Source organism: Aliirhizobium sp. YIM B11859 (genome assembly GCF_057163345.1).
Genome location: NZ_JBXHAY010000006.1, coordinates 114,128 through 228,355, shown reverse-complemented (window position 1 = coordinate 228,355; position 114,228 = coordinate 114,128). Strand labels below are relative to the sequence as shown.

Annotated in this window: 105 protein-coding genes and 3 pseudogenes (1 of these 108 running past the window's edge); 43 read left to right on the top strand and 65 right to left on the bottom strand. The window is 58.5% G+C overall.

All coding sequences use genetic code 11. The features are described from left to right. On the top strand, positions 1-140 hold the end of the coding sequence (locus AC2GXZ_RS22520; RefSeq protein WP_483761450.1) for an FAD binding domain-containing protein. The gene continues 1,033 nt to the left of window position 1, outside the view; the window shows 140 of its 1,173 coding nt (coding positions 1,034-1,173); the start codon falls outside the window, past its left edge; the stop codon is at positions 138-140. Between the two features lie 343 nt (positions 141-483). Beyond that, a complete protein-coding gene (locus tag AC2GXZ_RS22515) occupies positions 484-1,320 on the top strand; it encodes an alpha/beta fold hydrolase (RefSeq protein ID WP_483761622.1) in 837 nt (278 codons plus the stop codon). 276 nt (positions 1,321-1,596) lie between these two features. On the opposite strand, the pseudogene AC2GXZ_RS22510 reads toward AC2GXZ_RS22515, so the two are convergent. Both AC2GXZ_RS22510 and AC2GXZ_RS22505 read right to left on the bottom strand, forming a co-directional pair. After that, a pseudogene (locus AC2GXZ_RS22510) lies at positions 1,597-2,306 on the bottom strand (SDR family NAD(P)-dependent oxidoreductase). Positions 2,307-2,395: 89 nt separating this feature from the next. After that, positions 2,396-3,313, bottom strand: a complete 918-nt coding sequence (locus AC2GXZ_RS22505; protein WP_483761449.1) for a DMT family transporter — start codon at positions 3,311-3,313, stop codon at positions 2,396-2,398. 97 nt (positions 3,314-3,410) lie between these two features. Between AC2GXZ_RS22505 and AC2GXZ_RS22500 the strand changes: the two genes are divergently transcribed. Further along, positions 3,411-4,202, top strand: coding sequence for an AraC family transcriptional regulator (locus tag AC2GXZ_RS22500; RefSeq protein ID WP_483761448.1), 792 nt, complete (start codon positions 3,411-3,413; stop codon positions 4,200-4,202). A 108-nt stretch (positions 4,203-4,310) separates the two neighbouring features. Here AC2GXZ_RS22500 and AC2GXZ_RS22495 read toward each other — a convergent pair whose 3' ends face one another. Next, positions 4,311-5,408 (bottom strand): NADH:flavin oxidoreductase/NADH oxidase, encoded by a 1,098-nt coding sequence (locus AC2GXZ_RS22495; RefSeq protein WP_483761447.1) that lies wholly within the window; start codon positions 5,406-5,408, stop codon positions 4,311-4,313. 150 nt (positions 5,409-5,558) lie between these two features. Between AC2GXZ_RS22495 and AC2GXZ_RS22490 the strand changes: the two genes are divergently transcribed. After that, on the top strand, positions 5,559-6,461 hold the full coding sequence (locus tag AC2GXZ_RS22490; RefSeq protein ID WP_483761446.1) for a LysR family transcriptional regulator: 903 nt from the start codon (positions 5,559-5,561) through the stop codon (positions 6,459-6,461). Between the two features lie 37 nt (positions 6,462-6,498). Here AC2GXZ_RS22490 and AC2GXZ_RS22485 read toward each other — a convergent pair whose 3' ends face one another. Both AC2GXZ_RS22485 and AC2GXZ_RS22480 read right to left on the bottom strand, forming a co-directional pair. Next, positions 6,499-6,990 (bottom strand): GNAT family N-acetyltransferase, encoded by a 492-nt coding sequence (locus AC2GXZ_RS22485; protein ID WP_483761445.1) that lies wholly within the window; start codon positions 6,988-6,990, stop codon positions 6,499-6,501. Between the two features lie 36 nt (positions 6,991-7,026). Beyond that, a complete protein-coding gene (locus tag AC2GXZ_RS22480) occupies positions 7,027-7,947 on the bottom strand; it encodes a LysR family transcriptional regulator (protein WP_483761444.1) in 921 nt (306 codons plus the stop codon). Positions 7,948-8,054: 107 nt separating this feature from the next. On the opposite strand from AC2GXZ_RS22480, the gene AC2GXZ_RS22475 reads away from it, so the two are divergent. Then, a complete protein-coding gene (locus AC2GXZ_RS22475) occupies positions 8,055-8,888 on the top strand; it encodes an aldo/keto reductase (RefSeq protein ID WP_483761443.1) in 834 nt (277 codons plus the stop codon). A 499-nt stretch (positions 8,889-9,387) separates the two neighbouring features. On the opposite strand, the gene AC2GXZ_RS22470 is transcribed toward AC2GXZ_RS22475, so the two are convergent. Both AC2GXZ_RS22470 and AC2GXZ_RS22465 read right to left on the bottom strand, forming a co-directional pair. After that, positions 9,388-11,340: a putative bifunctional diguanylate cyclase/phosphodiesterase gene (locus tag AC2GXZ_RS22470; RefSeq protein WP_483761442.1), complete on the bottom strand. Its 1,953-nt coding sequence runs from the start codon at positions 11,338-11,340 to the stop codon at positions 9,388-9,390. 221 nt (positions 11,341-11,561) lie between these two features. Continuing rightward, positions 11,562-12,743, bottom strand: a pseudogene (locus tag AC2GXZ_RS22465) (Fic family protein). Positions 12,744-12,989: 246 nt separating this feature from the next. Here AC2GXZ_RS22465 and AC2GXZ_RS22460 point away from each other — a divergent pair. Continuing rightward, positions 12,990-15,347: a hypothetical protein gene (locus tag AC2GXZ_RS22460; protein ID WP_483761441.1), complete on the top strand. Its 2,358-nt coding sequence runs from the start codon at positions 12,990-12,992 to the stop codon at positions 15,345-15,347. A gap of 108 nt (positions 15,348-15,455) precedes the next feature. On the opposite strand, the gene AC2GXZ_RS22455 is transcribed toward AC2GXZ_RS22460, so the two are convergent. Beyond that, on the bottom strand, positions 15,456-15,875 hold the full coding sequence (locus tag AC2GXZ_RS22455) for a PIN domain-containing protein (protein ID WP_483761440.1): 420 nt from the start codon (positions 15,873-15,875) through the stop codon (positions 15,456-15,458). Beyond that, positions 15,872-16,126 carry a FitA-like ribbon-helix-helix domain-containing protein gene (locus tag AC2GXZ_RS22450; protein ID WP_483761439.1) on the bottom strand — a complete coding sequence of 85 codons (255 nt, stop codon included), beginning with the start codon at positions 16,124-16,126 and terminating at the stop codon, positions 15,872-15,874. The genes AC2GXZ_RS22455 and AC2GXZ_RS22450 overlap by 4 nt, the downstream gene beginning before the upstream one ends. A 244-nt stretch (positions 16,127-16,370) precedes the next feature. Between AC2GXZ_RS22450 and AC2GXZ_RS22445 the strand changes: the two genes are divergently transcribed. After that, a complete protein-coding gene (locus tag AC2GXZ_RS22445) occupies positions 16,371-16,670 on the top strand; it encodes a hypothetical protein (RefSeq protein ID WP_483761438.1) in 300 nt (99 codons plus the stop codon). Beyond that, on the top strand, positions 16,670-17,101 hold the full coding sequence (locus tag AC2GXZ_RS22440) for a PIN domain-containing protein (protein ID WP_483761437.1): 432 nt from the start codon (positions 16,670-16,672) through the stop codon (positions 17,099-17,101). Before AC2GXZ_RS22445 ends, AC2GXZ_RS22440 begins: the two co-directional genes overlap by 1 nt. A 127-nt stretch (positions 17,102-17,228) precedes the next feature. On the opposite strand, the gene AC2GXZ_RS22435 is transcribed toward AC2GXZ_RS22440, so the two are convergent. The 4 genes from AC2GXZ_RS22435 to AC2GXZ_RS22420 form a co-directional block, all read right to left on the bottom strand. Beyond that, a complete protein-coding gene (locus AC2GXZ_RS22435) occupies positions 17,229-17,651 on the bottom strand; it encodes a PIN domain-containing protein (RefSeq protein ID WP_483761436.1) in 423 nt (140 codons plus the stop codon). Next, positions 17,648-17,902 carry a type II toxin-antitoxin system prevent-host-death family antitoxin gene (locus tag AC2GXZ_RS22430; protein ID WP_483761435.1) on the bottom strand — a complete coding sequence of 85 codons (255 nt, stop codon included), beginning with the start codon at positions 17,900-17,902 and terminating at the stop codon, positions 17,648-17,650. The genes AC2GXZ_RS22435 and AC2GXZ_RS22430 overlap by 4 nt, the downstream gene beginning before the upstream one ends. A 376-nt stretch (positions 17,903-18,278) precedes the next feature. Then, complete coding sequence (locus tag AC2GXZ_RS22425; protein WP_483761621.1) at positions 18,279-19,481, bottom strand: type II toxin-antitoxin system HipA family toxin; 1,203 nt, start codon at positions 19,479-19,481, stop codon at positions 18,279-18,281. Positions 19,482-19,524: 43 nt separating this feature from the next. Next, positions 19,525-19,839: a helix-turn-helix domain-containing protein gene (locus tag AC2GXZ_RS22420; RefSeq protein WP_483761434.1), complete on the bottom strand. Its 315-nt coding sequence runs from the start codon at positions 19,837-19,839 to the stop codon at positions 19,525-19,527. Between the two features lie 177 nt (positions 19,840-20,016). Here AC2GXZ_RS22420 and AC2GXZ_RS22415 point away from each other — a divergent pair. Both AC2GXZ_RS22415 and AC2GXZ_RS22410 read left to right on the top strand, forming a co-directional pair. After that, positions 20,017-21,131, top strand: a pseudogene (locus AC2GXZ_RS22415) (hypothetical protein); the annotation flags it as partial. Positions 21,132-21,384: 253 nt separating this feature from the next. After that, a complete protein-coding gene (locus AC2GXZ_RS22410; protein WP_483761433.1) occupies positions 21,385-22,527 on the top strand; it encodes a GGDEF domain-containing protein in 1,143 nt (380 codons plus the stop codon). Between the two features lie 477 nt (positions 22,528-23,004). Here AC2GXZ_RS22410 and AC2GXZ_RS22405 read toward each other — a convergent pair whose 3' ends face one another. After that, a complete protein-coding gene (locus AC2GXZ_RS22405) occupies positions 23,005-24,750 on the bottom strand; it encodes a GAF domain-containing sensor histidine kinase (protein WP_483761432.1) in 1,746 nt (581 codons plus the stop codon). A gap of 269 nt (positions 24,751-25,019) precedes the next feature. On the opposite strand from AC2GXZ_RS22405, the gene AC2GXZ_RS22400 reads away from it, so the two are divergent. Both AC2GXZ_RS22400 and AC2GXZ_RS22395 read left to right on the top strand, forming a co-directional pair. Then, positions 25,020-26,486, top strand: coding sequence for a PAS domain-containing sensor histidine kinase (locus tag AC2GXZ_RS22400; RefSeq protein WP_483761431.1), 1,467 nt, complete (start codon positions 25,020-25,022; stop codon positions 26,484-26,486). Between the two features lies 1 nt (position 26,487). Next, positions 26,488-26,859: a response regulator gene (locus AC2GXZ_RS22395; RefSeq protein WP_483761430.1), complete on the top strand. Its 372-nt coding sequence runs from the start codon at positions 26,488-26,490 to the stop codon at positions 26,857-26,859. A gap of 389 nt (positions 26,860-27,248) precedes the next feature. Here the strand turns inward: AC2GXZ_RS22395 and AC2GXZ_RS22390 are convergent, their stop codons facing one another. After that, on the bottom strand, positions 27,249-27,899 hold the full coding sequence (locus tag AC2GXZ_RS22390) for a peptidoglycan-binding domain-containing protein (protein ID WP_483761429.1): 651 nt from the start codon (positions 27,897-27,899) through the stop codon (positions 27,249-27,251). Positions 27,900-27,922: 23 nt separating this feature from the next. Here AC2GXZ_RS22390 and AC2GXZ_RS22385 point away from each other — a divergent pair, with 23 nt between their 5' ends. From AC2GXZ_RS22385 to AC2GXZ_RS22360, 6 genes are all read left to right on the top strand, one after another. Beyond that, positions 27,923-28,150: a hypothetical protein gene (locus AC2GXZ_RS22385; protein ID WP_483761428.1), complete on the top strand. Its 228-nt coding sequence runs from the start codon at positions 27,923-27,925 to the stop codon at positions 28,148-28,150. Continuing rightward, complete coding sequence (gene hxsB, locus AC2GXZ_RS22380; RefSeq protein WP_483761427.1) at positions 28,147-29,553, top strand: His-Xaa-Ser system radical SAM maturase HxsB; 1,407 nt, start codon at positions 28,147-28,149, stop codon at positions 29,551-29,553. The genes AC2GXZ_RS22385 and hxsB overlap by 4 nt, the downstream gene beginning before the upstream one ends. Beyond that, the gene (gene hxsC / locus AC2GXZ_RS22375) at positions 29,550-30,635 is read left to right on the top strand and encodes a His-Xaa-Ser system radical SAM maturase HxsC (protein ID WP_483761426.1); all 1,086 of its coding nucleotides are present in this window, start codon (positions 29,550-29,552) and stop codon (positions 30,633-30,635) included. Before hxsB ends, hxsC begins: the two co-directional genes overlap by 4 nt. Next, entirely contained in the window at positions 30,632-31,294 is a 663-nt protein-coding gene (gene hxsA, locus AC2GXZ_RS22370) for a His-Xaa-Ser repeat protein HxsA (RefSeq protein ID WP_483761425.1), read from the top strand. The genes hxsC and hxsA overlap by 4 nt, the downstream gene beginning before the upstream one ends. A gap of 219 nt (positions 31,295-31,513) precedes the next feature. Next, complete coding sequence (locus AC2GXZ_RS22365) at positions 31,514-32,107, top strand: DUF6088 family protein (protein WP_483761424.1); 594 nt, start codon at positions 31,514-31,516, stop codon at positions 32,105-32,107. Beyond that, on the top strand, positions 32,100-33,113 hold the full coding sequence (locus tag AC2GXZ_RS22360) for a nucleotidyl transferase AbiEii/AbiGii toxin family protein (RefSeq protein ID WP_483761423.1): 1,014 nt from the start codon (positions 32,100-32,102) through the stop codon (positions 33,111-33,113). Before AC2GXZ_RS22365 ends, AC2GXZ_RS22360 begins: the two co-directional genes overlap by 8 nt. A gap of 672 nt (positions 33,114-33,785) precedes the next feature. Here AC2GXZ_RS22360 and AC2GXZ_RS22355 read toward each other — a convergent pair. The 4 genes from AC2GXZ_RS22355 to AC2GXZ_RS22340 all read right to left on the bottom strand — a co-directional run bounded on the left by AC2GXZ_RS22355 (position 33,786) and on the right by AC2GXZ_RS22340 (position 37,610). Then, the gene (locus AC2GXZ_RS22355) at positions 33,786-34,202 is read right to left on the bottom strand and encodes an organic hydroperoxide resistance protein (protein ID WP_483761422.1); all 417 of its coding nucleotides are present in this window, start codon (positions 34,200-34,202) and stop codon (positions 33,786-33,788) included. Positions 34,203-34,364: 162 nt separating this feature from the next. Further along, a complete protein-coding gene (locus AC2GXZ_RS22350; RefSeq protein WP_483761421.1) occupies positions 34,365-35,696 on the bottom strand; it encodes a sensor histidine kinase in 1,332 nt (443 codons plus the stop codon). Next, positions 35,693-36,433 carry a response regulator gene (locus tag AC2GXZ_RS22345; RefSeq protein WP_483761420.1) on the bottom strand — a complete coding sequence of 247 codons (741 nt, stop codon included), beginning with the start codon at positions 36,431-36,433 and terminating at the stop codon, positions 35,693-35,695. The genes AC2GXZ_RS22350 and AC2GXZ_RS22345 overlap by 4 nt, the downstream gene beginning before the upstream one ends. Positions 36,434-36,557: 124 nt before the next feature. Then, the gene (locus AC2GXZ_RS22340; RefSeq protein WP_483761419.1) at positions 36,558-37,610 is read right to left on the bottom strand and encodes an alpha/beta fold hydrolase; all 1,053 of its coding nucleotides are present in this window, start codon (positions 37,608-37,610) and stop codon (positions 36,558-36,560) included. 347 nt (positions 37,611-37,957) lie between these two features. On the opposite strand from AC2GXZ_RS22340, the gene AC2GXZ_RS22335 reads away from it, so the two are divergent. Beyond that, entirely contained in the window at positions 37,958-39,727 is a 1,770-nt protein-coding gene (locus AC2GXZ_RS22335) for a cytochrome c biogenesis protein DipZ (RefSeq protein ID WP_483761418.1), read from the top strand. A 40-nt stretch (positions 39,728-39,767) separates the two neighbouring features. Then, positions 39,768-40,526, top strand: a complete 759-nt coding sequence (locus AC2GXZ_RS22330; protein WP_483761417.1) for an alpha/beta hydrolase — start codon at positions 39,768-39,770, stop codon at positions 40,524-40,526. 54 nt (positions 40,527-40,580) lie between these two features. Here the strand turns inward: AC2GXZ_RS22330 and AC2GXZ_RS22325 are convergent, their stop codons facing one another. Next, positions 40,581-42,176: an ABC-F family ATP-binding cassette domain-containing protein gene (locus AC2GXZ_RS22325; protein WP_483761416.1), complete on the bottom strand. Its 1,596-nt coding sequence runs from the start codon at positions 42,174-42,176 to the stop codon at positions 40,581-40,583. 135 nt (positions 42,177-42,311) lie between these two features. Further along, positions 42,312-43,208: a LysR family transcriptional regulator gene (locus tag AC2GXZ_RS22320; protein ID WP_483761415.1), complete on the bottom strand. Its 897-nt coding sequence runs from the start codon at positions 43,206-43,208 to the stop codon at positions 42,312-42,314. 96 nt (positions 43,209-43,304) lie between these two features. On the opposite strand from AC2GXZ_RS22320, the gene AC2GXZ_RS22315 reads away from it, so the two are divergent. Together AC2GXZ_RS22315 and AC2GXZ_RS22310 are read left to right on the top strand one after the other, a co-directional pair. Further along, the gene (locus tag AC2GXZ_RS22315; protein WP_483761414.1) at positions 43,305-44,720 is read left to right on the top strand and encodes an aldehyde dehydrogenase family protein; all 1,416 of its coding nucleotides are present in this window, start codon (positions 43,305-43,307) and stop codon (positions 44,718-44,720) included. A gap of 549 nt (positions 44,721-45,269) precedes the next feature. After that, positions 45,270-46,169, top strand: coding sequence for an Abi family protein (locus AC2GXZ_RS22310; protein ID WP_483761413.1), 900 nt, complete (start codon positions 45,270-45,272; stop codon positions 46,167-46,169). A 199-nt stretch (positions 46,170-46,368) separates the two neighbouring features. On the opposite strand, the gene AC2GXZ_RS22305 is transcribed toward AC2GXZ_RS22310, so the two are convergent. The 5 genes from AC2GXZ_RS22305 to AC2GXZ_RS22285 all read right to left on the bottom strand — a co-directional run bounded on the left by AC2GXZ_RS22305 (position 46,369) and on the right by AC2GXZ_RS22285 (position 50,675). Continuing rightward, on the bottom strand, positions 46,369-47,100 hold the full coding sequence (locus AC2GXZ_RS22305; protein WP_483761412.1) for an SDR family oxidoreductase: 732 nt from the start codon (positions 47,098-47,100) through the stop codon (positions 46,369-46,371). 61 nt (positions 47,101-47,161) lie between these two features. Beyond that, entirely contained in the window at positions 47,162-47,890 is a 729-nt protein-coding gene (locus tag AC2GXZ_RS22300) for an SDR family oxidoreductase (protein WP_483761411.1), read from the bottom strand. Positions 47,891-47,900: 10 nt separating this feature from the next. After that, the gene (locus AC2GXZ_RS22295; RefSeq protein WP_483761410.1) at positions 47,901-48,377 is read right to left on the bottom strand and encodes a nuclear transport factor 2 family protein; all 477 of its coding nucleotides are present in this window, start codon (positions 48,375-48,377) and stop codon (positions 47,901-47,903) included. A gap of 45 nt (positions 48,378-48,422) precedes the next feature. Continuing rightward, positions 48,423-49,838 (bottom strand): MFS transporter, encoded by a 1,416-nt coding sequence (locus AC2GXZ_RS22290; RefSeq protein ID WP_483761409.1) that lies wholly within the window; start codon positions 49,836-49,838, stop codon positions 48,423-48,425. Positions 49,839-49,931: 93 nt separating this feature from the next. Continuing rightward, entirely contained in the window at positions 49,932-50,675 is a 744-nt protein-coding gene (locus AC2GXZ_RS22285) for an SDR family NAD(P)-dependent oxidoreductase (RefSeq protein WP_483761408.1), read from the bottom strand. A 269-nt stretch (positions 50,676-50,944) separates the two neighbouring features. Here AC2GXZ_RS22285 and AC2GXZ_RS22280 point away from each other — a divergent pair, with 269 nt between their 5' ends. Then, entirely contained in the window at positions 50,945-51,526 is a 582-nt protein-coding gene (locus AC2GXZ_RS22280) for a TetR/AcrR family transcriptional regulator (RefSeq protein WP_483761407.1), read from the top strand. A 320-nt stretch (positions 51,527-51,846) separates the two neighbouring features. Further along, positions 51,847-53,460 carry a patatin-like phospholipase family protein gene (locus tag AC2GXZ_RS22275; RefSeq protein WP_483761406.1) on the top strand — a complete coding sequence of 538 codons (1,614 nt, stop codon included), beginning with the start codon at positions 51,847-51,849 and terminating at the stop codon, positions 53,458-53,460. A 247-nt stretch (positions 53,461-53,707) separates the two neighbouring features. Here AC2GXZ_RS22275 and AC2GXZ_RS22270 read toward each other — a convergent pair whose 3' ends face one another. From AC2GXZ_RS22270 to AC2GXZ_RS22245, 6 genes are all read right to left on the bottom strand, one after another. After that, a complete protein-coding gene (locus tag AC2GXZ_RS22270) occupies positions 53,708-54,781 on the bottom strand; it encodes a carbohydrate kinase family protein (RefSeq protein WP_483761405.1) in 1,074 nt (357 codons plus the stop codon). Between the two features lie 15 nt (positions 54,782-54,796). Next, positions 54,797-55,894: a hypothetical protein gene (locus AC2GXZ_RS22265; RefSeq protein ID WP_483761404.1), complete on the bottom strand. Its 1,098-nt coding sequence runs from the start codon at positions 55,892-55,894 to the stop codon at positions 54,797-54,799. A 1-nt stretch (position 55,895) separates the two neighbouring features. After that, complete coding sequence (locus tag AC2GXZ_RS22260) at positions 55,896-57,809, bottom strand: hypothetical protein (RefSeq protein WP_483761403.1); 1,914 nt, start codon at positions 57,807-57,809, stop codon at positions 55,896-55,898. A gap of 7 nt (positions 57,810-57,816) precedes the next feature. Then, positions 57,817-58,947 (bottom strand): phosphoribosyltransferase-like protein, encoded by a 1,131-nt coding sequence (locus AC2GXZ_RS22255; protein ID WP_483761402.1) that lies wholly within the window; start codon positions 58,945-58,947, stop codon positions 57,817-57,819. Continuing rightward, positions 58,944-60,881 (bottom strand): sucrose-6-phosphate hydrolase, encoded by a 1,938-nt coding sequence (locus AC2GXZ_RS22250; RefSeq protein WP_483761401.1) that lies wholly within the window; start codon positions 60,879-60,881, stop codon positions 58,944-58,946. The genes AC2GXZ_RS22255 and AC2GXZ_RS22250 overlap by 4 nt, the downstream gene beginning before the upstream one ends. 242 nt (positions 60,882-61,123) lie before the next feature. Continuing rightward, positions 61,124-62,254, bottom strand: a complete 1,131-nt coding sequence (locus AC2GXZ_RS22245; protein ID WP_483761400.1) for an RHE_PE00001 family protein — start codon at positions 62,252-62,254, stop codon at positions 61,124-61,126. 178 nt (positions 62,255-62,432) lie between these two features. Here AC2GXZ_RS22245 and AC2GXZ_RS22240 point away from each other — a divergent pair, with 178 nt between their 5' ends. Continuing rightward, a complete protein-coding gene (locus AC2GXZ_RS22240) occupies positions 62,433-62,720 on the top strand; it encodes a DUF7673 family protein (protein ID WP_483761399.1) in 288 nt (95 codons plus the stop codon). Continuing rightward, a complete protein-coding gene (locus AC2GXZ_RS22235) occupies positions 62,720-63,874 on the top strand; it encodes a site-specific integrase (protein ID WP_483761398.1) in 1,155 nt (384 codons plus the stop codon). Before AC2GXZ_RS22240 ends, AC2GXZ_RS22235 begins: the two co-directional genes overlap by 1 nt. Before the next feature lie 93 nt (positions 63,875-63,967). On the opposite strand, the gene AC2GXZ_RS22230 is transcribed toward AC2GXZ_RS22235, so the two are convergent. The 13 genes from AC2GXZ_RS22230 to AC2GXZ_RS22170 form a co-directional block, all read right to left on the bottom strand. After that, positions 63,968-65,383: a hypothetical protein gene (locus AC2GXZ_RS22230; RefSeq protein WP_483761397.1), complete on the bottom strand. Its 1,416-nt coding sequence runs from the start codon at positions 65,381-65,383 to the stop codon at positions 63,968-63,970. 23 nt (positions 65,384-65,406) lie between these two features. After that, positions 65,407-66,090 carry a hypothetical protein gene (locus AC2GXZ_RS22225; protein ID WP_483761396.1) on the bottom strand — a complete coding sequence of 228 codons (684 nt, stop codon included), beginning with the start codon at positions 66,088-66,090 and terminating at the stop codon, positions 65,407-65,409. Between the two features lie 379 nt (positions 66,091-66,469). Beyond that, the gene (gene repC / locus AC2GXZ_RS22220) at positions 66,470-67,684 is read right to left on the bottom strand and encodes a plasmid replication protein RepC (protein WP_483761395.1); all 1,215 of its coding nucleotides are present in this window, start codon (positions 67,682-67,684) and stop codon (positions 66,470-66,472) included. Between the two features lie 156 nt (positions 67,685-67,840). Next, entirely contained in the window at positions 67,841-68,857 is a 1,017-nt protein-coding gene (repB, locus tag AC2GXZ_RS22215) for a plasmid partitioning protein RepB (protein ID WP_483761394.1), read from the bottom strand. Beyond that, on the bottom strand, positions 68,854-70,062 hold the full coding sequence (repA, locus tag AC2GXZ_RS22210) for a plasmid partitioning protein RepA (RefSeq protein WP_483761393.1): 1,209 nt from the start codon (positions 70,060-70,062) through the stop codon (positions 68,854-68,856). The genes repB and repA overlap by 4 nt, the downstream gene beginning before the upstream one ends. A 383-nt stretch (positions 70,063-70,445) precedes the next feature. Continuing rightward, positions 70,446-71,324, bottom strand: coding sequence for an ArdC family protein (locus tag AC2GXZ_RS22205; RefSeq protein ID WP_483761392.1), 879 nt, complete (start codon positions 71,322-71,324; stop codon positions 70,446-70,448). A gap of 227 nt (positions 71,325-71,551) precedes the next feature. Continuing rightward, positions 71,552-72,595: a Fic/DOC family protein gene (locus AC2GXZ_RS22200; RefSeq protein WP_483761391.1), complete on the bottom strand. Its 1,044-nt coding sequence runs from the start codon at positions 72,593-72,595 to the stop codon at positions 71,552-71,554. Positions 72,596-72,661: 66 nt separating this feature from the next. Continuing rightward, positions 72,662-72,865, bottom strand: coding sequence for an antitoxin VbhA family protein (locus AC2GXZ_RS22195; RefSeq protein ID WP_483761390.1), 204 nt, complete (start codon positions 72,863-72,865; stop codon positions 72,662-72,664). A 112-nt stretch (positions 72,866-72,977) separates the two neighbouring features. Beyond that, a complete protein-coding gene (locus AC2GXZ_RS22190; protein ID WP_483761389.1) occupies positions 72,978-73,310 on the bottom strand; it encodes a DUF736 family protein in 333 nt (110 codons plus the stop codon). 349 nt (positions 73,311-73,659) lie between these two features. After that, the gene (locus AC2GXZ_RS22185) at positions 73,660-74,190 is read right to left on the bottom strand and encodes a thermonuclease family protein (RefSeq protein ID WP_483761388.1); all 531 of its coding nucleotides are present in this window, start codon (positions 74,188-74,190) and stop codon (positions 73,660-73,662) included. Then, positions 74,187-75,464, bottom strand: coding sequence for a plasmid replication protein RepC (repC, locus tag AC2GXZ_RS22180; protein WP_483761387.1), 1,278 nt, complete (start codon positions 75,462-75,464; stop codon positions 74,187-74,189). The genes AC2GXZ_RS22185 and repC (AC2GXZ_RS22180) overlap by 4 nt, the downstream gene beginning before the upstream one ends. A 790-nt stretch (positions 75,465-76,254) precedes the next feature. Next, positions 76,255-78,162, bottom strand: coding sequence for a ParB/RepB/Spo0J family partition protein (locus AC2GXZ_RS22175; RefSeq protein ID WP_483761386.1), 1,908 nt, complete (start codon positions 78,160-78,162; stop codon positions 76,255-76,257). Positions 78,163-78,653: 491 nt separating this feature from the next. Beyond that, positions 78,654-79,385 carry a hypothetical protein gene (locus AC2GXZ_RS22170; protein ID WP_483761385.1) on the bottom strand — a complete coding sequence of 244 codons (732 nt, stop codon included), beginning with the start codon at positions 79,383-79,385 and terminating at the stop codon, positions 78,654-78,656. A gap of 46 nt (positions 79,386-79,431) precedes the next feature. Here AC2GXZ_RS22170 and AC2GXZ_RS22165 point away from each other — a divergent pair, with 46 nt between their 5' ends. Together AC2GXZ_RS22165 and AC2GXZ_RS22160 are read left to right on the top strand one after the other, a co-directional pair. Further along, entirely contained in the window at positions 79,432-79,707 is a 276-nt protein-coding gene (locus AC2GXZ_RS22165; RefSeq protein ID WP_483761384.1) for a hypothetical protein, read from the top strand. 53 nt (positions 79,708-79,760) lie between these two features. After that, positions 79,761-80,657, top strand: coding sequence for an SDR family oxidoreductase (locus tag AC2GXZ_RS22160; RefSeq protein WP_483761383.1), 897 nt, complete (start codon positions 79,761-79,763; stop codon positions 80,655-80,657). Between the two features lie 94 nt (positions 80,658-80,751). On the opposite strand, the gene AC2GXZ_RS22155 is transcribed toward AC2GXZ_RS22160, so the two are convergent. Then, the gene (locus AC2GXZ_RS22155; protein WP_483761382.1) at positions 80,752-81,705 is read right to left on the bottom strand and encodes an AraC family transcriptional regulator; all 954 of its coding nucleotides are present in this window, start codon (positions 81,703-81,705) and stop codon (positions 80,752-80,754) included. Positions 81,706-81,790: 85 nt separating this feature from the next. On the opposite strand from AC2GXZ_RS22155, the gene AC2GXZ_RS22150 reads away from it, so the two are divergent. After that, on the top strand, positions 81,791-82,522 hold the full coding sequence (locus AC2GXZ_RS22150) for an SDR family oxidoreductase (protein WP_483761381.1): 732 nt from the start codon (positions 81,791-81,793) through the stop codon (positions 82,520-82,522). 305 nt (positions 82,523-82,827) lie between these two features. Here AC2GXZ_RS22150 and AC2GXZ_RS22145 read toward each other — a convergent pair whose 3' ends face one another. The 7 genes from AC2GXZ_RS22145 to AC2GXZ_RS22115 form a co-directional block, all read right to left on the bottom strand. Continuing rightward, positions 82,828-83,262 (bottom strand): type II toxin-antitoxin system VapC family toxin, encoded by a 435-nt coding sequence (locus tag AC2GXZ_RS22145; protein WP_483761380.1) that lies wholly within the window; start codon positions 83,260-83,262, stop codon positions 82,828-82,830. Then, the gene (locus AC2GXZ_RS22140; RefSeq protein ID WP_483761379.1) at positions 83,262-83,501 is read right to left on the bottom strand and encodes a type II toxin-antitoxin system VapB family antitoxin; all 240 of its coding nucleotides are present in this window, start codon (positions 83,499-83,501) and stop codon (positions 83,262-83,264) included. The genes AC2GXZ_RS22145 and AC2GXZ_RS22140 overlap by 1 nt, the downstream gene beginning before the upstream one ends. Before the next feature lie 75 nt (positions 83,502-83,576). Next, complete coding sequence (locus AC2GXZ_RS22135) at positions 83,577-83,828, bottom strand: helix-turn-helix domain-containing protein (RefSeq protein WP_483761378.1); 252 nt, start codon at positions 83,826-83,828, stop codon at positions 83,577-83,579. Between the two features lie 159 nt (positions 83,829-83,987). Further along, complete coding sequence (locus AC2GXZ_RS22130; RefSeq protein ID WP_483761377.1) at positions 83,988-84,293, bottom strand: hypothetical protein; 306 nt, start codon at positions 84,291-84,293, stop codon at positions 83,988-83,990. Further along, a complete protein-coding gene (locus AC2GXZ_RS22125; RefSeq protein ID WP_483761376.1) occupies positions 84,290-84,421 on the bottom strand; it encodes a hypothetical protein in 132 nt (43 codons plus the stop codon). The genes AC2GXZ_RS22130 and AC2GXZ_RS22125 overlap by 4 nt, the downstream gene beginning before the upstream one ends. Then, positions 84,418-84,876 (bottom strand): DUF3846 domain-containing protein, encoded by a 459-nt coding sequence (locus tag AC2GXZ_RS22120; RefSeq protein ID WP_483761375.1) that lies wholly within the window; start codon positions 84,874-84,876, stop codon positions 84,418-84,420. Before AC2GXZ_RS22120 ends, AC2GXZ_RS22125 begins: the two co-directional genes overlap by 4 nt. A gap of 376 nt (positions 84,877-85,252) precedes the next feature. Further along, complete coding sequence (locus AC2GXZ_RS22115) at positions 85,253-85,573, bottom strand: hypothetical protein (protein WP_483761374.1); 321 nt, start codon at positions 85,571-85,573, stop codon at positions 85,253-85,255. A gap of 282 nt (positions 85,574-85,855) precedes the next feature. Here AC2GXZ_RS22115 and AC2GXZ_RS22110 point away from each other — a divergent pair, with 282 nt between their 5' ends. Both AC2GXZ_RS22110 and AC2GXZ_RS22105 read left to right on the top strand, forming a co-directional pair. Then, positions 85,856-87,469 carry an RcgA family putative transporter gene (locus tag AC2GXZ_RS22110; protein ID WP_483761373.1) on the top strand — a complete coding sequence of 538 codons (1,614 nt, stop codon included), beginning with the start codon at positions 85,856-85,858 and terminating at the stop codon, positions 87,467-87,469. Further along, positions 87,459-88,460, top strand: coding sequence for an alpha/beta hydrolase family protein (locus AC2GXZ_RS22105; protein WP_483761372.1), 1,002 nt, complete (start codon positions 87,459-87,461; stop codon positions 88,458-88,460). Before AC2GXZ_RS22110 ends, AC2GXZ_RS22105 begins: the two co-directional genes overlap by 11 nt. Before the next feature lie 255 nt (positions 88,461-88,715). Here AC2GXZ_RS22105 and AC2GXZ_RS22100 read toward each other — a convergent pair whose 3' ends face one another. From AC2GXZ_RS22100 to AC2GXZ_RS22085, 4 genes are all read right to left on the bottom strand, one after another. Next, positions 88,716-89,570, bottom strand: coding sequence for a helix-turn-helix transcriptional regulator (locus tag AC2GXZ_RS22100; RefSeq protein ID WP_483761371.1), 855 nt, complete (start codon positions 89,568-89,570; stop codon positions 88,716-88,718). A gap of 158 nt (positions 89,571-89,728) precedes the next feature. After that, positions 89,729-90,409 carry a formylglycine-generating enzyme family protein gene (locus tag AC2GXZ_RS22095; protein ID WP_483761370.1) on the bottom strand — a complete coding sequence of 227 codons (681 nt, stop codon included), beginning with the start codon at positions 90,407-90,409 and terminating at the stop codon, positions 89,729-89,731. After that, the gene (locus tag AC2GXZ_RS22090) at positions 90,409-91,488 is read right to left on the bottom strand and encodes an aldo/keto reductase (RefSeq protein ID WP_483761369.1); all 1,080 of its coding nucleotides are present in this window, start codon (positions 91,486-91,488) and stop codon (positions 90,409-90,411) included. The genes AC2GXZ_RS22095 and AC2GXZ_RS22090 overlap by 1 nt, the downstream gene beginning before the upstream one ends. 196 nt (positions 91,489-91,684) lie before the next feature. After that, entirely contained in the window at positions 91,685-92,572 is an 888-nt protein-coding gene (locus AC2GXZ_RS22085; RefSeq protein WP_483761368.1) for a LysR family transcriptional regulator, read from the bottom strand. 117 nt (positions 92,573-92,689) lie between these two features. Between AC2GXZ_RS22085 and AC2GXZ_RS22080 the strand changes: the two genes are divergently transcribed. Further along, entirely contained in the window at positions 92,690-94,039 is a 1,350-nt protein-coding gene (locus tag AC2GXZ_RS22080; protein ID WP_483761367.1) for a lactonase family protein, read from the top strand. Positions 94,040-94,147: 108 nt separating this feature from the next. Here AC2GXZ_RS22080 and AC2GXZ_RS22075 read toward each other — a convergent pair whose 3' ends face one another. Further along, positions 94,148-95,071 carry a LysR family transcriptional regulator gene (locus tag AC2GXZ_RS22075; RefSeq protein ID WP_483761366.1) on the bottom strand — a complete coding sequence of 308 codons (924 nt, stop codon included), beginning with the start codon at positions 95,069-95,071 and terminating at the stop codon, positions 94,148-94,150. Between the two features lie 104 nt (positions 95,072-95,175). On the opposite strand from AC2GXZ_RS22075, the gene AC2GXZ_RS22070 reads away from it, so the two are divergent. The 4 genes from AC2GXZ_RS22070 to AC2GXZ_RS22055 all read left to right on the top strand — a co-directional run bounded on the left by AC2GXZ_RS22070 (position 95,176) and on the right by AC2GXZ_RS22055 (position 97,803). Further along, complete coding sequence (locus AC2GXZ_RS22070; RefSeq protein WP_483761365.1) at positions 95,176-95,592, top strand: GlcG/HbpS family heme-binding protein; 417 nt, start codon at positions 95,176-95,178, stop codon at positions 95,590-95,592. 8 nt (positions 95,593-95,600) lie between these two features. Continuing rightward, entirely contained in the window at positions 95,601-96,146 is a 546-nt protein-coding gene (locus AC2GXZ_RS22065; protein WP_483761364.1) for a VOC family protein, read from the top strand. 74 nt (positions 96,147-96,220) lie between these two features. Further along, positions 96,221-96,409: a hypothetical protein gene (locus AC2GXZ_RS22060; RefSeq protein ID WP_483761363.1), complete on the top strand. Its 189-nt coding sequence runs from the start codon at positions 96,221-96,223 to the stop codon at positions 96,407-96,409. Beyond that, entirely contained in the window at positions 96,406-97,803 is a 1,398-nt protein-coding gene (locus tag AC2GXZ_RS22055; protein ID WP_483761362.1) for an amidohydrolase family protein, read from the top strand. Before AC2GXZ_RS22060 ends, AC2GXZ_RS22055 begins: the two co-directional genes overlap by 4 nt. A gap of 238 nt (positions 97,804-98,041) precedes the next feature. On the opposite strand, the gene AC2GXZ_RS22050 is transcribed toward AC2GXZ_RS22055, so the two are convergent. The 3 genes from AC2GXZ_RS22050 to AC2GXZ_RS22040 are packed head-to-tail and all read right to left on the bottom strand — an operon-like array spanning position 98,042 to position 101,885. Further along, a complete protein-coding gene (locus AC2GXZ_RS22050; RefSeq protein WP_483761361.1) occupies positions 98,042-99,364 on the bottom strand; it encodes a c-type cytochrome in 1,323 nt (440 codons plus the stop codon). Positions 99,365-99,366: 2 nt separating this feature from the next. Continuing rightward, the gene (locus AC2GXZ_RS22045; protein ID WP_483761360.1) at positions 99,367-101,136 is read right to left on the bottom strand and encodes a GMC family oxidoreductase; all 1,770 of its coding nucleotides are present in this window, start codon (positions 101,134-101,136) and stop codon (positions 99,367-99,369) included. Positions 101,137-101,153: 17 nt separating this feature from the next. Then, complete coding sequence (locus AC2GXZ_RS22040) at positions 101,154-101,885, bottom strand: gluconate 2-dehydrogenase subunit 3 family protein (RefSeq protein WP_483761359.1); 732 nt, start codon at positions 101,883-101,885, stop codon at positions 101,154-101,156. Between the two features lie 449 nt (positions 101,886-102,334). On the opposite strand from AC2GXZ_RS22040, the gene AC2GXZ_RS22035 reads away from it, so the two are divergent. Further along, complete coding sequence (locus AC2GXZ_RS22035; RefSeq protein ID WP_483761358.1) at positions 102,335-103,363, top strand: LacI family DNA-binding transcriptional regulator; 1,029 nt, start codon at positions 102,335-102,337, stop codon at positions 103,361-103,363. A 750-nt stretch (positions 103,364-104,113) separates the two neighbouring features. Here the strand turns inward: AC2GXZ_RS22035 and AC2GXZ_RS22030 are convergent. The 3 genes from AC2GXZ_RS22030 to AC2GXZ_RS22020 form a co-directional block, all read right to left on the bottom strand. Then, entirely contained in the window at positions 104,114-104,797 is a 684-nt protein-coding gene (locus tag AC2GXZ_RS22030) for a GntR family transcriptional regulator (RefSeq protein WP_483761357.1), read from the bottom strand. A gap of 194 nt (positions 104,798-104,991) precedes the next feature. Further along, the gene (locus AC2GXZ_RS22025) at positions 104,992-105,333 is read right to left on the bottom strand and encodes a hypothetical protein (RefSeq protein WP_483761356.1); all 342 of its coding nucleotides are present in this window, start codon (positions 105,331-105,333) and stop codon (positions 104,992-104,994) included. A gap of 51 nt (positions 105,334-105,384) precedes the next feature. Continuing rightward, the gene (locus AC2GXZ_RS22020) at positions 105,385-106,134 is read right to left on the bottom strand and encodes an aspartate/glutamate racemase family protein (protein ID WP_483761355.1); all 750 of its coding nucleotides are present in this window, start codon (positions 106,132-106,134) and stop codon (positions 105,385-105,387) included. 601 nt (positions 106,135-106,735) lie between these two features. Between AC2GXZ_RS22020 and AC2GXZ_RS22015 the strand changes: the two genes are divergently transcribed. From AC2GXZ_RS22015 to AC2GXZ_RS22005, 3 genes are all read left to right on the top strand, one after another. Further along, positions 106,736-107,599: a transporter substrate-binding domain-containing protein gene (locus AC2GXZ_RS22015; RefSeq protein WP_483761354.1), complete on the top strand. Its 864-nt coding sequence runs from the start codon at positions 106,736-106,738 to the stop codon at positions 107,597-107,599. Positions 107,600-107,790: 191 nt separating this feature from the next. Continuing rightward, the gene (locus AC2GXZ_RS22010; protein ID WP_483761353.1) at positions 107,791-108,453 is read left to right on the top strand and encodes an amino acid ABC transporter permease; all 663 of its coding nucleotides are present in this window, start codon (positions 107,791-107,793) and stop codon (positions 108,451-108,453) included. Next, positions 108,453-109,235: an amino acid ABC transporter ATP-binding protein gene (locus AC2GXZ_RS22005; protein WP_483761352.1), complete on the top strand. Its 783-nt coding sequence runs from the start codon at positions 108,453-108,455 to the stop codon at positions 109,233-109,235. Before AC2GXZ_RS22010 ends, AC2GXZ_RS22005 begins: the two co-directional genes overlap by 1 nt. Positions 109,236-109,338: 103 nt before the next feature. On the opposite strand, the gene AC2GXZ_RS22000 is transcribed toward AC2GXZ_RS22005, so the two are convergent. Further along, a complete protein-coding gene (locus tag AC2GXZ_RS22000; protein WP_483761351.1) occupies positions 109,339-110,589 on the bottom strand; it encodes an NAD(P)/FAD-dependent oxidoreductase in 1,251 nt (416 codons plus the stop codon). A gap of 193 nt (positions 110,590-110,782) precedes the next feature. On the opposite strand from AC2GXZ_RS22000, the gene AC2GXZ_RS21995 reads away from it, so the two are divergent. The 3 genes from AC2GXZ_RS21995 to AC2GXZ_RS21985 all read left to right on the top strand — a co-directional run bounded on the left by AC2GXZ_RS21995 (position 110,783) and on the right by AC2GXZ_RS21985 (position 114,204). Further along, a complete protein-coding gene (locus tag AC2GXZ_RS21995) occupies positions 110,783-111,775 on the top strand; it encodes a 2-hydroxyacid dehydrogenase (RefSeq protein ID WP_483761350.1) in 993 nt (330 codons plus the stop codon). Positions 111,776-111,840: 65 nt separating this feature from the next. After that, positions 111,841-112,665, top strand: coding sequence for a transporter substrate-binding domain-containing protein (locus tag AC2GXZ_RS21990; RefSeq protein ID WP_483761349.1), 825 nt, complete (start codon positions 111,841-111,843; stop codon positions 112,663-112,665). A 111-nt stretch (positions 112,666-112,776) separates the two neighbouring features. Next, the gene (locus tag AC2GXZ_RS21985) at positions 112,777-114,204 is read left to right on the top strand and encodes an MFS transporter (RefSeq protein ID WP_483761348.1); all 1,428 of its coding nucleotides are present in this window, start codon (positions 112,777-112,779) and stop codon (positions 114,202-114,204) included. Positions 114,205-114,228 lie beyond the last annotated feature (24 nt).

Here is a 114,228-nt window from a genome sequence, read left to right as displayed (position 1 = left end):
CCTCGCCCGAAGACATTCCCTCCGCATTGGCCAGATGGGAACTGCCGCAGGTCATGTTCGGCAAATATCTCGAAAGGCAAGGAAAAGAGGCCGGCGACTATTTGCTGTTTCACAAGACTTCGCTTGGCCGCGTCGGCTAGTCTGTTTCCCGCCTCAGGCGGCGGGAATGAAGCTGCCAGCGAAAATCTCGGCAACACGTCAATTGTTGCGATTACCGCAATGGATTGGCGAAAATAATGCCAATTCTTATTCGCTCCATTTCGGTCCACTATGTTTTCACCGGAACGATTTCACCTGCGTTCTCCGAACATGCGGACGCAGAGCCACAGGACAAAAGCAATGAGCGATAGAACCTTACCCCTCACCCGCCGCAACGCGCTCCTTAGTGGCGCGGCAGCCGCGACAAGCCTCGCCCTCCCCACCCCGTTCACAATCACGGCCGAAGCCGCAACCACCAAGCACCCCACTGAAGGAAACAAGACCATGGCATACGTAACCACCAAAGACGGCGTCGAAATCTTCTACAAGGACTGGGGCCCGAAGGATGCCCAGCCGATTATGTTCCACCACGGCTGGCCGCTGTCGTCGGACGACTGGGACGCCCAGATGCTCTATTTCCTCTCCAAGGGTTACCGCGTCGTTGCTCATGACCGCCGAGGACACGGCCGTTCGGCCCAGGTTTCCGAAGGCCATGATATGGACCACTATGCCGCCGACGCCTTTGCCGTCGTCGAGCATCTGAACCTCAAGAATGTCGTCCATATCGGTCACTCCACCGGCGGCGGCGAAGTCGCGCGTTATGTCGCAAAGCACGGCCAGCCGTCGGGGCGTGTCGCCAAGGCGGTTCTCGTCTCCGCCGTTCCGCCGATAATGCTCAAGACCGCCTCCAATCCGGGCGGCCTGCCGATCGAAGTTTTTGACGGACTTCGCGCCGCTCTTGCCGCAAATCGCGCCCAATTCTTCCTCGACCTTCCCACCGGCCCGTTCTACGGCTTCAACCGCGACGGCGCCAAGATCTCTCAGGGCGTAATCCAGAATTGGTGGCGCCAGGGCATGATCGGCAGCGCCAAGGCGCACTACGAGGGGATCAAGGCCTTCTCCGAAACCGACCAGACGGAAGACCTGAAGGCGATCACCGTTCCGACGCTCGTCATGCATGGCGATGACGACCAGATCGTCCCGATCGACGACGCCGGCCGGCTCTCGGTTAAGCTCGTTAAGGATGGCACGCTGAAGGTCTATCCGGGCTATCCCCATGGCATGCTCACCACCCATGCCGACGTGATCAACCCGGATCTGCTGGCTTTCATCAAGGCTTGACGAGCGGTGCAAAAGGGGGCGCCATGCCTCATGGCAGGCGCCCTACTGCTCTTGACGGGAGCTGGACACACGACCTGTAAAGCAGTCGACACCAAAGCACTGAAAATACGTGGATAGCGTCGTGTATCTCATATTGGCGCTCTCAATCAAACGCTCCTGCGACGGGCTTTCAAACGCTGTCCTTATCTGCGCCGGCTAGCGAAGCCCGGCAAGGCATACCGCAAGGAGCGGTTGGCAGCCGGGCCGCGCCAAGCACGACCCGGACGACAACGCCGATCAGATGTGAATCCCGCCGGCGACCTCGATCCGCTGGCCATTGACCCAGCCGAAACTGTTGGAGAGAAGGCCGGTGATTACCGGACCAACATCTTCAGGTCCACCTACCCGACCAAGCGCAGTATGCGATGCTAAGGTCCTTGCCACTTCCGGGTTGTCGCGCACGATCCCGCCACTGAAGTCGGTGGCTATGGCGCCTGGGGCGACAACGTTCACTGCGATACGACGCGCGCCCAGTTCCATCGCCATGTACCGGGTCAGTGCCTCCACGGCTGCCTTCATCAGTCCATAGATTGTCCGGCCTGGAAATGAGAACCTCGCAAGTCCGGATGAGATATTCACGATGCGACCACCATCGTTCATCAGCGGCAGAAGCTTCTGCGTCAGCAGAAAGGGGCCCTTGAAGTGGACGGCAAGCTGCTCGTCCAATTCTGCTTCGGTCCCGTTTTGCAGCGTCGCTGTCGATGAGGTTCCCGCGTTGTTGACGAGATAGTCAAACCTGCTAGCGCCGAGCGACGACAAGGCATCGCGAACCTGGGTGACAAAGCCGTCAAATGCATCTGCCTGTCCAACATTCAATTGCAATGCCACTGCAAGCGCGCCCGCTTCCCGCGCGGCCGTGACGACCTTTCAGCTTCGTCCTGCCGGCTGTTGTAAGTGATGATTGACGAGACACTCATCGTCTCAATTCTGCGCTCAGGCTCATACACGAACCATTGATCATTGGCGCCCGAGCGCCTTGAACCCGCTCGGAATCTGCTCTTCTCCTTGGCCCGCAACCTGATCAAGCTGGGGCCTCTTACGCGACTTTGCTATCCTGCTGCCGCTCTTTGATGGGTTTTGTTTTGCTGCCAGATTGTCGCTGAACGAGGAGGATCCCTGCCACCGTCATTCCGCCGCCAATGACGTGGTACAGGTGCAAGGCCTCGCCAAGAAAGATGGCGGCGACCACGGCGGTGGCAATCGGGATCAGGTTCATGAAGATTGCCGTGCGGGCAGCACCCAGATGCTTTACCGCCGACATCCAGACGAAGGGCGCAAGGATCGATCCGGGGATCGCCGCATAAAGCACCATCGCGCTATTCGGCAGGTTGAAGGTGGATGGACCCGACAACAGATAGGTCGGTAAGAGCAGCACGACCGCCGCGCCGATCTGCACATAAATCGACGTCCAGGTGGCGAGCGGAATGGCCCAGCGCCGAAGAAGAATGCCATAGCCCGCATAAGCCAGCACCGCGACAAGCATCATAACATCGCCGCGTCCCACACCCTGAGACAGGAGGCGGGACGGAACACCCTGGCCAAGAACGACAAAGATGCCGGACAGGGAAACGACACCGCCAAGCATCGCCAGGCTGGTCGGCCGTTCACCAAGGAAAACTGCGCTGAGAATCAGCGTTAGCAGCGGCACGAGCGAGAGCATGATCGCCATGTTGGTGGCAGTGGTGAAACCCGCGGCGTAATATCCGAGCCCCTGGCACGCAGCCATGCCCAGCAGGCCGAGGAGGATGAGTTTTGGCAAGTGAGCCGCGATCGTCCGGCGGTGGAGCCAGGCATCCCGAAAGATCAGCGGTGTCAGGATGACGAAGGCGATGAACCAGCGTTCGAAAGCGATGGTGCCGGGCGCAATGGCACCCGCGGCCAGCTTGCTGACGATGGTATTTCCCACCCAGATCAGAACCGCCAGCAGCGAGAAAAGCAGATATTTGACAGGCATCAGAGCCTCCTTGTTCATATCGGCTCCTGCCTAGCAAATGTCCCTTTATCATTATATAGCGATAAAACGACACTCAGATGCGGCGATCGGACGAAACATGAAGACCTCAATTGCCGCCGGCGAGAAGCCTGCGCCCCTGTCCTTTCGGACGGAGTTCTATGGAGCCGGGGCGGTCTTCGAGGAGAAAAGGCAGCCGTGGTGCAAGGTCGGTTATGCTGTGACCGGAGTGATGGAGGCGAAGGTGGAGGGACGGCGCTTTCTGTGTCCGCCGCATTACGCGACTTGGATTCCCGCCGACGCGCTGCATGCCTGCCACAACCGCGAAAACGTCAAGTTCGTCTCGATCTATATCGATCGCGACCTCTGCGCTGGCATGCCCGAAATGGCCTGCACGCTAGAGCTCAGCCCGCTGATCAAGGCGATCCTCGCCGATTTTGCCGAGCGTCGCATCACGGTCCCCGAGACAGAAGCGGACCAACGGCTTGCACTTGTGCTGGTCGACCAATTGCAAAAGGCGCCAAGGCGCGAGAGCTTTCTGCCCGTCTCGGACGACGATCTGCTGCAACCGGTCATCGACGCGCTGCAGGCCGACCCGAGTGACCGCCGCTCGCTTTCGGAATGGGCAAGGTCCTTGCAGACCACGGAAAAGACCTTGTCGCGCCGTTTTCAGGGGCAACTTGGAATATCGTTCAACGAATGGCGTCAACGACTGAAGTTGGTCGCCTCGCTGTCGTTGATCGAGGACGGCAAATCGGTCCAGCTAATCGCGAAGATACTCGGATATAACAGCCCCTCGGCGTTCATCGCGATGTTCCGGCGCCAGACAGGGACAAGCCCGACAAATATGCGGTCCACAGCAGATCGGCCGTTTGAGGCTGAAAGCTCTTGATTGAAGCTGGACATTTGACCAGGCAAAATCGAGTACGCGGCGCAGTTCACGGTTGCCCTTGAAGTTAGCCGGTCATCGAGGGGGCATTTGCCCCCTATCCAGCGTTCTTCACCCCTGCAGACTGTAGCGCTCCAGCCAATGCGCATAGGGTGCCGGCAGAACCCATGACGGCCTATCCTCTCCAAGCGCTGTTGCAGCCACAAACGGCCAATGCGGGTTTGCGAGGAGAGCTCTTCCGACCTTGACCAGATCGGCCTGGCCCTCGCGGACTGCTCGATCTGCGAGTTCCGGCGTCCCCATGCCCCAGCCTGTCGCGACTGGGATATCCACTTCGTTTCGGACCCGCGCTGCCACCGGCGCCAGAAAAGCCGGTCCCCAAGGGATTTGTGCGTCCGATTTGGAAAAGCCCATGCTGACGCTCATCAGATCAAGGCCTGCCGTCTTGAACTTTTTTGTTAACATGATCGCTTCCTCAAGCGTTTCGTCGTCGCGGCCATCATATTCGATGACCCCAAAGCGCATCGTGAGCGGGTATTTTTCGGGCCAGACATCACGCACGGCCGACAGGGTCTCCAGAAGGAACCGGGCGCGGTTGTCGAAGGACCCACCGTACTGATCGTCGCGAAGGTTGGAATAGGTCGAGAAGAAGCTCTGCGCCAAAAACCCGTGTCCGAAGTGAAGCTCGAGCCATTCGAAGCCCGCCTCCAATGCCCGTTTTGCAGCCGACACAAAATCCTGCTGGACCAGCCGAATATCCTCTGTCGTCATCGCCCTTGGGACTTTCGAGAGTTGACGCTCGTCATACGGGACCGCGGAAGGCGCGATCGTCTCCCAACCTCGTTCGTCGAAGATGTGGTCATCACCTTCCCAAGGACGATTGGCACTTGCCCTGCGGCCCGCATGCCCGATCTGTATTCCGGGTACGGCGCCGACGAGCTTGATTGCTTTTGCGATGGGCGCAAAGGCAATTGCTTGCTCGTCATTCCAAAGCCCAGTATCGCCGGGTGTAATCCGCCCTTCCGGCGAGACAGCGGTCGCTTCGACCGTCACCAGACCAGAACCGCCCCGCGCCAGTTCGGTCAGATGAGCAATGTGCCAGTCATTGGCCATGCCATCGTCGGCGGAATACTGGCACATCGGTGCCGCAACGATACGATTGCGCAGTGTGACATCCTTCAGACGGAACTGCGAAAACAATGCGGACATAAGATCTCCAATCATGAAAACTGTGACAGACCTGACCGCATCCGGAGGCCTGCCCATTGCCTTCCTGGTCATTTATGGTCATTGCATTGGGTGGTTAAGAGGGGTCGATGTCCCTTCACTGCGGACATTTCGTCCTCAAAGGTGTGATATATGGATGCCGTATCGATCCAGATTTTCGTCAGCGTTGCCGAGGCCCGAAGCTTTGTGACGGCGGGCCGACAGCTCGGGATTTCCGCATCCGGCGTTGGCAAAAGCATCTCGCGCCTGGAGGAAAAGCTCGGTGTTCGGCTGTTCCATCGCAGCACCCGCAGCGTAGGTCTGACGACCGAAGGCCATATCTTTCTCGATCGCGCTCGCCGGATACTCCATGAGTTCAACGCCGTGGAACAGGAGATCGCACAAGGCACAGCCTTTCCTCGAGGGCGACTGCGGATCAGCCTCCCGCTCATCGGCGAGCCGTTTCTGTCCGTCCTTGCAGAGTTCCAGTTGGCCTATCCAGATGTGGAACTCGATCTGGATTTCGACAACAGAAAGGTCGACGTCATCGAGGAAGGCTTTGATGCTGTCATTCGCAGCGGGGATTTGACAGATTCGCAGATGGCGGCACGGCCACTCGGATCTTTTGGGGCCGTTATCGTCGGGGCGCCCACCTATCTTGCTGCCCATGGTGTGCCGCAGACGCTCGCGGATCTCTCAACCCACCGATGTGTTCATCTACGAAACCGGCATACGGGAAAGCTGGAACCATGGCGCACGACGAGCGACGGCGGTGAAAAGGTGCCAGAGCTCCCGACGAGTGTCATCTGCAACACCAGCGCGGCTCAGCTTGCCTTCGTGTTGAAGGGAGCAGGGTTGTCGTATTTTCCGAATTTTGCCGTTGTAGATCAAATCCCCCAGGGAGCTTTGATTGCCATTTTGCAAGATGTCACCGCGACGAAAAGCGACTTTCATGTCTTGTGGCCATCTGGCCGACATGTCCCGACAAAGCTACGCGTCTTCATAGACTTCATGGTCGAGAACTCTCCTCTCAAGAGGGCCGCCAATTCAGGATAGGTCAGATCCCCAGCAAGCACCCGATCAAGCTATATGCTCAATCCCCCAGATCGAGATGGAGGAAGTGATTGAATTCGGTCTGCGTGTGGGTTGAATAAGCCTCTCCCTTTATGAAACCGAACTTCTGATAAAGCCGGATTGCTGCTTCGAAAGCCGGCCCACTCCCTGTTTCGAGGCTCAGGCGCCGCAAGTCGCGTGACTTTCCCGCGTCGATAATCGCCCTCAGGATCACGGCGCCGGCGCCACGGCCCGCAAAATCCGGATGCGTCCGCATCGATTTGATCTCACCCGTTCCATCACCCAGCTGCTTGAGCGCCCCAACGCTGGCAATTTTATTGTGTTCCCAAGCGCTGAATACGGTCACCTCGGGCACCTTCAGTTCAGCCAGGCCTAGAAACGTGGCACCCGGCGGCACATTTTCTGCCATGCCCGCAAGATGGAATACGATCAGATCCTGTGACTGCGGATTTGATAAATCGTCTTCGATGACGTCAAACATGGCGTTCTCCAAAGTACGCAGCGATGCCATTTCCTATGGCTCCTCCCTGTGGTCTCGACAAGGTGATTACGCACTTTCGCTCGGTTCATCTCGCAATCTATCGGTCACGAAGTCGATGAAGGCGTTGACCTTGGCAGCGCGATGCTGACGCGAGGGATAAAGAACGTAGAGTGGAAACAATTCGTCGGACCATTCTGGAAACAGGTCGATGAGTTTTCCATCATGCAGGAGCTTTCCAGATCCGAGCTTCATGATCTGCGCAATGCCGGCGCCCGCCTCGGACGCGTCGAGCATGGCCCCGACGTCCCCAACCAGAAGGCGTGATAGCGGGTTCACAGTGAGGACCTCCTTGCCTTTACGGAACTCCCACTCGAAGGGCCGGCCATTCGCTGCGTCGTAAAACTCGATGCAGGGTAATGCCGAGACATCAGAGGGATGCTTTGGGCGCCCATGCTTTCGGATGAAATCGGGCGAAGCTACGGTCACCACCCGGGTCTCGATGAGCTTGCGGGCGACCAGCGATCGCTGCGGTGGCTCGCCGAAACGTATGGCCAGGTCGAAGCCGTCAGCGACCAGATCACCGACATTGTCACGCATGACGAGCTCGAGCTTTATCTCCGGATACCGCTCGAAAAAAGCTGCGATGTGCGCCGCCAGAAAGATCCGGGAGAAAAACGGGTCGATATTGACCTTAAGACGGCCTCGGACAACTGCGGCAGCCCCGGATGCCCTAACGGCGGCCTGCTCGAGCCCATCGATCAATGGACCGACTTCCTCGTAAAATCGCCGGCCTTCGTCCGTCAAAGACAATGTTCGGGTTGTGCGCTGCAATAGTCTGACGCCCATACGTTCTTCCAGCCGCGTTATCGCTCGACCAACACCCGAGGCAGTCAGGCCGAGTGCATCAGCCGCGCGTGCCATTGACCCGGCCTCGACCACCGCCTGGAGCACCGTCACGCCGGAAAGGAGCCGCCCATCATATTGCATCGATCACTCCGGATTAAAAATCCAGAATGTAGAGACATATCGGCGATAACGTCAACCAAGTGAACTGGGTTAGCTTCGACCATCGGAAAACGAAGAACGGAATACTCATGGAAACGATCAAGACACAGAACGTCCACATCCCGCGTCTGGGCTTCGGCACCTTTCGTATGCCAGGTGGTGACTGCCAGCCGGTGGTGGAGAGCGCACTCGCGCTGGGCTATCGTCACATCGATACCGCTGCCATGTATGAGAACGAGGACGCTGTCGGCGCCGCCTTATCGACGTCTGCTCTTCCTCGCGAGGAAATCTTTCTGACCACAAAGGTCTGGCATGACCAGCTGGGGTCGGCAGATAGCATTCGCCGCGCATTCGATACCAGTCTCGGCAAGCTTAAGCTCGACCACGTCGATCTCTATATGGTCCACTGGCCATCTGCGACCATGGATATGGCGACCGTGCTCGAAACCCTCACTGCACTGCACGAGGAAGGTCGCACTCGCGCCATCGGGGTGTGCAACTTCAACCTCCCGATGATGCAACAAGCCGTCGACGTGATCGGCGCGCCGATCGCAGCCCTTCAGGTCGAGTATCATCCGTTTCTCGATCAGTCGGCGATGCTGCAGTATCTCCGTGATCGGAACATTCCACTGACGGCCTACGCGCCTCTGGCACAAGGCCGAGCAGCAGCGGACGAGACGCTCGCGCGCATCGGGCTTAAACACGGCTACTCTGAAGCGCACGTGGCGATTGCCTGGCTCCTTGATCAGGATGGCGTGATCGCCATTCCGAAGGCGCAGCGGCCGGAAAGCCAGCGATCGAACCTTGATGCCTTGAGCATTCAGCTGGACGATGAGGACAGGGCCGCGATTGCCGCTCTGCCAAAGGATCTGCGTTATGTGCAGCCGCCCTTTGCGCCAGATTGGAATGCTAGGTCGCGTTGAAACCAACGATCAAAATGGGATCGGGCTGTGGCTCGGTCCCTTCCTTGGGGATCGATCAGTTTGCGCCAAGCCGCGCGCTCTGCCGTCCTGCTTAAGGTCGAGTCATTCCCTCAGAGGCGAGCAGATGAGGAAATTTCCAAGGTCTTGATGAGAATCGAACTGGCGTTCATCGGGATAGCCAAGCTGAGTCATTGAACTGATAGTTCCGCAGCGTTCGGACACTTGGAAGGATGCTGCATAGCCTCATCGAAGCGGAAGATGGCAGCTTAGGGTCACCTGCATCTTCCGCTTCCCGCCAGAAGGAGACATTCGCGCCAAGCATGGTACCATCGACATTTGGGCCGATTGCGAAACCGCAGGCTCACTCCGCCGGGCCGACAAGGAGGATGTTCGGAGGATTGTCGCGCAAACAGTCGCACACTGTGAGCTGGGTCGCTACGCCGTCCCTGGCTGCTACTGTCGTCGGAGATCGACGGACCATCTCGTAAAAAGAGTGCCGTTAGAGCGCAATCCTACGGTTAGCACCACTGGGTTCAGCTGCGAACTTTGCGGCCTCGTGTTCCAGCAGTGGTGGAGCGAACAGATAGCCCTGAACACTCGTGCCGCCCAAAGCTGTGAGAGCCGCGAGCTCTTCTTCTGTCTCGACACCCTCGATCACGCAATCCAACCCCATGTCTGTACTTAGTGCCAGCAGAGACTTCACGATCTTATAGCTGGACGGCCGCAAATGCAGGTCCTTGACGAAGCTGCGATCAATCTTGAACTTTGTCAGTGGCAGGGCGTGAAGGCGCGTGAGGCTTGAGTATCCGGTTCCGAAATCATCAAGCGAGATCCCACATCCCAGTCTTCGAAGGGTCTCGACGGATTGCGTGACCTGTTCAAAATCGTGGGCGAAAGCCGTTTCGGTTATTTCGAGATCAAGGCGCGTTGGATCAAAGCCACTTGTCTGAATGATGCCGATCAGCATCAAGACACTGTCGCTGGAGTTCAAGTCGTGAGCAGACAGGTTGAACGACAGGCGCAGGGGTGGTCTCCAATGCGAAGCCGCAGCCAAGGCTTTCTTCAAGAGCGGCTTCGTGAGCGAGCCGACGATCCCCGCGCGTTCTGCGATAGGGATAAAGCAGGCTGGAGAGATCTTGCCAAGCTGTGGACTATCCCAGCGTGCCAGAGCTTCAAAACCTATAGTCTGCGGGCCACGGACATCGATAATCGGTTGGAAGACCACTGACAGCTCGCTTTCGAGATCGGCCTGCTTCAGTGCGCTTTCTATCTTCGCCTCGGAATTGATTTGATATTCATGATCAGCGTCGAACAACACCGCGCCACCGCGCTGCCTCTTCTTGGCGTGGTAAAGCGCATAATCGGCGCGCTCGAAAAGCTGCTCGCAGTTAAGCGCAAGCTCGGGGAACACTGCGATCCCCATTGATGCCGAGATATGCACCGTACCTTCCGATAAACAGTAGGGCTCCCTCAGCTTGGCCGCGATTGCGTTGGCATTTATCACCATCTGTGTATTTTCCGGTGGCAGAGGAGCGATGATTGCGAATTCGTCACCACCTAGTCTGAAAGCCGTGCTGGCTTTCAGAGTGCTGGATAGACGTGCGGCAACCTCGGCCAGGAGACGATCGCCAACCGAATGGCCGTAAAGGTCGTTGACGGGCTTGAAGCCGTCGAGATCCATGACGCCGAGAGCCAACCGTACACCGTTAACTTTCGCCCTCGCCAGTTCGGCTTCCAGCTCTGCGAAAAACGCGCGCCGATTGCCAAGTTCAGTCAAACTATCAAGGTTGGCGAGCCTGAAGTTCTCGCAGCTCAGAGCCTCGCTTTGCTGTTTCGAAACCACCATGCTTTCGAAGTTTCGGTAGTTTGTCAGAAGGATGGACATCATGCCGGCGCAAACCAGCAAGACGTTGATCGCAATGGCAACAAATGTTGGCTGTGCCGTCGAGGCGAAGAAAGCGATAAATGCGCCGTTGACGATGAGTGTCACGATAAAGGCCGCCGAACGCACATACATCAGGCAGAAGATGCAAGAGATGACGGTAATGGCCATGTAGAAGGCGACATGCGATCGGGTATAGGCATCGCCATATGGTATCAGCGCGAAAGACCAGAGTGTGAAAGCCATGGCAATGCCGCCCGCAAGCCGATTGGTCCGCAGAAGTGCAGCATGTGCAAGGTCTGGAGATGGATCTGAATTTCTGGTTCGTAGCCAGAAGATCACTCTTAGCAGGCAGCCGCCCGTAAGCAGCACCGGCACACCAAGTGTCAACCACGCGGGCGCGATCCGCATATGCGTCATTGCAAGCGCCCAGGTGCTGGAAAGCAAAATGAAATACATCATCGGCATTTGGCGCGTGAAGGCTCGATATTGCGCTTTGAGAAGCTCAGGGTTCTCGTTTTGCACCGACATGAAGTTCCGGATACCGCGCCACGCAATGTATGTATTCATAAGTTCGCCCAACAACTGATGAGCGGTTACTTACATATACATCATTACAATCGCGGAAATTAGCACGGTTAATCAAACTTGACGGAAGCCGGTTTGTCCTCATCGTCCCGGGAGAGAATCGAGGTCCAGGTCAATTGATCCATGCCGATTTTGGCAAAGAGCAGACCAGCTTGGTTTAATTGAGCTCTTGATGATGATCGAACCTTCGGCCCACTTACTCGTCATGAACTGAGAGGTATAGGATCGGTGCCTTCACTCAGGATTGCAAGATATCGTCGATAACTGAACACACGTCCACGCTTACGGCCGGTCACCTCATCAACGATGCCCAATCGCTTTAGATCGGCGAGTGCGGCGTTGACCGTTGGCGCAGACAGACCTGTTATGTGAACGATCTGGTTCGCCGTGTGAAAAGGATTTTGCTGGAAAAGCTCGTGAATGCGAAGCGCCGACCCTGCTCTGTCACTCTCTACCCTGATCCGCTCCCGATCTTGCTTAAAAAGATCGACGATCTGGGTCGCAGCCTCAAATGCCTGATTGGCGGTGTCGGCGACGCCAGCGAGAAAAAAGTCTAGCCAGGCTTCCCAGTTTCCATTTTCACGAACCTCCTGCAGTAAACGATAATATTCTCTGCGATGGGACTTCAAATAGAGGCTGGGGTAGAGAAGCGGCATTCGCAGAACACCGTTCATGCAAAGATATAGGGTTACAAGCAGGCGGCCGATACGGCCGTTGCCATCGAGAAATGAATGGATCGTTTCGAATTGCACATGCAGCAGGCCGGCTTTAATAAGTGCCGGTAACCGAGATTGGTCATCGTGCATGAAGCGCTCGAACGCATCCAGGCAACCGGCCATTTCAGTGAGGGGTGGCGCCACAAAGAGTGCGGTACCGGGGCGCGTGCCACCAATCCAATTTTGCGAGCGGCGGAACTCCCCTGGATCCTTGCTGCCTCCTCGCCCACTGTGTAGGAGCCGGGCATGCATCTCGCGGATCAGACGCAATGACATGGGCAGCGCTTCCAGCTGCTCCAAACCATACATCATGGAGTCCACATAGTTGGAGACTTCACGGATATCATCAACCAGGCTGCCCCGCCTGGGCTTCGGTCTCAAACCGCAAAAGATCGGAAAGCGTCGACTGCGTACCTTCAATCTGCGAGGAAAGAACAGCTTCCTTTCTCACATACATGTAGAGAAACAGCTCCTGTCGCGGCAGCAGTATGTGATACCATCCAAGCGTCCCAGCGCTCGCTCTGCTAGGCTGAGGCGCTCAAGCAAAGAAAGCACATCAATCGCCGGCTCGGGTGGCAATGGTGGAGGCACGAACGCGCGCACTGTTTCATTGGCAGCGACCGTTTCGACGAAGCGACCCAGGCGGTTTTTAGGTTGGGAATCAGACATAACCCAATACCAGGCGCGCGCCTTGTTTAAACAAGCAGCGCTTCATTTAATTAATCGGCAAGCTTAGATAAGCGCGCTTAATTAACGCGCCGACATTGAATCCCTGAGATTTGATCCAGGCGACATGGGCGCCTAATACGATGATCAGGCGCCACTTAAAGTGACACGCCCGATACATTCTTTGTTAAACCTCGCCTCCTATTCCCGCTCGCCCTCGGCATTGGCGCCGAGAGAAACGGAATAAGCATGACCAAGAATGATATTTCATCACGTCGTTTTCAGCGAAAGATATCAGAATTCTGCGAGCTGCGTATCGCGCCAATCGCTTCTCGGCGGGTGTTGGAGAATATCCGGCCCTACCTGGTCAGTTTGATCATCTACCGAAAATCACCACCGCTCCTGAATGGCCATATCGACTGGGCGACGATTGGTCAGGCCTGTGGGCTCGAAGCCGAGTTGACGGCAGAATTGAAAAAGCAACTTCGGCCGGGCCTCGATGCGATCATCCGGTGGCTCGGTCCTCCACCGGCAGCCGAAGGACGACGGCCACCAAAGCCGTCAGCTAGCCCGCGCAAAACTGTGGTCCCCAAAAAGGCTGCCTCCACAACCTCAACAAGAAAGCCGCAACGTGCGGCGGCCGACGATCTTTTTGTCCGTGCTGCGCCGACACAGCCTGGCCCCGCACCGAAGCCGATTAGCCCATACCCGGAACCATTATTCGAGGCGAGAGAGGACCCGGCGAGCTTTCAGGACGCGCTGGCCTACCATATGCGGCGGTTCGGCGACACATATTGGCAGCTCTATCGCGCCGTTGTTCATCTGAACGAGACCTTCGACCACAAGACGCTGCTTTCCTGGATCCAGGGTGATCGCGTACCCCGATCTGTTGCAAGTTTCGACATCCTCCGCCGCATCGAGCGGCGCTATCGACTTCCGGAGGGATATTTCAAAGCGAAACTGCCGCATCAGGCGCGCTCCCTTTATGGTCACGATCTCGGTGAGATCAGCCCGGCTGAGCGGCGCAGGATTGCGTTGCATCTTCCTGATGACTTCAGCAGTCTGCCCTTCAGTAAGCGGGAAGAGATTCTCGATTGGGTGCGCCGGGTGATCATTTCCGGATCAACGGAGTATCGTCAATACCAGGCGGCGGCCAGCAAGCAACGATATGCGATCCGCTTTCCCGGAGTCACCTATGGAGGAGGCTCTTTGTCGCCAAGATCCCTGGCATCTGCAGTCGGCGCCAATCAGAATGTAGAGGCGGAGTTTGATGATCCTGACCTGCTCTCCGGCGTCGTCGACGCGCCGCCGCGGCTTGCCATGGAAATGGCAGATCTCATTCGCTTCAAAACCTCCACTCTGACGGCGATCGGCTTTCAGCGGAATGGCGTTTGGGGAGAAGAGACGGCTTCGCAGAAGATCGAGCATCTCGGCCTGATGTTTGGGGCGCTGGCCGCGTCACCAAACGGTGCAGTAAAAGGTTTTGGCGTTCCGCTCAGTCATTTGAGTTTCGGTCTTCTCATCTTCCCTGGCGTGTGGGACTGGTATCTGCAGTGGCGGGAACAGCGGCGTGGCTTCTATACCAAATGGGAAGAAGACATGCTGATGGTTGCCCAGGCCCTTTCCCGCGCGGATGTCGGCTGGATACGGCAGCACCCGGAGCTGCTTCAGAATGTCCGACCCATCGCAGGCTTGATTGAACAGGAAGAAATCGAATTCGCAGCCCGCGATTGGCATGGCGCCTGTGATGCGTTTCATCGACACGCCGCCAATCGTTCCAAAGAAATCCAGCGCGTCATGCGTGTCCACCGCGATCCGTTCGAGCCGATCATGTGTGTCCTCGAGGCCGAGAGCCCATTGGCGGAATATCGCAAAATCACCGACGAGATCCTTGCACGCATGCCGGATGAAAGAAGATATCCACGGCCAGCGGCCGAAGCCGTCCGATCGTTCCTGCTGCTTCGGCTTGGCCTGCACCTCGGGCTGCGGCAGAAAAACCTTCGTCAACTGCGTGTTTGTCCGCGCGGACATTATCCGACATCGGAACGCCGACTTGAGGATATGAGATGCGGCGAGCTGCGCTGGAGTGATCGCGATAATGGATGGGAGGTCCTTATCCCGTCGGTCGCATTCAAGAACTCCGGCTCATCTTTCTTCGGTCAAAAGCCGTTCCGCCTGATCCTGCCGGACCTGCTCGATCTCTACAAATATCTGGATGCTTACATCGGCCGCCATCGCGGTGTTCTGCTCGGCGGTGCAAAGGATCCCGGGACGTTGTTCGTAAAGACCGTGAAGACGACCAGCATCGATGCAGCCTACAACTCCACCACATTCTACGAGGCTTGGCGGACGGTCATTCAACGCTACGGGATATACAATCCCTACACCGGACGCGGTGCAATCAGGGGCTTGCTGCCGCATGGCCCGCATAACTTGCGGGACATTCTTGCGACGCATATTTTGAAGCAGACCGGATCATACGAGCAGGCGAGCTACGCCATTCAGGACACGCCCGATGTCGTGCAGCAGCACTATGGTCGCTTCCTTCCGCAAGACAAGGCCGCGCTAGCTGCCAAGATCCTCAACCAAGTCTGGGAAGCCGCGTAAGGCTGGATAAAATCTTCGGCTCGGATGTTAGCCACGACCTACATCCGAGCTGACCTCATCGTCTCGCTCTTGATGAGACTCGAACGAGCGACCTGCAACTCTGAAGGCTTAAACGACCCAAGGATTGATGATTCTCAATCCGGCTGCCTCGAATGGGCTTGTATCTCGAGTTGCCACCGCAAGATGGTTTTCTGCTGCTGTAGCAGCAATGTATCCATCAGCCTTCCCGATCGCCTTTCCGGATGTTCGCCCGCCTGTCATCAACTCCGCGTAGAATTGTGAGGTTTCTGCGCCAAAAGGCAGAATGCGCCCGTCAAAGAGCGGAAGAACCTCACCTTCAAGGCGTTCGTGGAGAATTGCCTGACGCTTCCCTGAGGGCATTGAGGCAATCCCGAAACGAAGTTCGGCAATTGAAATCGCGGAAATGAACAACGTCTCGATGGCCTGTGCGTCCAGCCAAGTCAGCACAGCAGGATCAGGAGCAGGCTTCCAAGGCTCAGATATTACATTAGTGTCCAGTAAGATCATTCGAAAATCATCGGTTCTGCCGGGGCCCTGTTGCGCTGTTGCTGCAGCGCTTCAACGTCACTGTTTGACAACTCGGCATCACGGCCAATGGCAGCGAGCAATGATCCGAGTTTCACACGTCCAGTTGGACGAACGGCGGCTTCAAGAATGTCACGAATTTCGGCTTCGGTACTGCGACCGTGGTGAGCTGCTCTTGCGCGTAGCGCCCGATGCGTTTCATCAGAGATGTTTCGAATGGTCACCGCTGCCATAAGTCCGATCCTACCTTTACTCTTCTCCTGATATCACTTTAATGGAAATGATTGCACTCCTCAAGCCGTGCCGTGAGAAAAAAGCGGGACTTTATAGCGCGCCTTCGGTCTTGAAGGGACTCGAACCGACGACCCACGATTGTGATTTATGTGGCTCGTCAGCCGAGCCCAACCGTCCTTTCTCCAGGAGACTTGCAGAAACCACCGTATCTGGCTATATTACTGGAGATATCCGGAGAATCCGATGGCCAGCTCTCAGACACGTGCAATTCAGAACTACAGAAGCCGCTTGGGCGACCGCGGCCTCGCTCGTTTTGAGGTACTTGGGCGTGATAGTGATCGCGGTTTAATTAGATCACTTGCGCGCAAATTGGCAGAAGATGGCCCGGAAGCAGCCAATCTGCGTGCCGTTGTCAGCGAAACGCTCGCCGGAGAGCCGCCTAAAAAGGGTGGCATTCTCGCGGCTCTCCGCCGATCGCCGATGGTCGGAGCCGATCTCGACACAGCCCGTTCACGCGAGGAAGGTCGCGCGATAGATCTGTGATGCGCTACTTGCTCGACACCAACATCCTTAGCAATATCACCGAACCAGAGCCTTCGACGTCATTAATGACATGGATGGCCGAGCAAGCCGACGATGATTTGTGCATCGCTTCGCTTACTGTCGCCGAGATACACCGAGGAATACTGGAGAAGCCGGCGGGAAAGAAACGAGCCGCCCTCGAAGCCTGGTTTGCCGGCAATGAAGGGCCGCAATCGCTCTTTTCTGGTCGCATCCTTCCGTTCGACGAAAAGGCAGCTCTGATCTGGGCCGAGCTAATGGCACACGGCAAGGCGACGGGCCGCCCACGGAGTGCCTTGGACACAATCGTGGCAGCTATTGCGCAATCGAATAGCTGCATCGTTGTCACCGATAACGAGCGAGATTTTCAGGGGATCGACATTATCAATCCCCTGCGTGCGACCGTAATCTAAGTTACTCGCCAACGTTTTTTAGCTCTTGATGGGATTCGAACTGCCGACCATTGCTTTGCAAAGAACTCAAGCACACGTTCCCGCGGAGCTCGAAAAGACAAATTAGAGGCGGCCTGCGTGCCTATTTTCAGCCACGCCATGGATCCACGAGAACAACGCCGGTTCCCTGGAAATCTTGAATGTTGCGTGTGACGACAACTAGACCGTGAACGATCGCCGTAGCAGCGATGAGTGCATCAGCTTCATTGCGGCGGTCCGGAATATGCAAGTGGGCGCATCGTGTGGCAACTGCTTCATCGATGGAGATGATGCGCTCAGCAAACCCCGGGCGAACCCGGCTATCCATCCAGGCTCGTAAGCGAGAGCCCTGCTCCATGTCACGCCCCTGGATGCTGAGTATTCCGCGCTCAAGCTCCAAAATTGTTATGACAGAGATATAGAAATCACGGGAATCCCGCGCACTTAACCAACCCGTCACGTTCGAATCAGCTTTACCGTCACCTACTTTACGGAGCTCGGAAACCACGTTTGTGTCGAGCAGATACTTCAAGACAGGTCAACTTCGCTTATTGCAATAACCGATCGAGGCGGATCCAAATCGATACTCGACAATCCAGTCATAGATAGCGCATCGATGAGGTTGTGACGTTTGCCTGTCAAACGTTCAAACTCACCGTACGTCATCAACACATGGGATGGCCTGCCGCGATCAGTGATAACGACTGGTCCTGCTTCAGCAGCCTTCTTGGCTCTGCCGACATCATGATTTAATTCGCGGCTGGTTAAGCTGGTAGTAGCCATATACGTCTCCATGTAGGAACGTACCTACATATAGCGATTTCCTTCTCACTACGCAATGCCCTCTTGGCACCGCATCATGTCTAGGCTCTTGAGCTCTTGAAGGGACATGAACCGCAGCCCCGCGGACTGATTGACAGCAAGGCTCTGATTATATGAGCTAATGTCTCGTATCACTGATGAGATCGTGCGCTATGGCTCGCGAGAAGGGATGTGAACCAGAGACCCTGCTATTTCGATTCTCGCTTAGTGCCAGACTATCTAGTTGCTGCAGGATCTTGATCCCCCTCTAGGTTGGATCAGCACCCCAATGCGAAGGTGCGCCAGGAGAACTGGCGGGCGGGCGACAAAGTCTCTTCACCGCTCCGCTAAATTGGCCTTAATCTGCACATGAACCAAGGATCGGTGTCATCAGCCGCACATGTGCATCCATACGCTCGAGAACCTTTGCCGGAACGACCTCGCGTTCCGGCAGCGACCACCAGAATTTGTCCACATGTTCGACCGTGTCGACCACCGCATTGAGGACTGCCGCTTCCGGCATTTTTGCGCGATTAGCGAAGGCTTTCCATCGCTGTGCGTTCAATGCCTTGAAAGGACGCTCGCCGGCGAGCGACAGAGCCATGGCGTCCGCCGGGATGTAAGGGATCGTCGAGAGCACGTCATAGACAGGCGCAAGTTCCGGTTTGTCACCAGTACCTCGATAGATCAACGACCAGTTTTTCAGGTGCATGTCGCCATTGCCCGTCAAGGCAGCCAGAGCCAATCGGCGGACGAACTCGAGAGCGGCGGCGGACGACACGGCAACATTCAAGGCCGCAGCGATATCATGATAGGCGGCTCCTTCATACTTCCGGGAAGGATTGACGCCGAAGACCTGGGCGAAGTCCTCGATATGGATCCGTTCACCATTGGTGCCACGATCGAAGCGTTTGACGAGCAGGACTCTGCCATCCGACAGCGTCTCGAACTCTTTCGGGATGCCTTCGAACTCCGATTGCTCGACAACTTCCCGTTCCGGCACCTCCATGCCGATCGCTTCTGCCAAGGCAAGATTAGCATATTCGTTTTCCGACACGCCGGAAAATGAAGTGGACGGAAACTTGGCGATATACGAACCCTGCTCATCACCAAGTGGCAGGGTCAATCCGCCGCCCTTGCCCGTGTTCTTGATAACCGAGAGCTTCATCTGCACGCCGGCAAGCGAAAACCGGGCTTTCGGTTTTGGAGTAGGCATATCGTCGAGATGTGCCACCGTTCCGTCGCTCGGCACGACGCGGACGGCACCCGGCAGGTCCGCCCCGAGTGCGACAAGCAGATCGAAATCGTTCCCAGCGCGAACGCTGCCCGCGTGGTGCTTCTCCATCGCCTCGCGCAATTTGTCCTCTGGGAGAAGATTGGCAAAGAATGCCGGCAAGGCTCTTGCAACAGGCTTCGGGTCCTTACGCAAGCCGCCGCTGGCGGCGCGAAAAGACAGGCTCACGATGGGAACTCCACCTGTCGCGCGATAGCTATCCTCGAAGCTGAATGCGTTGAAATCACCGGGCGTCCGTACGATCGTGCCGACCTTTACGTCGTTCATCAGCACGTTGAGTGACGAGATGGATCTCGGATTGGGAAAAGCCTTAGGCACCAAGATCACCGTCTGGATGTGCAACGAATGCCGGAAGATCATCGAGATCGTCGTGTGGCTGCAGCAAAGCATCGACAGCCGGCACCATAGCCTGCGGGATGAGCATCAGCTCGAGCCCGAGAGCACGGGCGATGTTGATCAAGGTCGTCGTACGCGCGGCGCTGCTTCCGGCCTCGATCTCACGATAGCGAGGGCGTGATATGCCGGCCATGTCAGCGACCTGCTCCTGGGTCAATCGCCTCACCTTGCGGGTAGCCTTCAGCAACTGTCCGATATCCAGTAGTGCATCTGACTCAGCGCGCGCCATCATCCTCCCCCATCCGGTCTTCTTAAGACTGGTGGGTAAATTAGCAAAATCATCCCTTCCAGTCAAATAAAAGGATAGATATACAGATCATTGCGAAAAATATGATCCGTTTAAATATCATTCATGACGTTTACAAAAGACGGCGTTAGGTGTCCCCACCTTGCATGCTTCGTTAAAGGCCGCCGCTTATTCCCAGGCGTCTGGGACTGGTATCTGCAATGGCGCGAGCAGCGGCGTGGGTTCTACACCAAGTGGGAAGAGGATATGCTGATGGTGGCGCAGGCCCTCACGCGCGCGGACGTAGGCTGGATCCGGCAGCATCCGGAACTCTTGAAGAATGTCAGGCCGATCGATGGTCTCATCGAACAGGACGAGATCGAGTTCGCGACCCGCGATTGGAACGGCGCCTGCGATGCGTTTCACCGGCATGCGGCAAACCGGTCGAAAGAAATCCAGCGGGTAGCGCGCGTCCATCGCGATCCTTTTGAACCGATCATGTGCATCCTCGAGGCCGACAGCCCTCTGGCGGAATATCGCAAGATCACCGACGAAATCCTGAAACGCATGCCGGACGAAGATCGCTACCCGCGGCCGGCTGCCGAGGCCGTCCGGTCATTCCTGCTACTCCGTCTTGGCCTGCATCTCGGCCTTCGCCAGAAGAATCTGCGACAATTGCGTGTCTGCCCGCGCGGTCATTACCGACATCGGAGCGGCGGCTTGAAGACCTGAAATGCGGTGAGCTGCGCTGGAGCGATAGGGAGAAAGGCTGGGAAGTCCTGATCCCCTCGGTCGCCTTCAAGAATTCCGAGTCATCGTTTTTCGGGCAGAAGCCATTCCGGTTGATCCTTCCAGATCTCCTCGATCTCTACAAATATCTCGAGGCCTATATCGACAAGCACCGCGGCGTCCTGCTCGGCAGTGCGAAGGATCCAGGCACGCTGTTCGTCAAGACGGTGAAGACGACCAGCATCGACGCCGCCTACGATTCAACGAAGTTCTATGAGGCTTGGCGGACCGTGATCCAGCGATACGGGATCTACAATCCTTACACCGGTCGCGGCGCCATTAAGGGATTGCTGCCGCATGGGCCACATAACCTGCGGGATATCCTTGCTACCCATATTCTCAAACAGACCGGGTCATACGAGCAGGCGAGCTATGCCATCCAGGATACGCCTGATGTCGTGCAACAGCACTTCCTTACCGTTTTCTTGTCTGCCGACTACGCTCCCGAAGACGGCCAGGCTCTCCATGACATCGCCGATAAGGCGTCCGACGTTGACAACGATTAAAACGGCATAATGCTCTGGGCGATCTAACGGATCTGTCGAATGTTGCTAGCGGGATGCCAGCCCGAAGAGCCGAACCGACGTTGATTGCAGTGGCTTCCAGAAACTTGGCCGGTCCGGCCTTCAGTGCATGACGGAGCCGTCAGGTGGGGAACCTATTGGCATGAACGGTATTCAACTCTCCATTCGCTTTTATCGCGGGCGGGCGTCATAACGATCCTCATATTGAGTACGCTTTTGATGTAAGGTCTTTTTGATGAATGGGGTTTTATTCTTTCTTACTGTGAACCTGGTCGTCGCCTTGTGTTTCAGCGCGGTGTTCGCGGTCGTATCCACCCGTTCTCGATCACGCACTGCGGCGCTCTGGTTCGCCGCCGGGTTTGGGGTCGCGTCCCTATCAGCGATCTTTGAGCTACTCATCGCCTACACGAGCTTCGTAAAGGTTTCGGCGCTCGGTGCATTCGCCGCAGTGGTCGCTGGAATGGCGCTTCTTCGTGTCGGCGTGGGTGAGCTCTACGGACGTCCCCTCGATAAGCGGATTGGGATCGGTTTCGCCCTCGTGACGGCGATTGGTAGTCACCTCATCTACGATTTGCCGAGAAGCTCGCCCCTGCATGCGATATTGTATCAGACGCCTTTTGCCCTAGCCGTTCTCTCCAGCGCGTTCGCTGTACTGTTGTCGCGTAGAAAACTTGGGATCGACAGATTTCTCGGTTTCCTGATGCTGTTGACCGGCATTCAGTTCTTCGCCAAAGCCGGACTGACCGTCCTGGTTGGGACCGGATCGACAGCGAAGGATTACATCAATTCGAACTACGCGCTCATATCCCAAAGCGCGACGGCAATTCTGATGGTGGCGGTGGGATTGACGCTTCTTGCCGTGCTCGTGCTGGAGATCATGGCAGATCAACAAACCGAGTCGGACCAAGATGCCCTGTCAGGTCTGGCGAACCGCCGCGGATTTGATCGACGTGTCCGGTCCTTGTTGAAGGAGTGGCCCGAAGGACCGCATGCCGTTATCGTTTGTGACCTTGATCACTTCAAGAGCATCAACGACACCTATGGCCACCATGTCGGAGACTTGGTGATCCAGGGTTTTGGTAAGGTTCTTCGCAACCACACGCCCGCCATATCTGCCACAGGACGCATTGGCGGCGAAGAGTTTGCGGTCTTCCTGCCAAACATGCCCGTAGACGTTGCGCTGGCGCTGGCGCAGACGATCCGCAGGGCGGCAACAACCATCGAGGATCTACCTGTTACACCAACCGCAAGTTTCGGAGTGGCCTCCCTCGCCTCGGAACCTGAACTTCAGGATGCGTACCGGCGTGCCGACCGTGCGCTTTACGAAGCGAAGAATGCGGGTCGAGATCGCGTGAAACTGGCGAGTAGTCGCGGGTGAAGTCAATGAACCTCAACTAGTCGATAGCCTCGGGGACCTGAGCCGACATGCGAAATTGCCTGCTCACTGATAGGTGAACGCCAAGGGCGGACGGCAATAACAAGTAGAGTTTTGCTTTTGAGCTATTGAATGTCGCGTTCATAATCTCTTGAACCGGTACGAACCGGTGACCCGCGGGTTCGATCCACGGCTAAATCACATATATCAACAAATACCGTGTCGAAGTGCGCAGATGTCGCGACAACAAAAAAGGCCGGGGCGAAATCGCACCGACCTTCCTCACCGTCGCATCTTTATCAGTGCCAGTACATCCGTGGTCAAAGCCAGATGGCGACCAACATTGCGAGCGGCGATTTCATTCAGCGCTCATCAGCAATCCCGATGAGATCTTTTACGCGACCAATGTGTTCATAAGAAGTCAGGCCTTGAGGCCGTTGGCCCTATCTGACGAAAAGCCGCACGACGACACCTACAGCCTTACCCAACGAAAGGCATGCGGAAGGTGAAGCGGGTCTCGATCTCATCCGACTTCACCTCGATCGTCCCGCCATGAGCAGTGGCGATCTCCGAGGCGATGAACAAGCCAAGACCAAGCCCCTGCATGCTCGGCCGCAGATCACCGCGTCGGAATGGCTGGAACAGTTTTGCGATCGTCTCTTCCGAAATCGGCTGCCCGCCGTTGGCAACGGACACTTCCAGCATCCGACCATTCACGCCAGCCACAATCCTGACGGGCTCGGTCTCGACACCATGGGTGATGGCATTCGACACCAGGTTGGAAAAGAGCTGAGCAAGACGCAGCTTGTCGATGGCAAGTGCTGGCGGGAGATCAAGGGAAACAGCGATCTCCCGATCCGGATGAGACAGCTGCAGCTCTTCCACGACATGACGAAGGGTAAGGCCAAGATCGTCCTTTATCAGATCGAGGGCAATACCTCCGCCCATGCGCGCCCGGGCAAGGTCCATGACATTGTCGACAAGCCCGATCATCCGGGAGATGCTGGCCTTCATCAGTTTCAGGACGAGAGGGCTGCGGGCGGTCCAGCCTTCCTTCAGGAGGCGCGAGGTGCCAGCGTCGACCGCGGCAATCGGATTGCGCAGGTCATGGCCAAGAACGGCGATGAATTGCTCGCGCAGCTCGGACAGACCCTTCTCGCGTTCGAGCAGCTCTTCCGTCGCCTTGAGGCGGTCGTCCGAATAGAGGTGATGGCCGATCAGTTCGGCGAACAGTTTGAATGTGCCGATCACCTGCGGATTGTTGACCTTCGCCGGATTGGGATCGATGGCGCAGAGTGTGCCAAAAAACTGGCCGTTGGCCAGAATGATCGGCACGGAGATGTAGCTGCGCAGACCATAGATCCGCGGCGTATGGTGGTCGCGGTAGAGCGGCTCTTCGGCAGCATCGTCGAAGACTATCGGCTGGCGATGCCCGCGGATTTCGTCGCAGAGCGTGCTTTGGACCGGCAACTCGTCGCCGGGCTTGATGCCAAAGCCCACATGATCGAGCGACTGGCAGTTTATCCAGCGATCGTCAGTAACCCTGGCAACGGCAGCAAAACCCATTCCCGTCATGCGAAGAACGACATCAAGGATCGTCGGGACAGCAGCGATACCGGCGACCCGCGCAATATCCTTGGAATAGTCTTCTGCGCTTGCGGCATCGTCCACGACAGGCGGCTTCTCAGCGTTGGCAACGGTTTGGACTGCCTGGGTCTTCTCGATTGCGATGGCAGCCGCTCCCGCCAGCGTTTCCAGCACATCGACTTCCCAGTCGGCCGGTGAATACGGTCGCGCCCAATAGGCCCCAATGGCGCCGATCGGATTTTCGACACGCACTGGCGCCATCGCGACGGATTTGACGAAGGTGCCGGCATAGAGCTCGTAGGGAATTCGATCGTCCTTTGACGCGTCAGGGACGACGACCGTTTGCCGATGGATCATGGCCCAGCCGCTGATGCAGGCATAAGCAGGAAATTTGTGGCCCTTCCACAAAGGTCCAATCGCATCTTCCTCGATGTAGTGGCAGAAATCGCCGTCGCGGCGGATAATGGCAATGCCGTCGCATCCGATCAGCGATCGCGCGGTCGCGCGCAGCGTTTCAACGACGTCTTCAAAGCTATCGGCACGTCCCATCGCCGCGATCGCCTTGTTCAGCGTCGACAGGGGTGTCGCGACTTTCGAAGTTTCGATTTCGATGGGAGTGATTTCAATGGATATAGACACGGATTCACTCCTGCTTGGGGCAAGAGCGGATGATCTCCCAGCCGTCCGCGCCCGAACAGTCTGCGAACGATGAGAATGATATTAGGGCCATAGGGCTTTAATGTCCATCTTCGCATATTCCCATGCTCAACGACGCGATAGACGTGAGCCGATCTGAGACAGCGGGACTCTGACCTCCCGAATGAACTGTCCAGGGTGATCCTGCCTTTCCAAATGTCAACGCTCCCCCATATATCAGCCACCGCTCAACATCAGGATCAAAGCCGGCTTTGAACATTCAGTTTCCACCCAGCGGCTGCGCGACGATCTTTGAGGGCTTCGACTGGGCAACCTCACCGCTCGGATCGCAGTCAGCGTGGCCCCCGGAACTCAAAACGCTCACGAGCGTCATGCTCGGCTCGCTGCAGCCGATGTTGATCGTCTGGGGGCCTGAGCAGACCACGCTCTACAATGACGGCTATGCTGCGATGTGCGGCAATCGCCATCCGGCCGCTTTCGGTAAAAGCTTCCAGTCCCTCTGGCATGATATTTGGGATCAGGTCGAGCCGATCATCTCGGCGGCCTATGCGGGCCAGGGCACGTCGATGGACGACATCGAATTCACGATGCACCGCAACGGGTATCCAGAGGAAACCCATTTCGCGTTCTCCTATACCCCGGTACGCGATCCGTGGGGCTCGGTGCTCGGCATGTTCTGCGCCTGCACCGAGACGACATCAGAGGTACGCGCCCGCCGTGTTCAGGATGACCTCAAGGAACGCTTCATGCAGGTCTTCGAACTCAGCCAGGGCGGCATCGCCATGCTGACGGGCAAGGATCATGTCTTCGAATACGCAAATGAAGAATATTACGCGATGATCGGCGTCGGGCGCGAGATCATCGGCAAGACCGTCGCCGACGCCGTGCCGGAGGTGATCCGGCAGGGCTTCATCGGCATCCTGGACGGTGTCTTTGCGACTGGCGACCCGTTCGTCGCAAAGAACCTGCCGGTCAAGCTCAACCGGGGACCTGAGGGCGAAGAGCAGAACCGTCTGATCGATCTCGTCTACCAGCCGACGCGCAGCGCCGAAGGCTGCATCACCGGCATTCTCGTCCAGGCCCGCGATGTCACGGCGCTGAGGGCGGAAGAAAAGCATCGCGAGCTGCTCGCCTACGAGCTCGGTCACCGACTGAAAAACCAGCTCGCCATGGTCCAGGCAATCGCCTCGCAGACATTAAGATACGCACCCGATATGCAGACCGCGCGCAAAAACCTCAGCGATCGGGTCGCGGTTCTCAGCCGGTCGCACGATGCAATCATCGAAGGGGGAACCGGTCATTCAAGGGTTGGTGATCTGGTCGCTCAGATGACCGCCATCCATGACAGCCCCGATCATCCGCGCATTCTTGTGGCCGGCCCGAATATGACCGTAGGGTCTCGACCGGCCCTTTCGCTATCGCTGATCCTGCATGAATTGGCCACCAACGCCGTAAAGTACGGTGCGCTTTCCAGTCCCGACGGCCGCGTTACGTTGACCTGGCGCGTCGGCGGCCCCTATCGCGATCGCTTCAAGCTCGAGTGGAAAGAAACTGGCGGGCCACCTGTGTCCAAACCCGAAAAGGAAGGGACAGGCAGCCGCCTGATCAGAGCCGGCCTTAATGGCACGGCAGATTGTCAGTTGGCGATCGACTACGAAGCCGACGGCCTGAGATTTTCGATATCGGCTGATCTTGCCGGTTTCCAGAAGGAACACTGATATGGCCTTATCGACAAAGGGACCGCTTCTGGTCGTCGAAGACGATGGCCTGATCCGGATGGATCTTGCCGATACACTGCAGGATGCCGGCTACGCGGTGGTTGAAGCGGCAACTGCCGACGAGGCCTGGGCGATCCTGCTTGAAACGCATGTCTCAGCGCTCATCACCGATATCGACATGCCCGGCTCCATGGATGGGTTAGAGTTGGCGCGCCGCGTTTGCGACCGCTGGCCTGATTGCCGGATCATCGTTATTTCCGGGCGCTACAATCCAGATCCCGCAAAACTACCTGCGGATGCCACCTTTCTGGCAAAACCGGTGGGTGAAACCGAGTTGTTTAAAGCCCTGGAAGCCCATGGTCTCGCGGCCTGATCGAATATCTGCGCGAAAACCGCTTACCCTTGAATGAAGTCATGCATAATTATGCACACGCCAACGGAAAGAGGGATGGCCCTGAGGCACATGTTTTCAGGTCTTGATGGGAGCTGAACCCGCGACCCGGCCCGCAAGGTCAGGGTAACGTCCTGAAAAGTTAGGAATTTAGTTTGCCAAACCAAACTCCGCGGCGAGTTAAGTCCCAGCAACTTCACATAATTCCAGGTTATGTGAACTTGGATACTCGCAATGGCTATATGACCCGCGAAGAAATGCAATTCCAAGCACCATAGTTTTGCTTCCAGAGATGGAATTTTTGTAGCAACTTTGGTGGTCAAAACGGCCGGGGTTTTGCACCGAGCCTGCTTGCTACCAGACTTCGTCTGCTACGATGCACGGCGACCACGCCGCGCCGAAAAGACAAGGAAACCGATCCCGATCACAACGGCCGTGACCAACCATCCGCCAACGCCGCTTGAGGTGTCTTTCCGAACAGACGCCATAGTCGTCTGCGCGGATTGAGCCGGCCCTTTTTTGACCTCGTTCGAGACTGGCGCTGCATCGACACCCGCGGCTTCGGCAACCTTGGCAGTCGCGATCACCGGAGCTGGAAACAAGATCGCCAGCGAAGGCTCGTCGATAACGCCGGTTTCGGGCAGCCCTCTGCTTTTCTGGAAGGCTCGCAGCGCCGAAATGGATTTCTTTCCCCATAGACCATCTGCCGTTCCCGCATCGAACCCCTTTTCGGCAAGCGCCTTTTGAACATCAGGAACCGGGCGGACGACCGTTGCCGTGGCGATAGGGGCAGTCGTGGATAGCGAGACGATCGTAATCGCCGCCGAAAGTGCCCAACGGCACGAGAGCTTGGAATGCTCGGTTGATCGATCGTAGCGTCGAGTGATGGAGTAATTGCCTTCAGACGCAGACTGCATGGGGAGCATGTGTTTGGTGTGGCAGAACGAACGCACATTAGGGAAATGAAGTAGACATCGGGCGTGATCAATATGCAACCGATGCAAGAATTGTATAGTGGACAAATCATTCTTGTGTCGAGCGTGCCGTGATCCTGGAAATAGCATCGATCTTTGAACCATTTCTCGACGAGGCGCTTTTGCGCTTCTCTTATCTCTACCCCGGGGTTGAAGTCGTCCGCGCCGAAGGTTCGGTCGATATCCGCGCGAGCGACACGTCTGTCATCGCTGCTTTCCAACACACACTCTACCGCCAAAAAATCTATCGAGAGACGTCAACGCTCAGGAATGCCTTGATCGAAAGCCTTCTCAGATGAATGTCGTGCCCCTGAAATTTCGGCAATTCGGGAGCGACCGTCTGCTGTTCTGCGATGACGCAGGTGGTTTCTTCAAGGCCGACACGAGTTTCTTGACGCGTTACGTCCATGACGAACTGACCTTACAGGACCTGGCATTCCTCCAGAGCAACGGACACGCCTTCGACGGTTTCGAAAATCTGGGCGCTGCCGCCTTCCGCTACCGTTGGGCGAAAAGGTTTTGCAGTGCCGCTGATCTCGACTACGTCATTCTCGTGCCAACGCTTCGCTGCAACCTGGCATGTGCATATTGCCAGGTCAGTCGGGTCAACGAAACTGCACCCGGCCACGATTGGACTGACGAAACGCTGGCAGCAACCATTGCTTGGCTGGGCGGCCTGACAACCAAGACAATCAAGATCGAGTTCCAGGGCGGCGAGCCACTCCTGCGGCTCGATATTTTGGACAAGGTCAGGGACTTTGTCCGGTCGAGATTCGAACAAGCCTCTTTTGTCGTCTGCACCAATCTGCAAGATGTCAGCCAGGAAGCCTGGCGCTTCCTGAGTGCAACAGACACCCATATCAGCACCTCGCTCGACCCCACCCTTTCGCTACATCAGCGCCACCGGACGGTCACGCCGGCGGCGCATGCGCAGTTTACCGACAATTTTCACCGCGCCGTTGACGAAATGCCAGAGCGTGTGTCTGCACTACCGACATTCGATATCGACGCGCTGCCTGAGCCGCGCGCCGTCATCGACACATATGCCTCATTCGGTCTACGCTCCATCTTCCTGCGCCCGGTCAATCATCAAGGTTTTGCCCGGAAGCGCTTCAAGACAAGAGATGCCCAGCAGATCTGGGGTGACTATCACCGCTCCTTCATCAATGACCTGATCGAATACAATTTTGTCGCCGACCAACCGATGGAGGAATATTACTTCTCCCACTGTCTCCGGCGGATCATCGGCGGCGGACATGATGGCTACGTCGATCTGCGCAACCCGAACCCTGTCGGCACCAATTATGTCGTTATCGACCATGACGGATCCTTCTATCCGACTGACGAAGCGCGCATGATGAGCCGGTTGGGTCAGATCGACCTGAGAATGGGCAATGTCCAAGCCGGCATCGATCGCACGATCATCAATGCCATCAATGCGCAGGCCACCAACACCTTTGATCCGGACTGTGTGCACTGTCCCTATCAGGCCTTTTGCGGCGTCGATTTCATTGACGATCTCTCCCGTTATGGCCGCATCGATATACCGCGACACCAGACTGATTTTTGCCGGCGGCATACCGCAATCTTCGATCTGGCCTTCGAGCTCCTCTATAGCGACGACATCATGGTCCGCCATTCATTGGCTCTTTGGGCAGGGCTGGAGGATGTCGATCGCTTGCTTCTGCGGGAACACGCATGATCCAGCTTCGTCTCCCGATCGAACCCATGCCGATCGTCGAACCAATCGTGCTTCGGCTCTGCGAGACCGATACGGATATCGGTCCGCATGACGCTATGTTGATCGAGACGAACGGGACGCGCAGAGAATACGATTACAACGGCTTTTCGATCATTCTGGAGGCTCCGGAAACGCTTCGTCTGGATCAGGACGTAATCATGGTCGTTCCCGGCCAGCCGAGCGCCCGCCGATTGATCAGGAGCAGCTCGTCACACAACACGCTGGTCGTGACCGAACAATGCGACCAGCTCTGCGTGATGTGTTCGCAGCCACCGAAGAAACATCACATCGATCTCTTCGATCATCTGGAGGCGGCCGCCTCCCTCGCCCCGCATGGCGCCTATATTGGGATTTCCGGCGGAGAGCCGCTTCTTCACAAAGCGAGGCTCTTCGGCATGCTGCTTTCGCTCTCGAAAGCGCGCCCCGATCTGCGTTTTCATATCCTGTCAAACGGGCAGCATTTCGAGCGCCCGGACCTGCCGATATTGGCCGAGGTCGGCACGGAACGGATCCTTTGGGGAATACCGCTTTATTCGGCCGATCCGCAGGCCCACGATACCATCGTGAAAAAGCAGGGCGCCTATGATCGGCTCATGGAAAGCTTCGCGATGCTGTTTGACGCTGGCGCAATGATCGAGTTGCGCACAGTCGTTCTGCAGCAGAACCACGAGCACCTTCCGTCACTTGCGTCCTTCATTGCCACCATGCTCCCCTTCCTCGACAGATGGGCCATCATGCAGCTTGAGAATATCGGCTTCGCGCGGATGAACTGGACAGGCAGCTTCAAGGACACCTCGGCGGATTTCACCAACATCGCCCGGTCCATCAATATTGCCACGGCAAGGGACGTCCCAGTTCAGCTTTACAATTTTCCGCTCTGCTCGGTGCCAGAGCAGTACCGCAGATACGCGCCTGCCACGATCTCGGACTGGAAGAACAGGTACGAACCATTCTGCGCGGCTTGTCGTGCCAAAGACCAATGCGGTGGATTCTTCACCTGGTATGATCACGCACGCGGCTTCAAGGAGCTAGGACCGTTATGAGACGGCGCATTTTTCTGATCCCGTCGCTAATTGCCGCCGGCTTCCTGCCGAGCAAAGCCGATGCCATGCCCGGCAGCCCTGTCGTCAAGAAGCCTGATCCGCAATCCATTCTTGAACGCCTGAAGATCAGGCACCTGTTCTCGCTTGCGGGACACCGGTCTCATTCAAGCCATAGCTCGCATGCCAGCCATTCCAGCCACGCGTCCAGCAGTTCCGGCGGCTACATACCGCGTTCGACCTATACGAGCCCCAGCTATTCCAATCCGAGTTATTCCAGCCCGAGCTATGCCGCTCCTGCGGCGCCACAGGCGGCACCATCAGCGCCCTCTCCGCTTTATTCAGCGCCGACCACAACCCAGCCTGCCATTCCGAAGACAAGCGCACCATCCTCTGCCTCGATCGGGACAAGCAATGCGCCTGATCCGTCAGCCACCGCTCCTCTCAAGGTCCTTCCGGGCAACGCGCTGAAATTCAAGCAGATCGTCATACTGGTCCAGTCGGGGCTGACTGCCTATGGCTATTATGCCGGTCCGCTCACAGGGACAGTCGATGACAATACGCGGGCAGCGCTTCGGCAGATGCAGCAGGACAATAATCTCAAGGTTACCGGGACGGTCACGTCAGAGGTGCTAACGGCGTTCGGCATTGCCGCACGGTAGTCTTGGTCGTAAGCAATAACCTATCCATGCGCCACACTTTCATTTGCACCCAAAGGTGAGACCCATCGACCCGAAGGGGCGGGCGAACCCTTAGTGACGATGAAGGGCTATCGATTGTCGCAACCTCTCGGCGACGGCATACCGTTGTGACGATTGACCAGCAAACACCACGTTGCAAACCGTCAGAAAACCGCATATATTTCTGACAGGAGAACTGCTATGCAACGACTGACAACACAGATCATCGCCTATGCCGAACAGCTGCCCGAAGGAACGGCGCTGTCCGCAAAGGCCTTCCTGCATTTGGGAAACCGTGCCGCGGTTGACCAGGCATTGTCGCGTCTGTGTGAACGCGGCGAGCTTGTTCGGGCCGGTCGTGGGATCTATCTCAAGGCGATCAAGAGCCGCTTTGGGAGCCGCCCGCCGACGGTCGAGCAGGCTGTCGAAGCCGTTGCGCATCAACGTGGCGAAGTGATTGTTTCGAATGGCGCTGCGGCTGCAAACTCGCTGGGGCTGTCCACACAGGTACCGATCCGGTCCATCTATTTCACATCCGGCCGCAGCCGAACCATGACAGTCGGTAGCCAGACGGTTGAGTTGAAGCACGTACCGCGCTGGCAGCTCGCCTTGGCGAACAAGCCTGCCGGCCTGGCTGTCCGCGCGCTGGCATGGCTCGGCCCGGAAAAGGCAGAAGAGGCACTTCCGAGCATCAAGCGGAAGCTTTCCGCCGAGGCATTCGGCGAACTCGTTGCCGCCGCTCCGCAGTTTCCCAGCTGGCTTGCCCGCAGTGTAGGAAAAGCCGCTTATGGCTGAACAGTTTTTGCAGCTGTCCCAGGACGATCGGAGAGATATTCTTGCGATCGCCGCTGAGAAGACCGGGCGGCCGATCCATCTTCTGGAAAAGGACGCATGGGTCGTCTGGGCGCTTCAAACCCTCTATGGAACGGCGCTCGGTGACCACCTCGTCTTCAAAGGCGGCACTTCCCTCTCGAAAGCCTACAACGCCATCCGCAGATTTTCGGAAGATGTCGATCTGACCTACGATATCCGCGAACTCGCCCATGATCTCGTCGGCGAAAACGAGCAGGCATTGCCGGAAACCAGGAGTGAGGAAAAGCGCTGGTCGAGCGAAGTCCGAAAGCGCTTACCGGCCTGGGTATCGGAAACCGTGAGCCCGCTCGTTGTCGATGCGATCAGCGCCCATTCGCTTCCAGCCACCGTCCGTGTCGAAGCCGACAAGCTCTTCATCGACTACGAAGCGGTTGCCGGAGGATCCGGCTATGTCGCTCCAAGCGTCATGCTGGAGTTCGGGGCACGATCGACGGGAGAACCCGCAAGCGTTCGCAACATCTCGTGTGACGCTGCAGGCCTTGTGGATGGCATTGAGTTTCCAACCGCCAGTCCGCGGGTCATGCATGCCGAACGCACGTTTTGGGAAAAAGCGACGGCAATCCACGTCTTCTGCCTGCAGGAGCGGCTCCGCGGAGAGCGCTTTTCACGCCACTGGCACGATATCGTTCGTCTTGACGATATAGGCATCGCCGACAGCGCAATCGCCGATCGCGACCTGGCCAAATCAGTGGCGCAGCACAAATCGATGTTTTTCGCCGAGAAAGCGGCTGACAGAACGCCGATTGACTATGAAGCGGCCGTGGTCGGAGGGCTGAAGCTAACACCTGCCGGCGAAGGGAGAGCAGCTCTTGAGCAGGACTACGCTCGGATGCTGGAAGACGGCCTTCTACTCGATGAGGCCGAGAGCTTCGACGAACTCCTAGAGCGATGCGCAAAAATCCAAGAAAAGGCCAATGCCGGCGGCTGAGAAGAGCGTCCACGATCGCGGGAAACCAACTGAAATGACAACTCCCGCAATGGCCGACCCATGATCTTCGACCGCTATCCGCTTCCAGAAAGCGAAAGCTTCCCGAATAGAGGCTCGGCACGTTGCACCCTTGGCCGGTGTGAGACTGTAGAGGGTATTAAGCTCTTGAGCGGGTATGAACCATTGGCCCGCGCCTGTGATAGATTAAGCCATTGAAACTCCACTGATATGATGTGCCGACACACCCCTCGCTGTAAAAGGTCCCGGACGTACTGCAAGCGGTATGTGCCAAGACTAGCTCTCGATGGGTCAGCATGATGAGGGAGGACAAATCCTTGCCGGAGCTGATTGGCCGCCTGCCGCACACAGAGCATATATCGCAAGTTGTCGCGCAGGACGGGGACGCGGCCGCCCAATCTCTCTGACGTCGTGTTTCGCAACCGCTTGCATGATGCAGGCCTGATGCGGACAGGCCTGCATCATGGGGATGGCCGATGGCTCCCCAAGGCAAATATGACAGGTTGAGATGCCCCCCTCATTTTGTGAGGGTGGCCGCGATAACGCTGATGACGGAAGACTCGTTCGACGTTGCCTTGAGAAGGCAAGGCGTCATCAGCACGGTCAAAATGAAGAAGGCGACCGTTAGCCTCTTTGTCAGAATGCGGCCGCGCGTCATGCGAGACTGAGCTCCACAGCGATATTGCCCCGCGTCGCCTTCGAATAAGGGCAAATCTGATGAGCATCATGAATGATGGCTCGCGCAGTTTCCCGATCCAGGCCGGGCAGGCTGACATTCAGGCGTGCCTGGAGAACGAACTCGCACTCTGTCGTCCCGAGATCCACTTCCGCATCGACGGAGACATCCGCAGGCAGTCGCAATTGCCGCTTTCCGGCAGCGCGGGTCATGGCGCCGATGAAACAGGCCGACCAGCCGGCCGCAAACAACTGCTCCGGGTTCGTTCCGGGACGTCCGCTCCCCGGAGGAGAAAGCGCCACGTCCAGAGCGGCATCATCGCTGCGTGCAAATCCTTCGCGCCCGCCGGTTGTGTGGGTTCGTCCAGTGTAGAGAACAGTATCGATCTTCGTCATGGCAAACACTCCTTTTTAAGTCACGTCAGTTCTGTTCGCTGACAGGAGCCTTTTCGCCCTTTGGAGTATCTGCACTGTTTCACGAAAACCGGTGAAGTGTATCAGACCGTACATCACCCCGGCAGATCGGAAAGATGGCAGCCGGAACTCGAGCGCCCACTGTCATCGCAATGTCAACTCCACGGCAAGCCCGCCGCCGTCACGGTTGTAAAGCCGTACCTTGCCGCCAAGAGCCGTGGCCAGTTGCTGGGCGATTGCAAGCCCCAGTCCCGTGCCACCGGTCTCGCGGTTACGGGACTGTTCCAGCCGCACGAAAGGCTGCATGGCGGCCTCCAGCATCTCGTCGGGTATGCCCGGCCCGCGGTCGAGGATGGTCAGGACCGTTTCGCCCGCCTCTCTCCGCTCGACACTCAACTCCGCCGCTCCGGCAAATTTTACCGCGTTGTCGATGGCATTCGTCAGGATGCGTCGCAGCGCATGCGGCTTCGTCGTCAGCGTGCCCTCCACAAGCCCGATCACCGTCACCGCCTTGCCCGTGTCCTGATAATCATAGGCAATGCTGTCGATGAAGGACGAAAGGTCGATACGTGACGTCTTTTCGCCATTGCCATGCGAACTGCGCGCATAGGCGATCCCATCCTTCACCAGCATTTCGATCTCGCGCAAGTCGCTGACCAGCTTGTCGCGTTCCGGGCTTTCGTCCGCCATGTCGACGCGTAGTCGCATGCGTGCGATCGGCGTCTGCAGATCGTGGGAAATGGCCGCAAGGATCTGCACCCGTTCCTCAAGATGATGAGCGATCCGGTCGCGCATGGAGTTGAATGCCCGTGCCGCATGGGCCACTTCGCGGGGACCGCTCTCGCTGATCGGCTTGCCCTTCGCATTCGGATCAAGCGCATCGGCCGCCGCCGCGAGATCGCCAAGCGGCCGGAATGCCTGCCGCACGACAAGCCAAGTGCAGAAGCCGAGCAGCAGCATCTGGACGGCAAAGACATAAGGCAGCCAGCTGGCCAGCGGCATGACACCCCGCGGTGTCACGTCGATCGTCAGCGGCGAACCGTCAGAGAGTGTCAGATGCCCCTGCAGCCTGCCGTTCTCGCCGGGAATGGCCTCCACCGTCAGCGGGAATTTTTGCCCGGCGGCATCTTCGATCCTTGCGGCAATCTCGGCTCCACGACCCGACATGTCGGGAACACCTGATACACCTGTTCCGAGCTCCAGCCGGTAATTGCCGCGGCTGAGGCGATCAAGCCATGCCGGACGCTCTGTCGCCGGCAGCCGGTCGATCACCGCGATCGAGGTTGCAAGATCACTTTCCAGCGTACCCAGCATCACAGCCTTCGCGGACGTATAGCGCTCGAAGAATAGGATGCTGAAGGAAAGGCCGTAGGCAATCGCAAGGCCCGAAAAAAGGATCAGAAAGAGCCGTGCGCGCAGGGTGCCCGGCCAGAAAGCGTGACGTCGGCCCGCTTTATCCGCCGCCGCGCTCGTCATATCCTGGGCTCCGAAATCTCCACCGGCACCGCAAAGACATAACCTTCCGCACGCACCGTCTTGATATAAGTCGGCTCGCGCGCGTCGTCACCCAGCCGCTGGCGGACACGGCTGACGAGAAGATCGATCGAGCGGTCGAACAATTCCGCATCGCGGCCCTGCGTCAGGTTCAAAAGCTGGTCGCGGTTGAGAACACGCTGCGGGTGGTCGATGAAGACGCGGAGCAGCCGATATTCCGCGCCGCTCAGGGCAATCTCCGTGCCCTCGAGATCGAGCAGATGCCGGCCGACGGTATCGAGGCGCCATGTTCCGAAGGTCAGGATCTGGCCCGCCTCGCTGATCTGCAGGTTCGGCGGCAGCATTCTCGTGCGCCGGAGGACGGCCTTGATGCGGGCCAGAAGCTCGCGCGCCGCAAAAGGTTTCGGCAGATAGTCGTCCGCACCCATTTCGAGACCGATGACACGATCCATCTCGTCGTCTCGGGCGGTCAGCATCAGGACCGGCGTTGCCTTGTGCTTGCCGGCACGCAGCTCGCGGCAGAGAACCAGCCCGTCATCGCCGGGCATCATAACGTCGAGCACGATCAGATCCACTGCATTGGCATCCAGGAAGCTGCGCATCTGCCGGCCATCGGCCGCGACGCTGGTGCGCAGGCCGTTTTTCTTCAGATAGCTCGACACCAGTTCACGGATCTCGCGATCGTCGTCAACGATCAGGATATGGTCGATATGCTCCATCTCGGGTTTCGTATCCTCTCATATTTACTGCGTGTCGAGGCATTCCCATTTAGCCCCGGATGCGGTCGCCGCGAAGCCGGGAAATGCACCGCGGCGACCTGTTGTATCCGGAAATTCGCCGCGGCTAGAATTCCGCGACGTCGAGCACCGCACGGGCGAATTCCGCCGGTGCTTCCTGCGGCAGGTTGTGACCGGTGCCACCACCGATCGTGCGATGTTCGTAGCGTCCCGAAAACCGGGCGGCATAGGCGGATGGATCCGGATGCGGGGCGCCATTGGTGTCCCCCTCCATGGTGATGGTGGGGATGGTCACCACCGGTGCCTTGGCAAGCAGCACCTCATAGGCATCGTATTTCGCCTCGCCCGCAACCAGTCCGAGCCTCCAGCGATAATTGTGAATGGTGATGTCGACATGGTCGGGATTGTCGAATGCGCTGGCGGAGCGGTTGAAGGTTTCGTCATCGAACTTCCAGGTCGGCGACGCCGTCTGCCAGATGAGACGCGCAAAATCATGAGTGTGCGCGGCGTAACCGGCACGGCCGCGTTCGGTGGCGAAATAGAACTGGTACCACCAGGCAAGCTCGGCCTTGGGCGCAAGCGGTGCGCGATTGGCTTCCTGGCTGCCGATCAGATAGCCGCTGACCGACACCAGCGCCTTGAAGCGCTGCGGCCAAAGCACGGCCATGATATCCGCCGTCCGCGCACCCCAGTCATAACCCGCAACGATCGCGGTCTCGATCTTGAGCGCGTCCATCAGCGCGATCATGTCGACCGCAAGTGCGGCCTGCTGGCCATTACGCGGCGTCTCGGCAGAAAGAAACCGTGTCGAGCCATAACCGCGCAGATAGGGAATGATGACCCGATACCCGGCATCGGCAAGGATCGGCGCAACATCGACATAGCTGTAGATATCGTATGGCCATCCGTGCAGGAGCAGGACGACGGGACCATTTGCCGGGCCGTCCTCTGCATATCCGATATTGAGGACACCGGCATCGACCTGCTTCAGGGCAGCAAATTTCGTATGGCCGCCCGGCCTGCCTTGCGAATTGCCGGATGACCCGGCTGCGGCGGATTGAGCATTGGCCAGCGACGTGGCGCCGAGCTCGACGGCTGCGACGGTCATGGCTGCCAGGCCAAAGAAGCGGCGGCGTTGAAGCTGAAACATATCGGTCATGGGTTTTCTCCGGTTCGCGTTGATGACGATCCCCAAGAAACAGCCCGTATGTATTGTCGATATGTCCTGCGACCTGCTCAACTGCAAGCAAGTGTAGCGGCACGCCGCCGAGATACAGTTCGATACAAAGACCTCGCCTCGCCTGCGCGAAAAGACGACGAGATGGCCGGTCCCGCCCGCCTGATTGTTTCATATTGTGGTGGCGGGGACGCCTCCTACACTCCGATACATTTCTCCCTGAAGCCGGACACATCCCGGATACCTGCGCCCGACCAGATTGGCGCAGTTGCCGATCACGCCCATGTCGGCGGCGCCAAGATCCACCAAGGGCTTCAGAGGACATGATCATGACGCTTCTCGTCATTGCCTATCTCGGAGGGGCGCTCACCATCCTGAGCCCCTGCATCCTGCCGATCCTTCCCTTCATCTTTGCCCGTGCGGGACAACCGTTCCTGCGCAGCACGTTGCCCATGCTGGCAGGCATGGCGGCGACATTCTCGCTCGTCGCGACGCTCGCTGCGATCGGCGGCGGCTGGGCCATCGAGGCCAATGAATTCGGCCGGCTTGCCGCGCTGCTGCTGCTTGCACTGTTCGGCCTCGGCCTCATCTCTCCCCGCATCGCCACGATCCTGAGCCAGCCCGTTGTAAGGCTCGGTAACCGCCTGATGAATGCCGCCGGAAAGCCGGGCAGCGTTCCCACGGCCGCGGGCTCTCTCATTCTGGGCATCGCCACCGGTCTCCTCTGGGCGCCCTGCGCCGGGCCGATCCTCGGTCTGGTGCTGACCGGTGCCGCCCTGCAGGGCGCCAATCTTGAAACCACGGTTCTCCTCGTCGCCTATGCTGCGGGCGCAGCTACATCGCTTGCCCTCGCCCTTTTGGCAGGTGGGCGCATCTTTGCTGCCTTGAAGCGGTCCCTGGGTGTCGGCGAGCGTATTCGTCAGGTCCTTGGCGCAGCTGTCATTGCAGGCGTCGGCGTCATCGCGCTCGGCCTCGACACCGGCCTCCTCGCCAAGCTTTCCTATGCCAGCACGTCCTCCTTCGAACAGGCGGTTCTCGATCGTCTCCACACCCGGCCAGGCGAAGGCGGCATGGAGGTCGCAAGCTCGGACAATTCCATGCTCGCCGGCAACGGCACGCCGTTTCACGCCGACCTTCCCGTCGAAAGACGCGCGCCTTCACTGGGCGGTGCCGTGGAATGGCTGAACTCGCCGCCGCTTTCCGCGGAAGCCCTGAAGGGCAAGGTCGTGCTGGTCGACTTCTGGACCTATTCCTGTATCAACTGCATCCGCACCATTCCGTATGTCCGCGCCTGGGCCGAGAAATACAAGGATCAGGGTCTCGTCGTGATCGGCGTGCATGCGCCGGAATTTGCCTTCGAGAAAAAGATCGACAATGTCAAAAAGGCAATCTCCGACTTCAAGATCGGCTATCCCGTCGCCATCGACAATGATTACAGAATCTGGCGTGCCTTCAATAACAGCTACTGGCCGGCCAGCTATCTGATCGATGCCAAGGGCAATATCCGCTACCACCATTTCGGCGAAGGCAATTACGGCCGGACCGAGCAGGCGATACAGGACCTGCTGCGTGAAGCCGGCAGCGACCTCGCCACCACTGCGCCCGTCAAGCCCGAGGCAAAGGGCGCAGAAGCGAGCGCTGACCTGAAGGATATCCGCTCCGGCGAGACCTATATCGGTTACCGGCAGGCCACCGGCTTTGCCTCGAACGAAGGCCTTCGTCCCGGCTCCTCCAGCACCTATTCGATCGACAGGCCCGACCTCAACGAATGGGGCCTCTCCGGCAGCTGGACTGTCGGCGCGGAAGAAGCGACCCTCGACAAGAGCGACGGCGCCATCACCTACCGGTTCAGCGCCCGCGATCTGCATCTCGTGCTGGGGCCGGACGGCTCGGAAAAGCCGGTCCGTTTCCAGGTGACGATCGACGGCCACGCTCCCGGCGCCGACCACGGCACGGATACCGATGCCGACGGCAATGGCACGGTGACATGCACCCGCCTCTACCAGCTCGTCCGTCAGTCCGGCGACGTCACGCCCAGAACCTTCAGCATCCGCTTCCTCGATCCGGGCGTGCAGGCCTACGCCTTCACCTTCGGCTGAACCCTTTCCCTCACCCATCCAGACAACAAAGGATCACGACATGAACCGCCGTTTCATTTCCATGGCAGCCATCGCATTTGCCACCAGCGTCATCGCCTTCGCCGCACAGGCTGCGGAGGTGAAGAACATCGTCATCGTGCATGGCGCCCTTGCCGATGGCTCCGGCTGGCGCAAGGCAACCGAAATCCTCGTGGATCGGGGCTATAACGTCACCATCGTGCAGGAGCCGATCACCTCTCTCGCAGACGATGTCGCCGCCACCAACCGCGTGCTGGATCTTCAGGACGGACCGTCGCTCCTCGTCGGCCACAGCTATGGCGGCATGGTCATCACCGAGGCGGGAAACAATCCCCATGTTGCAGGCCTCGTTTATGTGGCGGCCTTCCAGCCGGAAAAGGGGGAAAGCCTGTTCGATCTGGCAAGCTCCAAGCCTGCCGGCGGAATGAACATTCGCGAAACGAAGGACGGGAAATATCTCTATCTGGACCCCACGGCATTCGCGGGGGACTTTGCCGGCGACCTTCTGAACAAGGACGCCGATTTTCTGGCGAGATCGCAGGTCTTCGCCGCCAAGCAGGCATTCGCGGCGAAGATCAGCGAGCCAGCCTGGAAGACGCGCAAGAGCTGGACGGTCGTCGCTACCCAGGATCGTTCGATCAATCCCGATCTCGAACGCGATATGGCCAGACGTGCGCGCAGCGACGTGACCGAGATTGCGGCAAGCCACTCCGTTTTCGCCTCTCAGCCCGAAAAAGTTGCCGATGTGATCGAAAAGGCGGCAAAAGCCCTTTCACACTAAGGACCCACAGATCTCCCATCAAACTGAGCCGCGCCTTTTTGGGCGCGGCTTTTGTTACGCTCCGAGCGGCGCGCCAAGTGAAAAACGCCGGGTGATGCCGATGGCCTCCAGGAACGCCTCATCATGGCTGACTACCAGAAGCGCACCGTCATAGGCGACCAGACCCGCCTCCACCGTGGCGATGGAGTCAAGATCGAGGTGATTGGTCGGTTCGTCGAGAATAAGCAGTTGCGGCGGACTTTCTCCACCGAGGACGCAGGCTAGGCCGGCGCGCAACATCTGCCCACCCGACAATTGTCCCACTTGCCTGAGGCTGGCATCGCCACGAAACATGAAACGGGCGAGAGCCGCCCGGCAGGCATTTTCGCTGGCTCCGGGATTGAGGCGCATGAAATTGTCGCGGATCGACAGCTGCGGCTGAAGCAGGCTGACCTTCTGGTCGAGAAAGGCGCATGGCACCTCGACCCTGACGGACCCTGAAAGCGGCGCCAGGCCTCCGGTGATGGCGGACAGCAGCGTCGTCTTGCCCGTGCCGTTCGAGCCGATGACGGCAAGCCGCTCGGGACCAGTCATTGTCAGCGAAAGATCGGAGAGGACTGGGGCATCGCTTGCATAACCCGCAGTCACCTTCTCCAGCCGCAGCACCGTCCTCGACGCCACAAGACCCGTGGATGGCAGCGAAACCTTGAAGGGATCGAGAACCTCCAGGCGGTCCCGGGCAACAGACACATCGGCCCTCGCCTCTCCCGCCATTCGGCTTGCGGCCGCGGCCTTCTCTCCACCCGTCTGCTCTGCGCGCATGGCACGGCCACCGGCCGAAATTCGCGGCATTCCACCCTCTGCCGCCTTCCTTTTTCCTGCACCATCACGGCGTGCCTGCCGCTCCGTCGCCTCCTGTGCCTTGCGCTCGACCTCGCCGAGCCGCTTCTGCGCGTCGGCCAGATCATGCCGGGCAGCGGCAAGTTCAAGAGCCTTGCGTTCCCGGTAATGGCTCCATTTTCCGCCATAACGGCTGATGCCGAGCGATGTCAGCTCCACGATCGCATCGACATTCTCCAGAAGCTCCCGATCGTGGCTGACGACGATCGCGCCGTGGCGCCAGCCGGCGAGAAGCTCGATCACCGCCGCCCGCCCGTCCCGGTCGAGATTGTTGGTCGGCTCGTCGAGGATCAGGAAATCGGGTGCGTGATAGACTTGGGCAGCCAGTGCGGCACGGGTGCGCTGGCCGCCGGAAAGCTGCGCAAGCGACGTCGACAAAGGAATGGAGAGGCCAAAACGCGCCAGCGCCGCCTCGATATCCGGCTCCAGCATCCAGTCGATATCGGCCAGTTCCTCGAGCGTTGCCGTGCCGGATTGCGCGCGCCCGAGCAGGGCAAGCGCATGACGGGCACCGAAGAGATCGGCGACGGTGTCCCCTTCCGTGACCTGTACGCTCTGGCGCAGGATGTGGATGCCCGCGGGCGCCATGACGGATCCCGACGCCGGCGGCAAGTCACCTGCGATCAAGTTCAGAAGCGTCGTCTTGCCGACACCGTTGCGGCCGACGAGCCCAGCCCGTTCGGGGCCGAAGACGATATTCAGATCGGAGAAAAGCGGACGACCGTCAGGCGTGGACCAGGACAGATTGGAGAGAGTAACGGAATGCGGCATGGACAAGGTTTTCCCGGATGGCAAGGCAAAGCGGCGTTGCGATTGGGTTGAAATCCATTGTCGACCATCCTGTTGGTGCTGCAGACGATGGTGATCTAACGCGTAAAAGCGGTGGGTTCAAGGCATACGGCGACGCTAATCCCAGGCGACCTCCCTGACCAGATCGACCAGCGCCCGCAGCTTGGCCGGAATATGGCGCCGGCCGGGATAATAGAGGCAGAGACCCGGATAGGGAGCGATCCAGTCGTCCAAAACCTCAATCAATGTGCCATCGGCAAGGTCCGCGGCGACCTGCCACGCATTGAGATAGGCAAGGCCGGCGCCTTCCCGTGCGGCCCGCAGCATCAGGTCGCTCTCGTCAAGCGTCAGCAGGCCCGGAACATCCAAGGTGAAGGCCTCGCCGTGCCGCTCGAATTCCCAGTGATAGAGAGAACCGCTCGCCATACGCGCCCGAATGCAATCATGGTTCTTCAGATCGGCCGGCACTTTCGGCCGGCCATGCCGCTCGAAATAGCCGGGAGAGCCGACGATCACGGGGCGAACAGAGCGGCTGATCGGCTGAATGACCATATCCGGCGGCACGGTCTCGCGAATGCGAATGCCGGCATCGAAGCCCTGCGCATTGATATCGACCAGCGCGCCCTCCGTGACGATTTCGACCGCCATTTGCGGATGGCGCCGCCGGTACTCTAGAAGCACCGGATTGAGTACCATGCGCGCCGCACCGACAGAGGTGTTGATCCGCAGCGTGCCGCTCGGCTCGGTGCGATGCTCGTCCGCCAGATCGACCGCCTTGCGGATTGCCGCCAGCGCCGGCGCGATCTCGGCCACGAACTGCTCACCGGCGGAAGACAGGACGACGCTGCGTGTGGTCCTGTTGAAAAGCCTCACGCCGATGCGGGCTTCCAGAACCGCGATCTGCTGGCTGAGTGCGGAGGAGGATATGCCCAGTTCACGCGCTGCCGCGCGGAAGCCGCCATGTGTAGCCACAGCAACGACCGCCTCGAGTTCGGCCAGTGTCCCACGCAGCATTGTCCGCCATTCCTTATCAGATCGTCCTTTATTGGCCAGCTTATCAGATCAATGTGGAACCGCCAGATTAACCGCATCATTTTCAAGGAGAAGACGATGCGTATCATCGACAAGATCTATATCGACGGCCAGTTCATCACCCCGCATGGCGCGGAGATCGCCGATCTCCACAATCCCTCGACGGAGGAGAGGATCGGCACGGTGCGTCTCGGCGACATCGAAGATGCCCAGGCGGCGATTGCCGCGGCAAAGCGTGCCTTTCCGGCCTTTGCCGGCACAGGCAAGCAGGAGCGCATCGCCATGCTCGAACGCCTGAGCAACGCTGTCGCCGCACGAAATGCGGAACTGACCGAGGCGATGGCGATGGAATATGGCGCCCCGCAATATTTCACCGGCTTTGCCGTCGCCCATGCGGCATCCAGTTTTCGGCACATGGCCGAGGTGCTCAAGGATTACAATTTCAAGCGGCGGATCGGACGGGCCGAGGTCACGATGCAGCCCATCGGGGTAACGGCCGCGATCACGCCCTGGAACAGCAATTACGGTTTCATCTGCGCCAAACTCGCAACCGCGATCGCAGCCGGCACGACGATCGTCATCAAGCCGAGCGAGATGAGCGCGATCCAGACGCAACTGCTCACCGAATGCCTGGATGTGGCCGGCCTACCGAAAGGTGTCTTCAATATCGTCAACGGTCGTGGCGACGTCGTCGGTGCGGAATTCAGCCGGCATCCGGATATTGCCAAGGTGACGTTCACCGGCTCGACGGCCGTCGGCAAGCAGGTGCTGCGTGCCGGTGCGGAAACCCTGAAACGGGTGACGCTTGAACTCGGCGGCAAGGGGCCAAATATCATTCTGGACGACGCGGATCTTGACCTCACCATTCCCACGGTCCTGCGAGTTGGCCTGATGAACAGCGGCCAGGCCTGCATTGCCGGCACCCGCATTCTTGTGTCGGAAGCAAGAAAGGCCGAAATGATCGAGAGACTGCGGGCAGAAATCGCAACCTTCAAGCCGGGTATGCCATCCGATCCGGCCGTGATGATCGGTCCAATGGTAAGTCAGAAGCAGTATGAACGGGTACAGGCCTACATCAAACTGGGGGTCGATGAAGGAGCAGCACTCATCGCCGGTGGCCCCGGCCGCCCACAGGGCATCAGGAATGGCTGGTTTTCGCAGCCGACGATTTTCGCGAATGTGACGAACGATATGCGGATCGCCCGCGAGGAGATTTTCGGACCGGTGCTTTCTGTCCTGTCTTACCAGGATGAGGAAGAAGCGATCCACATCGCCAACGACACGAGCTACGGGCTTCAGGCATATCTGCACGGCACGGACATGGAGCGAATGCAGAAACTGGCTAGCCGCTTGGATTGTGGCCGCGTCGTCATCAATGGCGCGCCCCACGAGCCGTTGGCCCCGTTTGGTGGTATGAAGCAATCCGGCATCGGCCGCGAATTTGGCTCTTTTGGGCTGGATGCTTTTCTGGAGCCTAAGGCGGTATTGGCTTAAGGCCGCACGGCGATTTTGTACGGCAGCATCACCGCTCGATCAGTTGACCCGCGTGGTGATGCTCTCTGGGTCTTGAAGGGACTCGAACCGCAGACCTCGTTGATGCAGCCTTCGCTCATCGAGAACGAGTGCTCTTGAAAACAGATACGTACTAAGGATTGTCGTGATTCCCGGCCGCCACTCACGCAGCTTGATCTTGCTGATGATGATGGCCCCGGCCGGCCGAGATCGTGCTAGGCGGCTTCTCGCTTGACAACAGTTCCATCGAACAATTAGCAGCCACCTGTCGTTGGCCAAACCCCGAGGATACGCTCGATTTTGGTCAGATCGCCGCTTGCAAGAAATCTTGATTCAGCATCAATGGCTTGGCCTGCAACACACATAGATGGGTACATTTTTTTACCGTTCCATTGTTGCTTTTTTAACAGGATTGCTCCATATCGTTGCTCAACAATACCCGCCACGCCTCGGACGGAACCTCGGTTCCGAAACTGCGCACCCCGGCGGGTTTTTTGTTTTCTAGCTATTCGAATCCGCCTATGAAATGGCATGAAGTTCGAAAAGCCTTCCGTCTCCATCCCCGACCAAATCGCCTTGCTGGAAGCAAGGGGAATGGCTGTGCCAGATTATGCCCACGCTGCCCATTGCCTCCAGCATATAAGCTATTATCGGCTAAGGGCCTACTGGTTGCCATTGGAGGACACGCCACAGGCTAGTGGTGCGCATGGGTTTCAAGCTGGAACCTCCTTTGACCAAGTCTTGGAGCTCTACATTTTTGATCGGCGGCTGCGCCTCCTCGTGATGGATGCGATCGAAAGGATTGAAGTATCCTTGCGAGGTAGCTGGGCACATCACCTTGCCATGAAATACGGACCACACGGCTATCTCGATCCTGGTCTCTATCACCGGCCCGATCGATATGCCCAAGCCTTCGCCAAATTGATCGAGGATCTGAAAAGGTCGAAAGATACCTTCATACTTCATTACAGGAACAAATACGACGATCCAGAGCACCCACCGATCTGGATGACAGCCGAAGTGATATCGTTGGGGCAACTCTCGATGTGGTATAATAATCTCAAGAACCGGCCGGATCGACAGGCGATCGCCAAGGTTTACGGGCTGGATGAAACGGTTTTGGTATCGCTCGCCCATCACCTGACATATATCCGCAATATTTGTGCCCATCACGGCCGACTTTGGAACAAGCAGGTGACGGTAAAGATGATTGTGCCGACGTCTCCTGCGAGCTTAAAGCTGGCTATGAATGGCAATGCACAAGGGCGAGTCTACAATACCATTGCAGTTCTCGGCTACCTCATGGATATCGTTGCACCGAACAACCAATGGCGCGAGCAGATTGCAGGACTGGTGGATTCATGCCCGCTGGCGGACAAGGCCGCGATGGGCTTCCCGGCCAATTGGAAGAATCTCCCTGCTTGGAATTGACTAGACAGGAGGGGCGGATAGCCTTCTACCATAGGTCCGATTTTCGAGCGCGCCTTGAAGGGATCGGAACCAGCGACCCCGCAGATGGAAGCAACCAGGTCTGGAGTCATTTGGCTCAACGGGTTCAGTCCTATTCGAGCGCCACTTCTAAACTGGCGCCCGCATTTCAAAATTCCAACGTGCAGTTAATCGACGCTCATCACCAGGGCTGGCGGCCGTGGCTTCCGAAAAATCCTCCCGTGGGACCATCGCTCCCGATCAAGGCCATCTTGATTGCTGTCTGGGCACCCTCCTCGGGCGAGATGAAGCCCGTATTCTTGTTGAGATCCGTGCGGACATGGCCGGGCTCGACGACATTAACCTTGATGCCGAACGGCGCGAGTTCCTTCGCAAAGGAAACCGTGACGGCGTTGAGCGCGACCTTCGATGCGGTGTAATCGAGGAGATTGACGCTCGAGTAGAGCGAAGTCGGATCGGTGATGAGAGCGAGCGATCCCACGCCACTGCCCATCATGACGACTCGTGCATCGCTTGCCGCCTTCAGCAGAGGAACGAAGGCTTGGGTCACCCGGATAGGGCCGAACAAGTTAACCTCGAAAGTCGACTTGATGTCCTCCATCGAAACCTGGCTTGGTGGCGTACTGACATCGACCAAGATCCCGGCATTGTTGACGAGAACCTGGAGCGCTTCGATTTTGTTGGAGAGCTGTGCAGCGGCTTGTTGAACGCTAACGTTGTCGGCTACGTCGATCGCAAGGAACCTGGCATCGAGGCCGTCCTTCGTGAGCTGTGCAACCGCCGCCTCTCCCCGCTCAGGATCTCGGGCACCGATCCAGACCGTCATGCCTTGCTCGGCCAACCCTTTGGCGATGGCAAAGCCAATGCCCTTGTTCGCGCCGGTTATCAGCGCATGTTTTTTCTCAGTTCTCAATTTGAAACCTCAATTTTGCAGGCGTTTGACAGCCTTGAAGACTTGATAGCCGAGGCAACGGCTACCAGGGTTGCGGGCCGTCGTGTCCGAAGAAGCCGCCCGTCGGGCCGTCGGCCCCAATCGTCGCAAGTCGGATCGCGCTTGCGGCACCCTCATCCGGCGTCAGTGTACCGTTGTTGCCGTTGAGGTCGGTGGCCACGCTGCCCGGCTCGACAGCGTTGACCTTGATACCGAACGGCGCGAGCTCCTTGGCAAAGGCAACACTCACGGCATTCAACGCCGTCTTCGACGAGTTGTAGGCGAGCAGGTTTGCCGTGGAATAGATAGACGTCGGATCGGTGACGAGACCGAGCGACCCAAGGCCGCTGCTCATCATCACGACGCGAGCGCCGGCGGCCTTTTTCAGAAGCGGTAGAAACGCCTGTGTCACGCGGATCGGGCCGAAGACGTTGACCTCATAGACGGCCTTCAGCTCGTCCATGGGCTGCTCGCTCGGCGGATTTGAGAAACCCAAGGCAATTCCGGCATTGTTGACCAGTACATCGAGTGATCCCAACTGCCTGTTCATGAAGATAGCTGCGGCGTCGACACTGCCGGGATCCGCGACATCGATCAGGAGGTGACGGGCGTCGACGCCCGCCCCCTCGAGTTCGACAACCGCTGCGCGTCCGCGCGTGGCATCACGGGATCCGACCCACACCTGATATCCAAGGGCCCCCAGTCCCCTGGCGATCGACAGTCCGATACCCTTGTTTGCGCCGGTGATCAGCGCTGTCGGTTGATTGGTCATGACTGATCCATCATGCCTTCGACTTGTCGATCGGCTGGCCGACGTGATGATGCAGGTCACCAAAGTGGCGCGGCTTCAGAAGGCGGTATACGAAACGCCATTCGCCATCGTGCTTTTCGAACGTATCGACGTAACGGCCCGTGCAGATCGGCTGCAGCGGGAAGCCTTCGAGTTCCTGATGGACAGTGAAGTAGCAGACGGAGTTCGCCTTCTCCCCCGAGGCATCGACGTCGATGATGATGTTGGAAATCTGGTGCCACGTCCGCGGGGTACCATCCCCATGTCGCTGGACACCGGCTGCGAGGTACTTTTCGATGCCGTCGCGGGTGCTTGCCGTTTCACCGAGGATATCCATGGTGGCATGCTGGAGAAGTTCGCCGACCTGATCGAACTTTCCGTCGTCCAGAAGGTGGGTGTAGGTCGCGAGCAACCGCGTGATGGCGCTTTCAGCGTCGAGGCGTGCGATGATGTCTGTGGTATTGGTCATGACAGTTCCTTTGAGATTGGCGGGCCCGAAGGCTCCGCGCGGGGTTTAAAAGTGAGCGGCTTGGGGTTTTGGAACCTCATTGCCGATTGAGGGAGCCTTTGGGCGAACCGTCCGGATCGCGACCAGAGTGGCGATAAGCGAGATCACTGCGGCAACCGCGAATGCAGTTCCAAGTCCGACCGTGAACTGACCCGGAACCGAGCTACCCGCGTAGACGGCAGCGATGATTGCGAGGCCAAGTGCCCCGCCCACCTGTTGGTCCATCTGCAGGAGCCCCGAGGCCGCACCCGCGTGTTCAGCGGGGACGTTTTCCATGATCGCGACAGTACCGGGCGTGAAGACAAGCGCGACGCCGACGGCATGCATGACGAGGGGTGCGAACACGGCAGGGAAATAGGCGCTGTCACTGTCGAGTATCGCAAAGCCGACGAAGCTACAGGCAACGAGCACTTCGCCTAAGGCCAAGAGCGGTCGAGGCCCGAACCTGACGATCAAGCGGGGCATGGACGGCGAGACCGTAAAGACGGTGGCAGTCAGCGGCAGGTAGGCAAGGCCCGCTATCAGTGGCGCGAAACCGAGGACCTGCTGCAGATACTGCACGATCAGAAACAGCATCGAGAAGTGCATTCCGACGATGATCGCCATCACGATCAGTCCGCCGACGCGAGGCCGACTATGCAGCAGCGACAGGTCGAGGAGAGGTTCCGCGGCCCAGTTCTCGATCCTGAAAAACGACACCAGCAGAGCAGCGGAGATGGCGAAGGACAGGATTGTCGACGCCGCTGTCCACCCGCGCTCGGCAGCGCTGATGAAAGCATAAACGAGCGCGACCGATCCGAGGGTCGCGGTCAGCGCACCCGCGACGTCGAGCCGCGCTGGTTTCGGTTCCGTTTCCTTGACAAGCCGGCCGATGAAAATGAGGACGATAGCCCCGATCGGCACGTTGATCAGCAGCGACCAACGCCATGACAGCAGGTCGGTCAGGGCGCCGCCAAGGATGAGCCCGACGGAAGCTCCGACCGAGGAAATCGAGATGAAGAGGGAGAGGCCCCGGTTCCGCTCGGTTTCATCACGCGCCATCGTCGTGATGAGAGCGAGAACGCTCGGTTCGGCAAGAGCTGCCCCGGCACCCTGGAGAACACGTGCAAGGATCAGGAGAAACGGCGTTCCAGCGATACCGCCCATGAGCGATGCCGCCACAAAAACAGCAATGCCAATCTTGAAGGCTTTCACCTGGCCATAGATGTCACCGAGGCGGCCCCCAAGCAGGAGAAGGCCACCGAACGCCAAGGCGAAGGCGTTCGGCACCCACGAAAGCCCGGCCGGGGTAAATCCGAGCTCTGTCTGGATCTTTGGCAGCGCGACCAGCACGATCAGGAAGTCCATCGTCAGCATGAGCTGAGCCGTCAGGATCGTCGTCAGCGCTGTTGCACGTCGAAGACGGGAGGAATTCGAGGACAAGGGTCCTCCTTGGCTGGTCGCCATGTCGCGCCACCTTTTCAAGAAGTCTTGGGTGTTGAAGGATTGGGCTGGCCTTTGCTCAGCCCAAGCGCATCAGACCTGCGATGCGCCGCCGTCGACGATCAGTTCGACGCCGTTGATGTAGCCAGCGTCTTCGCTTGCGAGGAAGGCGACAGCTTTGGCGATGTCCTTCGGCTGTCCAAGACGGCCAACGGTGCTCTTGGTCTCGAGATGCGCGAGAATCTCGTCGCGCTTTTCCGCGGGGAAGAAGTCGTAGAGGGATTGGGTTCTGACCGGGCCAGGGCTGACGACGTTGATCCGGATGCCGGAACCACGAATGTCGTCGATCCAGGATCTCGCCAGATTACGGAGACCTGCCTTCGTCGCACCGTAGACGCTCATCATCGTGCCGGGCTGGATGGAGGCTGTCGACCCGATCAGCACGATCGCGCCACCGGAACCCATCAACGGCAGCGCCTTCTGCACGGTGAAGATGACACCCTTCAAGTTCGTGTCGAAAATGCTGTCATATTGCTCTTCGGTGATAGCGCCCAAGGGAGCCAGAATTCCAAAGCCCGCATTGGCAACGAGAATGTCGAGCGTCGAATATTCGGACTTGATAGCGGCATACAGTGTGTCGAGTTCCTGGAGATTAGAAACGTCCGCCTTGATACCCTTGGTGTCGCCGCCGATCTCTTTGACCGCAGCATCGAGCTTTGCGTCCTGGCGACCTGTGATGATGACCCTGGCGCCGAGTGAAGCCAGTTCCTTGGCAATGCCCAGACCGATCCCTGACGATCCGCCCGTGACGAGCGCGACTTTTCCTTCGAATGACATCGATGTTTCNTGGCGCCGAGTGAAGCCAGTTCCTTGGCAATGCCCAGACCGATCCCTGACGATCCGCCCGTGACGAGCGCGACTTTTCCTTCGAATGACATCGATGTTTCCTTTATGACGATGGCAACCTATTTAGCGGTCGCTATATAAACAGCTACAGTCGTTTGATGGGTGGCGCAACATCTATTTAGCGGTCGCTATATATTTTTCTCGGTGAGCTTGCCGCCTCTACTAGTGCTCGCTATAAAGAGAGGCTGAACAGGTGATCTATGGAAACAAAAATTCGCAGGAGGCGTCCGGCCTTCGACCGGGAAGAAGGGGTGGCAATCGCCCAAGGTCTCTTTCATGAACGCGGCTATGATGCCGTGGGTGTGGCCGACCTGTGCGACGCGCTCAGTATCGTCGCACCAAGTCTCTATGCCGCTTACGGCAGCAAGGCCGAGCTGTTCAACCGGGCGATGAAGCGTTATGTCGAGACAGACTTCTTGCCTCTGGACGACATCCTCACGCCGGACAGCAAGCCAGCGGAAGCCTTGACGAAACTCTTTGTCAGGGCGACCGGACAATACACCCGCCACGATAAGTGGAAGGGCTGCATGGTCACGGAAGGCATGCGCGCTGACGACGAAACGGCGCGAAACATGGCTGCCGAGTTGGCCAAGGGTGGTGCCGACATTATCGCCAGCTACATCCGTGAACATAATGCAAAGGATCCAGAGCGGGTAACGGATTACGTATTGATGACCCTCCGTGGTCTGTCTTCCTATGCATGCCTCGGCTATTCGACAGAGCGTTTAACCCACTGTGCGGAAATGGCCGGGCGCGCGCTGGACGACGACTTCGCGAGTTAAGCTGACCGCTGCGTATTACGCTCTTGAACAAAATCGATTCTTCGACCCCCACATCGAAAAGGTTTCAAGGGTATACGGAGCCTGCTTAATCTCCGGCCGCAGCCAGCGCGCATTACCCGGTAGGTTATGGCAATGCTGCTAGGCCACTAGCGAGCATGAAATCGCCAAAATCGACAATCGCCATTCGGATTGCTCTCCAGCTTCCGCTTGGCTCTCCCTATGGCAAGTGATCGTACCCGCGTATAGAAACTTATCGCGGTATGCGCGTTTCCATCGGGCCTTAGTTGTCGTTCCATCGTTTGGAAAAATTGGAGTTTCGGTTGGAAAAACAGAGAGTTTATTGCGTCTTTGAAGGTGCAGGGGCCAGAGGACTGGGCCACGTCGGTGCCCTTCGCTCTTTATCCAAACACGACGTTGAAATCTCAGGACTGGCAGGCACCTCTGCTGGCGCTATTCTGGCTGCACTTGCCTGCGCTGGCTATTCTCCCGAGGAGCTTTTTTCGGACCGGGCTGGGGCCAATGTTCTCGACGGTCTTGATCTAGACATTGTTAACGACGACGCAACGCGCACGAATATACCAGCGCGAACGCCGGCGAAACTTTTCGGCGATGCGGCCTGGCGCAAAATTCGCGCAATCCGGTTCCTTCATGCCAATAGATGGCTACTAAAGAATTTCGGGCTCCTTCTGCTTGGTTTTACGCTGGTTGGTTTTTGGTTTTTTCCGCAAGCGGCTTTGGCGGTTCTTCTCCTGACGCTCCTTGCAGTAGCAGGCTGCGCTGCGTTTTTCCTGAGGGGTGTCGTATCTCTCGATGCCGTCAAAATTGGTCTCGACCAGCTGATTTCTATCAAGCACCATGGCCGGCGGAAAGGAAAAGCAGTGACTTTTAAGAACTTCGCTGACGCAGGGCGTTTGCCGTTGAAAATCGTTGCTGCCAATATTACTAAGCAGGAGCTGACGGTATTTTCCGCCGAGACGACTCCAGATGTGGCGGTCTCAGATGCCGTCTGCGCATCCATCGCTATCCCCGGTGTTTTCAGGCCGCGTCATATCGATGGCAGCTGGTATATGGATGGAGGATTGGTCTCCAACCTGCCGGCCTGGACTTTTGACGACGAACGCTCAATCGATCGTGACGCTTTGACTGCGGCGATCGAGATCAGTGACGGTGAGAGCCGAAACCGTTTGGCGCCTGGTTGGACACTGGGATCGGCGCTCAAGACCATGATCTTCGGATCGGGCATTCTCAACAAGCGCGGTGTGGACCGTCTCACATCAGAGCGTCTCGTCGTCGATCTCGGCCTTCTTGATTTCGACATCGGTCGTGAGCGCGCGGCGGAAATCGTTCACAAGACGGAATCGTTTTGCGACGGTAGCCTTATCGCACGCATGATTGAATTGCCGCGGATCATAAACGAAAAATGCGAGAGCGTGGCGCTGCGATGCCATGACATCATCAAAGCGGCCCTCATGGCGGCGGGGTCGCAGGGCCCCACGTTCAAGACGCGCATTGCAATCGGCATCCCGATCAGTCCTCGAAACCGCACCGTCAGGCTTGAGTTTAGTTCGGGATATGACGATCTCTCAGATGAACGGATCTGTCTGCCCGTCGAGCGCTCTCTGATAGGACAAGCCTGGAGCGAGAGCCAGACTTTGTATGCTTCCAAAAGCGACGCCGAGATCTGGAGCAAGAGCCTCTCAGCTCCTCAAGATCGGTGGCTTCGGAAACTAATCTGGAGGGACTTAAGTTGGGTTCTTTGCGTTCCCATAGATATCGATGAGCGAACAAGAATTGTTGTAACGCTCGATAGCGATCTTGAGCTTGATTTTGACCAAGATGTACAGCAGGAGTTGCTGAATACGCTCGAAGCTCTTATATTGCAGGAGTTCCAGTTTTTGGAGACTGTGGAAAGGGAGTTGCTCAATGGCCGTTAAAATGCTTTCGCGAACAGCAAAGACCGGTGCAAAAAGCAATTCCAGCGCTGCGATCCGAATGGCTGTTAAGACGAAGTACTCCGAATATCTCGCATCCGAGCCGACGGATCACGCTCGCAAAGCATCCGACTTGGCCAAGAAAATTCGCGAGTTTGAAGCTAGCGTGGATTCCGATCCGCGCCCTGTCGTAAGAAGTCGCAACGCGAAAACAGGCCTATTCCTCAAATAGACCTGAGGAACGAAAAGATCAGGCAGCCGTCCGAACATCGCGCCGTTTTTGCGGCTGATCTGGGCAAGCCGGACAAGCAACGGATGCGCCAATCTTTATCGTCGGATCAATCGCGACCAACGTCGGACGTCCGTCCAGGATTGACTTGATCTGTCTGTCAAAGTCGGAGCGACCCACTAAATACATTCCACCACGTGCACCCTCAAAACTGCAATTCCAGGCTGCAAGCGCCTGGCCAAACCGCAGCGCATCTGTCAGGCCAGTAGCACCCCGGCCCTTCAGCTCCGCCAGACCTCCGCCTGTGGCACTCGCCAGAAAACCACCGGTACACCAGTCACCAGAGCCACAACTATCGACAAGTCTGGGAGCGGAAAAGGCAGGGACTTGCGTCCACTGCGATACCTCGCCATCAAGACGGTGGCGATATCGGAGCCCGTCGGCTCCAGTCGTCTGGATTTCGACGAGTGTTGCAGTTCCCTCTGACATTGCACCGCCAGCCTCAGCCAGACGCTGATCTGAGTATTTAATCACGTGCGCCAAGCCAAGTGCTTCCGCGAAAAGCTTGTCATCCGTCTTACCCGACGGCTCGAAGACCACGACAGCGCCTTCGGACGCGGCAACGCCAGCCAGCGTCAGCGCGGCGCGCGATAATCGATCGAGAAAAAAGACCGAGGAATTCTTGAGTTTCGGAACGACTGTCTCAACCGCAGCCTGGGTGACCGGCCTGTAACTTGGCAAACGCTGACCGCAATGCGGACACGTCCAAAGAAATCTGTGCGTCGGAGTGCCATCCCGACCGCGCCTCATCTGTTGGATGATAATAGGCGTGTGGCCAGTCGGTGCGCTGTTGGCAAAATCTAGATGTACATTCCAGGATACAAGGTCGGCGCGCACGCGCTCCGAGGCCGGATCGCCGTTCATTCTGGCAATCGGATACGCATCCCACCCAAGATACGCCATTATCGCCATCACGTTTCCACACGTACCACCCGCCCAGGATTGCACGGGCGAATTGGGATCGAGGCCCATGACAAGGTCAAGGGCAACCAGTCCGGTGCCAAAAATCTTGGGTTTGTTGACGATCTGCTTCATGAAGCGCTCGTCCTTTCATATGTGTAGCAGCGGCCTTGGTTGCGGGTAAACGTCGCCCTCCAACCATATATGAACCAGATGCGTTGAATCTGGGGCGTCCGAGACTGATGCCTCTAAATCATACCCTAACGCTTCAAGGTAAGCGACTGGTAAATTCCGTTCGAGCGCAGCCAGCAGTGCTCCAAGTGCCATCACTTTGCTACCGAGAGGGGAAAGAACAAGCCTTGACCCACCAACCTCGGAAAAGACGGGTTTACGCAGATCGTCAAGGCGCAAGATAGTGCGGTAGAGATCGAGCGGATCCCGTTCGTCGGCATATACAATGTCACGTGTATCCACCGACCAGGCGCTCTCCAATTCGACCATATACTCCTCGGCTAGGCTGTCGCCAAGACGGGGGTCCATCGATGGGAACGGCAAAATCGGGCAAGTATCATGTGGCGATACGAAATCGTACAAGCGATCGAGCGCGGCCCTTTTTCCGGTGGCAAGTTGAGGCAGCCATAGCTTGGCCGCTCCCGCGAACTTATTGAGCGTAAGACCGCCGACAAAGCCATGTACATAACCGGGAGAATCGCTGGCAATCGTCTTGATCGCTCCATCCAGAGAAGGATTGTGGGCCACGAGCAAATGGAGATTGGGTGGCCCCTTTCCACGCTGACTGTACTCCACCAGAAGTCTTATGATCGGAAAGCTCGTCCCCACGGACAGCGCGCTGACGTCAACGACCACGTCGGTGACGGATTCAAAATCCTGTTTCGCCAAGAACCGCGCCACGTTACGACCGCCTACTACGGCGAGGTCGCTGCCAAAAATATCGACTGGAACGAGCTCATGGTCGGGTACGATCGCCTGCAGGTCGTTGATATTCTTTTGTGCCCTTGCGACGAGCGCAGGAGATGGGGTCGGGCGATTTTCCTGCAGAAACAGCCCGCGAAGACGGGCGCCCGCCTCTGCAAGCTTTCGGGATATCACACTCGCACGAGGATCGAAGCCAGCCCCAGCGATCACGACCACGTTACGGTTGGTATCGGCAAAATATTCGCCGATAAAGTCGACAACCGCTTCACCGCTGTGTGAAATACACGGATCCCAACGCCAGTTGCGTGTCATTTCAATCCTCATTCAAAATACGCACGAGATCGTTCGTCCGCTTTTCGAGAAAGCCGCCCCGCTTGAGGGTTAGCCCATGTTGAAGCAGAAGCACGCCCCCTAGTTCGACAAGAACCCAGAGGCGTTTCTTTGTTCCATGATTGGGAACAAGGACGAACGCGTTATAGGCGACCCCAAACTGCAGGATTCGAGCAAGTTCCGGATTGGTCCGTGGTATTTCGTAAAACTCCTCCTGGGGTATTCCGAAAGCATTCGCTCCGCCTCCGAGCGAAGCGTTCCCCTCCAGGCTCTTTTTTACGCAAGCAGCAGCAATACCGTCTCCAAGTTTCTTCACCTGCTGCTGATGTGGGAAATCCCATTCGCGGATCATTTCAGCCGCTCTGCTTCTCAGAAGCGTATGCTGCGAGCTCGCGCTCAAGGTCGCCGGCTTAGACCGGATCAATTGCGTTTCGGATTGAGAGACCAGGCGTGACGCCAATTGCAGGAACTGTTCGGCATTTTCGGACCCCGCGTCGCAAAGCGGATCAATGCCGAAGAAGTAGGGCCTGTCTTGCTTGTGGAGGAGATGGATTTTGGCACCTTCAAAAACCTTGTCGTCAGCAACAAGCGGCCTCGAAGGTTCGGCGTCATGCCCTGCCTCATCAAAGAGCCCCTGTTGCGGGACACGCTTCGCATAACGATGGAAGAGCACACCAAGCATCGAGAGGCGCACCTCTTCGCAGTCCTCAGTTGTATCACTCAAATAAGCGGCGATGTCCTGCTCAAGCCCCATGCGTCGCTCTGCTGTGATCTTATAGCGCCTTTGCAAGCTGTCGATTTGGCTGCCAAGCTTCTCCAATTTCGATTGTGAGATCGGCTCGATGTAGGTCGCGAGAAGATTTCCAAGATCGTTCAATCTTCGGCGATGGAAGATATCCATCTGAGCCAGATAGCGATTGGCCATGCCTTTGGCCATTTTACGGAACGCCCGGCGCTGATTAAGGCGATCGCCTCCGCTCTGCATCCATATAGTGGTGGTTTCCCGCGATCTCTTGAGACCTGGCTCGTCAACCTGTGCGACCTCGATCTCTTCAACGAGCACGTCGGCCGGCGTCAAGGCGTCGAGGCGTGTCAGAACCCAGCGCGATACGCGCAATTCCCGTCGGCTGAGCCAGCGCTGGAGGGCCTGAAACTGGGCAGGATGCAGGCTGTGTGCATCATCGAAGATCACTAGCGGCTTAAGTACGAAGGTGCGGTCGTTTTCTTTCAGCCGAAAGGCTTCAATCACGTCGAACGGGCGATAGGCCGCAGCTGCAACTTCCTTGTCGATCTCTTCGACGTCGGGCGGCACCAAGGCGGCAGAAATGTTGTAGATCGCAAGTTCGATCTCCCGCGCCCGCTCAAGCAGGCCCCGGGCTCCTATCCCGCCAATCGCCGTCAGCGCGGCCTCGGCATCTGGCCGTGCGACGATTTCGATGTCATCGATGGACGCGCCAGCTGACTGCACGTCTCTGATCCACGCAAGTACCGTCCGAGCCTGCAGCAGAGCGGTCATCAATCCACCCTTCAAATCGTCCGGATACGGAAACTCCCAAAATTCCCGATACTCTCCTTCCAGCGGCAGGCGCGCGCCGATGACGGCTGGCGTGCTAGACTCGATCGCCCCACAGACTGTAAGAGTATCGATAAGATCATCATAGATGTCTTGGCCGCGATTGCGCAAAAGCGTTCGCAGGGTCGAATATTGAAACAACCGCGCAAGTGTCGTTTTCCCGCTTCCTGGCGTCCCGATGATCATGGTCAATCGATCGTAGAGTTTTCCTTCTTCCGCGGGTTTCTGGAAGAAGGTAGCCAAGGGCTCGGGCGTGACGACAGCAAGGAATGCTTCATCGTCCCTAAGGTATTCAGTTGCGCGCTTCTCGAAGGGATTGACCATGGTGATCCTATGAATGCCTCTGTCTTCGCCTGAAGAGCGGACGCATCGCCGGCGTTGCTTCACCGCCCTCGGTCTCGGCCCAGAGAATGGCGACGGAATTATTGGGCGTATTGTGTTCGAGAACCACTGGCAAGGCACACCCACCATAGCCAAGCCCGAGATGTTCAACACCACCGACATCCGTGTGCTCCGTCTGGACGGCGGGATCATAATATTTCTGGGTAAGCGCGATGAACTCGGCGTAGCGCTGCGAATTCTTATCGACCGGAAGATCTTGCGGCAGCACGGTGCCGAAAGAGAAATTGATCGTATCCGCCCAGCCATCTGTCTTCAGCGATGCCTTGGCATCTTCTACCCGTTTGACCATCTCCCGCGAACCTGCATCGGTTGCGATATAATGGTGAACGCACAGCTCCCAGTCGGGCGAGAACACGTGTTTCCCGGAGAGTGCCTCGACTGCATTTTCAAGAGACTCTTTAAATCTGGAAAGCTTGCCAGACCATTTTCCCTTTTTCTCGTTCCATCTATGGAATGATGTTCCCGTTCCGACAAAATCGTCAATTAGATAGACGAGCCTGAACTGGGCGTCTGGATCGTCAAGGTCCTTCCGTAGATCGTCAACTAAATCCTGCCACTTGTCTTCATCGAGCTGTGTCGCAAGAACGAACTGCTCATTGGTCAAAATACCCACATTATTGTGCCTGATCCCGTCGATCCTTGCGCCATCGCTCAGGCCCATGAACAAAGTCTGCCGCCGCAGGCGATCCGCAGCGTCCATCGCGCCGCTATCGACATGCACTCGATAACGTGGGATCGCCTTTTCCGCCGCCACCATACTGATAATGCGCTCGCGCACGACTAGGGGGTAGAACTGCTCAACCAGCCGGTTCATTTCGCCTTGTCCGATGTAGATTAGCGATCGCCGGACGAATTCGTAGGCCGTACGCCGCTCCGTGGCATCGAACTGCTGCAGCCATGTCCCGAGGCTTTCAATGAAGCGCATACCTGCCTGGAAATCCCGATAGCCGTCGTACTTCAGCTTTGACATCAGACGCAGCCAGCTAAACTCCCGCCGTGCCTGGTCATCGTCCCAAGCCATGATCTCGCCCAATATCCGCAGCCCGAGCCCTTCGTTCACTTCAGTGCATCCTTAGGAAAGCCAAGCTGCCGGTCCACAACATCGATAAGCCGTATGTATTCCAAGGTCCCTTGAACGCCGCGCTGTCCAACATCGGCGAGGTTCCAACAACTGGCCGGATCAATGCTCGTTTCGTCCACGCTGAGGGTATTCTCGCCGTGCAAGAGTTCGTAGTCGTTGCCCGGCCACCGCCCGCGGTCGCCGATACACAAAAACGACGACGGCCCCAATTCTTTCTTCAGCCTATCGATGACATTTAGCTTCGAGACCGGGGTCGCAATGATGTCCACCGAATGGCTAGAACGGGTAACTTTCACACCAGAACTCCCCGTCGCCATGATCACTTGGTGGGCGATGTCCCATAACCTTCCCTCGCCCATGTCCGCCTTCGACTCCAGCGTGATCTGAAACTGCCGATCAGTCTGTTCCGTAAAATCGGCAAGTTCCGGATGATTCCGCAAAGCATTCGCCAGAGCCGACAGCTCAGTACAGCACGCGGCCGAACCATCCGGAGTAGCATCATCGCTCAGCGCTCCGATTTCCGCCCCGTTGTAATAGCCGATTAGGATCTCGCTCCAATATTCAGCCGGCAACACCGCGCGCAGATCTTTCCTTACCGATGAACCGCGCCCCGTGGCCATCGCCACGCGGCCACCGGCCCTCAAGATCCGGACAAGCTCGTTCACAACGTCCGCTCGGGGCAGCTGGTAGCGGTGCCTCGTATCGACGAGAGTGCCGTCATAATCGAAGACAACGGCCGAAAATCGTCTCTGAAGAAGCTGCTTGCGATAGGCCGTCAACGCGCTTTTCCAACGGGTGAGCTCGCGGGCATCCATGCTCGCCGGCGGCTTTCCGGCTTTGCGGCTTATCGCGGCTTCTTCACGCGGGCTCAAAGCGACAGCGAGCTGCGTTCTCTTGTGGCGCGGAAGAGTAAGATTATACAGCTTGCGCCCGAAATCTGGGACCCCCGGCCGGCCGGGATCAATTCCCACGGCCGCGCCGGCCCATTCGGTAATCCTCAAGGCGGCAAACAGGGAAGACAGCATCGCAGCGACAGGCGGTCCGCCAAGGTCGATCACTGACATCGGGACATCCTGAGGAATCAGGGCTAACGTTCTTTCTGCCAGGGAACGGTCGTGGTCCGAAACCAGTGCGAGGACACCGCTGATTTCTCCCCTTTTAGCAAGCCAGTGGTGCCTGCCATGCGCGAAGTTCCGATAATCGGCTAATTGTAGATTACCCAGCGCCGCTTCGGTGAATTTCGATTCCAGGTCAATGGCCCCAACCTTCGTCGTCGGACCGTGAATAAGAAGCGTCGTCCCCCGAGACCACAGTTTCTCAGTCTCTGCCCGCCATAATTTCACGGCATCATTCTCACCAGCCATTAGATTCTCGACGATCGCCGAGACCATTTCCCACTCATCCTTAGAGCCGAACTGAAGTGCATAGGCCCGGGCTAGCAGCGAGACGAACCCCAGCAAGGAGTTGGTCGCCAAGAATCCATCCTTGCCCGCCGGCGTGGGCGCGATCAAAAAATCAACGAAGGGATGCCGGCGACACAAATCGGCAAGCGGACTGTCTGCTCGCCCACACATAACCGCGAGTTGCCGCGGTTCGCGCGCCAGAAGCGTTTTTGCAGCGGCAATAATATCGACGTTGCCGCCTCCGGCACTTAGAAGCCAATGCGACACACCAACCAGCGGATCAGCAGCGACTTCAAGCGGCGTTGACACAGTTGCTATACGGCCAGTGTAGGTCTGATGGAGGCTGGCGACCGCATGTGCTGCAGTCAGCGATCCCCCAGATCCGATAGCCTGGAGAGGAGCAAGGCCTGCGGTTCGGACGGCCAATCTGAGATCGGAAATATCTTCAGTCTTAGCCCAAGCGAATGTCGCCTCTAGGCTTGCTATTTCCGTTGCATAAGGCTTTGCCATGAACTCCCCGTGCAGGCTTTGTCCCCACCCCGCGTCGCATGACCAACCCATGGGCGAAGGCGTCCGAAACAGAATGCTTCGGCCCTTCCCGTTGTTCGAGAGCGTCTTAGAAAATGGGTCAATACACAACACGTCTGAGCGACGAGAAAAGCGTCATCAACAACTATACGAGGTTGCTGTCTTTTTTCGATTCAACTGCAACGCCGACCGGGAGATGCTTGCCATTTTACGATCGGCGCTCTTCAAATAATCCCCCACGCCCGAAACCTCCCCCTCCCCGTCATCTCGCGCAGGCCGAGCTCCAAAACGATGCGCCGCGCCGCCTGCGGCGTGACCTCGAGCGTCTTGGCGACCATCCCTGCCGACACCAGCGGTGTTGCCATCACCAGCTCGACCAGCTCCGGCAGCTTTGAAGACGTGCGGCGCCCCTCCAGTTTTCGGTCCATCATCGTTTTGGCCAGCGTCAGCCGGTCATGCTCTTTCATGCCGATCTCAGCTGCCGCCAAAAGGCCGTGGACGACGGCGAGCAGCCGGGTTTCCCGATCGCGATGCCGTCGCCGGTCGACGGGGATGGTTTTGAGGCCGAGATTGATGGCGGCGAGATGCGCGCCGGTGGTGATGCCGGCCTCCCGCAGGATCGACGCCGCAAACAGCCGGCCGAGCCACGGCGCGTGCTGAAGAACGGAAAGCTCGTTCCAGGCATCTAGCGCGACGATAGCCTGCAGTATCGCCGGCAAGTGTTCGGCCTGGCGGAGCACGCCGCGCCATTCGTCGAGCCGGGCATCCTCGTCCCAGTCGAGATCATAGATCATCGGATCTTTTTCTTGAACGCTGCCGCGGCCGGGCCGTTTGGCACTCTCGATCGCAGCCTCCGATCGGGCGAGCACCGCATCGATGGCGGCATAGTCGACGCCGGGCAGATTCTCCGTGTCGTCAGCATCGTCCCCCTCCCCTTCCGTATCGAGGGCGGCCGCGGGCCGAATGACGCCGGCCGTCTCCACCTCGCCCGCACCCGCCGACGTGATGTCCGATGTTTGTCGCAAGGTTCGGATACCCTCTGCGGACAGCGCCCAGTCCGGCGACTGCCCAGAAATCCGCCGGCGGGTGCGCAGCACGTCGCGGGCGATGGTGAGTTCGTGGGTTGGGGTGCGGGTATCACGAAAGGCGTCGTGGAGGACGAGGTCCTCGAGATGGACGAGTTCGCCATCGATCCATAGCGAAGCGCACGCGTCGGCGAAATTTTGCCGCTCGAGAAAGCCGGCGCCGACGGGCGAGCGCACAATCCGCTCGTCGAGACGGGTCAAGGCGATACCCGCGTCAAAAGCGGGCCCCATCAAGTTTGAAATGCTGATTTTCGACACATCGTAAGCCATTGATTTTATGGTAAACGATCTCTTACACGAACGCTATATTGATATTGCAGTTCGCCACATGGTATGATTGCAGTTTGAGGTTATAACAATCGATAACAACCTCTTATCGATGGTAGATCGACACGAGTCGCAAATCACTCTATCGTCGCGCAATCCACTGTCCGCAAAGGCCCTCGCCATGGAAGATCGCGTCCGTTTCGCCCTCGAAAAGCTGCTCAACATCGCCCACCAGGATTCCGGCCAGGGCCGGCGCGTCGCAAACTTCATCCTCGCCTGGTGGAACGCTGACGTGCATGGCGGCTTCGATCTCACGGATCTCGCCAATGTCGATCGCGAAGTCGCCGAGGACATGGCGACCGTCTTCACCTGGCTGGCGCGCGAAGAGGATCTTCACTATCCCCACGACTATCGCAGCGAGATAGAACAGATTATTGCTCGCTGGCGGCCGCAGGTCGAAAAAGCCTGATGGCGCCTACCCGCGAAGCTGCCAGTCTTTCCGGTGTCGAGCGCCGCGCCGTCGAGCTCGACACGATTGCATCGGTGCTGCCGATCGATCGACGCGACGAGCTGGCCGAGCTGCTCACCGATCACGACATCGAGACGCTGCGCCATCTCGTCGACGAAGGCATGGGCGCCAACACGCTGCGCGCCATTACATCCGATCTCGCCTATATCGAAGCCTGGGCCTTGGCCGCGACAAAGCGATCGCTGCCCTGGCCGGCGCCCGAGGCACTGCTCCTCAAATTCGTCGCCCATCATCTCTGGGATCCGCAGAAGCGCGCCACCGATCCCGATCACGGCATGCCGGCCGATGTCGACGAAAACCTTCGCGGCCAAAGTTTTCTGAAATCGACCGGCCCGCATGCGCCGGCAACCGTGCGCCGACGATTGGCCAACTGGTCGACGTTGACGAAATGGCGCGGCCTTGATGGAGCCTTCGCCTCCCCTCCCCTCAAATCCGCCATCCGGCTCGCCGTGCGCGCCGTGCCGCGCAAGAGGAGCCGAAAGAGCGCCAAGGCGGTCACCGGCGATATCTTGGCGAAGCTCATCGCCACCTGCTCGACCGATAGCCTGCGCGACGTCAGGGACCGCGCCATCCTGATGGTCGCTTTTGCCTCCGGGGGCCGCCGGCGCAGCGAAATCGCGGGATTGCGGTGCGAACAGCTGAGCGTAGAGCCGCCGATCGAGGCGGCGGGCAGCCCTCCCCTGCCCTCGCTTGCCATCCACCTCGGCCGGACAAAGACCACGAGCGGCGAAGAAGATGATGTCGTCTATCTGACGGGCCGGCCGGTCGAGGCGCTGAACGCGTGGATCGCCGCGGCCAAGATCGACAATGGCAGTGTGTTTCGGGGGATTGGTCGATGGAACACCGTGTCCAAGCGTCCGCTCGATCCGCAGTCGGTCAATGCGATCGTAAAACAGCGGGCGGAGATGGCTGGATTGGAAAGTGGAGAGTTTTCGGCACATGGACTGCGATCGGGATATCTGACCGAAGCGGCCAATCGGGGTATCCCCTTGCCCGAGGCTATGGAGCAAACACGGCATCGATCGGTGCAGCAAGCCTCGAGCTATTATAACAGCGCGACGCGGCGTAGCGGACGGGCTGCGCGAATGCTCTAAGTGCTGGCATATGTTTAGGCCGGCGATCTAACGCGGCGGCGACCGCTTCGGGCGGGCATTCGAACAAACAGTCTCGATGCGAGCGCAGCGGGCTCAACCCGTTTTTTGTTCATCTTCGTCAACAATACGAAGTATTGATGTGAAGGAGGAAATGACGGCGCCAGCGCCACCATATGTGACCAACTGCCCCTCCTCGAAATAATGCTGCGTAAGGCCCCAAAAAGCCTCCCGCGGTAGCGGAATGAGTGCATTAGGGTTGTGAAACACCTGTAGTTCGTCTGCCCAGCCTTCGTAATAATCATTGCCTCCCACCTCCTCGACGAACGGTATGCCGTTGACCGCGTTCGGATCAGGATCGTAACGGAAGCCGGTTCGCAGGTAGCGATGGTCAGGCGGATTATATCCAGCCAATATGCCGATCCTGTCGAACTTAGCGATTGTCCCGGCATTCGAAAAAAGCACTGCTGAAACGTTTTCGGAATCAGGCAGCGAAAAAAAACCTGACTCGATTTTTTTGCTTTTGAAGGTGTGGCTCTGTAGGTCGTGGTGAGTGATTTCTAGCTTGCCATCGACCAGTTTCCAATCGGCGGTGAAGCCGTAGAGATAGGGCCATATTGCGGACTGGGTGTAGGTCATCGAACCGAGCTCAGTCTCCGTTGCCTCCTTGTGAAAATCGGCAATCGCAATCACGAACGGCATTCCCTGCGCTGCGGTTTCCTCCCAGTACGCTTTGCCCGTGGCGGACCTGCGGCCGAGCTTTTTGGTCAAGGACGCCCCATACTTAATCGGCATGTAGTCTTTTAGGAAAGCCGCCATTTCCGCTCGTGTCTGTGGGTTTGGGTGGTCTGCCAGCACACCGTCCTTTGACGGCGCTGTGGTCGTTGCCTCCACTGTAAAAGCGACGTCGGGTCGGCTCACGCGGTAGTCGGGTGCTTCCAGGTGCTCCACGTCGTAACCACCCTCCCGAAAGGCAGCCCAGAGATACAACTCCCATAGCCGCTGATCAAACTGGTGCCGCTGAAACTCTCTTACAAAATGGGGATCGGTCGCCGTCAGCCATGGCCCGATTTCGCGCAATACAGCGCGGGCTGGGGCGCGACCTGGCTGTTTCAGCAGCTCGACAAAATAGGGGTGCAATTGACCGTCATTCGTCCCCGGCAAGATCGACAGCAAATCGATAGCCGAATTTGTTTCGTCGCCCTGGATGCCAAACTCAGCCAAATCCTCTTTGCGGCTAACTTCAGAAATTCGAAGACGCAGCTCTGCTTCAGCTCTGCGAGGACTGTCGACGCTCACGTTGAGGTCAACACTTCGAAAGCGGCCCAGTTTGTCTCGAACCATCAAAGCCCAACCGAAGTCATTGTCGGTGATATCCCGAAAGACGACCCCGACGACGTTTTCGTCCAGGTCTGACCAGTACGAAATCTCTTCCGTCATCAGGTAAGTTTGGGACCGACGAGTGCCTATCGCAAACAGATCAAACCTTGCCTTACTCAGCGCCTTTGCCATTACTCCCCCCAACGTTAGACAGTTCATTGTCGATTGCGATGCCGCCCATTAAGGACAGTGGTGGGGCACAAGGCGCGCAACTCGTCCAGAAGGACAGCGACGTCTTTCGGCTCCAGATCCAGCATTCCAAAAAATTTACGACCGAAGCCGCCGAATGATGTCCCTATAGCTTTCCCGTCCGTCCCATCTTTCAAGATAAACCGGTCGTGCAGCTTGTCAGTGCTGAAATGCCTCAAGTTGCGGCCTTGTTTGAGCGCGTCTCGCACAATTGGGCGGACTGCGTTCTCATAACCATTCGTGTAAAGATCCAAGATCTTTGCAGAAGACGGGATGAGCTTGGCCAGTCCAGCCGCATACGATGCAACGTCAGGGTAAAGTTCGGACTCCGTGAACCTCATGAGATATGGATCGCAGATGACGATTTCCGTTGAACCCTTCAGCCAATTTCTAAGCTGCGCCAGCCCGTCCCTAGCCTCGTCCAGTCCGGCTTTGACGATGAGTTTCATGTACAGCCGGGGGCGCTCATCCTCTTCCGTAACTTGCGCACCACGGCGCAGCTGCTCACACAGCGTTACCAGTGTCTCCTCGAATTCCCTGGACGTTAGGAGGCTTGGACCAGGCTTACCGCTGCGTATCTGCGCAAGGCACGCTTCGAATAATCTCAAGCATTGAACTCGGGTATCATCATCAATTGCATCACCGTTCACGACCCTCAAATCTCCCTACGACGCTATGGGGCTGGCTGAAGGTCGCGATACGAAAAACCTCCAACTGCCGAACCAACCGCATACCAAAACAGAAGCGGCCGCATTCTCACGGTTAATGCCAACCACCAGCAGCGTAGATATTACTGCACGCCACTGCTTTCACGGCGGGGACATGTTCACGACGCCCGTGAACGGCGATATCCGCGATTCGCGCTCTATCGTCACCTAGATATTTCTTGCTTCGAAGCCCCGGATGTCCCGCCGACCGTGTAAGTTCACTTTTGACCACAGATTTCGCCGTCTCTAGCACATACGAAAACGTGCATCCTGAAAAGTGACGTCATTTCATATGGTTGCCTCTGTTGGCACCTGCCAACAGTTATCCTGTCTTCAATCCTGACTGGTTGTTCGCCTTCAGAGCCGCCATGATCATCGGGCCTAGTGAAAATTCGCCGAGCGACGCCCGTCGGCTCAGATCCCGGAGATAGCCCCCTGGCGAGTTGATAAAAGCGGACCTCTCCAGAATACATGCGACAGCCACCGCAGCATTTTCAGGCCCCATGGTTTCGCAGGCTTCTTGATAGGCTGACGGGCTGACGCCCAGCATGGATCGAACCACCACCGCGGCTGACATCAGATCATGCCAGCTACCAATCTCACCGCCAGGGCCGTAATCGATGACCGTGGGGCAAGCCTTCACCACCACACCCAACGGGAAAGCCTTTAACGGCTCGCTTATGCGGCCACTGGTCTTGCTCGACTTTGCCTCCTGCTCTTTTCTAGAGCTAGGTTCAAATTCATCTAAGGATTCTGGTTTTGAATTCTGTATGTGCTGCTCGTTAAGATCAGCATTGGTGCTCTTATTTTCAGATTCATCCTGATCATTCAGGCGATTAATGATCTCATCGTACAGCATCTGCATTTCGTCGAGGATTGGAGCGATGGTCGACAAAGTCGGAACGCGAGGAATCCGGCCTACGATACCAACGTAAATATCCTCGATCGCAAGCCAGTCGCCGTCAGCGCCCTCTTCCATGGCTGCCGTGATCAACTTCCGCACGTCACGGCGGCAAATGGTCAGAGTCTCCCGAGTGCTTCTGAAAATAGCCCTGTCAGTGGCAACCTGTTGCGCCATTAGAGCGAGTTCTTCTGATCGCGCCAGCAACGGTGAAAGATCGAAACCGAATGCAGTCTCTATTTCGCCCGTGTGATCCTTCCGCGCGTAGCGTTTGCCGTTGGGACTGTCTTTGCGGAGGATGAGACCCGCCTCGACAAGGATAGCAATATGGCGCCGCATGGCGGCTCCCGACATACCGTGCGCCCGCAACGCGAGCTGGGTATTCGACGGGAAGACCACCAGACTGTCGTCCTGACACAGTTCGTTTTGCGGATGGAACGTCAGCAGCGCGTCAAGAACGGCAACACTATTCGAATGGATCCCAAGCGGATCCATGGCTGCAGCCACGTCCCGGAAGACCTTCCATTTGTCGGCGGTCTTGCCTTGCTTGATCTCGGCCATCGCCGTCTGGCGTCGCACGAGGGCAAGCGTCACCGGTCGCCGCCCGAACGGCGTCGTTACACTTCCAGTCTGCATCGTCTCTCACCTTTCAGAAGGCAAAAGAAATCCGCTCACCAAAGTGGTGCCAAGACTCTTGACGAGGATTCGTGGAAGTGCGATTCTATGTTTCTCACGACGATAGAATTGGGTTCCACGGTGGCAACGCTGTTGGGGCCTTTTTCTTTTCCCGGCTTACTCTCCGTTTTTCCGTTGGTCATCGGCCAGATGCTCTTCGTAGAGCGTCGGCAATTTCTCAAGAATGAAAGCTGCGAATGCCGGCGACAACTTCTTGTCGACGGTGATTTCGAGCTTTGCCTTGCTGTTCTTCACTTCAGCCAATCGAACGCCAGATGGCGAAGCGAGGATGCCAGGGGCGCCCTTTGCCACTCGGCGCGGTTTGAGGTGCGAAATGACAGCTTTGAAGCGATCCTCCGAACCGAGAACCTTCACCTCGTCAGACACTGCGTATTCGACGGTTGCCTGTGGGGTAGGGGACTTTTCGACCAAGTCGGAAAGCTCCAACCAGCGCGGACGACCGACGCCGGGAGCTGATCCGATCGCGTCAATCAAAGCGGCTGGCAGGGCATCAACAATAGCAAGCATCTTTGACAGGTCGCCTTTGTCCACCGATAGCGATGCGATGATTACGTCGCGGGAAAACTTCTCTTTGAGGCGGGCTGCAAACCGGGCCTTCTCGATGAATGTCAGATCCTGACGCTCGTTATTTTCCTGTCCCTGAGCGATCACCAATTGTTCGTCGGTCAGGTCGCGGACGACAGCCTTCGCCTTTAGGCCAAGCTGCTTGAGGGCCCGCAAACGTCGATGACCGAACGCGATCTGAAAGCGGCCGGTTTGCTCCGGGTGAGGGCGAACCAGAATCGGAACCTGCTGTCCCTGTTCCCGCATTGAGGAGAGCAACCCCTCGATGTCACCGTCCATCCTGTCCTGCACGAATGAAGGATCTATCTCGTCTGTATCCAGCTCGACGACGGCCTGACCTTCAGCCAGCCGACGCTCAATCTCTTCTGCCTTCTCGAAACGTGCCTTCCCCTCGGCCAACGCCGTGCCGACCTGATGGGTCAGTCGCGATGCTGCCGGCGGCGCCTCTGCGTTCAGCATTGGAAGAACCTTGGCCCTCGGAGGTCTCGAAGGCGTCAGCTCGGAAGAAGCTTTTGGCTGCGGGACGCGGAGGATGTCTTTGCGGCTCATGCGGCTCTACCCCATGCTTTCTTGATCAGGGACTCGATCTCGTCGTTCACACTGTTCATCGACTCAAGCGCGCGGTCGTAAGTACCGCGCGTAAATTGTGCTCGTTCCACCTCGTAAAGCGTCTGATTGGTCAATCCAGCATCCGAAACAGCGGTCGTCTTCAGCATCGGAAAATTCAGGACATTCTCACCGAAGATTGCCCGCAGGTATCCGACCATCTGGTTTTGAGGGCTGTCACTGGGTTCGAAGCGGGTCACCAGGTAGCGCATCCAATTGTAGGTGAAGTCTGCGCCGGCAGCTTTGATTTCCCGGAGGAGCTCCGACATCATTCCTAGAAACTGGTTCATCGACATCACATCCAGCATCTGCGGGTGGACGGTGATGAGGACCGATGTAGCGGCGGTAAGCGCAGACAGCGTCAGGTAGCCAAGCTGTGGAGGGCAATCGATTACGACGACGTCGTAGGCGTGAGCGACCTGTCCCAGGACCTCTCCAATCCTGCTGAAGAACATGGTGTCACCGGCCTTGCGCTTCATCAGCGCGGCAGGCGTTTCATGTTCAAACTCCATCAGTTCGAGATTGCCCGGAATGAGATGAAGATCCGGGATATAGGTTGCCGAGATAATCTCGCCCATTGGCCGCGGATCCGTGTAGCGGATGGCACCATATAGGCTTTCGCCGGGTTCAAGTGTTTCTGGCTGTACCCCAAAGAGGGTCGAGAGGCTGGCCTGCGGGTCAAGGTCGATGGCCAGAACGCGATATCCGCGAAGCGCGAGATATTGCGCGAGATGCGCAGCCGTCGTCGTCTTGCCCGAGCCGCCCTTGAAATTCATCACCGAAAGGACTTGAAGTTTTTCGTCATCCCGCCGATGCGGCAAATACCGCCGCGACCCGCGCCCGACTTCGTCGAGATGCTTGCGGATATGGGCGATGTCCTCGACGCTGTAGGTCCGTCGGCCGCCCGATCCGGTTGTCACCTGCAGACCTTGCACCTCGTTAGAAAGGCGTCGAAGGTACACCTCTTTGACACCGAGAAGCTTCGCAGCCTCCGCTGGCTGAAAATTCCGGATGGTTTTCGTGGCGTCGGGCGGGAAAGTCGCAAGGTGGTGGTCTTGCAGCTGCTCCGAGAGCGCAAGCGAATGCCGCGTGATGATGCCCATCAGGTCTTCATCGACAGGAGCGATTTTGGTCGCGATTTTCGCCATGTTGAACCGTCAATCTCGAATTAGCGCTTAACTACGAAAAGTCTGGTGTTTTCCGCTACTGGTAATAAGCATCGATTTTGATGTGGCGGCAAGCTATTTAAGGTTAACGAAGTCTTAACAAGCGCTTGGTTCTGCTGTGCTTTCCTGCCGCCTGCTTGCGTAAAAACCAAGCGCAACAAGCGATTGCGGGGAATCGCGCCGTCAGACAACCTACCACGAAAAAAGAGTCGAGAACTTTTGAGGCCGGCGGATTCGCTTATCCCATCGCGCTGCAGGAGCAGGAATCATACGACTCACCACGGGGTGAGTCGTATATCGCGACATGGATTTGCGTGATTGGTAAGCCGCCGGCCTGGAGCCGTGCATCCCGAAGTGAGAGGCCGCTAAGCGGCCTCCACCCGATCCCTGTCGACGAGGCTGTGGAGGTAATCCGCTACGGCCTGAGCCTTGGCTGCGGCCGTGACGATCGCACGCTTGTCCGCTTTGAGGATCTTCAGCCAGCTTTCGATATAGCTGGCTGTGTTCTCGCGGGGATCGTGGGCGATCCCAAGGTCTGCGCAGACGAAGGCTGCAGACAATTCTCCGACGAGTTCTTCTGCGGCGTAAGCTGCACTTCCGAACCGACCGGAGAGATCGCGATCGAGACGATGCTTGGCACCACTCCAGTGGCCTATTTCGTGAAAAATCGTGCTGTAAAGATGGACCTCGTCGTGAAACCGCTCGCGGGCAGGGATCAGAATGTCATCGAGTGCCGGCCGATAGCAGGCCTGCGTGCCGGCGTAAGTGATCGCCGCACCCGTCATCTCGATGAAGCGTTCGGCCCGGTCGTCGACCGGAATGGGCTCCGCAATGACCGGCTCGACCGGGGTTGTGACACGTTCCGGAAGGTTGTCGATCTGCTCGACGTTGAAGACCGTGTAGCCGCGCAGATACGGGATTCCCTGCTCGTCGTCTTCGCGTTCCTTCGGAGTGAAGGTTCCGTATTTGACGACGAGGGTGCCTTTTTCGCCCTTGCGGACCTGTCCGCCGTGCTCGGCCGCCTGACGATATGTCATCCAGGTGTTTTCGTCATAGCCGCTAAGCTGGCCGGACAGCCAGAGCATCAGGACATTGATGCCGCGATAGGCTTCGCCGCTTGCGCGCCGCGGGATCTGGGAGCCGCGGCTGTTGCCACGCCATGGCCGGATCCAAGGCTTGGTGCCGGCTTCGAGCTGTTCGATAATCGCGTCGGTGATGCGCTGGTAGGTATCGTTGGTCTGCATGGCCGTCTCCTGTCTCTTGGTTGACGGCAAGAACCGGAGATAGCCAAAGCGATGCCGTTCACCCGAAGGGCCGCAACGGAGAGGAGGACCGCGCACGCGGTTGAACGGGGGAGGGGCTGTCGTAGCTTGACCGTCAAACAACCCAAGAGACAGGGGAGGGCGCAGACCAGTGGCTGCTGCTTTGCCGCCACCGAGCCATCATCGAACAGCTCGACGCCTTACCGCCATTATCGATCGAAGTCGTCGTCATCCCGGCCGCCGTCACGGCCCGCGCCCGGCGCGCGGTCAGGAACGCTGTGGTCATTCGCAGCCTGCTCTGGTCCCACCTGCTGCTGGTGCTTTGCATCCTGGGCCTGCTCGGCACGGCCGAGCGTGGAAAAGTCGGAGCGCGCCGTAAAGCGCACGACGTCCTCTTCGGATGGAAGCTCGTGAGGGAGATCGGCGCGATTGGCCGCGACGATGCCGTGATCCGTCACGAGCGTCGCGACACGGTTGTCGTGACCGAGAACCTGGCCCGTAACGTCTTCGCCCATCCGGGCCGTGCGTACATAGTGCTCGAACGGATCTTCACCCGCCTCGCGGAGATCGGAGAAGGCTGCCTGTAATGCTTCGCGCCGGTTCGGCTCAATCGCATCCTCCAGGACATGTCTGAGCGCCGGGCTCGCCGGATCATTGGTCGAGGCGATCGAGGCCTCGATCATGCGCGTCTTGCTGATGACGGTGAGATCGATGTCATGCCAGTACCGTGCGCCGAGCATGGTGACGAAGGTTTCCTGTGTTCGGCCGTTTCCCTCGCGGAAAGGATGCACGTAGTTCAGCTCGCCGAGCGCTTGTGCCGCCCGTGTCATGAATTCTTCCCGAGAGGCGCGACGAAGAGCATTCGCATCGCTGATCGGCTTCAGGGCTTCATTCAGGCCCATCTCGATACGGGATCCGTGAAGGAAGGCCGTTTCTCCTTTTGAAAGCCCGCCGATCGGCTCGACACGATGGCCATCAACCATGGGACTCTCATTGCGGGTATGACCCGCCCATTCATAGACATCCTGGAAAATGTGGCCATGGATCGCCTTCAGATGAGCCGCGTCAAACCGGCCGACCGGGCCGTCGCCTTCGAGAATTTCGGCAATCCGAAACGCCGTCGCCCGATACTCGAATGTGCGCAGCTCCGCTTTCGACCGGATATCCTGCTTGTTGCGCAGCACGTCCCGTAGGTCGGGATCCTCGGACGTATTGGGATAGGTGTAGGACCCTGTCGGGCGATCGTCAGCCATTGCGCACCATCAAAAAAAACCGCCCGCGAGACGCGGGCGGTCAATGCCACCTCGTGGTGGTGGGTTTCAGCGAGAGGATGCCGGCATGATGCGGGCGCGATATTCATCGCGGGTGAGATCGCCAGCGACATAAGACGCAGTGGCATCCTCGAGAAGCGGATCGTGGACATAGCCTTGGCGAACGTTCATGGCACGCGCCTGGTCGGTTGCGCGCTTGCGGGCAGCAACGGCCTCCGGGGAACGATCCGGGCGAAGGGAATGAAGGTTCATCGGGCATACTCCAGTTCTGTGGCACACTATCATGAAGCGGGTGGAAAATCCACCATTGCGGGATTTTCGATTGGGCCTCATGGCCCGACTGAGGCCGGGCCATAAGGGATTGTCAGGCCCGCGGTTCCCATTCGATGATCGCCTGCAGGGCTATGTCATCCTGGCCGGGATAGCGGCCCAGATTGGCATTGAAGCCAAGGCGCTTGATCGACAGCTGATAGTACGGCCGCTTTTCGGCATTGAGCTTCTTCCAGATGCCGCCGACCTCGATGTCGTGGCCGCGCGGAGACTTGGCGTAGACCCGATGCGTCGGGGCGTTTTCATTGGCGCTGTCGAAAGGCGTAACCTTGATGTCGAGATCGCGATCGATCGTCGAGATGAGGCCGGAACCGGTGGCGGTGTCGATGTCGTCGGCGGTGAACTGGATGAAGTTGGTCATGGTCATGTTTTTCACTCCTTCTGGGTGGTTGCGATGATCGTTAGGCACGGCATAGGCGGTGCGCACCGAAGGCCAAAGCGAAGCGGAGGAGGCCAGACGTGGCCCAAATTTGGCGCGCGAGGAGCCGCAAGGCGGGGAAATTTGGGATCGCGGCGGCATTGCGCACAACCGCATAGCCGTGCGAACGGACATCGAAGCAACTGCCTTGAAGGGGTGAAGCCTGAGCAGTCCGGCACATTCACCATTCATCGCCACAATGACCCCGCCTTGTTCTGCATCATTATGATGTCGAAATTCGGCATTTCAAGCGCTTTTCGCCACATATTGCCAGTAAATCGCACCGCATTGGTTCCGCCTATTCACCGTCGGCAGCTGTTGTGGACTGCATCGCGTGACGCTTTCGCCGATAGACCGCCGGCGGTTCCACGCTTGCAGTCCAAACGCCGCGCCCCGACCGACGGGCATTATCCTCGGCCAGATGGTATTCAGCGAGATCGAGTGGATGTGAGGGTGGCAGATAGCGCAGCAAGAGAACCGCCTGTCCGAGCTTGACCATCTCGAGGCCGATATCCTCCCCTCCAATGAAGCACTGGCCGACAACCCGCCGATACTGATCGGTGTCGACTTGTATGCATCGAACGTGCCGGCCGTCGATCATTCGCGCAAGACTGCGGCGCGCCTCGATCCCGCATGCCCAGATCTGACCCTCCTTGAGGCCGGTCTGATCTCGTTCGCATGCGTCAATCGCTGCAATCCGGATGCGGGTCTTTCGAATGCTGATTGTGTCACCGTCGATCACGCGTGCCCGGCCGGCAATCTCCGAAGATAGGGCAGGGGAGGCGGATGTAAGCACGATGTAGAGGAGGCTGAGGATCGCTGATCTCAAGGGGATATCTCCATGCTGTTTCGGGCGGCGAGCCCGAATACGGATCGGGAAAGGTGAAGCCCGCCTGACGCGGCGCGTGTCGTCATGGCGCGCAGATAGCCGCCGGGCGAGCTGACCTCCTGGCGATGATATTTCTCAAAGGTGATCGCAATCGCCACGTCGGCCGCCTGCTGGCCCATGGTTTCGACCGCGCGCAATCGCGCGTCCTCCGAGACGCCGGCAATCCGGCAGGCGTGAGGCGTAAGCCGAGCGAGATCAGACCAGCTGCGGAGAGGGGAGGGGAAATATGCAAAAAGCGATGGCGCTGCCCGGCAAACATCATCCAACCCGACCAGGGCTTGCCGCACGGCAGGTTCCTTGTTGCTTCCCCCGCAGCCTCGCCTCAGGCTTTTCTCCAAAGCCCCTTCGCTGGCAGAGCCGGCCAGATCAGGCAAAACTTGTTCGGCGTAAGCCGAACGCATTTCCGTCTTACTGTCTTCAAGAGGATGGGGAGTTGTAATCTGTCTGTGCGTGTCGTTTCCGGCATCCGCGCATGTCATATCGTCGTCTGTTTCAGCACATCCTTGGCGATCTGCCCCCAGCAGTCTGGCGACCAGGCGGTCAAGAACAACCGTTGCCCTGCGAAGCAGGTCGACGCCGGCTCTGGCGACCATCACAACGAAGTCCGCAATCCGATCGACCCGCCGGGCGAGCTTCGCAATCTTGCTGGCCGATACCCCTTGCCCATTGGCAAGCGATGATCGAGCACCCCGCAACGCGGCCCGAAACCGCCGGGCGGCTGCGTCGCAAACGCGTCGTTCCTGCCGGCTCTGTCGCACGCACGCATCGAGTTCCTCGTATCGTGCGATGAGAATGCGTAGATCAATCCCGCAAGCGTCCGCTATGTCACCGTCTTCGTCACGAATCGGGTAGCGTTTCAGGTTGGCGCTGTCCTGCATCGTGATCATTCCGGCGTCGAACAGCCGAGAAAGGATGCGACTCACCCGACCGGGCGAGCGATTGATTTCGAAGGCGAGCTGGCGGTTCGATTTAAAGACGATTGGGCGGCCGGATCGGTCGAAGGCATCGGCGCGCGCCGTGTTGATGATCGTGGTCAGAAGGTGGCTCTCGGTTGCGGTGATTAGCCCCGTGCAGGGTAGGCTTTGGGCAAGGATAGCCAACTGGCCGCGCGTCACCGTCCCGACTTCCGTCGACTGCGCGAGTTGCCGAAACTCGGCTCGCTCGCGCGTCATTCTGCGGCCAGCGCGCCGCTTTGGTGCAAGGGTTTCCCCCATTGTCTCGTCTCCCGTCCTGGGACCAGACAAAGCTTCTCCGTTCACCGAAATGGCGTCACGAATGTTGACATGGGAGGGAGGGTCTGCGAAAACAGTTTTGGCTTATTTGTTTTCTACAGACCCGCTTCCGGATTTTATTCGGGAGCGGTTTTGCTTTTCTGGGCCGGCTTCGATCTCCAAAATGAGTCACTGCGTGAGTCGCGAACCTCGATGTTCCCGAACCGCATTTACATAGCCCGAATAATCAAATTGGTGCAACATTTCCGAGGAGCGCGGACGTCGCGGGCCAGAGACACCCGATCATAAGCGCACTTAGCTCGGCATTTACAGCACCTTATGCGAAAACGTGAGACACCATTTCGGGACGCAGCGGATGAGAAACGACGCCAATATGGTTCTATTTTTCCAATGGGTGGGGAGGAGAGTTTGAGAGGAAGGGGTTCGGGCTTCCTCTCAAGGCCGGCGAGCGATGGCCCAAGAAACCGCGGCGACAAGCAGAAAGCCCGCCATGGTGAAAACCATGGCGGGCGGTGATGCAGTGTTGACGTCTATGAGGCTGATGTAGCCGCGTTGGCATTCGCACGCGGCAGGCCAAAAGCAGTCAAGGCGATGTCGAGTGCCGTCTCGACCTCTGTCCATTCTACATCTGCGTCACGTCTCAAATAGGCCTGTATGAGGTTGCAGCATCTCTCTGCCGCATCCGTCGGATCGCACTCGTCGTCGACCATCAGACATCCTTTCTCGGATGGACCGGCCATGGCGCAGGCCACGACCGGTGATGGAAAACGACCTATTCGGCCGCGACGGAGAATGCCTCGGACGCAACACTGGGAGCACCTTCTTCACCAAGGTCCTGCCCGATACGAACCATCGGCGGGAGCCAACCCGATCCTTTGATTGCACGTTCGGCATAGGCAGCGGCCTCGGCCTTTTTCATCCCCGCAATGCCAGCGGCATAGTCTGCCCCCCGCACCTCGGCGACCGCCGCCTGAATGCTCGGACGGTTGAGATGCCCGAAATACGTCTCGGCGGTGGCCTCAAACCAATCCCCCATATCGACACCGAGCGCGCGGCCCAGCTGGTTTGCCTGTTCAAGCTGCTTCCTGTCGGTGAACTTCCTCTCCACCGCGTTCAGGCTATGGGCTGCCGCATAGGCCAGAAGCATGAGCAGCTCGTCACGGCTCTGATCGAGGCACCAATCGAAGAGGTCAGAGGGATTGCCCGGGATCGTGTGGCTGTAATTTTCCCGCAGATTGTCGAAAGCGTCGGATGCGGTGCAGGCAGAGGGCTGCTTCATCGACCCTTCGACACGCTCATGGGTCAAAGACAGCTGCAAGGCGGTCTGGTTGGCAACATAGCCGTCATAGGCGACACGCAGCAGCATGGCGTGAACCACCGCCACCAGCGCGATGTCAGGATTGTTGGTCAGCTCTACGCGCAACGCCGCTGTCTTCTGCGCGGTCAAATCCTCGATCAGGGCCGCCGAATGCTTGAGCCTCGGGCTATCATCCTCTTCGAGCACAGGGGCTACAGCCTCGCCCATCATGTGGTCGTCCAGACCGACTTCCTCGCCATCCTCACCGGGTTTGACGATGCCCTGCATGATCTCAACCTTGCCGTAGTAACCGATCACCACCACGACGCCGCTGCGTGCCTTGTCTTCGTCGGTAAAGGCGTTCTGCTTTTCGTCCAGCACATCGAGCCGGGCATTGATGGAATTGATACGCTCGTTTGCATCCGCGTCGGCCGTCTCACCGTCGATGGCTTCGACCAATGCGTCATGCTCAGCGCACAACTGCAGGCGTTCGCTCTGCTCGTCGGCAGAAAGCTCCACCTCGGTCGGATAAACGCGCGGCACGCTGTAAATCCAGTCGGGACGCTCAAAGCCGAGCTCGACAAAACCCCAACCATGCGACCGGAATGGTTCGGCCTCGGCTTCAAGCCGCTCCATCGCCAGACGGTCGATCAGCGAGACATCCAGCGCATAACCACCACGGTTTTCATCGAAGAGATCGCGGCGGACAGTTCCCCCCGCCTGCTCGAAGACGTCGAGGCCACCGATCAGCTTGATCCGCTTGTCGCTGCTCGCCACCTCGTCGGTCACCAGCGCCGACTTGATGTGATGCGCATGACGGCTCCAAGACCCGAGAGAGTTCCAGACTTGTTCCTGACGCTCGTGGTCGTCGGAAAGGGTGAAGGCGCTCAACTGCTCGAAGTCCATCTCGTCGTTGCGGTAAAGGTCGAGAAGGACAGGTGAAACTTTTGCCAGCGCCAACCGACGCCGCACGATGATCTCAGTCACGCCAAAACTTGCCGCAACATCGGCTACGGACTTGCCCGCATCGACCATTACTTTGAAGGCCTCGTACTGGTCGACAGGGTGCATGTCCTCGCGCATGACGTTTTCGGTCAGGCTGATCTCGGTCGCCTCGTCCACATCCTTCACCAACGCATTGACCGGGTGATCCTTGGCGATCTGGTCACGCTCTGCGAGAAGCTTCAACGCGGCAAGACGTCGGCCACCAGCGGTGACGAAGAACCGGCCCTTCGGCGCTTTCCTCACGACAATGTTCTGAATGACGCCGTTGGCCAAAATAGATGCGGCAAGTCCTTCGATGCTCTCCGTCGAGTAGGTTTTGCGGACATTCATAGGATCGATGTCGAGCTTGTTCAGGGCAATGGCAATGATGTCGGTCATGGTTCGATCTCCAAAGGTTCCAAGGTCTTTGGAAGCAAGCCCCGCCAGTGGGCGAAGCCTTTCAGCCTTCGGCTCCGAAGGATGTGCTCCCACATCCGGCGGAACGAAGGGGGAGGGCGCAGCCCGCTCCCGCCAGGTTTTCGCTCGGGTCATGGGGCGTGATGGTGGAAAAACGGAAGGTTCGGCGCCCTGGTGCTGAAAGCCGTTTTTCCAATAGCGCGACGGCGCTTGCGCGCTTGCCCATTGGCGCGATCGGGAGCCTGTCGTAAGAGCGGTTAGGAAATGGAAGAAATGTGCGTCCGGCCCCCCGTACGCGCTGTGCGGAAGCGAACCGGCAAGCCGGTTCTCCATCGACTGATCTGCAGGCGGCGCTCCGAGTGATGAGCGCTCCGCTCTGCCTGCAGATCTCAATGCATCGCAATGACTTTCAGTGCGACGTGATGTGCCGGGAAGCTAAAGCCCGATGGACAGTCTATTTCCGGTTTCGACGCTCAAGCCCACGACAAGATACGATCCGCGTCCCTAAGAAACTCGTCGGGCTCATCGACAAGGAACAATATGAAACTCGAAATAGCAAAGAGGACAAAAATCGCGACGGCCAGGTACCACAAAAGCTCGGTGAGCAATGTGAAGAGGTATGGAAGCTGGATCACATCCGGCATGTGGCCCAGAGTCCAGAAGAAGTCGACGACAAGATAAACCCCCACAGACGAAATGCCGTACCATACAACTTGCAGATAACGACGCGTCCGATAAGGATCCGATTGTCGGCGCCATGGCAGGCCGAGCCTTGTTTCCATGGTTCTGGTGCGCGCCTTCGACGCAACTGCTTTGTCGTATAGTTCGCGCGGATTGATCCTGGCTCGACCATGTGCATAGCGCCGGACTCCGTTCCCGATGTTCATCGCATCGACAACCGGCATTACCAGACGGCCTATCCTACACAACAGACCGTTCCCGGTGTCGGCAAGGTTGGTCAAAAAGGCAACCGCCCAGACGAAGACGGCTGCCATTACGCCGATCATGCGCGCAGAGGCGACATTTTCGGCGGTCTCATAGCTTGAGTGGCCGATCCTCAAGCCAACAGCGATCCACATCACACCTAACGAAAGAACGAGCAGAAATGGCATGCCGAATGCCAGGCCGTAATACTTTTCGGTAAGGGTTTCGGGGGTCAGCCGTACGCGGTTTTTGGCGTAATTTTCGAAGGATTTGTCTGTCATCAGGTGACCCTCATTCCATTATTCGGAACTTTACAAAACTGAATCCATGGCCGCAACCCGCAGATTTTTTGGCTCGCCGACTGATCTGCCCGCTGCGCTCCGAGTGATGAGCGCTCCGCGCCTCGGGCAGCTCTATCTCAATCCGATCTCACCTGAAGAGCGGCGATTTCGCCGCCGCTACCACCCGGATCAAGCGGCGCAAGGCCGAGATCCGGGACAGAAGATGAAGAACATCGGAGAAATCAGCATAGCGCCGCAAAGCGGGATTTCGGGAATTCTCGACACGTCATCGGCGGATCGAGGGCAGCCGCAGGAGCCTTAGCATCGCGCCGCGCAGCGGGGGGCGGGATCGACTGCCCCCGCAGAGGGCGTACCGTGTTCTGGCGCATAGCGCCCCGACCCCAAGCCGACCACCTGGGTTGCGATCACCGCATCAAAGTAAGTCAGCAACGGGCCGATTGCAGTTATTGCCAGCAATGGTGGAACCTGCGTAAGAAGCGCTGTTTCAGGACGAAATTCCAAAGGGAGATGACGATGGGCCGCTTCAGCGACAAACGCATTTTAATCACCGGCGGCACTAGTGGTATGGGATTGGCCGGGGCACGGCGTGTGATCGCCGAAGGCGGTACGGTTTTGTTGACGGGCTTGAACGAGGAACGCCTGGAATCCGCAAAGCGCGAGCTTGGAGACAAGGCATTGGTCTTTCAAAACGACGCTGCCGATCCGACTGCCGCAGCACTGGCGGAGACCGTGGCATCTGTCGGACCCTTGGATGGCCTGTGGCTCAATGCCGCCTATGCAAGGCTCGGATCGCCGGAAGCATTGGTCGCATCTGAATTCGACCGCATGATGGCAACCAATGTACGCGGTCCGATGCTTCAGCTCGCCGCTCTTTCGCCCTCCCTCGCGGACGGGGCATCCGTTGTGGTTACATCATCGAGTTCAACCTACGAAGGTGCGGCGGCAACGGGCCTCTATGCGGCAACCAAAGGGGCCGTCGTGGCGATGGCAAGGTCGTGGGCTTCTGCTCTCGCACCGCGTGGAATTCGCGTAAACACGCTTGTGCCGGGACCGATCGAGACGAATTTCCGGAGCTTTCTGCCTGAAGAAGCACGCGTAGGCTTCGAGAGCTTTGTTGTGGACCAGGTGCCTCTTGGCCGGGTTGGAAAGCCCGAGGAGGCTGCCGCCGTCGCCCTCTTCCTGCTGTCTTCGGACTCATCCTACGTCACGGGGAGCCAATACGCTGTTGATGGCGGCCTGATCATGCAATGACCACAACGGGCCGAAGGCGGTCTTCCGGTTTGCGCCAGAAGCGCACATAAGGCGACCACTAGGCATGGCGCAGTCGCGCAATTGCAACAAAGCGTTACTTGTGCCGGAAGCTTTTCACATCACGGGCTGGCGGTGTGCCGAACATCCTGGTGTATTCGCGCGTGAACTGCGAAAGGCTCTGATAGCCGACATTAATAGCGACAGCGCCTACGTTTCCAGGTGATGCGAACAACATTCTGCGACCCTCGTAGAGCCGGATGTGCTTCTGGTACTCGAGCGGAGAGAGGCCGACGCTCGCTTTGAAGGCACGATGAAAGGCGGATACGCTCATTCCTGCAATCCGTGCGAGATCATCTGCCCGGAATGGCGCTGCGTAATTTCTTCTGATCCAGGCGAGGGCGGTTTTAATCCGGGAGAAGCGGCTATCGACGCTCGCCACTTGTCGCAGGATGGCTCCCTGCGGGCCGAGAAGCAGTCTGAACAAGATTTCGCGTTCCAGCATGGGTGCCATAACGCTGATCTCGTTGGGCCTGTCTGCCAGATGCAGCAACCGGCTCCAGGTATCGAGCAGATCTTCACTCGCCTGATGGATACTGAAAGTTCGCGTGTCGCTCATCTCGGACTGGCCGCCAACGTCCCTCAACAGGTCCGCAACCGCAACACTATCGAAAGTCAGACTGAGGGCTAGGTAGGGCGCTGACGGACTGGCCTGAGCCACTTCCCCAACGACAGGAAGTTCCACGGAAGCGATGAACGTGTCCCCCGGCCCGTATTCCAAAACCTCGCTTCCAATCGATAGTCGTTTCCTGCCCTGCAGGATCAGGCTAACGAGAGGCTGGTAGATCTCTGGGAAGAGTTCGGTGGGCTCGGCAACGTTGAGGATGTCCACGCGCGGCACGCCCGTTCGGGTAAGTGTGCCTGTGGACTTCTTAAGCACGGAATTCTTGAGATTGTCGATGGTCTGACTCATACATCGCCAATCGCATGTCGAGATCACCAGATCAATGCAGAAAGCAGGATCGTGCAAATAACAGGTCAGATCGGACACGCAAAAAAACCGGCCTCGGTTTAATTCCTGCAACTGCCGGACCCATGTCGGGGACCGTGCCTTACAGCGAACAAGGATGCCTTCAATGGAATTAAGAAATGCCGTTGTCATGATCACGGGAGCGTCGTCCGGTATCGGCGAAGCCACGGCACGTGCGGCGTCCATGGCCGGTGCGAAGATCGTCCTGCTCGCCCGCCGAAAGGATCGTCTCGCCGCGATCGCCGAAGAACTGGGGAATGCCCTTGCAGTCGAGTGTGATGTCACAAGGCCCGCTCAGGTGGATGCGGCAGTCCGCGCCGCGATCGAGGAGTTTGGCCAGATCGACGTTCTCGTCAACAATGCTGGGCAAGGCCTCCATGCGAACATCGGCGACATCGCTGCAGATGATTTCCGAGCGGTGCTCGACCTGAATACGGTCGCACCGCTGGTCGCGATGCAGGCGGTCATTCCTGGGATGCGTGAGCGTGGTCGCGGAAGCATCGTCAACGTGAGTTCAGGCGCGACGCTTGCGGTCTATCCAGGTTCCGCGGCGTACACGAGTTCGAAAGCGGCGCTCAACATGCTCTCCAGTGTCGCACGCCTGGAGCTCGCCGACTTTGGCATCGTCGTCTCCACGATCCATCCCTCGATCACAAGCACCGAGTTCTACGGCTCGGTCAGGTCGGGCGGCGATATGGCGAAGACGCAGGAGGCGCACACACGGTCGATGGCGCATTCTTCAGATCTCGTAGCCGACGCAATCCTTTCGATTGTTCGCAGTGGCGAGGCCGAACGAGACCTCGTCCCCGAACAGTACGGCGGAAGTTTCAAAGGCTAGGCGAAAGGGCGACTTAAAAACGTTGTCATAACGTCCAGATCAAAAAACAAGTCGACCTTGAGCACCTCGCTTCGTTCTTAACTGCCTAAGCCGCGGGGCAAAAAATCTGCTCGATCCGGCGCCCGTTTCCGCCGAAGAGCCAACCACTCGACGGTACGTCAGTTAAGGGGCGACTGCAACGACGCCCTCCCTTAACTACGGAAAGACGGAAAAAACCTGACGTCGCCCCCCGACTAGAGAAGCGTAGCGGAAGGCGGGACCGACTGCCCCCGCAGAGGGCGTTCCGTGCTCCGGCGCGATAGCGCCTACCAGCCGAGATCCGTCTCGGCGAAATCATCACCCTTATAAGCGATCTTGGTGCGATAGGCCTTGGCGCAGGCATATGTGAAGCAGTCACCGAGATTGAGTTTGGCCGGGTGATTGACGATCTTGCCGTAAAGCTGGGCAGCATCGAGCGCTTTGGTTCCGACATCGCCCGAAATCATCGCCTCGCGTGCTTCGAGGTCGGCGATAAATTGATCGACGAGCCGGCGGGCTTTCCGGACGATCTCCGGCGTTGCCGGCTTGTTGCGGCCCTGGGCTTCGGCCATCTGGCGGGTCAGTGCCAGCGTCGCCTCCATTCGCACCAGAGCGGAGACGTAAAAGGGACCGTCGTCATCGGACAGCCGATCCATCAGGTGCTCGGCATCGTCTTCCTGGCCGATGATCGCGACGATCACGGACGCGTCGATGAAGAGCATCAGTCCTCGCCCCACATCTCGTCCGTCAGTTGCTTGTGATCGAGATGGACCATCGGCCCAGCTTCCTTCGCCATGGCGAGGGTCTTGGCGAGCCGTTCGCGAACCGGTAGCTTGTTCTTGCGGCTCGCAATTTCGTGCCTGAGCGCTGCCTTGACCGCATCGACCTTGGACGTTTTTGTCAGTCTGACCAGTTCGGCGGTAAGCTTGTCGACCTCCGGATCCTTGATATAGAGCGGCATGGTAGCATATCCTTTTGAGGATATTATAATATCCTATCCAGCATATGCTGGCAAGAAATGCCGGCGTTGCTTAAGTTAGCCAGCTCCAGTTCCATTGTACCGTTTTCCCTCGCCGCTGATGAGCCACGACGCATCGACGTCATATCGGTCGAAAAGCGCCCTCAGCAACTGCGTGGGCATTTCGTTTTCACCGGATTCCCAAGCACTATAATCCGCTTCTGTTGCATCCAGGCTCTTAGCAAACTGGGTGACCGGCAGGCCGCTATCGGCGCGAACCGAGGCCAATCGCTTACCCATTTCAGCGGTGAATGTCTGTGGCTGTCTCATGACGAGTTCTCCTTGATCGAAGGGTGGGGCGGGGAGCACGAGGGGAGGGGGGCGGGCGCCCCTCGTCGAATGAAGCAGAGGCGAGGTCGGGACGCGTTGGGCGACCGACCTCGCCGGGTGCCGGCATGGAACGTTCGATGTGTTCGATGCCGGCCATGTTTACCGAACCATGCCAAGCCGTTCGCCGATGCTCCGTGGCGTTTGAGCGCCTGCTTCCTTCGTCATGGCGACGATGGCGTCCTGTCCCAGGCCGCGAATTTCGAAACCGCGCGAACGGGCCATTTCGACAATTGCTTCGAGGCTGGAAAATTCCTGAAGGATCCCGCCAAGCCATAGGGCGCAAGCGTCGGTTTCAGGATCGGGAAACGCCTGCAGAAAGAAGGTCCGCAGGGGAGGATCATATCCAATGATGGCTTCCCGGTCCGTCCGGCCTGGCCCTATCACGGTAACGATGTGACGGCTCATCGAGCGTCCTCCTTCTTGTCCGCGGCCACTGCCTCGCCGGTGCGGGCAATGCGTTCGAGTTTGAAAATGATGGGTAACCCCTCCGCCGCAGCAACTGCGACGGAGGTCCCGGTGACGGCGGTTGTCATCCGACATCACCCTCGACCACGGTCGGCATTGTGCTTTCCAGACGGGTCTCGAAACCTTTCAGCATGGTTCCGATGACGAAGACGTCGGCACGATCCTCATTGACGGTTGCGAACACCGGGTCGAGGACCGGCCGGACACAGCGAAAGCGCTTCGCCGCATCCTCAATCGAAATCTTCGGGCTTGCGAAAAAGTCGCCTTGGTCTTCACCGACGAGGACAAGCTTTCCGGCCAAGGCCTGCGGGTAGCCGTCAAGCGTGGTAAAGGCAGAAATCCCATCACGTAGGCCTTCTTCGTCTACGATCAGCTTATGATGGGTTTCGAAGGAGACCACCTCCACCAACTGGCAATCGATAAGCTTGTAGGTCTGGGAGAAGGCGCTGCGCGCTTCGATCTCGACGGCCTCGATGGTCGCAGAAACCGGATCGATCACGTAAACGGTTGCGGTCTTGGTCATGGTATTGTCCCTTTCATGTCCGCGAAGCGGTCTTCTCGTGCCCCTCGTGGGCAGGAGCCCCGCCTCCTGCTTCCGAGTTCGCGCGGAGCAGCGGGAGAGAGGGTGGCAAGCGAAAAAGCGGAGGGGGTTCGCCCGCCCGAAGGCGTGAGCCGACGGGGCGTCACCATGGTGGCGATCCTGCACGACGCACGCCTGAAAGAGCGGGCGGCGGAAGGACGGGGAGACCGTCTTTTTCGCTTGTGAGGGAGAGAGGGCAGCGTCGTCTTTCCCTCCAGGAAAGGGTGTGACCGGGCCGCGACTGCGGCCTCCGCTCGGGGATCTGGACCAAGGTGTCATGGCCGTGGCGCAAGTTGCACATATCTGAGGTGTAGAGATCTCAGCAGATCGGCGTTTTGGGTTGGCCGCTCTCCACTGGCGGGACCAAACGTGATTCACGGGTCGCGAGCGTACCTCGTGTCGCAATCAAATAGGCCGCTACGTAGGTGAGTTTCAGCTTGGCTTCACGATCGCTTTGGGGCCGGTATCTGAAGACCGCCAGCCGACGGGCTTCCTCCTCCTCCACGACGTCTGACAGAAGGTTTGCATAAGCAACGCTCACCGGTTGGCCGGTTGCCCGTCGTTGATCCCAGGCGCGAACCGCGTCCAATTTTTTCAGGTGCGCCGGAATGTGCCGATCGATCAGGTCGTCAAGGGACATGTCCTCGACCTCGAAACTGTGACTTCGCTCGGACCAAAGTGGGTGATCGCTGCCGAGAGGCCGGATTGGAGCACCCGCATCGGTGTGTCGGGATGCAAACCGAGACGGCGGCAGCTCCGCCAAATGCTTCACGTTCCCCAAAAAACCCTCCGTCCATAAGTTGCACGCTGCGCACCGGATTCGCTTCCAGTTGCGTCGGGTCGATAAAGCCTTGATTGAGAGGGAAGGCACGATAAAATACGAAACATTGAGAAATGAAACGAAACAAATTTTCACAAGATATTGATTAAAAACAATAAAATATTCGTCCCGCCGCCGAACGGCGACAGCGACATCAAGGAATTGTTCAAACAGATCGCCGCGGCGGGAGCGGGGCGACCCCTGGATAATGATGGATTTCCGGCCGGACCATGGACGCCGGAACTTCTTTCGGAAGCCATTTTGCACATCGATCCGAACCGCAACGGGGTGGATCTGCGGACCGTGCAGCTTTGGTTTCAGGACAATGACAAGGGCATCAGCACACCGAACTTGCGGTGGCTGGCCAGGATTTTGGGCTGCGGCGATCCGGAGGCCACCAGCCAATGGCAAGTTGAGCTTGTTGCAGCCCAAAATCGCCTGACGACGAAGAGACGAGATGCGAAAAGGGCCATGAATGAGGAGCCGTCGGAACCGCAAGACCCGGTTCCAGGTGCGCCTCCAGATAATGACACCGCGCCCTCAACGGCTCCGACATCGACCACCGACACAGAAATCGGCCGACCAACAGTCCGTCACGGTTTGGCCAGGAAATCTGAAGCCATCTTCACACGCGGATCCCCCCTGGATTTGCCTGCCTCCGTGTTTGCCGGTTCCACCGCACTGGGATTTCTCTCTTTTATCGTCGGCATCCACGATGCCACATACATGCGATCGGACGGCCTTGTTAAGCAGGTTGGCTTCTTCTGGGCACCGAACTGGACCATCCTCTTCATGGTGTTCCTGCCCCTTTATTTTGCCTTCCTCGTCGAGCTACTGGCCTACTGGAAGAAGGATGGGCGCCTGAGGCTCGCGAGCCCCGCCAGCCGTTGGGAAAGCGACCAAGCCTGGGCGAGAAACGTCGAGGCATCGTCGAACACGTTTTGGGCGGTTTTCCTGATCTGCGTTTTTGTTGCCGGCCTTGTCCAATGGATTGGGGTCAGCCTGATCCCGCTGATCAAGGGCAGCGGTAGCTACGCCATCGACTGGGGCAAGCTCACGCTTGCGCGCCCAGAGGTTATTTCCGTGCCGACCACCTTGGTCTTCACTGGCTTGGCCTACCTCTACATGTGCTTCAGCTTCTACATCTTCTTCGCCGGGCTTATCCTCCTCTACACGCTCGTTCAGGATCTCTGGCGGATGGCGCAAGCCGCAGAGGCAAATCCAGGGATACAGCATGAGTTCGCCAAAGCGAGCCTACGGGTGATGAGCGGGGTGTTTCGATGTACGATTTTAGGGATCATCGTCGCCATCTGCATGAAGGCCCAGAGCGCCTATCTCGCATCGAATGGCCAAAATATCGTGACCTGGTTATTCGACGATGGATTTACGCCATTCAGCGATGAAGAGGATATCGGCAGGACATTCACCTACAGGATGCCGACACACTATAGCAGCCTCCTGATCGCCATCTCGACCTGCGTCGTTTTCGGGTATGCCGCCCTCCGGCTGGGCACCACATTCAAATCCCATTTGCAGATGTGGAAAAGGTCAGCGATCGTGGGGTTTCTCCTGGTTGCCTATCTGCTGATCGATGCATTTCCCGGTTTTTCGCTCCTCTTGGGCATAGCCGCGGTGCTCGCGGTTTACGGCCTGATAGACCCAGAGCTGCGGGCTTGGCGACCCACTGGGGTAAAGGACCAACGCAATGTATTTTAGTTGGCTTGATCGTTGGGATGAGCGGCGGGCGCAGCGCGGCGAAGAATGGAAGCTGAAGACAGATGTTGCGCTTGACGGCAACCTTGCGTTTCCCGGCACGGCACCACGCACTCTCTCGGAATTTTGTGATCTTGCAGATCACGCCCTGACTGACCCAGCATACTTTGCTGATCCGTCCGGCGGGGATGATGTGTTCGATAGGCAAGGAGATTGGCTTCGGTTTCGCTCCGACATCACAACCGACGTCGAAGCGAACAACGTGGTCGTGGCGAAGATCACGGACGGCGGATCCCGGGACCGCGCATTGGTCGTGTTTCATCACTGGAACGCTACGGCACGAAATGGCCAGCTTGCGAAGTTTTTTGCGCGGCGCGGGATAACGGTCGTTGAGATCGCAATGCCTTATCACTTGGAACGCAGTCGTCCCGGGTCTCATTACGCCGACTTCATGCTGAGCGCCAATCTGGGCCGAACCCTCCAGTCTGTAAGACAAGCAGTTTTGGACGGTCGAAAACTGGTTCGGTGGCTCAAGATCGAAGGATATCGTGAGATTTCCTTTCTTGGTATGAGCCTTGGTTCGTGGGTCGCCGGTTTGATCGCTGCGCACGACAGAAACGTGTCGAAGGCATCATTGTTTCTCACAGCCGGTAGCTTGGCAGACATGGTTTGGACTGGGCGCGCAACGCGGTCGATCCGGGAGAGCCTTGAAGGCACGATTTCAGTCTCTGACCTGAGGGGAGCCTGGTCGCCGCTGAACATCGAAAACTACATAGACCGGCTATCCAGATCCGATCTCAAGCTTCATATCGTCCTCGCCAAGCGCGACAAGGTGGTCCTTCCAGACCTATCGCGTTCGTTCGTTCAGACGTTGGAAAAGGCAGGCGCAGCGCCTGCAGTCCTGGAGCTTAACTGCGGTCACTATTCGCTCGGCCGCCTGCCATACATTGCTTCGTCCGGCCTAAGCCTGAAGCGCTTCCTAATCTCAAGCTAGATCTGTGGCCCAACTACGGCCCGACGTTGTGTGTCAAGAACTAACAGCCCTGGCTCACCGTCAAAGAAGACTTTGCGGACTAGTTGTAAAAATCACACTGAAGTTGTCTAACAAAGCTCAACGCCTTCAGCGTTCCGAGCTCGGATAAATCTACGGATGGACGGTCCCGACGCAGTTGGACCCTGCCGCTGGTACTAGTCAGTAGGTGAAGTGCTAAGGCTTATATCGGACGTGAAATGCTTCGCGGGCGGGATCTCAGAGCCGTCGCCATTGCGTTGGAGAGAAGCCCTTTTGTGCGCGAAACAGCCGGGCGAAATGACTTGGGCTTTCGATGCCGCATCGAGCCGCGATCTCAATGATATCGAGATCGGTGTCTTTCAGCAGGCATGCGGCCTCATCCATGCGACGGGTCGATATCGCCTGCAGTGGCGTCTGCCCTGTCGATCCGCGAAAGGCGCGGAAGAAATGCCCCTCGGAAATCCCGAGCGGGGTTGCGAGATCGGCGATGGCGATTGGTTGGGCGAGCCAGGCATCGATGCGGCCATGGGTCTCGCGCAACTGCCGTTGTGTCAAGCGATGCCGAGACTTGCGCTCTGGCGATGCACAGCCCCCCGACCTGTTGGCTAGATATTCGCCGAGCGCCAAAGCCATGGTCGAACAGTAAGTGGCATCGAGTTTTCCGTCGCGGTGGAAGAGCCCGCTCATCTGGGCTGTCATCGCATAGATGAAATCGTCGCGCCCTATCACAAAGGGCTTGATGTCCGCCAGTCGCGCACCGCCGACGGCCGGATCGATCGCAATCGCGCCCCATTCCCACGCGACATCGCGCAGGACAAGTTCGCGGTGACAGCCCGCCGGCAGAAAGGAGACGGTTCGCCGGACATCCGGTCCGGCATAACGGAAACCCTCATCCGTGCGGAATGCATGATGCGCCGCGCCACCGTTGAGCGTCACCATGATCAGATGGAAGTCAGGCTCGATCCGGGCCTCGACCTCGGCGGTCGGACCGCGGCGGGCAGTCTCGAAACGGCCGCCCTTCCATGTCACTCGCGCAAGGTCGTTGGGAGACTTGCTCAAATGCCAGCTTTCGATCTCCGCATGCCTGTGCATCGTCTACAGTCTCCGGACGCGCCGCAGCTGATTGCCGCAACGATACTGGAGGATAAGGGCCGAATGTCCCCGACGCATCCGTGAAGTTGGCGGCGGACGATCGGCAACCGTCAAATCAGCGTGAGCAGCTCGTGACCGACATCTCCAGGCGCTTGCGCTCAGGGCCGCAAGTCATAGGCGCAACGGAAACCGATATAGACGACATAGAAATCCGCCGGCTTCCATTGCATGGCATCGTTTCGCATCTTGTCGGCGCCATACCACCAGGAACCGCCGGCGGTCAGCGCATTTTGACCCTCACGGTCGGTTAGCCATTCCCAGACATTGCCGCCCATGTCGTAGAGGCCGTTGACGCCGGCGCGGGTCATACCTGCCGGAGCATGTCGTGGCCAGCGATCGACGCCTGCCGTATTGGCGCCTTCGGGCGTATCACCGGTCGGATAGAGATAGGTGCGGCCGGTCACGAAGCCGGACGAGACAACACGTCCGTGCTCCCGGTAGGCGGCAAGGCTCCACTCCTCGCGCGTCGGCAGCCTTCCGCCGACCGAAGTGCAATAGTCACGCGCCTCGTGCCAGCTGACATGCACCGCCGGTTCCGAGGCGCTGGCCGGCATCTGGCCGAAGGGTCTCCGGAACGTCCAACCGGGACGACGCTCCCAGCCGCTGCCCCATTCATGGCCGCCGCCTTCACGTTCTGCAGCGGTCTTCATTCCGGTGCGGTCGGCGAATGCGGTGAAATCCGCGATGCTGACCTCCGTGCGGTCGATCGAGAAACCGTCGATCTCCACCCTCTCGGCTGCCGCTTGCGAAGCGGCGGCCGGCAAGAGGAGAGCGAGCATCAGGTACGCTGTGCTTGCCGGAAAGGCCATGTGACGACACCACCGTAATTTTTGCCGGGATAGGGAGGCTGTTTCAGCGCCGCCTCGACGCCCGAAAGCCCGGTATAATACTCGGCCATGCGCCTGCGCATAGCGTCATCCGGCAAATCGCCGTAGAGCGCGCCCATATTGTCGACGACGTGCTGCGGCTGGCTGGTCGCCGGCACGACGTTGGTGACCGCCGGATGCGAGATGATCCATTTGAGGAAATACTGCGCCCAGGTTTCGATGCCCATTTCCCGCGCGAAATCCGGGACCGGCTGGCCAGCGACCGGAGTGAATAGCCGCGCCTTTTCGAAGGGAATGTTGATCTGCACCGCCACCCCGTTCGCCGCACAGGCATCGAGCAAGCGCTGCTCCGCCGCCCGCGTGACAATCGTATAGGCGATCTGTACGAAGTCGAGCGTGCCAGTATTCACCAGCCGCTCCATCGTGTCGTAATATTCGGCGCTCCACTGTGTAACACCGATATAGCGGACCGAACCTTCAGCCTTCTTCTGCGCCAGCCAATGGCGCACCTGGTCGTGGTTCTCGAGGCTGTGGACCTGCAGCACGTCGATCTGCGTCTTCCAAAGCCGTTCTCTTGATTGCCTGAGCTGTCGCTCGGAGTGGCTGTTATCGGACAGATAGTCGCCCGTCGTCCAAGTCTTGTTGGTGATGAAGATGTCGTTGCCGATGCCGAGATCGGTGATGAAATCGCCCGTGCAAACCTCCGCCATGCCATAGAGCGGCGACGTGTCGATCACGCGTCCGCCGGCCTCGTGGAACAGCCGGATGACCTCGCGCACGTTGCCACGCGGGTCACCGGGAGTGACGTCGAAGGTCTCGAACGTACCAAGGCCAACGGCCGGGATCATCTCGCCGGTCTTCGGGATCGGTCGCATGATTGGCGTGCGTCCGGATGGGGAAGCGGATGGCGCAGCCGCCTGTTGTGCAGCCGCCGGGCCGAGGAAGGCTGAAGGGCCGAAAAACGAGGCTGCGGTAACTGCAGCTGTGCCGGCCATCAATCCACGTCGGCTTGTCGAAAATCCTGATGTCATCGCGGAAGCGCTCCTGTCTCGTTCGGGGGACGTTCAGAGCCTCATCATCCGCCAGCTTGCCTCCCTTGGCGCGTCGGATCCTCACCGGATTGCTCGATCCTGCTCAGAATTTGATAGGCCTACTGCTCGAAAACGAGATCGACGATCAGGCGCAGTTCGAGAATTCAACGCGCTCAGCAGCTTTTTCGAAGGCCGATCAGGCTTTGCCATAACCCGCGATGATCTCGTCCAAAAACAACCGTCCCGTCGCAGACAAATCGGGCTTCAGCCAGGCGGCCGCGATCGGCAAGGGCGGCGGTGAAGGTGTTACGGGACGGTAGCAGATGCCCGGACGCGGGTGGCGAGAAAGACCTTCGGTCACGAAGCCAAGGCCGACACCTGCCGCGACGAGACCCGAGAGCGTCGTCATCGGCGTGACTTCCTGAACAATGCGCGGCGTCACACCCTGTGACTGAAAGAGCGCGATCATGCGGTCGTATATGCTGGGGCCAATACTGCGTGGGGCAATCAGCATAGGTTCCTCGGCAAGCATCGAAATGTCGACCTCGTTCACTGCCGCAAGGGGATGGGTCTCCGGCAGGGCAAGAACGAGCGGTTCATTCGGCAATGCGTGTGTCGCAAGATCCGCACGCAGCAGCGGTGGATGCAGGATGGCGATGTCGATCGTTCCCGTGACGAGCGCTGTCTCGAGCGATGGCGAATTCATCTCGACAAGCTCCACATCGACATCGGGATGCTGGCGACGAAACGCCTGAAGCGCTTGTGGGAGCGAGCCATAAAACGCGATCACCGTAAAACCGAGGCGCAGCCGCCCGACATCGCCCCGTGCAGCCCTGAGCGCCTGCTCTTTGGCGACACGGGCGTTTTCGACTGCCCTTCGTGCCGGCTCGAGAAAAGCCTGTCCGGCTGGCGTTAACGCTACGCTGCGGCGGTCTCGCGAAAACAGATCCGTGCCGATTTCCGTTTCCAGCGCGCGAATCCGCTGGCTCAGCGACGGCTGCGTCAGATGCACCCGCTCGGCGGCGCGGCGAAAATGAAGCTCCTCCGCGACAGCGACGAAACACATCATGGCGCGGATATCCATGCAGCCTCCTGATGCACATTTCCTATCACAGATCCTGATATTCCGATTGGATGCCGATCAGGCTGACGACTATCTTTACGGGTATGAGAGCTTGAAACACAAGAAGGAGAATGGACCATGATGATGTCACGTCTTCTCTCGACGACAGTTTTTGCCGCTTCGTCGCTGGCTTTCACCGCGCAAGTATCAGCGCAATCGACAGAGGTTCTGGCCGGCATATCGGCGGGTAAGGTCGCGGTCATTTCGGATGGCGACTATATCGCCAAGACCTACGCCGATTCCGTCCTTGCTCCCGTCGAAGCCGGTTACAGGGATACGCTGACCATCCTGTCCATCGCCAATGGCAAGGTGACGCAGACTGCCCTACCGGTCTCGAATTCGGTAACGGCGGCACCCGAAATCCTCGAACTGGCCCCGGACGGACGAACCGCGTTCGTGACGGAGCGGCTTGGCGAGCGTCCCCCCGGCGCAACAACCGCCAAGGAACTGCCTGTAGGAAATCGGTTATTTGCCGTCGATCTTGGCGATGCCGCCAATCCGAAGCTGGCGGATACGGCCGAAATCGGCATCAATCCGGAAGGACTGGCCGTCAGCCCGGACGGGCAGCGGGTCGCTGTCGTTTCCAATACGGCGCAGGAGAGCCTTCTGCAGATCGTCGCGTTCAGGGATGGCAGGTTCGGCGAGGTCGCCCGCTTTTCTCTGGCGGATCTCGGCGTGAGCGGATCGGCGCAAGGCCCGCGAGGCGGTGTCACGGCAACCAATGTGCAATGGCATCCCTCGGGCCGCTATCTGGCCGTCAATATCAATACCCAGGATCGCGTCGCCTTCATCGAGGTCACGAATGGGGAGGGGCGTCCTGCCGCAAAACTCTGGGGCCCTCCTGTCGACACGGGCCGTGATCCTTTCGTCGGGCGCTTCACGCCGGATGGCAAGCACTACCTGACCTCCAACTGGGGCCGGAATTTCAAGGCAACGACACTCGACGAGCGCATCCCCAATGCAGCCTCGACCATGAGCGTCATCCGGCTGGCGGATCCCGATGCTGAATATCGGCAGCATCGGCGGCTGTTTAGTGTCGATACCGATGTCTCGGCCGAGGGCATGGCGGTCAGTCCGGACGGTCTGCTGGTTGCGACCTTCAACATGCGCGGCACCAGCTTTTCCCCAGGCACGCCACGCCACACGCGGATGGCAGGCATATCGCTCCTGTCATTCGATCCGCAGACCGGCGAATTGAGCAAGCTGTCCGATACGCCGTTCGAAGCGGTTCTGCCGGAAGGCGGCACATTCGATCTGACGGGTGACCATGTAATCGCGACCTCGTTCGAGGCGCAGCCCGGGGCAGCAACGGGCGTTGGCGCCGGCCTTGCCGTCTTTCGGGTCGTAAAAGGTGAAGTACCGCGGTTAGAAGCGGTCGGCCGGGTGCCGATGCCCCACGGTGTGCATCATGTCGATGTGTCCCGCTGACGGACTGGCGAGGCGAGCCTGCACGCCGGCCGTTTTCGACATCGCGTCCGGTTTCGCCGCGGCGGCGACAGGTCTTGGGCCGACCGACGCTGACATTCGCGCAATCGGCTAGGATGCTCCCTCAATATTCAGGAAAGTTCCAGGATAGGATCTCATCGTTTCAAGCAGGCTGCCATGGAGATGCCTCAACAGGCGGACGACAATGCGCGGACGATGGTCTGATGGCATGAGCGCCCTGATCTCACGAGCACCGGTCCCCCAATCAGGAAGAACGTGCCTCAAACGGCCCGATGCAAGGTCTTCCAGGACGTCCCATTTCGATTTCATCGCGATCCCGCCGTCGGCGAGCGCAGCGGCATGAGCGGGCTCGCCATCGGAGCCGGACAATGCAGACCGTATCGTCACCTCCACCTTCCTTCGTCCGTTGCGAAGCGTCCAGGACTTGGGCGACGGAGGACCAACCGTCAGGCATTTATGATCTGACAGGTCCTCGGGCTTCTGGGGAGTACCATATCGAAGAAGATAGCCGGGCGAGGCCACAAGGAGATGACCGTCGGGTACGACGTGCTCGCCGCCAGTCTCATTGCCGACGTCGATCTGACGCAAAGCAAGATCGACCCCTTCGCGGACGAGATCGATCAGGCTATTGGTCGATAGCAGTTCGACCGTGACGCCGGGGTGAGCTTCGAGAAACGCGGGCAGGGCAGGGGCGATCCGGCGCTGGACGAATGCCACCGATCCGCTGAGCCGCACACGGCCGCGGAAGGGCGTCTCATCCGCTTCAGCAAGCGCGTCGAAAGCCTGGAGCGCGGTCCGGCATCGATCAAGGAACCCTTCCCCGGCTGGCGTCAACCTCAATATACGGGTCGAGCGCTGCGCGAGACGTTGACCGAGAACGCGCTCCAGCCGGGCCAAGCGCTTGGAAAGCACGGAAAGCGGCATGCCCAGATCACGCGCGGCGGACGACAGACTTCCCATCCTTGCGATCGCCTCGAAGGCCCGCAGATCCCCGATGTGCTCAATTCGATTCATGCGGATCCTTTCCGAATCGCGAAAGCTGCCTTCTCCATTTCGCAAGCAACGCGGCGGGGCGGCTTTGCGTTCCGGTTCACGATACAGTCAAGAATGGAGCAGTCATGGCCAGCGCCGTCGTCATCAAACCGTCCTCGATCAGCCTGCAGGGCGCGAACGCCGTCATCGCGGCAGCCGCGGAGGCAGCTTTCGCGGAAAATGTCAGCATCTCGATTGCCGTGGTCGACCGCGCTGGCTGGCTGGTCGCCTTTCGTCGCATGGACGGCGGCATTACCGGTGACGTCGATGGTTCTCTTGGCAAGGCCCGGTCATCCGCGAAACTCGCGGACTCTCCGATGAATCTTCGTACCATGGCCGCAGAAGGTCAGCCATGGCTGGGCGATCTACCCGGTCTTGTCCCGCTCGGCGGCGGCGAACCGCTCGTCGTCGATAGCGAAGTGGTGGGCGCGGTGGCTGTCTCCGGTGCGACGGAGCTGGTCGAGCAGAAACGCGCCGAGGCCGGCGCTGCGGCACTTCGCTGAGGTTCATGATGACGAATGACACTCATCATCGCCTCGTACGCGGCATCGAACACGTCGGAATGGTTGTTCCCGACATCGCGGCCGCCGAATCGTTCTTTTCGGAAGTGTTCTGCGCGGAAGTACTTTACCGCGTGATTTCGCCGGCGGGTCCGGACATGCATGGTTCAGACATGCAGGACGTCAACGGCGTCCCGGCAGGCAACGGCTTTCGCGCGGTGTCGATGCTCCGGCTGCGTGCCGGCCCTAACCTCGAATTGTTCGAGGTTGTTTCGCCTACCCGCGACCGGGTGCCGGAGTTGACCGACCCCGGCGTCACGCATTTCTCAGTCTACTGCGACGACGTCAGGGCCGTGGGCGAGGCGATGCAGTCGGCTGGCGGCAAAATGCTCAAAGGTCCGAGCGCGATGTTCGCGCAAGAGGAGGGAGCGGGAAACTATATCTGGTTCGGACGCACGCCATGGGGCTCCTTGATCGAACTCATCCAGTTTCCAACAATGCCGAAATGCGACGAACCGGGCGCCACGCATCTTCGCTGGCTTCCATCGCCAGCCTGACGACCGAGATCATGACCCGTTGTGCCGGGTAAGGCTCGGCGGGATCGACAGCCGTCGAACGCAAGGCGGAGGCGGTGCCTGCCTATTTCACCGTATCCTACGTGGCGATCTCGGTCCCAGTGCTGGCGATCGGTGCGGTGCAGACCTTAGCCGGTCTTCGTGCGAGCGCAATCGGCTTCGACGCGCTGGCGATCCTCGTGGTCACGGTGGCACTCCGACAGCTTCGCAGGCTTTCCAACAGCAGACGAGAGGACGCAGTATGACGAGATTTGAGATCGATCGCCGCACTTTCCTAGCCGGGAGTGCGGCTCTGGCAGTGACCGTTCCCGCACAAACCTACGCCCAGACACGCTCACCCGAGCAAAAGGAGTTCCTTCTCGTCGGCGGAATGGTTCTTGACATCTCCGGCGAAAAGGTCGTGGCGGACTGGCGCGACATTTATGTCCGCGGCGGAGAGATCATCGAGATCGGGGCGGGATTGTCGGTCACGTCCGCAGAAAAGATCGATCTTTCCGGCATGTTCGTCTCGCCCGGGCTTGTGGATACCCATTGGCATATGTGGAACACGCTCGCCCGTGGTCTGTCAATGAGCCGGCTCGGTCCGTTCGCCAAGACAATGGCTGCTCTCGCGAAGGCCTGGACACCTGAAGCCGGCGCCTTGTCCGTCAAGCTTGCCCTGGCGGAAGGCGTGATGTCGGGCATCACGACGGTCCATAACTGGGCACACAATACGAAAAGCGTTGAATTTGCCGAAGCCGAACTTGCGGTCATGACGCAGAGCGGCGTCCGCGGTCGGTTCTCATACGGCTATCCAAACATTCTGCAGCAAGATCAGACAATGGATTTCGACGGGTTTCAAAAATTTGCGAACGCACATTTTCGAGCGCGAGACGGCGGTCTCATCGACCTCGGCCTCTGTACCCGTGGTCCAGATCGCTCCCTCCCGGCTATCTGGCAAGAAGAATGGCGTTTTGCACGCGAGCTCAATGTGCCGATCACGACCCATATCGCATCGGATCGCAAGGCGGCCGCGATGGGTAACATCGCCAGGATGGCGCAGGGCGGCTATCTCGGTCCTGACGTCCAGCTTGTCCACGCCACGCATGCGACCGAAGAAGACCTCAGGACCATCGCGTCGTCGGGCTCACCCTTGTCAATTAGCCCATGGACGGAGCTCGAGGTCGGATATGGCGTCACGCCCGTTTCAAAAATGATGAGAGCCGGCCTCAGGCCGGGTTTATCTGTCGACAATATGATTCTCGCCGGGAATGCCGACCTGTTCCAGGTGATGAAAATGACCGCCGATCTTGCATCGGGCGAAAGCGAAAGACAGGGTGTGTTGCCAGACGACGAGGTTTTCCGCTGGGCGACTGCCGAAGGTGCGCGGGGCCTCGGTCTGGGCAGCAGTATAGGTGAATTGAAGAAAGGCATGCGCGCCGACATCATAGCGGTCCGCGACAACGATCTGAATACGTTGAATTCCGTGTCACCGTCGTTTCTCATGACCCATGCCGCTCGACCGGAGAACGTCGATACTGTCATGATTGACGGCGTCTTCCACAAGCGCGGAGGTAGGCTGACGCTCATCGACGAGGCGGAGATCAAAGCGAAATCGATGGAGATGATTGCCACACTTAGAAAGCTCGCCGACATTTAGCCGGATCAATAGCGGTGTGACCACGTCGATTTAGATCCTCTTACGACGCGTCAGGGTGTCGAATGTCTCAGAGTCCTTGGCTCGAAAGAAGCCGCCATCCTAGAGGTTCGCGGACAAATGCGTTGGCGAACAGGCAAAATCCCACGACCGTCGGATAGGTGTCATTGACGACGTTGCCTGTTGACGACGGCTATGCGGCAATGCCGTAGAATTGGCCGCATAGCCGGCATTCGGTCCGTCAGGGCGTGGGCGTCTGCAGCTTCTGGCCTGCCTTGAGGAATGCCCTCAGGCGACCCACCTCATCGGCCGCCACCGGTGATGCGGCATTGCCCCAGGAATTGCGCACGAATGTCAGCGACTCCGCGACTTGCCGGTCGTCCATCTTCCAGTCAAAGGCGGGCATGCCGGCCGCAGTCTGCTGTTTGTGGGTGTGGGGTGCGCGCGCACCCTTCAGCATCGCATGGATCAGATTAGTGGCATCGTCCGCCAGCAGCCCGTGATTTCCGGCGAAGGCCGGCACCATCCCCGTGATCCCTTCCCCTTGCAACCCATGGCAGGCCGAGCAGTTGACTTCGTAGGCGAGTGCCGCCTTTTGCATGGCAGGCGTCGCCGTGGAAAGCGGCTGCTTCGCAGCGACGGGCGAGGAAGGCAAGGACTTTAGATAAATTGCGATCGCCTTGGCGTCGTCGTCAGTGAGGTACTGGGTCGAATGCTCAACGGCTTCGGCCATCGGACCGGCGGCGACCGCAACTCCGTCCGTACCGCTCTGCAGATAACGTGCAATGTCGTCAGCGCTCGTCGCTCCTATACCTACATGCGGGTTGGGAGTGATATCGGGCGCGTACCAGGCGCCGAGGCTGCCGCCTTGCAGGTAGCTCGTAGCAATTTCCGCCCCGAAATCGTTGCGAGGGCTATGGCAGGCGGCACAATGGGCCGGACCATCTACGAGATATTTCCCGCGGTTCCATGCATCAACCTGCGCGGTTTCTGGGGAAAAGCCGCGGTTGTTGAAGAACAGCATGTCCCATCCCGCCATCGCAAGGCGGATATTATAGGGGAAATCCATCCCGCCGTTCTCGTCGACCGCGTTGGCGACCGGCTTGATAGTGGACATGTAGGCCCAGAGATCGTGCATCTCTTGGTCTGTCATCTTGACATAGGCGGTGTAGGGCATGGCCGGATAGAGCAGGCCACGCGAGCCGCGCCCTTGACGCACAGCATTGAAGAAATCGCGCTCGGTCATCGCGCCGATGCCGGTCTGCCGGTCTGGCGTGATGTTGGATGACTTGAGGATCCCGAAAGGCGTGACAAACTGGTAGTCGCCGGCGAAGAAGCCCTTTTCGCCGGTGTGGCAGGCGGCGCAGTCCGCCGTTCGCATGACATATTCACCGCGCTTGACGGCAGCCTCATCGGCGGCCTTGAAGTCGGCCAGAGCTATCTTGTCGTCAGCAACGGAGGATCGGGAAGAATCGAAGGTCCGGTATGCCCAGACCCCGGCAGCCACGACGGCGACCGCAACGATGCAGCCCGTCACGGCGAGCACTTTCCTGAACTTTGTCATCATCATGCCTCCACCAGCGGACCGGGATTTTTGACATAGGTCTTGTGGATCGCCTCCGCGGCGCGGATGGCGAGGGCACCGACCGTAAGGGTGGGATTGTATCCGCCGTTGTTTGGAAAGGCGGATGCTCCGACCACGAAGACGTTGTGACAGTCCCAGCTTTGCAGGAACGGATTGAGCGCCGAGGTGGTCGGGTCGGCACCCATGACCGCACCGCCGATCGTGTGCGAGCTGTGCTGCTTGTAAGGATTCCAGCTCGCCTCGGTCTGGTTGTCGACGAGGATGCCTTCGCCGCCGGCTTCCTTCATGATTGCGACGGCCTTGTCGGTGACGAAGTTGGCCATTCGCTTATCGTTCTGGTTCCAGTCGAAGGTGAGGCGTAGCAACGGCTGGCCGTGCCTGTCCTTGTAGTTCGGGTCGAGATCGAGATAGGCGTCGCGCATGGGCATGGAGGTGCCCTGACAGAAAATCGACGATGCCTCCTGATAGTCGCGCGAATAGCCGCGCTTCCAGTCTGTGCCCCAGCGCTTCGTTCCAGGACGCAGCCCGTTCATATGCGCGATCGGGCGCCCGTCGGTCGTATAGCCCATGATCCCGGCACCACCGATGAAGTCGAGGTCGGAATGATCGAAATTGTCACCGTTGAAGTCGTCGATCTGGACGCCGAGCGCACCGGCGCCAATGAACGGGTTCATTTTCTTGCCGTCGAAGAAGCCAGTGACGGAGGAACAGGTCTGGTAGTTGTAGTTGCGGCCGATGGTGCCTTTGCCCGTCTTCGGATCGTATTGCTCGCCGACGCCGGACAACAGCATCAGGCGGACATTGTCCATCTGATAGGCGGTGATGCAGACGATATCTGCCGGCTGGAAGCCCTCGACGCCCTCCTTGGTGATGAACTTGACGCCCTTCACCGTCTTGCCGTCCTCATGCTTGACCGCATGCAGGACCTCTGTCTCGGTCAGCAGCGTGAAGTTCGGACGCCGCATCAGAGCCGGCAAGATGCAGGCCTGTGGGGAAGACTTCGAAAAATTGCCACATCCGTGGAAGTCGCAGAACCCACAATAGGTGCATGGGCCCATCGTGACTCCGAGCGGATTGACATAGGCCTGGCTGATGTTGCCCGCGGGGATGGTGAAGGGGTTGTAGCCCATCTTCTCCACCGTTTCGCGGTACATGCGCATCCAGTTCGTGTCCTTCAGCGCAGGCGTCGGGTAATCGCGCGCGCGCGGTCCTTCGAAGACATTGCCGCCCTTGCGCTTGTTGCCCTTGACGTTTCCGGCGGTGCCGGACGTCCCGGCGATCCGCTCGAAGCGGTCGTAATAGGGCTCCATGTCGTCATAGGTGACACCCCAGTCCTGCAACTGCAGGCCTTCGCCGCGGGCAGCGCCGTAGCGTTCCTTCGTCCTCGTCGCCACCTGGAAATCCCAGGGTGTGAAGCGCCAGGACATTCCGGCCCAGTGAGTGCCGGCGCCGCCAACATTCCAGCCGAACTGATAGGCCGACCAGTTGCGGACCGGCGCCGCTTCCTGATCGACGCGATTGCGGAAGGTGGTGGTCTCGACGCTCATCGGCTGCAACAGCTCGCGGCGCGTGTGCCAGCGCAATTCGTCGGGATCGACTGCCGGCGGGAAATCGGTCGAAGTGTCGCGCCAGGCGCCACGCTCGATCGCAACCACGTTGAGGCCGGCTCGCGTCAATTCCTCGGCCATTACCGAGCCGGACCAGCCGAGACCACAGATTACTACATCGGCTCTTGGCCGTTCGTTTGCCATTGGGATCTCTCCTGGCTTCAGTCGTTAGGGATAAGGCTGACAGGTGCCAGGGCGAGGTCCTCGCCGCGGCGGTCGATATACGGTCGATAGTCGTAACGGGCGCCGGGGAAGCCGATCATCTTCCAGCCCGCCATGTCGCGATTGCCGCCATAGATCGGATCCGCGAGATAGCCTTCACGGGAATTCTGCAGCATCAGCTCGAAGAAAGCCTGACCGTTGACACCTTGGCCAAGGTCGATCTTGCCCGCTTCCAGTCCGGTCAGGATCGCATCGATCCTGTCGGGCGAGAGTGCCGAGAACGTTACGCCGTCGGTCTTTTGCGCATAGACTTCGAGCGCCTTCAAACCGCTTTCATAGCGCTCGCGCGGTGTTGCAAGAAATTGCGGAGAACCCATGATCGCCGCCTCGTTCTCGGGGCTCAGCGGCTTGACGAGGTAGAGTGACTTGCCGGCGCCGTAGTCGCCTGCAAGCTGGTCGTCCAGAAATTCCAGACAGCCCGCCTCGCTGGCGGAAGGGCCGAACTCGTCTTTGGGGATCAGCCGGTCGAACACGGCAGCCAAGGTCTTGCGATCGGTCTCCTGGGTGAACACGCGGAAACTGCCGCCTCGCATGGCGGGACGGGGCAGGGCGTCCGCCGTTATTCCGGTTGCAGCCGGTATCGCGCGTAGTTCGGCTGCAGCCGCGGGCGTCACGACCGCGCTCGATGCAGCAATTGCTGTGAACGAGCGAAGCAGTTCTCGTCGTTTCATGGCATTCTCCAATTGTTGGCCTGGATTTGAAGACAGACGTAGGCTCTCGCTGCCCGGACAGGGGCGACGCAAAGGCTTCTGATAATGAAATGCTGAGGACGGTCATGAGCACATTGACCGGGGCGAGACCATGACGATGGCGTCAAAAGCGGGGCGGAAATATTCTACGGCAAAGTTGCTTTGACCTGCACGGCGCGGCTCCGAATGGATTGCCTTACTGCGCTAATCCGCCACACCGCGGCAGACAAGCGTCCTCACGGAATATGGTGGCGATTGCCGTCAGATTCCTTCAGTGTGATGGTTTTGGATGAACGACAATCCGTCATAATGAAGGGAAATCCGCCCAGCCACGGTCTTCCCGCCGACGCAGTTGCCTTGCTAGAACAATGACCTTATTCGCTGGGACAAAACCACGGCCTTGCGCCGCGAACGAAGTCGGGACTGCTTGCATGGCGCGCCATATCACCATCCAGGATCTTGCCAGGGAAGCGCAAGTGAGCGTCTCGACGATCGATCGGATCATGAGCGGCAGGGGGCCAGTCAAGGGTACGACGGTCGAGAACGTACTCGCTGTGGCCGAGCGCATCGGATTCTATGCGGTCGAGGCCATCAGGGCACGGGTGAAAGAGACAGGCCCCGAGCGGACATTCGGCTTCATGTTGAACAGCCAGACGAGAAGCCTCTACAGAAATGTCGCCGGCGAAATCGCCGAACAGATTTCCCGTAGCCGTGGCGTTCACGGAAAGGCGCTAGTGCGCCATATCGAAGATCTGGACCCAAGGAAAACGGCCGATACACTTCGCGAACTCGGCGAAGAATGCGACGCCATTGCCGGGCTGTTTATCGATCATCCGCAGGTCAACGCCGCGATCAAAGACGTCTCGGCGAAAGGTGTGCCCGTGGTCTGCATGATCTCCGACGTCTCCGCACCGGAACGTGCAGGCTTCGTCGGCGCAAACGACTGGCAGTTGGGCAGGACCGCCGGGTGGTTCATGCATCGTCTCTGTCGTGACGGAGGCAAGATCGGGATGCTGATTGGCTCCGAACATTATCTCTGTCAGCAGGCGCAAGAGGCGAGCTTCAGGAGTTTTGTCAGGTCCCGTGCGAGACACCTGAAGGTGCTCGATACCCGCTTGACCGACGAGTCGGATCGTACGGCAGAGGTCGTGGCCGCGGACTTGCTCCGTGATCATCACGACCTTGCCGGCATCTTCCTCGCGGGCGGAGGCACCGACGGCGTAAGCCGCGCATTGGCGAAGGAGGCCGGCCGGCAAATCGTCTTTATCGCCACCGAACTCAGCCAGGAGGCGCGAACCGCGATCGTCGACGGCCAGCTCGATCTCGCGCTCGATCATCCAGTCAAGCAGATCGCGGAAGCGGCGATCGATGCGATGATCTCGTTGACGACATCCCCCGAAAGGAAGCCGCGTTTCCAAACCATTATTCCGTTCAGCGTCCTGACCAGCGAGAATTGTTAAACCCGAGCAACAGGCTCCGACCCGCGCCTGCGCATCGGCGTTCAATAATGAGATGCGTTACACAATCTGATTCCGCCGCTCTTGCCGACCGACACGGTGGCAAAAGTCTCGTCGTCGGCTGACGCCCGAAACCCCGGATGGCGGTATGCAAATCGAAGGCCGAAGCATGGAGATGCGTCGGCCCAATCCCGCCTTAGTGACATAAGGCAACTAGATCACGGCACCGCCAGCTACATGCGAAGCGAGCATCGTCCGTTCGGAGCGAAAGTGATCCAATCCAAGCTCAAGGTGGTCGTTACCGCTGTTTCGGTCCTTCGTCCTGTTGGCTTTGCGGGACACTCGGGGCGCAGCGAATATTGTCCGCAACCGATACGTCAACGACTATTCTCTCGAAAAGGCTGTCGTCGAGATCGGTGAAGGCGGAATAGCTTTCTGTCCGTCAATCCCGATCTTCTCCAGGCGCTGCGCAGACCTGCCATCGACAAAAGTACAGCCTTCTGCTTGTAGCGCTCGATCTCGTCCCGATCGGCCATCAAGCCGAAGACATCGTAGCAGCCCTCTTCCGCCACATTCAAGTATGGTGGCGATTGTCTCTCCACGAGCCGCTATGCCTCGTAGTCCATATCCCTAAAAATACCCAGAGCAGGCCGCGATCCGTCGGATTGACGTGCCGTAAGAGCTTCTGACGAATGTGCTTATTCCGACCCCGGTCCGGGGCCAGGGGCCCTAAAGGCCGGACGTCGATCGACGTCAGGCTCCGAGATTCCGCTCGATATACTCTGCCCCGAGCTTGCTGACATGGCGCGCCGTTAGCTTGCCTGCGAGCTCCTCGTCTCCGGCGATGATCGCCTCCAGGATTGCCGCATGGTCATCCCATTTGATCAGGGCGTCGGCTGCCATGTCTTCGGGGTTCGTGTTGAGTTTACCGGTCGCTACGCTCGTCCTGTCACGCAGGGACCGCATCAGATCGACCAGCTTTTCGTTTTTAACAGCTTCAGAGAAAAGCTCGTGATAGCGGACGTTCGCTTTCGCCACGGACTTGACGTTGTTGCGGGCGCGCGCGGCATTGCCGTCCTTGATCAGCCGCTGCATTTGCTCGATGATCTTAGGATCACGGCGACGGCTCGCCAGTTTCGCCATGATGCTTTCCATCATGGCCCGAACCTCGAGGAACTCATGCGCATCCTGAACGGTTGCAGTCGCGACGATCGCGCCACGACGCGGCGCAAACTCGACCAGACCTTCGCCTTGCAGCGAATGAAGCGCTTCCCGGACGGGATTGCGCGATACCTTGAATTCATCCGCGAGCTTGATTTCGGCTAGGCGCTCACCCTTGGCATAATGGCCCGAAATAATTCGTTCCCTGATGACCTCGGTGATCATGTTTCTGAGAGAGAGAAGCCTGTCTCCCAATGGTCTCTCTACGGCATCCATCCGCAATCCCCTGCATTAACTTTCGGTCTATATAGAGCATACAATGGACAGCACAATCCGGGAAACCCGGTTACCCGTCACAAGTTGGCGGTGGTCGACAAAAATGCCTCGAAATTATACCCGCAATTCATCTTTGCGCCACGGCAGGTCAGGCTGGCGTGTCATGTATCGTATGATCTCACGGAATCTATCGCCTAATCGACCGATCTGCAGGACAGCCGAGGCGACAGCCAGTCATCACGCACCATATTCGTATTCGCTGTGACCAGATAACTTTGTTCTCGCACTTCCGTAAACATATGCCAGCTTTCTGGTAGCTTTCCTTTAGTCAGCTCTGCGTGGAAGTAGGAATGATCGCTCTCGGCCCTCCAGGCGGTGAGGGTGGTCAGAATCTCGGGTTCCTCGGGGTTCATCATGTTGTAGGTATACAAAAACCCCGGAGCGCCCAGTCGCAGGTCGATCAGCAGCTCGACGAACTGAGCGCCGCCGTGCTCGTATCGTGCGTGGCGTCGATAGTGGACGATTTCGATGAACATCGTGAAGCTCGCTCGCTTATCCTGAAAGCCGGCAGACCGCATCGCCGCGGATCAGCCGGCGGCGACTCCTCCGAAATCCCTGGGGCAAAGGCCGGACTGGAACCACGTGATGAAGGAGTAGATGTCGAAGACAGGCATCTTGTGTCGGGCGCTGATGGACCGGGAATAAGGGGCCATATTGGTGCATTCCAGCACGATAGCGCCAATCCCAGTATTGTCCCGCACAAGACGGTCGGAAGCATCGAGCATGTCCTGGAGAGCTGCCGCGCAATCGAGCACCTCCCTGTCGGCAAGCAATGCGGGCCACAATTCGACACCCTCCTCGATGCCGACCACCGGCGTATCCGCCGGAGCGCCGGCCGCTAGAAGATGCGGGCTTCCCAGCCGCTCGGCGGATGCGGTTATGACACCCACCCGCTTGCCGGGCGGCAGGATCTTCTGCGCAAGATCGATCTGCATGAGCGACGACGTGGCGACCGGCACCTTGCTGTGGGCGGAGAGTTCCTTCTGGTAGAGGGACAGAAATCCGCAGCTCGTCGTAATGCCGTCCGCGCCCTCGCTGACAAGCTCGTTGGCAGCGGCAAGAAATGAATCCAGCATCGCCCGATCCGAATTCTCCTTGCGAAGACTAGTTGCCTTGTCCCCCGTCGCCCCCTTGACGACCTTATAGATCACAGGGAACGGCCATGTCGTCCCGTTGCCAACGTCACCAGGGATGCGCGGAAACCGTGTCTCGAGCATCAGGATGCCGACGCTTGCCCCGTAAACCGTTTTTCCGCCAAGGGCTATTCTGCTATTCATTGTGCGAGCCATCTCGTTTCGGTGTACCCGCGGAGGCGAGGCTCACCATGCCTAACGAGCCCGAAGCTACAAGAATTTTTGCATGCAATCAACAGTAAGTTGATGCATCTCGAATATGTTTCCTTGCGGCAAAAAGAGCACCCGCATGGTCGTTCGGTCGATCCGAACCGGAGCGCAAAGTTAACGCTAACATACTGTTATAAAGGTATTTTATAGAATTTTCATTGCGTCGCAACCAGCTCCGGATGGATAGGTCGAATCCGACAATCGCGGCGCCCGATCAGGCGCTCCCCTCCCATCGTCAACCGCTGACTTTTGTATGCAATGCGCAATTCATTTGACGTCTTTGGGAAGTGTGATATCAAGTTTCACTGTGAGGATTTTGAGCGGATATGGCGCCTCGATGTAGGCGACATGTCAGCAGTTGCAACATCGACGGCCCGGTGCCGATCGATCGCGCAGCCTTTAACGAGTGGCGCTATCCGACAGGGAGCCTGCAGCCGACGCTCAGAAGCTGGATGGGCGGAAGTCCGGCGTATGGCCCGATTGCTGAAGACGCACTCCCGCGAGTTCACCATAGAAACGAAGAAGGGGAATTAGAATGAATAAAATGATAATCTCTCGTCGCCAGATGGCGGCAGTCGCAGCCGGAGGGATCGCCGCAGCCTCCCTCTTGGTTCCCTCTGCCGAAGTTCATGCGCAGACGGCCCCCGACGCCGAATCCACCTGGGATCGCATCCGGCGCACCAAGAAGCTCCGTGTCGGCGTTGTCCCGAGCGGCGCACCCTACTACCTTCGGGATATCCGGACCGGCGAATGGAAAGGCCTTTTCTACGAGGTATCCAAGAAACTCGCAGAGGACCTCGAGGCCGAACTCGTGCCGGTGGAAACCACCTGGGGCAACGGCGTCCTCGATATCCAGGCGCGCAAGATCGACGTGTTCTTCGGTCTGACAGCATCGCCCAAGCGTGCTCTTTCGATCGATTTCAGCGATTCCGTTTCCAACAGCTACATGGCCATCCTGACCAAGAGCGACCGCAACGTCGTGACTTGGGACGACGTGAACAAGCCCGAGGTCCGGATTGCAGTCGATGCCGGCTCCAGCCATGATGCGGCGGTCGCGGCCTATTGCCCCAACGCCAATATCATGCGCTTCCAGTCCGTCGACGAAGCCACGACCGCGCTGCAGAGCGGCCGCGCCGACGTGCAGCCCATCACCATTCTCGCCGCCATGAACACGCTTCACAAGGTGCCGAGTCTCGGCAAGCTCGTCGTTCCGACGCCTCGCTACGTTTCGGAATCGTCGGGCGGCATCGCCCGCGAACAGGACAAGACCTTCCGCGACTACCTGAACTACTGGATCCGCTACAATCGCGGCAATGGCTACCTGCGCCGCCAGACTCTGGCGAGCCTGAGCCTGATGGGCTTGAGCGAAGCCGACTGGCCCAAGGATCTGCCGATCTGATCTGGCTACCGGATCACGGAGGCCGGCAGACGCCCGATAAGAGCGCGGCTGCCGGCATTAACCGCGTTATCTGGAATCTCCTTCCTTGCTCTCGCCCGGGGAAGGTATTTTCTATCGATTTGAGTTTGTTCGCCACGCGCCAGGACTCGCAGAGGCTCGGGGACGTGGTGTGATGGTAAGGATCCTTCGCGATGTACCAATGGGATTTTGCATTTCTCTGGAGCTATAGGTTCCTTTTTCTTGAGGGGCTTGGTGTCAGCCTTCTGTTTACGATCGCGATCATCGTCTTTGGACTGGCGCTCGGACTGGTCATGGGCATCCTCCGATTGTCGCGGTTCGCCGTTCTTCGCATCCTTTCGAGGGCCTATGTGGAATTCTTCCGCTGCACGCCCGTACTGGTACAACTCGTGTGGATCTTCTACGCGCTGCCGATACTGACGGGTCTGGAGCTTTCCGCCACCACCGCGGGCATCATTTCTCTGAGCCTCTATGGCGGCTCTTTCTTCGCAGAAATCATCCGTGCCGGCATCAGCTCGATCGAGGTGGGGCAGACGGAAGCAGGCCTCGCTCTTGGCATGACGCCAATGCAGTCGATGCGCCGCATTGTTCTGCCGCAATCGTTCAAGCGCATGATCCCGCCGCTGATGAGCCAGTGCATCATGCAATTCAAGAATACGTCGCTGCTATCGACCGTTGCCGTGGCTGATCTTCTCTATCAGGGTCAGGTCGTTGCGCATGACACGTACCGCCCGCTTGAGGTCTATACCCTCATCATGGTCATCTATTTTGTCGTCCTCTTCCCGGCGACAGTTGCGGTTCAGCAAATTGAAAAGCGCCTTTCGGAGAGCAACTAATGACCCAGAGTGGAGAACCAAAAATCCAGATTACCGAACTGATGAAGCGGTTCGGTGATTTCGAAGTCCTCAAGTCGGTATCGCTCACGCTGAACGAAGGCTCGGTCACTGCCATCATCGGTCCGTCTGGATCGGGGAAATCGACCTTGCTGCGCTGCATGAACCTGCTTTTCATGCCCGATGGCGGCTCGATCCGGATTGGCAACCACGCCTTCGGCTTCGGCGGCAAGAACAAGGTCCCGGGCAACAAGGATCTTGCCAAGTTCCGCGCCAATACCGGCATGGTGTTCCAGCATTTTAACCTCTTCCCGCACATGACGGTTCTGGAAAACGTCATGGAAGGTCCAAGGACGGTCAAGAAAACCCCTCGCGCAGAGTGCGAAGCGATCGCCAGGGCGCTTCTTGGTAAAGTAGGCCTCTCTGACAAAGCCGGCAGCTATCCGAACCGGCTTTCGGGCGGCCAGAAGCAGCGTGTGGCGATCGCTAGGGCTCTCGCAATGAAGCCGAGCGTCATGCTGTTCGACGAGGCGACCTCGGCTCTCGATCCGGAGCTGGTCGGCGAGGTGCTAAACGTCATCCGTGGTCTGGTCAATGATGGCATGACCATGGTGCTGGTCACCCACGAGATCGGGTTTGCCCGTGATGTCGCCGACCAGATCGTGTTCATGAGGGACGGCGTCATTGTCGAAAGCGGCCCGCCGTCGCAGGTGATCGAGAATCCCAAAGTCGAGGCGACCCGGTCGTTCCTTCAGGGCTTTCACGAGCGTCGCGACAGAGCCTGAAGACCATTCACGGCAATCACTCGGTTAAAAAAGGTGCCACCCGGTCAAACGGGTGGCACCTGCATTTCATCGGCAGATCGGCATCCCGAGTTGCCGTCCCCGTTCAGGCGGCGCTGCGGAAGCGCGACGGGCTGAAGGGAGCAACATCGATATCGGTCGCAGCGCCGGTCGCCATCTGACCGACGAGCTTTCCGGTGATTGCGGCCGTTGCCAGTCCGATATGGTCGTGGCCGAAGGCCAGCAGCACATTCGGGCGGGTCGGCATCGAGCCGATCACTGGCTTGGAGTCGGGAAACGACGGCCGCGACCCCATCCAGGTCCGCTCTTGCCCGACGTCCGTACCGGGCAGGAATTCCTTGATCGACCGTGTGAGCTGCATCCACCGTCCCGCATTGGCCGGCGCGTCCAGCGAAGCGAACTCGCTGATGCCGGAAACGCGCAGGCCAAGTTCCATCGGCGTCGCGGACACAAACCGGTCTCCCGAGACGATCGGCCTGCTGACCACGCCGGAAGCGTTGGGGAACATCAGATGGTAACCGCGCTCGGCCGCCAGGGGAAGCGAAAGGCCCATGTCCTTCACCAGCGACCGCGACCAGGCGCCGGCGGCGATCACGACTTGATCAGCTGCATAACTGCCTGTCTGCCCCCTGACCACAGGCGCACCGGTTCCATCGAAGGAGATGGTGGCGACGGTATCGCGCAGGAATTTGCCGCCCTTGTCGGTAAAGGATTTCATCAGTGTCTGCGTGAACCGCAAAGGGTTGACCACGTTCCGTGCTTCGTTCGCCAGGACAGCCGAAACGACATTGCCATTGAGCGCCGGTTCGAGATCGCGGGCTTCATTGCCGTTGAGGAATTCCATCTGCACCCCCATTCGGCGGCGCAGATCGAAGGCGAAACTCGAGCGCTCGAAGCTCGAAGCGCTCTCATAGACGTAGAGAAAGCCGTTATGAACCACGAGATCCTGCGCACCGGCATCTGCAATCAAAGGATCATAGGCTGCGTTGATGCGGGTCAGCAGGGAGTGGCGGGCTCTTGCGATATCCTCGACGCGCCCGACCGCGCTTGACCTTAGGAACCCCAGGAGCCACGGAATCGTCGTCGAAAGCTCCGAGAAGCGGATCGACAGCGGGCCGTCCTTGTCGAGCAGAAGGTTCGGGGTCCTCTTCCAGATTCCCGGCATCGACAGCGGCACGCATGAAGAATAGCCGAACAGACCTCCGTTGCCAAACGAGCATTCCTCGCCGGGATTGCCCCGGTCGATGACTGTGACGTCCAGACCTTCCCGTTGCAGATAGAGCGCGCAACACGTTCCAACGATCCCGGCTCCGATGACGACCACTTTGCGCTTCATATTCTTCCCATTTTAATGTGGATTGTAGACACAATATACGCATACGTTTCGAACCACACCAAGTGCTTTTCGCTTAGCTAGCAGGCATATCGACGCATAAAGTGTTTCGATGGAGAATCACGAAAATGAGTCTTGCGTAAATTATGTCTACATGAGTAGTGTAGACAATGTTCATAATGAAAGGCCTGCGTTCATGTCAGCAATCGCTTCCGGCGAAGGCGCCGCGATCACGAAAACGGCCGCTTCCGGCACACTTGCCGAAGTTCTGTTGATTGATGCGCCCTCCATCGCATTGCCGATCCGCGAGCCTCTGGATCGGTCGTTTTCAGTGCATTACTACCCGGAACTCAGTGCCGAGCGCTTTCGCGAAATCGCACCCCGCATCAGGGCGATCGCGACCACGACTGCCGTCAGGATCAGCGCGGAACTGATGGACAGCCTGCCCAATCTCGAAATCGTCGCCAATGCCGGCGCGCATATCGATCAGATCGACAAGGCCGCGGCGGCGGAGCGTTCAATCCGGATTACCAACACACCCACGCTTTCGGCCGACGATGTTGCGGATCAGGCGATAGGCCTGCTTCTGAGCCTCGTACGCCGGATCACCGAATGCGACCGGTTCGTGCGGTCCGACGGCTGGCCGAATGGCGCCATGCCGCTGGGAACGGGGCTGACGAGCAAGAAAGTCGGCGTTGTCGGCCTCGGCAAGATTGGCAGGGAGGTCGCCGATCGCGCCCATGCCTTCAAGATGGATGTCTCCTATACGGGACCTTCGGAGAAGGTAGGGTCTGGATATACCTATGTTCCAAGTCTGCAGGAGCTTGCAACAAAGGTCGATTTTCTCATCGTTGCCTGCCGTTCGTCGGCCGCCACCCGCAAGATTGTCGATCGCGACGTGCTGGCTGCGCTTGGGCCAAAGGGCAGTATCGTCACCATCGCCCGCGGCGCAGTGGATGAAGCGGCTCTGGTCGAGGCCTTGACCGCCGGCGGCATCGCCGGTGCCGGGCTCGATGTCTTCGACGACGAACCTTTCGTTCCCGCCGCCTTGCAGAAGATGCCGAATGTCGTCCTGACGGCGAGAATGGGCAGCGGCACCTGGGAGACCCGCGGCGCTATCGCGAACTGCACCGTCGAAAACCTTATCGCCCATTTTACCGGACAGCCGTTGCCCAACGCCGTCCGCTGACCCCTTCGAGCCATTCCGGCTTGTTGTCGAAGACAATGCAAAACTCAAAAAGAGGGAACAAAGGCATGAAACTTTTGACACGTATGAAGGCTTTTTCGCTGGCGCTTGTTGCCGCAGCCGTCGTTTTCGGAACGACGACCGCGTCGCACGCTGAATCGACCTTCGAGCAGATCAAGCGCACCGGGGTCCTTCGCCAAGGCGTGATCCAGTACCCGCCCTACTGGTACAGGGATCCCGCGACCAATCAATGGACCGGCGCGATGGTCGAGATGGCCCAGGACATGGCGAATGTCCTGGGCGTAAAGCTCGAAAATGTCGAAACGACATGGGGCAATGCTGTCATCGACCTCCAAGCGAAAAAGACCGATCTGCAGTTCGCGCTCCAGGCGACCCCGACGCGCGCCCTGTCGATCGATTTCGCAGGCCCGACATTCAACGTCATCTACTACGCGCTCAATAACAAGAAATTCGATGGCAAGACCTGGGACGATCTCAACAAGAAGGACGTGAAGATTGCCGGAATCATCGGCACGTCCGATCAGGTCATCATCGAAAAGATGACGCCTGAGGCCCAGCACATCCAGCTCACCCAGGCGGCCGAGGCTGCATTGTCGGTGAGCTCGGGACGGTCGGATGCCATGGTGACTACGGTCATCGGCGCCCTGACGATCAAGGAAAAGAACCCGTCGCTCGGCAATATCGTCATGCCGACGCCCCAGATCGCTCTTCCGTCCTATGCCGGTATCCGTCGCGAACCTGATCTCGCATTCCACAATTTCGTTCAGGCCTGGTCGGAGTGGAACGTCCTGCTCGGCTACAACGAGGCACGCCTGAAGAAGCATCTCGGCGCGCTCGGGGTCACCAACATCCCCGATAGTGTCCGCTTCTAAACGAACCGGTGCGAGGGGCACGCTGTCGATGTGCCCCTCGCCATCGAGATACGCTGGCTCCGTCCCCGCCCTATAGAGGGGCGCGCCGCCAAATACCGAATTGAGACGACATTGAACAAGCAGACATTCTCGGGGCCGCCAGCCGCTGTAGCCGGAAAAGCGGTGATCGGCGCCATCGTTGGCATCACGCTCTGCATGTTCCTCGTCGCGCTCGACCAGACCATGGTCTCCGTTGCGGCGGCCAAGATATCGCGTGCCGTCGGCGGCGTCGCCCCGAACTGGCTGATGCTATGCTATGTCACCGCCTCGACCGTTGCGATCCCGGTTGTCGGACACGTAAGCGACGGTCTCGGACGCAAAGCCGTGTTGCTTTTTTCGCTCGGCCTCTTCACGCTCGGCTGCATCGGCTGCTCCTCCTCGGACAGCGAAGCGTCCTTGCTTTCCTCCCGCGTCGTGCAGGGATTGGGCAGCGGGGGAGTTCTTTCGCTGAGCCACGCGGCACTGGGCGATATCGTTTCTCCCCGCCAGCGCGCCTACTACATCTCCTATATCAGTCTCGTCTGCGGCGTGGCAGTGATCGCGGGCCCTCTGCTGGGAGCGGCGCTCACGACCTATCTGTCGTGGCGTTTCGTGTTTCTGCTGAGTGCCCTGCTCGGCATATCAGCTGCCGTTACGCTTTGGCGCTATCTTCCCAGCATCCGGCACAATACCCACCTCAGCATTAGCCTCCCGCGAGGTCTCCTGCTTTCTCTTTCGGTTCTTCAGGCAACGATCCTCATCGATTTTCACAGCTTCAGCCCGTGGATGGCCGGCGTAAGCCAGGGCATGGTGCTGGCGGGCTTCCTCGCGAGCACGGTGTGCTTCCTGGCTATGGACATGCCGAACGCATCGCCCTTCCTGCCCTATCGCCTGCTTCGGACACCTGCGGTCAGTCTTCTGATATGCGCATCCTTTCTCGCCTTCGGCGCGCAAACGACGATGATCACCATGCTGCCGCTTGTTCTGCAGCAAGACCCGGCGGTCACGGTTCAGGCCGCTGGGATGCTGCTGGTCCCGCTCACGCTCGGAACGGTTCTGGGCCAGGCCCTTTCGTCTCGTTACATTGCCAGAACCGGCAATTACAAGGCCGTAGCGGTGACCGGCACAACCGTCGCCGCAATCGCCTGCTGCCTTGTCGCGCTGGGTATGGACGTGATTTTTTCCGGAAATCGATACACGCTGTTCGTCGCTACCATCTTCGTTGCCGGGTTGGGCTTTGGCTTTTGCACGCCGCCGATGATGGTTGCCGTGCAAAACGAGGTGAGCTTGCCGCAGCTTGGGAGGGCGACGGCCGCGATCTCCCTTGCCCGTTCCTTCGGAGGCAGTATCGGGCTCGCGCTAGCCGGAGCGCTGCTATCCCCTGTTGTCGGAGCCGGTGAAGCCGGCGTAGGATCTTCTTCTAGCGCCTCGATGTCAGGGATATTCGAACTCGCCGCGCTCTCCTGCGGGCTTGCGATGTTCGCGACCGTCGTGCTTAAGCCGAGATCGCTTCGCCGATAGATCGCCATCGACAGGAAAATGATC

Excerpts from the sequence above, each read along its gene's own strand:
- AC2GXZ_RS22295 (WP_483761410.1), bottom strand. The coding sequence starts at position 48,377 with ATGACCAATACCACAGACATCATCGCACGCCTCGACGCTGAAAGCGCC.
- AC2GXZ_RS22455 (WP_483761440.1), bottom strand. The coding sequence starts at position 15,875 with ATGATCTTACTGGACACTAATGTAATATCTGAGCCTTGGAAGCCTGCT.
- AC2GXZ_RS22350 (WP_483761421.1), bottom strand. The coding sequence starts at position 35,696 with ATGACGAGCGCGGCGGCGGATAAAGCGGGCCGACGTCACGCTTTCTGG.
- AC2GXZ_RS22495 (WP_483761447.1), bottom strand. The coding sequence starts at position 5,408 with ATGTCCGCATTGTTTTCGCAGTTCCGTCTGAAGGATGTCACACTGCGC.
- repC (WP_483761395.1), bottom strand. The coding sequence starts at position 67,684 with ATGCAGACTGGAAGTGTAACGACGCCGTTCGGGCGGCGACCGGTGACG.
- AC2GXZ_RS22270 (WP_483761405.1), bottom strand. The coding sequence starts at position 54,781 with ATGAAGCAGATCGTCAACAAACCCAAGATTTTTGGCACCGGACTGGTT.
- AC2GXZ_RS22320 (WP_483761415.1), bottom strand. The coding sequence starts at position 43,208 with ATGCTGCGTGGGACACTGGCCGAACTCGAGGCGGTCGTTGCTGTGGCT.
- AC2GXZ_RS22485 (WP_483761445.1), bottom strand. The coding sequence starts at position 6,990 with ATGGCATCGCTGCGTACTTTGGAGAACGCCATGTTTGACGTCATCGAA.
- AC2GXZ_RS22135 (WP_483761378.1), bottom strand. The coding sequence starts at position 83,828 with ATGAGACAGCCACAGACATTCACCGCTGAAATGGGTAAGCGATTGGCC.
- AC2GXZ_RS22070 (WP_483761365.1), top strand. The coding sequence starts at position 95,176 with ATGGCCAGCGCCGTCGTCATCAAACCGTCCTCGATCAGCCTGCAGGGC.
- AC2GXZ_RS22300 (WP_483761411.1), bottom strand. The coding sequence starts at position 47,890 with ATGACCAATCAACCGACAGCGCTGATCACCGGCGCAAACAAGGGTATC.
- AC2GXZ_RS22450 (WP_483761439.1), bottom strand. The coding sequence starts at position 16,126 with ATGGCAGCGGTGACCATTCGAAACATCTCTGATGAAACGCATCGGGCG.
- AC2GXZ_RS22090 (WP_483761369.1), bottom strand. The coding sequence starts at position 91,488 with ATGACATCAGGATTTTCGACAAGCCGACGTGGATTGATGGCCGGCACA.
- hxsA (WP_483761425.1), top strand. The coding sequence starts at position 30,632 with ATGAGACGGCGCATTTTTCTGATCCCGTCGCTAATTGCCGCCGGCTTC.
- AC2GXZ_RS22230 (WP_483761397.1), bottom strand. The coding sequence starts at position 65,383 with ATGGCAAAGGCGCTGAGTAAGGCAAGGTTTGATCTGTTTGCGATAGGC.
- AC2GXZ_RS22025 (WP_483761356.1), bottom strand. The coding sequence starts at position 105,333 with ATGTTCATCGAAATCGTCCACTATCGACGCCACGCACGATACGAGCAC.
- AC2GXZ_RS22095 (WP_483761370.1), bottom strand. The coding sequence starts at position 90,409 with ATGCTCGCTCTCCTCTTGCCGGCCGCCGCTTCGCAAGCGGCAGCCGAG.
- AC2GXZ_RS22105 (WP_483761372.1), top strand. The coding sequence starts at position 87,459 with ATGTATTTTAGTTGGCTTGATCGTTGGGATGAGCGGCGGGCGCAGCGC.
- AC2GXZ_RS22360 (WP_483761423.1), top strand. The coding sequence starts at position 32,100 with ATGGCTGAACAGTTTTTGCAGCTGTCCCAGGACGATCGGAGAGATATT.
- AC2GXZ_RS22150 (WP_483761381.1), top strand. The coding sequence starts at position 81,791 with ATGGAATTAAGAAATGCCGTTGTCATGATCACGGGAGCGTCGTCCGGT.
- AC2GXZ_RS22175 (WP_483761386.1), bottom strand. The coding sequence starts at position 78,162 with ATGACCGACATCATTGCCATTGCCCTGAACAAGCTCGACATCGATCCT.
- AC2GXZ_RS22505 (WP_483761449.1), bottom strand. The coding sequence starts at position 3,313 with ATGCCTGTCAAATATCTGCTTTTCTCGCTGCTGGCGGTTCTGATCTGG.
- AC2GXZ_RS22410 (WP_483761433.1), top strand. The coding sequence starts at position 21,385 with ATGAATGGGGTTTTATTCTTTCTTACTGTGAACCTGGTCGTCGCCTTG.
- AC2GXZ_RS22120 (WP_483761375.1), bottom strand. The coding sequence starts at position 84,876 with ATGACCAAGACCGCAACCGTTTACGTGATCGATCCGGTTTCTGCGACC.
- AC2GXZ_RS22315 (WP_483761414.1), top strand. The coding sequence starts at position 43,305 with ATGCGTATCATCGACAAGATCTATATCGACGGCCAGTTCATCACCCCG.
- repA (WP_483761393.1), bottom strand. The coding sequence starts at position 70,062 with ATGGCGAAAATCGCGACCAAAATCGCTCCTGTCGATGAAGACCTGATG.
- AC2GXZ_RS22145 (WP_483761380.1), bottom strand. The coding sequence starts at position 83,262 with ATGCTCTTCATCGACGCGTCCGTGATCGTCGCGATCATCGGCCAGGAA.
- AC2GXZ_RS22335 (WP_483761418.1), top strand. The coding sequence starts at position 37,958 with ATGACGCTTCTCGTCATTGCCTATCTCGGAGGGGCGCTCACCATCCTG.
- AC2GXZ_RS22330 (WP_483761417.1), top strand. The coding sequence starts at position 39,768 with ATGAACCGCCGTTTCATTTCCATGGCAGCCATCGCATTTGCCACCAGC.
- AC2GXZ_RS22480 (WP_483761444.1), bottom strand. The coding sequence starts at position 7,947 with ATGCAATATGATGGGCGGCTCCTTTCCGGCGTGACGGTGCTCCAGGCG.
- AC2GXZ_RS22165 (WP_483761384.1), top strand. The coding sequence starts at position 79,432 with ATGGCCGCAACCCGCAGATTTTTTGGCTCGCCGACTGATCTGCCCGCT.
- AC2GXZ_RS22080 (WP_483761367.1), top strand. The coding sequence starts at position 92,690 with ATGATGATGTCACGTCTTCTCTCGACGACAGTTTTTGCCGCTTCGTCG.
- AC2GXZ_RS22015 (WP_483761354.1), top strand. The coding sequence starts at position 106,736 with ATGAATAAAATGATAATCTCTCGTCGCCAGATGGCGGCAGTCGCAGCC.
- AC2GXZ_RS22085 (WP_483761368.1), bottom strand. The coding sequence starts at position 92,572 with ATGGATATCCGCGCCATGATGTGTTTCGTCGCTGTCGCGGAGGAGCTT.
- AC2GXZ_RS22195 (WP_483761390.1), bottom strand. The coding sequence starts at position 72,865 with ATGAACCTTCATTCCCTTCGCCCGGATCGTTCCCCGGAGGCCGTTGCT.
- AC2GXZ_RS22475 (WP_483761443.1), top strand. The coding sequence starts at position 8,055 with ATGGAAACGATCAAGACACAGAACGTCCACATCCCGCGTCTGGGCTTC.
- AC2GXZ_RS22280 (WP_483761407.1), top strand. The coding sequence starts at position 50,945 with ATGGAAACAAAAATTCGCAGGAGGCGTCCGGCCTTCGACCGGGAAGAA.
- AC2GXZ_RS22265 (WP_483761404.1), bottom strand. The coding sequence starts at position 55,894 with ATGACACGCAACTGGCGTTGGGATCCGTGTATTTCACACAGCGGTGAA.
- AC2GXZ_RS22000 (WP_483761351.1), bottom strand. The coding sequence starts at position 110,589 with ATGAAGCGCAAAGTGGTCGTCATCGGAGCCGGGATCGTTGGAACGTGT.
- AC2GXZ_RS22260 (WP_483761403.1), bottom strand. The coding sequence starts at position 57,809 with ATGGTCAATCCCTTCGAGAAGCGCGCAACTGAATACCTTAGGGACGAT.
- AC2GXZ_RS22340 (WP_483761419.1), bottom strand. The coding sequence starts at position 37,610 with ATGACCGATATGTTTCAGCTTCAACGCCGCCGCTTCTTTGGCCTGGCA.
- AC2GXZ_RS22490 (WP_483761446.1), top strand. The coding sequence starts at position 5,559 with ATGGATGCCGTATCGATCCAGATTTTCGTCAGCGTTGCCGAGGCCCGA.
- AC2GXZ_RS22310 (WP_483761413.1), top strand. The coding sequence starts at position 45,270 with ATGAAGTTCGAAAAGCCTTCCGTCTCCATCCCCGACCAAATCGCCTTG.
- AC2GXZ_RS22345 (WP_483761420.1), bottom strand. The coding sequence starts at position 36,433 with ATGGAGCATATCGACCATATCCTGATCGTTGACGACGATCGCGAGATC.
- AC2GXZ_RS22440 (WP_483761437.1), top strand. The coding sequence starts at position 16,670 with ATGCGCTACTTGCTCGACACCAACATCCTTAGCAATATCACCGAACCA.
- AC2GXZ_RS22430 (WP_483761435.1), bottom strand. The coding sequence starts at position 17,902 with ATGGCTACTACCAGCTTAACCAGCCGCGAATTAAATCATGATGTCGGC.
- AC2GXZ_RS22365 (WP_483761424.1), top strand. The coding sequence starts at position 31,514 with ATGCAACGACTGACAACACAGATCATCGCCTATGCCGAACAGCTGCCC.
- AC2GXZ_RS22395 (WP_483761430.1), top strand. The coding sequence starts at position 26,488 with ATGGCCTTATCGACAAAGGGACCGCTTCTGGTCGTCGAAGACGATGGC.
- AC2GXZ_RS22045 (WP_483761360.1), bottom strand. The coding sequence starts at position 101,136 with ATGGCAAACGAACGGCCAAGAGCCGATGTAGTAATCTGTGGTCTCGGC.
- AC2GXZ_RS22100 (WP_483761371.1), bottom strand. The coding sequence starts at position 89,570 with ATGCACAGGCATGCGGAGATCGAAAGCTGGCATTTGAGCAAGTCTCCC.
- AC2GXZ_RS22445 (WP_483761438.1), top strand. The coding sequence starts at position 16,371 with ATGGCCAGCTCTCAGACACGTGCAATTCAGAACTACAGAAGCCGCTTG.
- AC2GXZ_RS22055 (WP_483761362.1), top strand. The coding sequence starts at position 96,406 with ATGACGAGATTTGAGATCGATCGCCGCACTTTCCTAGCCGGGAGTGCG.
- AC2GXZ_RS22460 (WP_483761441.1), top strand. The coding sequence starts at position 12,990 with ATGACCAAGAATGATATTTCATCACGTCGTTTTCAGCGAAAGATATCA.
- repB (WP_483761394.1), bottom strand. The coding sequence starts at position 68,857 with ATGAGCCGCAAAGACATCCTCCGCGTCCCGCAGCCAAAAGCTTCTTCC.
- AC2GXZ_RS22245 (WP_483761400.1), bottom strand. The coding sequence starts at position 62,254 with ATGGCTTACGATGTGTCGAAAATCAGCATTTCAAACTTGATGGGGCCC.
- AC2GXZ_RS21995 (WP_483761350.1), top strand. The coding sequence starts at position 110,783 with ATGTCAGCAATCGCTTCCGGCGAAGGCGCCGCGATCACGAAAACGGCC.
- AC2GXZ_RS22425 (WP_483761621.1), bottom strand. The coding sequence starts at position 19,481 with ATGAACGACGTAAAGGTCGGCACGATCGTACGGACGCCCGGTGATTTC.
- AC2GXZ_RS22240 (WP_483761399.1), top strand. The coding sequence starts at position 62,433 with ATGGAAGATCGCGTCCGTTTCGCCCTCGAAAAGCTGCTCAACATCGCC.
- hxsB (WP_483761427.1), top strand. The coding sequence starts at position 28,147 with ATGAATGTCGTGCCCCTGAAATTTCGGCAATTCGGGAGCGACCGTCTG.
- AC2GXZ_RS22030 (WP_483761357.1), bottom strand. The coding sequence starts at position 104,797 with ATGGATGCCGTAGAGAGACCATTGGGAGACAGGCTTCTCTCTCTCAGA.
- AC2GXZ_RS22140 (WP_483761379.1), bottom strand. The coding sequence starts at position 83,501 with ATGCCGCTCTATATCAAGGATCCGGAGGTCGACAAGCTTACCGCCGAA.
- hxsC (WP_483761426.1), top strand. The coding sequence starts at position 29,550 with ATGATCCAGCTTCGTCTCCCGATCGAACCCATGCCGATCGTCGAACCA.
- AC2GXZ_RS22325 (WP_483761416.1), bottom strand. The coding sequence starts at position 42,176 with ATGCCGCATTCCGTTACTCTCTCCAATCTGTCCTGGTCCACGCCTGAC.
- AC2GXZ_RS22040 (WP_483761359.1), bottom strand. The coding sequence starts at position 101,885 with ATGAAACGACGAGAACTGCTTCGCTCGTTCACAGCAATTGCTGCATCG.
- AC2GXZ_RS22050 (WP_483761361.1), bottom strand. The coding sequence starts at position 99,364 with ATGACAAAGTTCAGGAAAGTGCTCGCCGTGACGGGCTGCATCGTTGCG.
- repC (WP_483761387.1), bottom strand. The coding sequence starts at position 75,464 with ATGGGGGAAACCCTTGCACCAAAGCGGCGCGCTGGCCGCAGAATGACG.
- AC2GXZ_RS22285 (WP_483761408.1), bottom strand. The coding sequence starts at position 50,675 with ATGTCATTCGAAGGAAAAGTCGCGCTCGTCACGGGCGGATCGTCAGGG.
- AC2GXZ_RS22010 (WP_483761353.1), top strand. The coding sequence starts at position 107,791 with ATGTACCAATGGGATTTTGCATTTCTCTGGAGCTATAGGTTCCTTTTT.
- AC2GXZ_RS22420 (WP_483761434.1), bottom strand. The coding sequence starts at position 19,839 with ATGGCGCGCGCTGAGTCAGATGCACTACTGGATATCGGACAGTTGCTG.
- AC2GXZ_RS22020 (WP_483761355.1), bottom strand. The coding sequence starts at position 106,134 with ATGAATAGCAGAATAGCCCTTGGCGGAAAAACGGTTTACGGGGCAAGC.
- AC2GXZ_RS22005 (WP_483761352.1), top strand. The coding sequence starts at position 108,453 with ATGACCCAGAGTGGAGAACCAAAAATCCAGATTACCGAACTGATGAAG.
- AC2GXZ_RS22190 (WP_483761389.1), bottom strand. The coding sequence starts at position 73,310 with ATGACCATGACCAACTTCATCCAGTTCACCGCCGACGACATCGACACC.
- AC2GXZ_RS22200 (WP_483761391.1), bottom strand. The coding sequence starts at position 72,595 with ATGGCTGACGATCGCCCGACAGGGTCCTACACCTATCCCAATACGTCC.
- AC2GXZ_RS22500 (WP_483761448.1), top strand. The coding sequence starts at position 3,411 with ATGAAGACCTCAATTGCCGCCGGCGAGAAGCCTGCGCCCCTGTCCTTT.
- AC2GXZ_RS22235 (WP_483761398.1), top strand. The coding sequence starts at position 62,720 with ATGGCGCCTACCCGCGAAGCTGCCAGTCTTTCCGGTGTCGAGCGCCGC.
- AC2GXZ_RS22115 (WP_483761374.1), bottom strand. The coding sequence starts at position 85,573 with ATGTCCCTTGACGACCTGATCGATCGGCACATTCCGGCGCACCTGAAA.
- AC2GXZ_RS21990 (WP_483761349.1), top strand. The coding sequence starts at position 111,841 with ATGAAACTTTTGACACGTATGAAGGCTTTTTCGCTGGCGCTTGTTGCC.
- AC2GXZ_RS22125 (WP_483761376.1), bottom strand. The coding sequence starts at position 84,421 with ATGACAACCGCCGTCACCGGGACCTCCGTCGCAGTTGCTGCGGCGGAG.
- AC2GXZ_RS22065 (WP_483761364.1), top strand. The coding sequence starts at position 95,601 with ATGACGAATGACACTCATCATCGCCTCGTACGCGGCATCGAACACGTC.
- AC2GXZ_RS22130 (WP_483761377.1), bottom strand. The coding sequence starts at position 84,293 with ATGAGCCGTCACATCGTTACCGTGATAGGGCCAGGCCGGACGGACCGG.
- AC2GXZ_RS22250 (WP_483761401.1), bottom strand. The coding sequence starts at position 60,881 with ATGGCAAAGCCTTATGCAACGGAAATAGCAAGCCTAGAGGCGACATTC.
- AC2GXZ_RS22515 (WP_483761622.1), top strand. The coding sequence starts at position 484 with ATGGCATACGTAACCACCAAAGACGGCGTCGAAATCTTCTACAAGGAC.
- AC2GXZ_RS22170 (WP_483761385.1), bottom strand. The coding sequence starts at position 79,385 with ATGACAGACAAATCCTTCGAAAATTACGCCAAAAACCGCGTACGGCTG.
- AC2GXZ_RS22075 (WP_483761366.1), bottom strand. The coding sequence starts at position 95,071 with ATGAATCGAATTGAGCACATCGGGGATCTGCGGGCCTTCGAGGCGATC.
- AC2GXZ_RS22355 (WP_483761422.1), bottom strand. The coding sequence starts at position 34,202 with ATGACGAAGATCGATACTGTTCTCTACACTGGACGAACCCACACAACC.
- AC2GXZ_RS22035 (WP_483761358.1), top strand. The coding sequence starts at position 102,335 with ATGGCGCGCCATATCACCATCCAGGATCTTGCCAGGGAAGCGCAAGTG.
- AC2GXZ_RS22470 (WP_483761442.1), bottom strand. The coding sequence starts at position 11,340 with ATGAATACATACATTGCGTGGCGCGGTATCCGGAACTTCATGTCGGTG.
- AC2GXZ_RS22205 (WP_483761392.1), bottom strand. The coding sequence starts at position 71,324 with ATGCAGACCAACGATACCTACCAGCGCATCACCGACGCGATTATCGAA.